Source organism: Sporocytophaga sp., from assembly GCF_017745095.1.
GTDB lineage: Bacteria > Bacteroidota > Bacteroidia > Cytophagales > Cytophagaceae > Sporocytophaga.
The window spans coordinates 1-115,343 of the sequence record NZ_JAGHZZ010000011.1; the positions used below are offsets into that span (position 1 = coordinate 1).

A 115,343-nucleotide genomic window follows, 5' to 3' on the forward strand; every position below is an offset into this window, starting at 1 on the left:
ATGCCGTTTTCTCTAGCTATTTCGGATACTTTCATTCCATTTTCCTGTTTTTTGATATGTATTTGTTGAAGACAGATTTAAATACGGAGATCTGGAAAAGACAAATGGGAACATTAGGTGAAAATGAAAATGACTTAATTGGTTCATTTGATATTGTGGATGATAAACGTCTTATTTGGTGTGGTACCACTTTTAGGAATGGCGAATCCAACATGGCTGTTACGACAGCAGACGATTATGGAAATTTTCTATGGAATCTGACATTTGTACCACATAACAAAATCAATGAATATGGAAGGTGTATGGTAAAGACAGGAGAAGGTTATGTTATTGCAGGAAGTAAAAACAGGTCAACGGATCCAGCCAGTTTGAAAGATGTTTATATTGTAAAGACGGATATTAATGGAATATCAGGTGTTAATGATAAGTTTGTTGTGCCTGGCATTTTCAGCTCCGAGGCAAATTCAATAGTAGCCTTAGGCAATGGCGTTTATGGAATTACAGGGTATATCAGAACCGCAGCAGGAGACAAAAACATTTATGTGGCAAAAGTCACAGAAGAAGGAAAAGTGCTGGCATCAGCAGAATTCGGAGGCGCAGGAGACGATGAAGGCAAATACATCATCTATACAAAAGACGGAGGCTTTCTTGTGATAGGCACTATCTATGCAGTAAACAACTCTATGATGGCGGCCTACAAGATGAGCTCTGATTTAAAGCTTGTCAAATAATTTTAATTCAGAACCATATTAAAAAGGACTGTTGGAAAGCAGTCCTTTTTTTGTGTGTAATGAAATATTTTACCTTTTTTCTAAAATTAAATAGGCAACGTGGAGACTTGAAGTATAATCTGCTTTTGCTATTTTTAGATACACAGTGATGGAAGGGTTTGTTTTTTAATTTTCAGACTTGTCTATATTGAAAAGATTAAATCGCATTTATGGCACTATTTAAATCATTCATCGTGTATGTATATCTAGAAGAGTTAAGCATAAAAGGAGATTTTTATCTTTTCGAACTACAGACAAATGTTCCAGACGAACGTTTGCACAAATAGCTAATTAATTTCTGAGTTAATGCAAATATAAATAATTGCTCTTATGAAAAAGTGTATTCCCGTTGCGATATTAGGATCTCTGCTTTTTATAAATGTCCGATGTTCAATGAAAAAGAGTATAACTTCTGATTTAAATAATCTTTGTGAATTGGCAAATAAAATAAATAAAGAGGGCAATTCCTCGAGGTCAGATTTGGGGCTTCAATTTTTATCAGAAGCAAACAAATTAGAATTATCATATGAAACCCGTAAATTTTTAAATGAGTTAGCAATTCAAAAGAATAAAGTCTCTTACGTTCAATTTACTGACTTCGCTGCAAGAAATGAGATTGAAAATTTCCACTGTAAACTCAATAGAGGATTTAGTAGAAAAATGATCTAAGCATTTATTCATCGCTATTTTTAATTAGCAAAAGTATTTTAAACGCTTGGTTTTTAGTTAGATCTTTCTATTTTTGATATGTAATGTTGGAATATGGTTTTCCAAACAGATAATTTTATCCGTCATAGAATCAGCTTTTAATTTACAGTTAGAATTTTTTAGAGTAGTCGCTAAGTCATCATTCAATAGATAGATTGTGTTGGATAATGAGATTGCGCAGGAATGAGATATTCTGTCGTATAAGTAAGTCTTTCGTTTTAGCTAGTATTATACATATTCAGTTATGGGAGAATTTTTACATAAAGGTCGTCAAAGTAATGACAGTAACCGAAATCTTCATCAAACTCAGCAGAAGCAATTAAAAGTCGCTGATCAAAAATCTTCACAAGAAACAGAATTAAAGGAAGAACTGTCCCAGGATTTCTCCTCGCCGGAAGTAATGCAACGGAAATGGGATGGTTCGGAAGGTGGAGAGGATAATAATCAGAAGAGAGGTCCAGTGCCTCCTATGATGGAAGAAGAGGAGCCTGTTCAGAAGAAAGGGCCGGTGCCATTGCAGTTCCATGCAGCTGAAGAGGAAGAAATTCCTGTTCAGCGAAGAGGTCCTGTACCACCAATGAATACTGATTCAGATGAACTGTCTCATAGAGATTCTTCCTTATCTCACAAGATGCCACAATTAGTGCAAAGAAAGATGGAATCTTCATTTGGTCAGGATTTTTCTGATGTAAATATTCACAAGAACTCTGTACAATCAATAGAGATCAATGCTCATGCATTCACACAGGGCAATGACATACACTTTGCTCCGGGACAGTACAATCCTGAGTCGCAGCAAGGTCAGGAGCTTTTAGGTCATGAACTTACACACGTGGTCCAACAACGATCCGGAATAGTGAATCCTACTACTCAGATGAGGGGTGTTGGGATCAATAATGATATTGGTTTGGAGAAAGAGGCGGATGATATGGGTAAGTTGGCGGCACAAGGAAAGATGGTATCTTCTATTTCCTCAACATCCGGATCACCCATACAACGAAAGGCAGCATTTGATTATTTCAATCATAAGGTATTAGAGAATGAAACACTTATTCAAATAGCTACTGACTTTAGTGTTCCATTAGATAAAATTTTAGAGTTAAATAATATAAAGCCTAATCAGATAGTATCTCCTGGGACAATAATCAAAGTTCCTAATCCGGAAAAAATCAAGGAGGAGCAACCCAAGACAGAAAAAACTGATAAGCCAAAGAGTGAAGAACCAGACAGACTTGGTTTAATCGATCAGAAGAATCAGTATTTAAAAGTAACCGCTGAGGATTTTGAGAAATTTTTAAATCTATATAAGAAATTTTCTTTTCCGGAAATTGATGCTCAGGGTAATGTTAGTCCACATGAAATAAAGAAACCTGAGGAGGAGCTTAAGGATCTGAAATACCTTCTTGGTCCATTACAAAATGCTAATCCGGATATTAAAAAGAATCTTGACCTGGCAGAGCAGTATATCAAAGCGAAAGGTGAGAAAATAAAAGAGGTCTTAACTCCTGATAAAGCAATTGAATTTGTGGATAAATTATGGAAGTCAGGATTGCTTGGTAAGATTGCTATTATTATTCCTGCGGCGGCAGCTGCAGGAGGAGCAGGGTATTTAAGATATAAATCAGTTGAGCTTACATTAGAAGGAAATCCAGGTATAGTTGGAGAAGGAAATAAATTATTTAATCAATTACTTGACGAGGTATTGTTTAATAAAAAAATTGATATAGTTAAAGCGAAAGACCTGAATGGATCGATAAGTGATAAACCGGCTCAGGAGAGTTTGGGACTAAAAATTACAGGTAGTGAGAAGGATCAATTCGGTGCTGACTTAAGTTCGAAAACTACCTTCAATAAAGAGATTAATGAATCAGATAGGAATGATTGGAAAGAGGCCAAGTATGATGATAAAACTATCTGGTATTCTATGTCAAATAAGGATTATTATGATACCATTACCTTAAGACATTATATTCACAAAGCAACTGATCATAAAGTCTCCAGTGATTCTCAGATCGTCGGTAACTCCAATATTACTACAGTAGAAAATTTAATGAATAAGGGGACTGAAGTATCTGATGCAAAATTCATCTCTCTTAAAGATCAGAAATCGTATACTTATGCTCAGATTGCAGCACTCGTAGTTTCAGGAAGCATAGACAAGAATACCCCGATAGCGAAGGAATCAGAGATTAAAAAGGTTTCGGAAGTTGACTTGCTTGCTGCCTCTAAGTTGTATGGCAATGAATACATGTCCATAGATGCTTCAGCTAATGGCGGATTTGGTTTAAATAAAGATTTCAAACCCTTGAATTATAAGTTTGGAGGTGATCTTACACTTACTTTTCCTTTCCAGCATTCCGCTCCTTACCTGAAATTAGGTTATAGCCAGGATAAACATTATGAAATGGTTGGTCAAAATCTGAATCTATGGACTGAAAAGTTTATGTCTGAATTCCTTATAAAGATTGGTGCAAATTATAAGTTTGATATAGGAAGCTTCCACTCTGAAGTTGGAGGAAGTTTAGGATATAAACAAACTCATGAGAGTACAACCAATCCTTCCGGTGATTCAATAATTAAAGATGAGCATATATTTTCTGCGAGTCCATACTTCAAGGTAAATTTTGATAAAGACCATCAAACATTAAGCTTTGAGATAAGACCTGAATTTATGTATCAGGATGAAAAATTTAAAACAGCTTTTAATTTAGGCCTTAGTGGATTAAAATTAGGAAGCAATTCCTTTATAAAGGTGAATTTTAAAGTGAAGGATAATAAACTAGATACTGCTAATATGAGTATATTCTATAATTTTTAGAAACTTTATTCATAATATTCAAAAGATTTAAGGAGTTCTTTTACTTTTAGATATTCCTTGAGATCGGAAATTTGAAAATAATATTCTAACGTTTTATCGAGTGCTTTGGTGCAGTTGGCGTTTTTATTATTATTTTCTGTTGCATATATATTATAAGCCTTCCAGGTGCTTTCTATTGCCTTGTTGTATTTCTTTAATTTTGCATAGACTTCACCTATTTTGAAGTAAATATCACCCACTCTTGGATCATTTTTATTGAAAATTTTTGAGTCAACCTCAAGAATGTTTTTATATAAGTTTATTGCTTCATTGTAGTTTTTTCTGAAAATCAGGCTATCGCATTTTCTTTCCTTTTGAATAAATTTCAAATATCCATCGATATTAGATAGGCTTAAGGTTGTTTTATATTTTTCAACATAAAATATTGATGAGTCTATCTGCTCTTGTTTATTATAAATATTTGCTAGTTCAAGGAAGGTTGCTGCTTTAAGGTTTATGTCGGAATAAGTTGAACTGTTTCCAATTAGTTTCAATGAAGAATTAAATGAAGCTTTTGCTTTATCCCATTTTTCTTTCTTAGATAAATTCTTTCCGTATTCAAAGAAATATTCTTTTATTCCTGGGAATTCATTAGTACTATAGAGGGGCGAGACAACATCTTGAATTGCGTCAAAATAATATATGGCTGAATCTATTTTGTTTTCCATCGAACATAGCATTCCTAGACAACTGAATAAATTCATTTTATTAATTCCTTTTGCATATTCAGAGATTGAAGCTGTCTGATTTTTATTTATTGCTTTTAAAACAAAATTCGTTGAAGTATTTGGTTCTCCTACTCTTCTATAAACTTCAGCAATGAAATAGTAATCGGTGATGATTTTATTTTGGTCATTTAATTGGTTTGCATAAGTTATAGATGTGTTGAAGTATTCTTCTGCTTTTTCAAAATTATTTATTTCAAGATGGCATGTGCCCAATTCTTTAAAGTATAAGGGTAGATCCTGATACGGCTCTTTGTATTCCATTCTTGCAGTATTGATAGCTTTTGCAATGAAATTAAAGGCAATGGTAGGTTCATTCAGCTTGCGAAATATTTTGTACAGGAGGAAATAATTATCAATTATAAAATAATCCTTTCGGGGCAAATCCTGGAATGTAGATGAAGCTTTAATACATTCCTTTTTTGCTTCATTTAATTGGTTTTGATTATAATAAACTTCACAATTGAGACATCTTACCGTTGCAGTGTTATAATCTTCCTTTCCGGAATGATCTAAGAAACTTTTTAGAGATAATTGATAATAGTAATGTGCGGAATCGTATTGTTTGAGTTTATTATAGGCAAATCCAATACTTTCATAGCCAACTCCAATTCTTTCATAATTAACTCCGATTTTGGGATCTGAAAGATTTTTTTCTTTTTGATATTTTAAAATTTCAAAACCGATTAGTTTTGCTTCATTATATTTTTCTTCAGAAATAAGTTGTCTGAAAGTTGATGCATAATTATTAAAAATACTATCCTTCTCCTGAGCATGACTATGAGTAAATACTATGCATGTAAACAGGGCAATAAAGAATCTTAACATATTTAAATAATAAATAATGAACTAAATATTCTATTGTTGTTTTTTGTTGAATAGAATTTTTTTAAAAAGTTGGAACCAGGCCTCTTATTGTATAATATACTTAGGCAACTATTAAAATTAATAAATTTTATTTAAATAGATGATATTGCATAGACTAAAATGCTTATATACTCTCCATCGAGGCCAATCCTCGACAATGTGCTTTTTCTTATTAATCTTGCATGAGGTTGGTATAGTTAATAAGGTAAGCTATAAGTTTATCAGAATGGAATGGGTTCTATTTATTATTCCTTTTTTCTTAATGAAAAAGCAATAACAACAGGTTATATTTTTGTGAATAATATATTCCCTTTAGATCGAGACTGGGATATAAACAACGTAGATATTACATTGTCCCTTAAACCTTTTATTTAATTTCTTGATAAGAAGACTATGATTGAAGCAATAGTATTGTGCGAACTACTTTTTCAGTTTATATTATCTGTAATAGTATCATCCAAAACAAATGCTTCCATATTTATATAGTCTTGGTATTACTTTATATCCTGGCATTTTTATTTTTTTTGGCCGCAAATTATTTTCGTTACCTTTGGTGGTAACAAACTAATAGTATTTATGAAATCAGTTTACCGCCCTGAGATTATAATTATTATAATGGCTGCCTTTTTCTTTCATTGTAGGGCCTTTGCACAATGCAATTATAATAACCTTGTTGTTAACAGTGATTTTTCTGATGGTAATTCCGGATTTACTTCAGCATATCAATTTTGTGAAAAGAAAAATTGCCTCTATCCGGAAGGTAGGTATACTGTAGGTTCAGATATTAGCACTTATCATAGTGATTTTGTTGGAGTGGATCATACAAGCGGCAATGGGAGTTTTTTGATTGTTAATGGTGCCGGAAGCCCTGAAACCATTTGGTCACAGACTATAATCGTTAAGCCATATACAGAGTATAATTTTTCTTCATGGGTCTGTAGTGTTGTAGAAGGAGAGGTAGCACAGCTTCAGTTTTCCATTAATACAGACACACTAGGAAGTATTTTTTATGCTCCTTCTTCTGTAAACACCTGGGAAAAGTTTGACATAACGTGGAATTCCGGATCTTCAACGACTGCTGTTATCAAAATATTAGACCAAAATACGGTTCCTGGGGGAAATGATTTTGGTCTTGATGATATTTACTTTGTTGAGACCTGTGCCCTTGCTGTGCATTTTCTTAATATAAGTGCAGTTAATAAAAATTCTGTAACTGAATTAAAATGGAGTACATTATCTGAAAGATCTAGTAACTATTTTGAAGTTCAAAGATCTTCTGATGGAATTAATTTTGATTCTATTGGAAAAGTAAAGGCAAAGGGCAATTCAGGAACTATTGTGAATTACATCTTTGAAGATACTAAAGAAATATCTGGGTCTTTCTATTATAGAGTTGTGGAGTTTGATAATCAAGGGAGACAGGAGATGTCTTCCATTGTGGCAACGGAAGAAATGGCTGAAATAAAGGTTTTCCCCAATCCATGCGCAGGTAAACTAAATTTAATTTTTCAAGATCAGCCTCATGGCTTCATACAGATCAGTTTGACGAATGTAACAGGAGCTAATATTCCGCTTGATAACAGAATCTCTGGAACTATTACTGCAAAAAGGGTATATGATGTCTCAGACCTGGCCCCTGGAATTTACTTTTTGAACATAGGAACAGAATCAGGAAGAATATCTGAAAAAATTATAATTCCGTAAATAAGAATTTAATCAAAGTGTCTTATGAACCTCGTATTCAACTTTACGTTACTATTCTCTGTAATTGTTAGTTTAATAGTTGAACCTTGTTATAAATATCCTGAAATGGAAGAATTGCTTAAGTACAGAAAATATGACTATTCTTCATTAGTAAAAGAATTTGATATTAAAGATAGTGAAATAGATAAAGGGGGCAGCTATATAAAGTTGCATGGCTTATCCAGAGTTCATAAACCAGATATTCTCCCCGGCTATTTTTATTTTGATGGTGATAAGCTTGCCATGATCTACATAAGTGATGAAGATCGTCTTAGAAATATGTCCTTTGACAGCATAAAGTCAGCCTATGGTTCGGGTCATCGACTTTCATCCCGGGCAGGCAAAACAAGTAATTTGTATGTATATGCTGAATTGGGTTTTGCTGTTTCTGTAACTCATGGTCAAATAGACTTTATAGAAATATTTCCCTCCACAACGCTTGAGGATTACAAGAGCAGAATTCACAAAGAAGTTGTCTTCATCAGGTAATTTGAATAACTAAAATTCGATAAAAGAATTTTTTCCCTTGTGGTATGATTTTTTGGTTTGATATATCTGAAGTAATTTTGTGAACACAAGTCAGATAGTTTCATTTATGAAAGGATTCATTCAATCAGTCTTCTTAACCTTATTTCTTTTGTCTTGTAGTAGACCAACAAAACTTAAGGTTGGTGATGTTGCTCCGGATTTTACTTCCAAGGATCAGGATGGAAAAATTGTAACACTCAGTTCATTCAAAGGTAAAAAGGTAATTCTTTATTTTTATCCAAAAGACAATACTCCTGGATGCACTAAGGAGGCTTGTAATTTCAGAGACAATTATGAGCTTTTGCAAAAAGATGGTTACACTGTTTTAGGTGTGAGCTCAGATGACGAAGCGTCTCATAGAATCTTCAAGAATCAGTTTAGGCTTCCATTTACACTTATTGCAGATGTAGACAAGTCTATTCACGAAAAGTATGGGACGTGGGTGGAAAAGGAAAGAGGTGGAGAAAAGTTCATGGGTACTTCAAGAGTTACCTTTATTATTGATGAGAATGGTTTGATAAGTGAAATCATTGACGAGGTAATTCCCTCGGCACATACTGAGCAAATAAGAAAAGAATTTTAATATTAGATCTTCATTCGTTAATGAAAAAGGCTGTCTCTTTGTGAGGCAGCCTTTTTACTATTATAAGGACATTATATTATTTCTTAAACTCTAGTAACTGAAACTTATTTGTCCTTTTATTCAGGTACCCCAGAATTACGTTTTGTTTATATGCTGTTGTATTGTTGACCTCTGGTCCTGCAGGTCCGAATTTATCTTCTTTATAATCTGTAATCTTTTGCATCGCACTCTTAGGAATGTTGCCTTCAACGTGTTCAAAGGTATCGTCAAACAAACTTTCGAAATGTACAAGATTTATTCTTGTCATTGTCGGACCGCTGTTTGGAAAGTAAGAGGAATATCCGAACCCTGGATAACCGTATCCAAGCGATGCTGTAGTATACGGACTGAAGGATGACCCGGAACTTATGGGAGTACCCGTACCAGCACCTTTATATACAGTAAATTCTTCATATGAACCTATTTGTACTGCCAGCTTATTTTTCTCTGTTTTATTGACAACGATAGCAATGTCTCCACCAAGTGCTTTTTTGAAGAACTGTGAAGTCTTTCTTATTATTTTCTCATCATTGTTATCAAAACCCACTATAATGCCTTCCTGCACCATTGGGGAGTTAGCTATGTTCACTTCATTTTCTTCAGGGAAAATATTGTATGTAGCCAACAGACTCATGGTGTCAAGGTTGAGCACGGTGAGGTTCATCTGGTCAGGATTCATGCTTATCCTGAATAGAGTATTGTCAGTAATGAAGCTATTACCTTGTTGCCTTGACACGTTGGTTGTTCTTTCAAGTGTAAAGTTCAGCTTTTTATATACGGAGGTTTTTTTATATGTATCTATCTCTATCAGATGTGTTCTGTCTGCATCGTCAAAGGTGAAGAAGATTTTACCTTTGGAGTGATACAGTTTTTTATCTGAGTGCACAGACCTGATTGTATTAACCGTCTCGGGATTGATGTCGTCAATTACAAGTGGTTTTTCCTCTTCAGTGCCATCGCTTTTTCGGCTGAGTCTTCCGTAGAATGTCGGGAATTCCATATTGTACATGTCTGCCTGAAGTGTCGCTACATGTGGAGAGATGGTATATACGCTCACATCATTCTTATACTGCATTACTGTTAGTATATAGAATTTGCCATCCATATTAAAGCCTTTAAGTACCTGTTCTTTTGGCTGAAGGACAAAGAACTTTTCGTAAGACTGTTCTCCTGTAACTCTGTTAACTTTCAGTTGAGATAAAATATTGGACTTTGGATGATGAAAGTAGAACACGGCATATATAGAATCTATCAGGCCACCGAGTATTTCTTCTTTCTTTTCATCGGCACTTCTTTTATAAACAGTTTTCCTCTGCTCATTAAAATCATCAGAAAGTATAATGGTTTGATATTGTTTGTTCGTCTTAAACAAAAATGCAAGCCCTTTACCAGCCTGAGCTACAGAATATACATCCTTCGGATTTTGAATAGTAAGGTTTAGCGCGGTAATCTCGTGTTGTGCATTGGCTGTCATTGTCATGCAAAAGACAATGGTCAGCAGTAAAATACCTTTTCTCATAATTATACTCCCTTAAGACAACGGTGCATTCTCGCTGAATTCGCACGTTCCCTCATAAGGGAACTGATCGCTCCGTTCAGAAAAATGCCGCTATCATGTTGGCTACGATAGGAAAACAGGTATTTTTTTCTTTAGTTTTTTTTATATCAAAAGCTTGTAATATTTTTTATCATTTCGTACATTTACTTTGACTTATAATATTCATTAGCAAATAATTAAATTTTTTTAATAGTATAAAAACGCATACTAAAAATTATAAGAAATGAATAAAATTAGAATTCTCCCTTATTTACTTGTCTTATTTATTGTATCTCCCTTAAGTACTTATGCAGCCGGTGAGCGCAAGTATGAAACAATTGCAATCGGGTCGTTCTTTGCTCTTGCTCTTATTGCTTTGGTTGTCTACTATCTCAAGTGGAAAATGAGTACTAGCACAGGGGACAAATTTATTTACAGACAAGTGGAAGAAATCCGTAATGGAAGACGGGTTGTTGTAAACAAGAAGTTTAAAGTAGTGCATGACAAACAAGATAAAAAAGTAAAAAGACGTCCAGGGGCTTAAACCTGATCTTATTAATTGAATATTTAAAAGCTCTCTGGTTAGAAGAGCTTTTTTTTCATTATTGTGAGTTAAATCTGATGAAGTGGTTTTACCAATTTTATATTCCGCGCAATTCTCAATACCAGCCTTTATTATGTCGACTTTTTTCAAGAGCGTTTGAAGTTTTAAATTTTCTTTTAGAAGTTCTTTAACACAATTTTTTTCAGGTAAATTAATCCTGTCTCGATGCCCGCGCCAATATTCAATATATCGTTGAAGAAGTTACCGGAATAATCAGGTATCCCTGTATATATCCATTCTGTTTGCTCTTCATTTTCTTGTATTAAACCCATATTTCATGTGTTTCAATATGGCCTTAACTGGCCGGCAAAAAGATTGTTTATGAGTTGTTCATTTCCTTCCGAAAATTTTTTTTTCTCCCTGCCCATTTTTTTGATTTCGATATCAAAATAAAGTTTTCATATACTTAGATTGAAAAGGTGGGAAATTGTTTGTCCTTGATTGAGAATTATTTCAATGAGGCAATTTTTCCCTGAAATAACCATAAACCCAAGTTCCCGCAATGGCGCTCAGCAAGGATATAATAATAACAGTTGCACCTGTTCCTACTTGAGCAAATAATGGTCCTGGACAAGCTCCTGTCATGGCCCAGCCGAGCCCAAACAACAAGCCCCCATATATTTGTCCTTTATTGAATGTCTTTGGATGAAATTTTATTTCTTCCCCACTAAGGGTTTTGATGTTGAATTTTTTTATTAGTAAAACGGAGATTAATCCGGTTGCAACAGCACTTCCAATTACACCATACATGTGGAAAGATTCCAGCCTGAACATTTCCTGAATGCGGAACCAGCTTATGATTTCAGCTTTTACAAATACGATTCCGAAAGCTATCCCAACTATCGCGTATTTTAAATAATGCCACCAAGGGGCAGATTGATTTATTTCCTGATGAGTCATTTGAATAAAATTTTAAAGAGAAAGAATAAGTGGAAGAATTAGATTAGCCATGATAAAACCTCCTATCATAAAGCAAATAGTTGCTATTAAGGATGGCCATTGAAGTGTTGACAATCCCATGATGGCGTGACCACTGGTGCAGCCTCCGGCATATCTTGTTCCGAAACCAACTAGAAATCCGCCTACCACCATTAGGAGGAATCCTCTGAGTGAAAACAAGGAATTCCAATTAAATAAATCTTCTGGCACTATGTTTTGATAATTTGTAATGCCGTATGCAGACAGGTCTGTAGCAAGCTGTTGGTTGACTAAAACTGGCTCCGGATTAGTTAGAAATGTAGCTGCTATAAATCCGCCGATAACAATGCCAACGACAAAGAATAGATTCCAGGCTTCTTTCTTCCAATCATATTGGAAAAAGGGAATTTTTGCAGGAATACATGCAGCACAAATGTGTCTTAGGTTTGAGCTTATACCAAAGGATTTATTACCAATGAGTAAGAGAATAGGAACCGTTAGTCCGATTAATGGTCCAGCCACGTACCATGGCCAGGGCTGAGATATAAATTCTATAATATTCATGATGCACTTTACTTTTGGGTAAATAAAATGCCTTGATGAAGTTATAAACTTCATTGAGACATTTATTTACCGTGATGTTTTATATTTTTGAATGATAATGCGTCTCTGCATTTTTAGGATTATGGTATGAATTTACCTTTTTGTGTTTTTCATAACCATAGCAGAGCCTTTTCTGAAGCAGTTTGTACCTTCTTTATTTTTATCCTACACCTTCAATAATTTGCTTTGACAAACGAAATCTGTTTTGGGAACAGAAGTTTTGGCTATAGCTCCAAATCCTCCCGCTATTTCCGTAAAGTTTCTATAGCCTCTGGCCTGCAATATAGAAGCAGCCATCATGCTTCTATAGCCACCGGCGCAATGCAGATAGAAATGCTCTTTGGGATTAATATCTTTTATCCAGTCATTAATATAGGTAAGGGGTTTGTTAAATGCCTCCTGTACATGTTCTGCAGAGTATTCTGTTTCTTTTCGAACATCGATAACTTTGCTTTCTCCGATTCTGATTCTCTTTGAAAATTCTTCAGCATCTATACGGTTTACAGAGTCAGTTTCTTTTCCTTCCGCTAGCCATGATTCAAAGCCACCTTTGAGATGTCCTAAGATATTGTCAAAGCCCACTCTGCTCAGTCGGGTTACGGCATCTTCTTCTTTTCCTGGGTCTGTTACCAGTATTATTGGCTGCTTTACATCAGCAATCAGGGATCCGACCCAGGGAGCAAAGTCCCCATTCAGCCCAATGTTGATTGACTGTGGAATAAAGGATTTGTAAAACTCCGTGTTTGCTCTTGTATCTAGTACCAGAGCATTCCTGGCTTCTGCAAGATCTTCTAATTCTGAAGGGCTGAGTGGTTTAAGTCCATGATTCAATACTTCATCAAAACTTTCATAACCTTTTTTATTCAAAGCGGCATTCAGAGGAAAGTATGCTGGTGGAGGCAATAGTCCATCGGTTACTTCTTTTATGAAAGATGCCTTGTCTGGCTGATTCAGTGCATAATTGGTTTTTTTCTGATTGCCCAACGTGTCGATGGTTTCTTTCATCATGTTCTTTCCGCAGGCGCTTCCAGCGCCATGTGCAGGATAGACGATGATATCATCTGCGAGGGGTAATATCTTTTTCATGAGACTTTCATAAAGCATACCTGCCAGATCTTCGGCTGTGATCTGGCCTGCTTTCTGAGCCAGGTCTGGTCTTCCAACATCCCCAAGAAACAAAGTATCACCGCTGAATATAGCGTAGTCTTTTCCTTCTTCGTTTTTTAAAAGGTAAACTGTGCTTTCAAGCGTATGTCCTGGAGTATGCAATACTTTAATGGTGACGTTACCCAATTTGAACTCTTGTCCGTCAACAGCAACTATTGAGTCAAATTCAGTGGTCGCTGTCGGGCCATAGACGATGGGCGCTCCCGTTTTTCTGCTTAGATCAAGGTGTCCCGATACAAAGTCAGCATGAAAATGAGTTTCGAAAATATATTTGATCTTCGCTCCTGCTTTTTCAGCGCGGGTTATATATGGTCCGACTTCTCTAAGAGGGTCAATGATTGCAACTTCTCCTGCAGATTCAATATAGTATGCACCCTGTGCGAGGCAACCAGTATAAATTTGTTCAACTTTCATAACAATAATTAAGGGTGAAACAGTATTTCTTTTATTATAATAAATAATCCAAGAACAAGTGTAAAGTAACCAAAAGCAGGTTTTAATTTATCTCCCTGTACTTTTTTTGATAAAATCGTACCAATGAAAATTCCGAAGAGTGCAAAAGAGGTGTACACAAGAAGGAAATTCCAATCAGCGGTTAAACCTGCATAAAGATCACCGGTGAATCCAATAAGAGAATTCGCTGCAATGATCAGCAATGATGTACCAATGGAAACTTTCATTGGCAGGCCCACAAGCAGTACTAATGCAGGAATTATCAGGAAGCCTCCGCCTGCTCCGACAAATCCGGTAAGTACTCCCAAAATAAATCCTTCGACAATGATCATGGGGTAATTAAATCTTACTGTCGCTGGATTAAACTCCTCTTCGGTCATTGTTTTGTTCAATTGCTTTTTGATCATAGAATAGGACGCCACAATCATTAGTATTGCAAAGGCAATCATGATCAATACTTCTTTGTTCAGTACAATTCCGGAATATTCTACGATTTTATCTGGCAGCAGAGGTACCAGAAATCTTCTGGTCATGAAAACAGACGTGAAAGATGGTACTGAAAAAGCAATTGCAGCTCTGTAGCACAATTGCTTTTTCCTGAAATAGCTAATGGCACCGGCCAGAGAAGTAGAGCCGACAACAAAGAGTGAGTAAGCTGTAGATGTAACCGGACTTAGTTTTAAAAGATAAACCAGCACTGGTACCGTAAGTATTGAGCCCCCCCCACCAATAAGGCCTAAAGTGAGTCCAATCAGTATCGCAAACAAATAACCTAAAATTTCCATAGCCTTAAATTCAGATATTTACATATTTAAATAATTACATATATTGAGATTAAAAAAAACTCAATCGCATTCGCATTGAGCCACGCACTCGAGAATTTTTATGATGCGTTTTTCTTTTAATTCATAAACCATGTTTTTGCCCTCTCTCTGGCATTTGAGGATTTTTTTGTCTTTCATGGCAATTAAGTGGTGAGATAGCGCAGCTTGTTCTATTTTAAGCTGTTCTTGCATTTCCCCTACATTCATTCTGGTATTCTTTTCAAGCAGCTCGATTATAGACATACGGACGGGATGTGCAATTGTCTTAAGGACAGCACAAGCTTTTTCAAGCTTTTCAATACTGATTCCGGTTTTAGAGTCTGTTGTAGATTCCATTCTGATATCGTTGTGATTATCTAAACGTAAATATATGTAAAAAGTTTCATATGAAAAAGAATAGATGTGATTTTCGCATTTTATAGCCTGCAACCGAGAACTACAAAGAAATTAACTGAATTGAATTTAGTAGTGTAAGGAGCATCTTTGTAAATATTGGACATTGGAAATTGGTAACGGGCGACCAGATGAAAAAAAGCCTTTTTAGCGAATTTATAACCAAAAGTACCGCCAGCAAAAGGAGCAATGACAAAGTCATTTAGTTTTGTAGAAGAGAGGGTGAACTCTTCTTTTTTGGAAAGATAGTACATTGGCGACATACCTGCATGTATTCCAACAATATTGGTTTCGTGTAAAGGGTAATAATTAAGAGAAACGGGGACCTCTATATAATGATATTTTACTTTGGCAATTTTGCTGACAGCCGTGCCATTCGGTCCGGCAAAAGAAATAGCATCTTTTCCTCCAAATGTTGAATAAGTTGGTTCTATTCCAATGTCAAAAACTTTAGATATGCCTGGGAAAAAGACAATTCCAAATGAAGGCGCAACGATAGCCGAAGTCTCCAAAGCAGAAGAATTACTTTTAATATTAGAAATATTAAACCCTCCTTTCAATCCTAATGACTGACTGAATGAGAGAACAGGTATCAGTATGAGTAAAATCAGGAGAGCCTTCTTCATAAATTTGAGTTTAAGAATGGAGATTTTACCGGAATTGAATTTCATCAGGAAAATCTATTTATGAACTGGAAACTTAAGCTTCTGTTTGTCTTATTACTGATTCGTTACAAATTTTAATCAGAAAATAAAAACAGAAAGGAGTGTTGAGGAATTAACTTTCACAAGATTTTTTTCTGTTTTCCCAGATTAATGTCAAGAGTTTTTAATTATTCCGTATATTATTTTTGTTAAATTTGATTTTACAATTTTCTCAATTAGTTCGTATGAAGAAGTATCTTTTTCTTATATTATTTTTTCTCGGTCATTGGGCGATAAGCCAGAAGTTAGAGTGGGCAAGAACGATACATGTACAAGAATTGAATCCAGGATATCAATATGAATCGCAAATATTCGATCTGCAAATAGATAAACAAGGAGACATTTTGTTTTCGGGGGCCTTTCTCGGTGATACTTTATATTTAGATGAAGTAAATAAACTTTTCCGATCTAAGGCATTGCCATATCCAACAGATCCAAATTATGTAAATTTTATAACGAAATTAGATCGCGATGGAAAAGTTAAATGGGGAAAAGAGACGGGGTTCACCTATCAGAACATTCTTTATCATGTGCCTGCAAGAGGAGTGCAAATTTCTCTCGATAGTTTAGATAATGTTAGTCTTGGCACAGAATTTTATCCTATGGCAAAATTAAGGGCTAATGGCTCTCTTCTTTTTGCAAAAGATAGCTCAAATCTTAATTCTAGCGAAAATTTCAGAGCATCTGATAATAATGGAAACACATATGTTTTCAGGTCAACATCTGATTTTTTTAAGGCAGATTATGATTATGGTCCCAAAGTAAAAAATCTTCCTAATGATTTTTCAATTTGTTTTGAAGAAGTCTGTACCGAAGTAGCACTTGCTAAGTATGATTCCTATGGAAATTTAATTTGGGTCACAAGAGTTTCTCCTAGAGACTTTACATATGAAAAAAGCATAATTCTTGACAGCCAGAAAAATATTTATCTTCTATTTTCAAGAAATTTTAAAGATTACCTTGCAAAATTTGATAATAATGGTGGAAAATTATGGGAAAAATCTGTGGGGGATGCTTCTTCTATTACGATTCATAACTCCAGGATTTATACAGAAGGTGAGATTTATGACCTTGATGGTACTGTCATTGGGAACTTATTATTTGGTTCTAATGAGGGAAATGCAGTAGTGGAATGTTTCTCAATAGATAATACAGGACGGTATGTTTTAGGAAAATTTTCTGGCACTGTGGACTTTGACCCAGGTGTAGGGGTACAATCTTTTACCTCAGCTTCAGAAAAGGGATACTTGGCGAAATATGATTTGGAAGGTAATCTTGAATGGGTTCATGCCTTGAGTTTTTTAGTTCTCGGAGCAAAAATTAATATTGATAGCACAGGAAATATTATAATTATTGGTGAAATTCAAAATGAAAGTGCAGATTTAGATTTTAGCGCTGAGCAGCATATTGTTACCGCAAGTCCTAGAGCCTTTTTCATCGCCAAATACTCTCAACCAAAAGAAAAATCTCCCCAATTTATTTCCTGGGATCAAATAGGTGATAAAACAATAGAAGATAAAGAAATCGAAATCAATGCTACCGGCGGAGCTTCCGGAAATCCTGTAAGACTTAGTATAGCAACTATTCCTTCTTCTGGAGTCGCCACAATCAATGGCAATATTATTACAGTCCTTGGCCCGGGAGATGTTACAGTTTGGGCATCACAAGATGGTAATGATGATTACTTTGTGGCATTTGATTTATCACAGACATTTAATATCTCTGTGGTAAGCAGTCTTTCAACAATTGCAAAAGAGCAAATAAATGTTTTCCCCAACCCATTAAAAGATGAGTTTTTTATAAGCGGAAACCTAAGAGCTATCAACAGCATTGAATTAACAGATCTTCAGGGCAAAGCTGTCTCATTTAATAAAGAATTGTCCAACGAAAATCTTAAAGTTTCTTTAAAGGCGAATAAGTCAGGAATCTATTTATTGAAGGTATATACAGATGAAAAAGTGGAATACAGAAAAATAACGATAGAGTAAATCTGAAAATCTTTGATTTTGAACTTCAAAATGCAGAATCAAAGATTTTATTTTTGATTTAGCTCTTTCAACGGATTCTTTTTTTTCTCCCAAGGCTTTTTCGTTCTGGACATCATATCATAGCTGATATACAACATGATAAGCAGAAACAGAATAGCGAAAATCAGAAGAACTTTGTTTTTTTTCATCGAGTATTTATTGGACTAAATCAATAATTTTCAGGATTGTGGATTACTTTTTAAGATATCATATAGATAAATATACTTTACTGGTTACCTTTGATCCAGTAGTTGTATTCATCTACAAATAACACTATTTTTTTCATAACCTGTATTAATTTCTTTTGTAAAATAAGAGGCCCCTTTTAGGGGCTTTTTATTTTTATAACCCCTAATATCTAGCAAATACCTTTAATTACGAGATAATCAAGGGTCTTTGAAAAGTCCTGTTAATCATTATAATCACCAATTATTAGAAAATTTTAATGAGTTGATTAAAACGGATGTCTTGTTTTAATGCTTAATCCCGGCTAAATTTCAAAACAATAGTGTTAATTCTCAATTTTGCCTTTAACTTAAAATATTATCAAAAAATGAAACGATTAATTTTTAACCTTTTACTTCTATTTTCTGTAGCCTCTCTTAGTTCTTGTGGTTATAATACAATGGTAGAAAAACAGGAAAATGTGGAGCAACAATGGGCTCAGGTGCAGAACGTATACCAAAGAAGGCTTGATCTTATTCCAAATCTTGTAAATACAGTTAAAGGTGCTGCAGATTTTGAAAAAAGTACATTAACACAAGTAATTGAAGCAAGAGCAAAAGCTACCTCTGTAAACGTGGATGCAAGCAAACTTTCTCCTGAGCAGATTGCAAATTTCCAACAGACGCAGGATCAATTGTCTTCTGCACTTTCTCGTCTTTTGGTTTCAGTAGAACAATATCCTCAGCTGCGTGCCAATCAAAATTTCCTTGAGTTACAGGCTCAGTTGGAAGGTACGGAAAACAGAATATCTGTAGAACGTAGAAATTTTAACGAAGCTGTGATGGATTACAACGCTTATATTCGAAAATTTCCTCAGAATATGATAGCTGGTATGTTTGATTTTGAGAAAAAAGGATATTTTCAGGCAGCGGCCGGAGCAGAAAAAGCACCTGAAGTTAAATTCTAAAAATGTATGGCAAAATCCTTCTTTTCTGAACAGGAACAGGCTGCAATTGTATCAGCCATTAAAGAAGCTGAGAAAAATACCAGCGGTGAAATACAGGTGCATTTGGAAAGCCACTGCAAGGAAGATGTTCTTGACCGGGCCGTGGATGTTTTTAAAATATTAAAGATGCATGAAACCAAACTCAGAAACGGTGTTTTATTCTATCTGGCTATTAAGGATAAAAAATTCGCGATTCTGGGAGATGCTGGTATCAATTCAAAAGTTTCAGATCATTTCTGGGATGATATTAAAGTAATGATGCAGGCAAATTTCAAAGAAGGAAAGTTTACAGAAGGCCTTTGTCAGGGCATTATAAAAGCTGGAGAACAGCTGAAAACTCATTTTCCTTATTCAAAGGATGATATTAATGAGTTGAGTGATGATATTTCTTTTGGAAAGGATTAATAAATGGAAGTAGTGAAATTGTACAGATTTTTATTAGTCCTTTTATTTTCGTTAGGATTTTCTAATTTTCTGGCTGGCCAGAATGATATTCCCGAAAGACCATCTCCTCCAAGGTTGGTGAATGACTTTGCCGGAATTCTTTCGTCTTCAGAAAATCAGGCATTGGAACAAAAGCTTCTGAATTATGAAGACACAACTTCTACCCAGATTGCTGTAGTTATTGTAAAGTCTATAGGGGATTATGAGGCGGCAGATTATTCTCAAAGGCTTGGACAAAAGTGGGGAGTCGGAGTTAAAGGAAAAAATAATGGAATCGTTATTCTTGTAGCAATGGAGTCACATGACTTCTTTATTTCTACAGGCTATGGCATGGAAGGGGTAGTTCCCGATGCAATGGCGAAAAGAATTTTCGAGGAAGTAATCAAGCCGACATTTCGTGAGCAGAGATACTATGATGGTCTTGACGAGGCTACAAACATAATCATTAAGCTTGCCTCAGGTGAATATAAGGCAGAGCCTAAAAAACAGGGTGGCCGCAATAAATTTGGTACAGCCATTATTTTAATCATCTTGTTCTTTATACTTTATAGTATATTCAAAAATAAAGGAGGCGGAGGTCATACTACATATTCTTCCAGAGGACCGTTCTATGGGGGCGGAGGCTGGAGTTCCGGCGGCGGTGGAGGCGGAGGCTTCGGTGGTTTTGGAGGCGGAGGCTTTGGTGGTGGAGGATCCGGTGGTAAATGGTAAAAATTAAATCTGCATGAGAAAATATTTTCTGATCATACTGCTGGGACTTTTTTCAAGCCTTAATCTGAAGGCTGATGTACTTTCAAGATTTCCAGAAAATAGCTTTGTGTTTGACAATGCAGATTTACTTTCCTCGGAACAGATTGTTAGTCTTGAAAAGCAGTTGCTGTATTTAAGAGATTCTTCAATTGCTGAAGTAATTGTAATTTCAGTTGATTCTGCAGTTCATACGGATATGGAGCAATATGCAGAACAGCTTTCTGCAAAGTGGATTAGCGAAAACAAACTAAATCCATCCAATATTATATTTATACTGGATCCTACAGACAGCAAATATGCTATCATTCCATCCAAAGAGTTAGCAGGGAAAATTGATATTGATCTTTTAAAGAAAATAGAGGATCAGTATCTTCTTCCTCAGACAAGAAAAAAGCATTATTATGAAGGAATAAACAATTCTATTTCTCAGATCAAACTACTTTTATCAGGAAAGATGGAAAAGTCCGACTTGCATGAAACTTATAGAGGACCGTTTTTCATTTTTGTAACCCTGATGGTTCTGTTTTTTATATTCTTTTTTCCGGTTCTGCAATACAGGGTTGTGCTTCAAAATCATTTCAGTACCAGAAAGCCGGGTTTTTTCACTAGTCTAATGCTCATGAACACATTTGGTGCGCACAGAGGCGGCTTCGATGCTTTTTCCAAAAATCAGGGTGCTTATGAAGCCAGAAAAGCAGCTTTGCTAAGAGGCGGCGGCGGAGCTGTTGGTGTCTGGTAAAAGTTATTAAAATGACCTTTTATATGTAATGTGCTATATTTCAGGGATCTAATTTTTCGGATACTGAAGCCCAAAAATCCACGTTTAGATTCTGGTTTAGATTTAATGTATTCTAAATGTCCCTTATAAAAAGCTATACTTTTAAATTCGTAGCTTTGCATTTTATTTAAGTTTATGATGGTAGATATTATTTGGCATTTATTGATAGGAGTTGTAGTTAGTTTTGCGGGAAGCATCCCTTTGGGTACTATAAATCTCGGAGTTGTCCAGACCACTGTTTCTGTCAATCTCAAAGCAGGACTTTACTTTGCATTGGGGGCTACTTTAATAGAATTAATTTATAGTACTATTGCCATTAAGCTTATTGGTGTTTTAATGACACAAACCCATCTTGATTCAATAATCCGCATGGTTTCTGTTCCTGTGTTCTTGTTGGTAGCAGTGTATTATTTAAAGAAAGAGGAAAAAGAAGGGGAAAGCCGTGAATTAAAAAAAGGAAGGAGTTTTCTGAACGGAATTTTCCTTGGAGTCATTAATCCACTTCAGATTCCGTTCTGGGTTTTCTGGGGCTCTATTTTTATGAGCAATAAATGGATTGCCAAAGATGATTTTCTGCTTAATGTATTTATAGCAGGAATATGTATTGGTACTATCCTGGTACTTACACTTATTGCTTTTCTAAGCCATTCTATTGCGGCAAGGGTTAATCTGAAGAGTCAGTTTGTAAACAAACTAATCGGTTATGTGCTGATAGTTTTAGGTGTATACCAGCTCTGCGATTTAATTTACAAATTTATTTAAGAAGCTAATCATCATTTCGTTTGATGAGGTGATGTGCTCTTCTTTGCGCAATTCTTCTGCCGTTTGGATATATGGTGCTTTTACAAGCTCCTGCCCACAGTTTGCTATCATTTTATCTATACCGCTTGCTGTCACTTCAAGATGAAATTGAAATGCTGCAACATTATCTCCATAAATAAATCCTTGATTTTCGCAGGCCTCACTCGAAGCAATTCTTGTAGCTCCTGAAGGAATGTCGAAGGTATCTCCGTGCCATTGGAATACAGTTGGTTTTAACTTGAAATCGCTAAATAATGAATTGTTTTTAGCTTCTTCAGTCAAATTCAAAGGTAGCCAGCCGATTTCTTTTTCTTTGTTTTTATAAACCTTTGCCCCCAATACATCCGCAATGAGCTGAGCACCCAGACAGATGCCAAGTACTTTTTTATTTTTGTCTATAGCTTTAGCAATGAGTTCTTTCTCCTTCTTCATCCATGGGTATTGCCTTTCATCGTAAACTCCCATAGGGCCCCCCATCACAATCAACAGGTCAAACAGCTCTACAAAAGGAAGCTTATTGTCTTCATAGAATTTAGTTGCAGTGAGTCTGTTGGCGGGTACTTTTGCCCATTCTTTTATACATCCAAGCCCTTCAAACTCTACATGCCTTAAATAATGAATGTTCATAGTAAATTATTCAATTCGAAAAATCAGATTTTTCAAATATACTATTTGATAGGGAAATTTGAACCCTGGCAAAGATTTATTTTGGACTTTTTACTGAAGAATCCACCTGATTCCTGCAAATCCTCTTATTCCCTGAATAGGTGCATAGTTGTAACTTGTATCGAACGTATATCCATTTGGATTACTTACAGGATCGTTCACCCTTTTGTCAAATGGGTCTTCTGAACGTAGCAGAGAATACTTTGGCAGGTAGTTCAGAAGGTTCTTAACTCCTCCATATACTTCAATCTGCTTGTTGATTCTTTTTGTGATCTGAATATTCTGAATGCTGTACCATGGTGAGACAGAAGGGCGATAGTCATTTGTCTGCACAGGTAGTTCCATTGGTCCTGTTACTCTTCCGGTATAGTCAATAACAATTCCAAGTTGATTGATTTTATATGTTACTGCAAACGTCCCGGAAACTTTTGGCGCATGCAGTTGCTGCACTCTCCTGTTTACCCCGTTGCTATCTTTCTGCACTGAATAAACATCCATCAATGTTACTCCTGCAATGATCTTTAAAGGAAAGGAAAAACTGAAGTCTGTATTTAAAGTAATTCCTTTGGAGATAGCGTATCCATTGAGGTTGTCATAAATGATTTTATCCGGATCTGTCAGAAAGTCACCAATGATTTTATTGGTGAAATAAGTGTAGAACACACTCAGATCAAGTCCGATAAATCCTTTTTTCGTGTTAATGAATTTCTGATAATTGAGGTTTGCATTATATGATTTCTCGGGCTTGAGTTCATGAGAAATGACAACTTCTCTTGAGCCGGTCAAAGCCGCATGATCTTCAGTAAAGAGATTGACGGTTCTGTATCCATTACCACCGCTAAGCCTGATGATATTTGTTTTGGAAAGATCGTATTTAAAACTGAGTCTGGGTGTTAAAATGGAACCATGAATAGAGTTATAGTCATATCTCAAACCTGCAAGGCTTTTAAGTTTGGTGTTTATAGCAAACTCTTCCTGCACAAATATTCCTGGGAGAAATGTCTTCTGCGGTTTGTTGACAGGCTCATTCACATTAGAAGTCCTTGTCCCTGGTGTGTTATCATCATAATAAATATAGCGAAAAGGTAAGCCAACTATCAGATCGTGTCTTGCAGAAAGTTTTTTGTCATACAAGAACTGAGCAAACCCTATATTTTGCTGGGCAATAAATGGGATCACACCATAAGCCGAATTTTGATGATGTGAGTTAAGTGAAAACTGAAATGTTATCTTTTCTTTAATAGGAAGCTGATATACTCCAATGAGCTCATATCTTTTTGTATATATAGATTCCCCATAAACGCTGTCCGTACCGCGAAATTTATTTTCATAGTTAAGCTCTCCTCCCCAGCGATCTTCATAGATGTACCTTCCAGCGATGGATGCCAGTCTGTTATTTTTTCTTTTGAAATTCCATTTGTTAAAAACAGATATTCTGTCCTGAAGAGTCACATCTGTAAAATGGTCATTATTGACATCAAGTTTATTTTTGAAATTGAAATAATTGATGCCTAATAATGAAGTATTTTTTCCAACATTACTTCTTACTGATACATCTGTGTTAAGCTCTTGCTGAGTGGTCCCAAAAATGTCTACTGTACCTCGTGGCGATGCTGCTGGATCTTTTGTGATGATGTTGATCAATCCTCCTACAGCCTCTGATCCATAAAGGGTAGAGGCAGGCCCCTTGACAACCTCTATTCTTTGAACCATACTATTGGGAATTCCACTTAAGCCATAAACTGTGGAAAGGCTGCTTACTATAGGCATTCCGTCAATGGTGATCATGGTATATGGGCCTTCCATCCCATTGATATGTATATCACCCGTATTGCAGACATTACAATTTAGCTGAGGTTGTACACCATTTACAATTTGCAGACTTTCGAACAAGCTGGGAGTTGGATTTTTCTTAAAGTAGTTTGGAGTATATACTTCCACTGGTATGGGAGATGAAGTTCTGCTTACTTCTTTCATTGTTCCTGTCACAACGACTTCGTTCAGCTCTGATTTGAGTGCGTCAAGTTGTATGTCGAGTTTTTTGTTTTCACCGGCCTTTACGGTCACACTTCTTTCATAATTCTGATAATCTATCCCCTGTACTTTAATCTTATAGCTTCCCTCTGGTATCTGTGAAAAGATAAAGTTTCCAAGTGTATCTGTCAAATGGCTTTGATTCAGATTTTCTATAATTACCAGTGCTCCGATCACAGGCTCTCCTGAGGAGTTTACATTCCCTTTTATATTGGATGTCTGACCCCAGCCTTCATTTCGGATGAGCAAAATGCTTGAAGCCAGGAAAAAAAGTATAAATTTTATTTTTAGTCCCATTTAAATTAAAATTTTGTCAAATATAAACAATAAATTTAGATATATGTTAAATTTAATTTTAGGGTCGTCTAAATTTGAAAAGCTCCTTCTTCAAGAGGAAATTATTTAACCTTAAATCAATCTTTTGACATTTAAAAAATCTTGCAAATCATAATAATCAATACCTTAGTTATAGCTTCCAACAGAATGATTAATACTGACATTTTTTTAATGATAATCCAGATTTATATTGTAATAAAAATGAGCTTATGGATATAGAGAAAAGAATCAAAGAGGCGGAGTCACGACAGTTTAAGGCAATTTTCCCAAATACTGTGAATCATTATGATACACTTTTCGGAGGGGCTGCTCTGGCTTATATGGATGAAGTTGCATTTATTACTGCAACTAGATTTAGCAAGCAGAGACTTGTAACTGTTTCAACAAATAAGATAGATTTTAAGAGACCTATTCCGGCCGGAACCATCATCGAAATAGTCGGAAAAATTGAACATGTGGGAAATACCAGTATACAAGTAAAAGTGGAAATTTTTGTAGAAGAGATGTATCACGAAAAAAGAGAAAAAGCTATTGAGGGCTTGTTTACTATGGTTGCAGTGGGAGAAGATAAGAAACCCGTGAGGATTTTGAAGGATTTTGATAGTTAAAAAAATAGAAGTAATGCAGTAATTTTTTAATGTTATTACTGCATTACTTTTTTCAAATACTACTTTTTAATGAGCTTGATGTCTTTCACAAAGGTATCAGCAATGACTTCCAGAATGTAAATTCCTGAGGCAATGTCCAAGTCTAATGCGATTTCACCTTTTTCAGCAAGTGAAGTGTAAGTATTTTCAAATACCTTTTTCCCCTGTACGTCAAAAATAATAACAGTTAGAATATTCTCTCCGCCCAGGCTATATCTGATATGAGCTTTGTCATCGGCTGGGTTTGGATAAACATAAATTTCATCGTTGGTGCCAAAGTTGAGGCTCTTCACTTTACTGAAATCTGTCTTGCCATCCTTGTCGACCTCCTGAATTTTGTAATAAGTTATCCCTGAATTTCCGGCTGCAACAGCCAGCTGATATTCATTCAGTGATTGATTTTTAGCAGGAACTTTTACAGGAATCGCACTCCATGTTTTGCCATCCTGACTTATAAGAATGTTGAAGTGTGACACATTTTGCTCATTGGAAGTAATCCAGTTTAAGAATACTGTTTTTTCTGCCTGACTAACTTCAAACGAAAGGAAATTAAGAGGAGTAATGGTCACATCACAACCGGTTACTACCTGTGCTGAAGGGGATGGAATTATTCCTTTGATATCAACATATGCAGTATTGATAAGGAGTCCAGTTGCCGGACAACTAGCAATCTTTCCTTTCCATACATATTTCACAGAGTCATTCGCCAATACCGGTCCGTTAATTTTAGTATATGTAACAGTACCTGCGGTACTAGAACCCGAAATTGGAGTTGGTGTGCAGCTTGGGCAACCGCTAAGGTTTGCGTCTGTTGCAGATACAAAGGTTACACCTGCGGGAATTGGATCCCTCATTAAGATGTCAAATCCGGAATCCAGCCAGGTGTTCCATTTTTTAACTGTAGAAGCATCGTTGTTAGTGCTTCTCCAGCCAGCATAGCCCGCAACCTTTTGCAGACCTGTTTGGATATATTGGGGAGTTCCAGGCATTGTCGAACCGCTTGCTACCAGAGAGAAAGAAGCCTTGTCTTCGAACAAATCCAGTTTGATATCTATATCAGTAAATCCTGCAGGGAATGCGGTATTAGTGGGCTCTGATAGAAGCTGAGTATAGCCTGCAGCGCTATAGCCATGATCCCATAAGCTCACCACTATTCCGTTGTATTCTTTTTTGAAACGTATTTCATACCACTTATTTCCGTTTTGTCTGAAAACAAGAGCATAAACTTCCTGGTAGGTTGCCAGATTGATGGTAGTATTAATGGAGCCGTTTTTCCCATGAGAATATTTATGGGTCATAAGATTTGAACCTGTACTTCCACTAGTACCTGCACCATTGATAATCATATTGCCTCCGGTAAAAGTGAATGGATTACCTTCCACCTGTTTCCAGTCAGCAGCAGTTCCAATTGATGATACAACTGTACCGGATTTGTTTTTGTAAACTACAGTGTAAGTAATATCATCGCCGGTTGAGTAATTGGCTTTATCAGCCGTTTTGGTGATACTTGGATCCGGAATAAACACAGCGTCACAGCTAACTTTGGTTTTAGCTGTGTCTTTTACCCACGGCTCATTGTCTGCTTTTGCATAGCCCGTGTTAATGATTTCGTCAGGCGTTGGCCCTGTTGGGCAATTGAAGTAAGCCGCATTTTTTACTCTAACCCAGAATTTATATTCTATCGAATCATTAACCAATAACTGAGGTACCGTTGGCCAGGTAATTATATTTCCAGCCAATGTACCTACGGGATAGCCAGTAATATATCCCCCAAAAGTAACACTATTAGGAAGTGTATCTTTAACAATGATATTATTAAGTTCACGTCCTGCAGCTGGCGAGGTACCTAAGATTCTTCTCCAGGTGTAGCCATCCCATTCTTCCACAAGAACATTGTCGGAAATTTTAGTTGTGGTTCCACAGGCTTCAGGGTGATACTTATTTAGAGGCACATTAAGGTTGTTGGGATCAGACCAGTCATTGGTAATCAATGTCTGTAGGTCATCTGAAGCACCTGTAGTGTTTAAGGCAGCCTCATAACTCCAGTCATCGCTAAAATTAAAGCTTCCGTTCGGATTGGTAAATACTCTTGCTTCCATGCGGGGAGGTGCGAGCTCTCCTCGGTGTATCATTTCCTTATTACCACGATATTCTGCCAGATGCTGTGTTACCGTAGTCAAAGCACTAGGAAAGGTTATGAAGAACCTGTGATTGTATCCGGCTCCCGGAACAAGCGGTTGAACTCCCAATGTTGGAGGTGCCGTTCCAAATCCCTCGGCAGTACCAACAGCCACCTGCCATGCAGGTGGTCCGTTTTCCTTTAGGAAGTAGGAGACTCTGTAGTTTTTAAGGTTAATATAAGCTTCCTGTGCTCCGTGAAAGAATCGGAAATTCATTTTTAGTTCATTTGCCGGATTCGTAAAAGGCTGCAAGCCCATTGAAAAATGAACTCCTGGTCTTCCGCCATTTAGGAAGGCCACGGAACTGTTCTTCACTTTAATTGTATAAACAATACTGTCACCAACCTGCACGATGCTTCTGTTTACAGATTTTACTATAGAAAGAGGCTTTTCATTGAGTATATCCACACAGTTCCTTTCCATCGTTTCAGTAATGTTATTCGGATATTCGTTGCTTGTCCATCCGGAACCGTTTGTTGCAGTAATATTAGCAGAGTTACAAATTCTCGGAGGAGCACTGCTGTTTACTACTACTTTTAGGGTAATGGTATCCATTGTTAAACCTAAATTTGCAGGAAGAGCAGCTTCGGTTCCTGGTACATTTCCGACTGTCCAGGTCAGATTGTTTCCTGCCTGGGAAAAGGTAACGCCTGCATTTCTTGGGCTTTGAGATAGAAAGGTCAGCCCTGTAGGAAGCTGATCTGTAATTACTACCCCAGCTGCTATAGGCTTTCCAAAGTTTCTGTAGGTAATTTTATAAGTAAGTGTATCTCCAATGTAAGCGTAGGTTTTATTCACAGACTTGTAAATCTTCATATTCGCTTCAGGTGCCATGTCAAGAGGATCATGCCAGTTTCCTGTAAGTACCATCATGCCGAGAAATCTGAAGAATTCGTGAAAGTACAAAGGGTTTGAATCTGTATATTTTTGAGCACCGCCGTCTGCTCCGTCCCATGTTATCTCCAATTTTCTATACATTTCAGACATAAGTCTGAAATTTTGCACAGCTACAGCAGATGGTGTAAATGCACCAAAAGCTTTGTTCAGCCTGAAATACAAGCTTCCCATGTTGGCCCCGGTCGGACTATGATATGTTGTCATTGTAGATGGCCCGCAGATATCAAGATTCTGAGTGGGAAGTGGATAAGGGGTATTGCCATATGACTGAGGGTCTAAAAGGAACTTCTCATTGTTTTTGGCGAAATCAAGTTCATAAGTGTTTCCGCCAGGAATTACCTGATGGCCTGTAGGGGTATTGCTTGGGTCCCATGAAGTAGTAGGGTTACCATTCCATACATAATTTAGAGCAGTTCTCCATCCTACCCTGAAATCCTCGCCGTCATTAAAACTTGTAAAGGTTGCATTATTGGTCGCACTCAATGCCCACCAACCTGCAAATCCAACTAAGCCCTGTTCGGCCATTTTTCCCATTGCCCAGTCACTGGATGCTTCCGCCCTTTGATACTGCTTGATCAGCCATGGTGACTTTCCTTCTGCCTGAAGCATTTCTGCAAATGACCTGAAGTATGCAGGGGCATAATAATCGATGTGTTGCTGGTCTCCACCTGTTCTTTCAGGATTCATTCCCAGATATGATCCTCCTTGTGCCCAGTTGGTAAGCTCTGTCCAGGTATCTCCACCTTTCATGTAGCCATCCAATCCGATTATTCCAGATATATATTTTTTCACAGGAAGAGATGGAGTGTAAAGCAAAGTATCAACCATGGTTGAGATATATTTAATCGCTTCATCCTTGTAAGTGATAGCACCAAGCTCCGGGTCGATACAAATGGTTCCATTGTCTCCCCATTGTTTCCATGCAACAAGCATGGCAAGGGCAATATCCACGTCTCCGTCTGAAGCGGAATTTCCACCCAAAGCACCACCATAAACATTTGTGGAAGGCCCGAAGGAACCGGCTCCGGAGATTCCAGGGCTATAAGCATATCCTGGAGAATTCATCACGTTGTCAATAAACCTTGTAGTTTTCTGAAACTGGCGGTCATGCATCCACATGTAATATCCGTCATAGGTTTTTTTATCTCCCATGTATGCTGCTGCCAATAAATAATACCCGTCCGCTTCAACACAGGTACAATGCATTATAGGGGCATTAATGTTTGGCATTATGTATCGCACACCATTGACAGTCAGAGGGCCAGCAGTTGTTCCCTGAGTGACGTTATAAGTCATGTTGTTACATATCATCTGATATGCTTCCCTGGTCCGAAGCTCCAGTTCGGCGTGCGTGACACCAGCCGAATGATGATCAAAACTGGCAATCGTTTTAAGCGCACCTTTATTGTATTCTTTAAACTGAGGGAAAGGGAAATTCGGATTCCCTGAATTGATGTTAGCTGGTACCTGAGAATAACCTTGAACCTGAAGAAGAAAGGCACTTATAACAAATAGTAAAAGTCTCTTCATTGATGTATTTAATTTTTTTGAAACCTTGAATCAGTGTCGCCGTAAAAGACAGTGAGTATAATTTGTTTTCATATTCTTTATTTAATGTGTTTTTAAAGAGTTGTTGTTACACTTATGTTACCCTGTCCCGGGTAACATAGGGTGTGACAATAAGAAAACTTTTCCCCCACCATTTTGTACTTTACTAAGAAACTTTATCGTCGACCTTTATTTTAGCCAAGTTTTATCTTAGCTATATCCTACAAATACCCTTTTGCGGCTGATTAGTAAACAGACTTTTTCAAACTTTTTTGCCTCTTTGGTTATTATTTATCCGGAAAGAATTTTATACTGCCTCTCATTGTTTTTAAATTTGTAATTCACAAAGAGAAAAGTTTGAAAGTAAAAGATTTAATAAGGCTTTATCAGGAAGATCCACTAGTTCAGATTCTCCACGATAAGATAAAGTCTGACAGCAATTTACGTTTCCGTCTAAAGGGATTAAGTGGCAGTATGGATGCGGTAGTCTCAGCAGCTATTTGCAGTTTAAGCCCTGGAAATCATTTATTCATCCTTCAAGATAAGGAAGAGGCTTCCTTTTTTCAGAATGACCTTCAGGTGCTTCTTCAAGATATTAGCGTACATTTTTTCCCTAACTCATACAAAAGACCCTATAAGTTTGAAGAAACTGAAAATGCCAATGTACTCATGCGTGCAGAGGTACTTAGCGCAGTGAATAACAGGGGAGAAGATAATTTTTGCATCGTAAGCTATCCTGATGCACTTACTGAAAAAGTAATCAATAAAAAGTCTCTCAAGAGCAATAGCTTTACTGCCAATGTGGGAGAGAAAGTAGATCTTCAGTTTGTTACAGAACTTCTCTCCACTTATGACTTTGAGAAAACAGATTTTGTCTATGAGGCTGGTCAATATTCCATCAGAGGAGGTATTGTCGATATATTCAGTTACTCTCATGACTATCCATACAGAATTGAACTTTTCGGGGATGAGATAGAAAGTGTAAGAACCTTTGATCCAAATACACAGCTGTCTGTTGAGAACAAAAAAACGTTTTCTATTATCCCTAATGTGCAGACTAAATTACTTCAGGAGAAACGTGAATCCTTGTTTGAATTTCTTCCCAATGATACTTATATCTGGGTTAAAGATGTTGAACTGACACTGGAGATTATAGAAAGATATTTTGATAGAGCAACACTTTCCTTTGAGCAGATATTAAAGGAAACTGGCGGATCTAAGTTAATTACTTCTCCTGCTCAGCTGTTTGAAAACCCTGAAGAATTTAAAAAGCTGTTTGAGAGATACAAGATACTGGAATTTGGAACAAGATATTATTTTGATACTGAAAACCTCATCGAGTTTTCATCTAAGCCACAGCCACCGTTTAATAAAGAATTCAACCTTCTTGCTGAGAACCTGAAGTCGTATCAGGAAAAGGATTACACCAATGTTATTGCTGCGGAGTCCTATCATCAGATAGAAAGGCTAACTACAATCTTTAACGAAGTCGATAGGTTTCTGAAATTTCAGACAATGAATGCTGCGCTGAGGCATGGTTTTATTGATGAACAGTTAAAGCTTGTTTGCTATACCGATCACCAGATTTTTGAGAAATACCACAGGTACAAAACCAAAGAGAAATTTTCTAAGTCAAAGGCAATGACTTTGAAAGAGCTCAGGACTTTGCATCCCGGAGATTTTGTTGTTCATTCGGATTATGGAGTTGGTAGATTTGCCGGGCTAGAGAAAGTGGAAGTCGGGGGAAGGCATCAGGAAGCAATACGTTTGGTATATAGGGATGATGATTTGCTTTATGTAAGCATACATGCGCTTCATAAGATATCTAAATATACGGGGAAAGAAGGAACTCCGCCTCCAATCAGTAAGCTTGGCTCCGGAGAGTGGGATACAAAAAAGAAACGTGTTAAGAAGCAAGTAAAAGATATTGCCAAGGAGCTGATAAGCTTGTATGCGAAAAGAAAAGCAGCTCCAGGGTTTAAGTTTGACAGAGATACTTTTCTTCAGGCAGAACTTGAGTCTTCATTTATATACGAAGATACGCCGGATCAAGCTAAAGCTACAGCTGATGTAAAAGCTGATATGGAACTTCCTCATCCTATGGATCGGCTCGTATGCGGAGATGTTGGGTTTGGTAAAACAGAGGTTGCTGTGCGAGCTGCTTTCAAAGCTGCTACAGATGGAAAGCAGGTGGCAGTGCTTGTCCCAACTACCATCCTTGCGATGCAACATTATAAAACGTTCAGCGAAAGACTTAAAGGTTTCCCTGTTAATGTGGAATATGTTAACCGCTTTAAAACTGCTCAGCAGATAAAAGAAACCATTAAAAGAGTAGAAGAAGGAAAGACCAACATCCTTATAGGTACACATCGTCTTATCGGTAAGGATGTGAAGTTTAAAGATCTTGGATTGTTGATTATTGACGAAGAGCAGAAGTTTGGTGTAAAGGTGAAGGATAAACTTAAGGAGTTTAAAGTCAATGTGGATACGTTGACACTTACTGCCACGCCTATTCCAAGAACTCTGCATTTCTCACTGATGGGGGCTAGAGATCTGTCAATTATTGCTACACCACCTCCGAACAGGCAACCAGTTACGACAGAAATTCATGCATTCAATGATGTTGTTATACGCGATGCCGTGAGTCATGAATTAAAGCGGGGCGGACAGGTGTTCTTTGTTCATAATAGAGTAAAAGACATTGAAGAAATGGCGGACAGAATCAAGCGTCTTGTACCAGATGCAAAGATGGGCGTGGCTCATGGGCAGATGGAGGGAGATAAGCTTGAAAAGGTGATGCTAAAGTTTGTGGAAGCTGAATATGATGTGCTTGTTTCAACCAATATTATCGAATCAGGTCTTGATATTCCAAATGCCAATACCATAATTATTAATTCGGCACATATGTTTGGCTTATCTGATTTGCATCAGATGAGGGGGCGAGTAGGACGTTCCAATAAAAAAGCATTCTGTTATCTTCTTACTCCTCCTGTATCTACATTACCAGCTGATTCAAGAAAGAGATTAAGTGCACTTGAAGAATTCTCTGATCTTGGAGATGGTTTTAAGGTTGCAATGCGAGATCTGGATATTCGTGGAGCAGGGAACTTACTTGGTGCGGAACAAAGTGGGTTTATCTCTGATCTTGGATTTGATATGTATCATAAAATCCTTGATGAAGCGATACAAGAGCTTAAAGAAACAGAGTTTGCAGAGCTGTTCAAGAAAGAGCTGGATGCAAAAGATTTCAATAAGTCTACCGATTGCCAGATCGAAACTGACCTTGCTGTAATTATACCAGAGACATATGTTTCCAATATTTCCGAAAGATTAAGTCTTTATTCTACTCTTGACAATATTAAGACAGAAGAGGAGCTTGAAAAGTATAGGGCATCTATCGTAGACCGTTTTGGTCCGCTTCCGGATGAAGTTAAAGATCTTGTAGAAACGGTAAGGCTTAGATGGCTTGCAGAAGGTCTTGGTTTTGAAAAGCTCACCATCAAAAACGGAACAATGAAGGGATATTTTGTTCAGAACAATGACGCATATTATAAGTCGGATATATTTGGCAAAATCCTTCTTTTCGCTCAGAAGAACCCTAAAAAGTGTAAGCTGAAAGAAGTCAATAAAAAACCAATGATCGTATTTGAAGATATTGATTTTATGCATCAGGCTATGGATACCCTTCAAAAAATAAATCCTGCTCCAGTAGCAGAATCAGTGAAGTAGGTTAAGGTTGTCTTACATGCCAGAAAATATTAAGAAAGAGGATGTGTATTTTAACATCCTCTTTCTTTTGAATCGTTTAAGACCACTTACTCTTCTGCTATTTCAAAAACATTATAAACCCTTTTTATCACATTTATCTTTCCCGGCTTACCTTCCAGAGCATTGAGGGAATAATCGTTGCGCGCTCTGGTCATAGGTAAACTTGTTGTTTTAAAGGTTCCATTATTGTAAGTAACAGTGATGTGATCTGCTGTTTTAGCACCTGTATAATCGATATACCTGAATGTGAATCCGGTTTTATCCTCATTAATTCTCATGTCAAGAAATGAGCCTGTAAAATAGGTGGAGGAGTGACTTACCTCATTAGTTGTAGTGTAAGTTTTGGTTGTTTTATTAAAAAAATTAATCTTCTTCAGATTAAGATTTTTGTCAAACTCCGCTACAAAAACTCTATCTGAACATTGGACAAGTGAACTTGTAAAATTCACCAGGACATCATAAGCTACAGGATTATAAGTTTCGCCAATCAGGAAATAGCTTTCTCCAATTTTTGTAGCCCTGATAGGATTTAGCCTAGGGCCGCCTTTTTTAAATTTTATTTTGTCGTTTTCATCAAGTTTAGACAAGAAATCATCAGATCCCAGATATAAAAATTTTTCTTCTGTTTTCTTCGTGGCTAAATCAAAGCTAAGAAAAAGAAGGCCTCTTTCATCGTTTGCTTTCAGCAGAAAGTTTCCGTTATTTTTGCTAAGGTTAAATTGAGCAAAGAGAACGCCATTTTTACCATCGCTATAAAGTGCGGGTTTCTCAACAATTTTTATTTCTTCGCTATTAAATTCATGGTTCAGCACCATGCTGCCATCCTTTACTTTATTAATTAATAGTCCAGTATATATTTTTGGAGTATTCAATTTCGCCTTACGGGCATAAAAGCTATAGAGGTTCTGGTCAATAGTTTCTGTGTAAGTAAGAGGTATAATTTTTTCTTCATAGTTATAAGCGTTTTCGAAAGTCCATTTAACTTTCAATTTATTGTCATAATGGATCATTCCTTTGAATACCTTGTCTTCATATAGCATTCCTGAAAAAATAAATCCATAGTTACCGTTGGCCACTATTGTTGAGTTGATGTGCCACATTGCTACTTTGTTTGAAAGCTTAGTGGTCCCAAGTTGCTTCAGATCCACGGAACTATATGATACAATTTCGGCCTCTCCGTTTGTGACATTTTTTGCTGCGCTGTTTCCATTAAAGTTGTAAACTATGCAAAATGCTGAATCATTTACTGCAGCTGAAATAACATCATCATACATATTACGGGGCTCTTGTACTGAAATTATGGGCTTCATCGAAACATCACATTTGGAAATGGTGTAAATTGATGTTTTCTTAAATTTTTCGAGGTCTCGGCTTACAATGTAGTAGCCATTGAGTTTTCTGCTTTCATAAATTGGCTTTATTGCCAGCACTTCATATATGCCCGCTCTGCTTTGGTTGAAAATACATACCAGAAGGATGATAATGCATAGTTTAAGGTTTTTCATAAGTAAAAAGAGTGTTTTAAAAATTGATTAAAGGTTAAATGTATGGATTTTTAAAAATAATTTTTCCAATTTTTAAACCAATCTAATCCGATAATTTCATGTTATCCTCCATTAAATGTATTTTTGTCTGATAGAGGTTGTCATTAAATTCAAATTAGAAGAAATCATGGAGTTAAATCCACTCATAGAAAAAGTATTAACTGCAGAAGAGCAGCAGAAACTCACGCCTGATGAGGTGTTGAAGCAACTTAAAGAAGGTAATAAAAGATTTACTTCTGGTACCTTAACTTTGCGAGATCATTCTAAGCAAATCAGAGATGCTGTCAATGGCCAGTTTCCTAAGGCTATCGTTCTTTCCTGTATCGATTCAAGAGTGCCGGTAGAAGATGTTTTCGATAAAGGAATCGGAGATTTGTTTGTTGCACGTGTCGCAGGTAATATTATAAATGAAGACATTCTAGGTTCAATGGAGTTCAGTTGCAAAGTTGCCGGTGCGAAACTTGTTCTTGTTATCGGTCACGAATACTGTGGTGCAATAAAAGGTGCAATAGATCATGTTGAATTAGGAAACTTGACTACTTTATTAAAAAAGGTGGAGCCTGCCATTCAGAATTGTAACCATTATCATGGTGAGAAAACATCCAAAAACTATGAGTTTGTAGATATGGTAATAAGAGAAAATGTTAAAGTTACTGTGGAGGCTATCCGTGCTCAAAGCCCTATTTTAAAACAAATGGAAGATGAAGGGCTTATTAAAATAGTTGGTTCTTATTATGACATGGACAATGGTCAAGTAACATTTTACGAATAATATTTTTTAGGTCGAATGGATAAAAAAAGGAGCTTCTTAATCAGAAGCTCCTTTTTTGTTTAGGCTACAAGTCCTTAATCTGTTTTGCTATTTATACTTAGGAGTATGCTTATCTAAGAAGGTATCTACAGCTTTGTTATAGTTTGCAATGAGTTTATTTCTCGTTTCATTCAGACTATTATTCGTTGCATTGAATTCATTCACACTTTGGTTGAATTCATTAACAGCTTTGTTGTATTGGTCAACATCTGCCTGAGTTCTTGCAGATTCCTTTTTTGTTTCGAAGGCCTTTTTAATTTTCAGATAGTTTTCTTCTTTAATATAGAAAGAAGTCAGGTTAGATATTTTGTCTTTGCTTTCGGTTTTATAAAATTCAAGCATCTGTTTGCAGGCATTCACAATGGTTCTGTCATTGCTAAAGGCTTTCATTGTGTCTAACGTTGCAATACCTTGCTCAGCATATTTTTGCAAGCTATTTTTGTTTTGCTCAATTCCATTGACATTTTTGTTTTGAAGTGCATCAAGAAGGTAGGCCTCCTGTTTGTAGCTTTTGAAAAAGATAAGATAAACTTTTCTTTGATAAGCATTCACGCGCTGTGCTTTCTCTACTTTAGTCGTAAGCTCATCTTTGCTCTCTACGAGATTAACATTGTTCTTTGAAGCAAATTCTTTTTCAGTAGCATAAAGTTTTCTTCCTGCATCGTTCATTTTTTCATTGGCTAATTCTTGAGCCAGAAGGTAAGCCTCCATTGCGTCATAAGATTGTTCTGCAATTTCCTCCATGTTAAGGATCTTGGCATAGTCATCGTTAAGTACATGCTGTGTAAGCTTAAGGTATGAAACCGCAGAGTCTCTCAATGCCTTGTCGCCTTTAAAAGGAGGCATTGCTGAAATTTTCTTTATTGCATCTTTTGTAGATTGTATGATTTCCTTTCTTCTGTTTTCAACCTTTCTGGCACTTTTTCCATGTGCTACTGCACTTGTATAAGACATATAATCTTCTGTAATTTTTCGATTCAGTTCTCCCATGTAGGTCATATACTCTCCTGCACTGGTGAAGTTTTGTGCTTTGGTCGATAAAGCAAAAAATGTGGATACTAAAAAGAAAAAGATAACTCTTTTGATGTGATTCATAAATGCAATTTTTATTTATTATTTGAATTAATTAAATCTGTAATAATGGAATAAGATTCCTCAATATAGATATCAGACTGGGTCCTTTTTAACAATAGATCATTTAGCTCTTTTTTGTAAGGATCAGCCTGTAGTACCTGGTTTTCATAGGACGTATTTTCAACTTTAAAAGTTGTAGTAGGTTTAACAATTGATTTCTTCAAGGTCTTTAGTGCAACCTGACGATCATCGTTGTACTTTTTGAAATCAGGAGGATATAAAGGAACAGGTGCCTGCATCCAATCTGAATAGGTCTTGATAAATTTGTTAAGATCCTGGAAGGCTAAATTACTTCCAATTCTTTGCTGACTCTTCTTTGATAAAGTATTTATTGGCAATGCCGGTAATTGCTGATAAATAATTTTCTTATTTATGGAGTCATATGGAAGAGCATTGCTATAATTGGATTCTTTGTAATCAATTACATCGAAAATATCAGGAAGCGTGATATCTGGCTTCACTCCTTTGAGTTGAGCACTTTTGCCATTAATTCTGTATAGCTTTTCAATTGTGACTTTCAAAAAACCATGAGGAGAACTTGAGTTATCAAACTGATTGGGAGTTTTACCAACTGTCGTGTCAAGAGGTATAATGATCTGTCCGCTTGCTTTGCCATAAGTATTACCACCTACTATAACAGCTCTGTTGTAATCCTGAAGTGTTGATGCAAGCACCTCTGAAGCAGAAGCACTTGAACTATTTACCATGACCACCAAAGGGCCATCATATATGGTTCCTCTGTTCATGTCTTTAAGCACACTTGTTTTACCATCTCTGTTTTTCAGAGAAATGAGAGGACCTTCATCAATAAATATTCCGGCGAGGTTCATACCTTCATATAAAGAACCTCCGCCATTATATCTGATGTCTAGAATTAACCCATCAATTTTTTGCTCCTTCAACTTGATGATTTCTTTAGCAACATCATTTGCACAACCATGGTTTAGATTCTCAAATTCACTGTAAAATCCGGGTAAAGAAATGTAGCCTATTTTCTTAGAACCGGCTAGAATCAAGCCTTTAACGGTATTGTCATCATTATCTATTTTCTCTTTAATAAGCGATACTGAAAGTATCTCTCCACTTGATTTTTTTATTTTGATATTTAATTTCTGTGTGTTGGATTGTCCCATAAGCTCTTCTACTTCCTGTATGTCAGAAGCTGTGAGGTCTACTGTTTCTTTCCCTTCCCACTGAAGCTCAAGCAGCACATCATCTTTATTCAGTTGACCTGATTTCCATGCTGGGCCACCTGGTACGAGACTTTCTATGAGGATGTTCCCGGTCTCGCTTTCGTCAAGATTTATTCCAAATGAAAGTTCTTCTGAAGTTAAGAGTGATTCAAAATTTTGCCAGCTTGTCTTAGACATATAATTAGTGTGTGGGTCAAACACACTTGTAATTGCATCAAAATATAGCGAGGCTACATAATTGTCAAACCCTTCGGGATGATCCAAAATTCTTCTGACTCTTCGTTTTTCAATGATTTTAGTTTTTTCTCTTGCCTCTGCTTCCTTTGTCAACAGATTGTTTTGCCCGATAATGGTGCAGATATTATACATTTGATTCAGCACTTCAATAGTAAGATGTTCTTTCCATCTTATTTTTATGTCCTCATCAAATTCTGAAAAGGGCAAGTGATTTGCGGTGTCTATGGAAAGTTCGTCACCTTTGGTAAATGTAAAAGGCTTTGATAAAATGTCGCTAAGCCCTTTCTCCGCTTCAGTAAGCCTTTGTTTGTAAATAGGTATTACAACATCCAGAAGCTTCCACATTTTTCCTTTTAGTTCGTCATCTATTTGCTTTTCAAATGGCTTAAACGTGCGTATATCTTGAGCTGTTAAATAAATGGCTTCAGGATCCAGCAGGTCAATAAATTTTGAGAAGGACTTGCTTGAAAGCTCATCATCCATTTGCTTTTTTGAATAATGATTGGAGCTAAGGGAAGTCTCAAGTAATTGTGTTTCTTTTTTTAAATTGAGCGCTTGAGCTGTCGCTTCTGTGGTCGAAACAAAGATTGATATGATAAAAATGGATATTATCCAAAAGTTTTTCATTTAGAATGATAGATTCGTCTAATCAAATTTAACAAATTTAACACGTATATTTTACGGACCACAAATACTATATTGCTACAATATTATCAGAAATATTACTTGTAAAATGAGAGAAATAAGACAACAGGTACATGAGGGCGGAGGAATGTTTTTTGTTAGAATAGATGATAAAACAGCTGCAAAGTTGGAGTATTCATTGAAATCAGAACATTTAATGACAATTGATCACACTGAAGTTGATAAAAGCCTTAAAGGCGAGGGTATTGGACATTCGTTGGTCGAAAGGGCTATTTCATTTGCAAGATCCAATAAGATGAAAGTAATACCCTATTGCCCTTTCGCAAAGGCCATTATTGATAAAACGCCGGAATTTCAAGATGTTATTTTAAAATCATAGTTATTTTTCTTAAATTGTACTAACTAGAGAAAAAAAATAATATTTCAATGAGAGGTATAGTCATCATTTCACTTTGTCTTTTATTAAGCCCGCTTTATGCGCAGAAAATCAACAAGGTACTGATATGGTCTGAGGAATTTGATTATTCCGGATTGCCAAATCCGGAAAAATGGGATTATGATGCTGGCGGAAGTGGATTTGGTAACAATGAACTGCAATATTATACTAAAGATCGTTTGGAGAACGCACGTGTTGATAATGGAAAGCTGATTATTGAAGCCAGAAAAGAAAATTATTCAGGAAGAAAATTCACTTCTGCAAGAATAAAAACTCTGGGTAATGGAGATTGGAAATATGGTCGATTTGAGGTAAAAGCTAAGTTGCCTACAGGCAGAGGAATCTGGCCGGCAATCTGGTTTTTGCCAAGTGAAAGTGTTTATGGTAACTGGCCCTCAAGTGGAGAGATTGATCTGATGGAAAATGTTGGTTTTGATCCTGACAAAATATTCTTTACAACACATACAGAAGCTTATAACCACAAAACAGGAGGTGGCAGAGGAAGTAATACTATGCTAACAGCTCCATATGACAAATTTTATACTTATGCATTGGATTGGTACGCAGACAGCCTGAGATTCTATGTAGATGATGTATTATATTTTTCACTTGACAAGAAACCAACTGACACATATAAAGAGTGGCCTTTTGATCAAAAGATGCATCTTATTTTGAATAATGCTGTAGGTGGTGATTGGGCAGGTGCTCAGGGGATTGATTCTACAATTTTCCCTCAGAAATTTGAAGTAGACTTTGTAAGGGTATATCAGTTTAGCGAAGAGAAATCAGAGTATGATTTATTGGTACAACAGATGGCAGGAGGAACTGTAACATCCTCTTTCCCGAATGGAAAAGTCGCAGCTAATGCAAATGTCACAGTAGAAGCTGTTCCCGTTGCGGGCTATGAGTTTATAAAGTGGGAAGGAACATATCAGGATCTTGATAATCCGCTTCAATTTAATATGGCTATAAATACCACAATAAAGCCAATATTCAGAAAGAAAGGCGAGATGATACAAAATGGATATTTTGATGCGGGCTTTTTCAAATGGTCTCAGGTCGTGCCTTCTGGCCTTGCCTCGTCTACTGTAGATCAGGGGGAAATTGTATTTAACATCTCCAAAAGCGGAACCAATGCTTGGGATATACAATTTTCTCAGGATGGACTTTTAATAGAGAAAGGAGATTCTTATACATTAACATTCGATGTCTGGGCTAGTCAGCAAACATCTTTTACAGCAAGTGTGGGAATGAGCAAAGATCCGTGGAATGTTTATTCTGGAGCAACTCAAACAGCAGGTCCTACAAAGAAAACCGTTACCTATACTTTCACAATGTCTGCTACTACTGATCCTGAAGCCAGGGTGATATTTGATCTGGGTAAAGCCCTGGGTAGTTTGCACTTTGATAATATTAGCCTCGTGAAAAATAGTGTACTGGGAACGTTTAATCCTTTAGTGAAATCTAAAGTATCTATCTATCCTAACCCTTCTACTGATAAGATTTTATTTGAATCAGGAGCTCTTATTAGTGGTATTACTATTTACAATCAATCAGGAAAGATTGTATTTGATCAAAAGAATACGCGAGAATATAAAATGGAAGTAGCAATAGCCGGCCTTTCAAAGGGCGTTTATATTGTAGAAATTGAAACCGTGGAAGGAATAATAAAGGAAAAGATAATAAAGGAATAGCTTTAGGAGCGATTGAAATACACTCATAAAAAGGTCCCATCAGATTTATTTGAGGGGACCTTTTTGCTTTATTGTTTAACAATTCGCTTTCTCCAAACTTGATATTCTCCGAAGACTTCCAGAATATAAACTCCGGGAAGGAGATCTGATCCAACTACTATTGTTTCATTGCCTTGATGTGTGAGGTTAGCTATCTCTGATCCTTTTGTATCAATGATTTTTATAAGAAGTGATTCTCCTTCCTGAGTATTTGCCTTAATTGTAAAGGATGTTGTACTTGGATTCGGATAAACAATTATAGCATCTTTAGCTATGTCTGAAACAAAGAAAATTTTGCTGTATTCAAATTTTCCATCCAGATCTGTTTGCTTTATTCTATAATATGGATATTCGCCCGAGATAGCTTCTGAATAGGAGTATTGACATACAGAAGTACTATTCCCCTTTGCTTTTACTATGCCTGTTGTGTAAAAGGTGATTCCATCTTTTGATTTTTCAATAATAAACTGGTCAGCATCTTTTTCCTGCGCAGTTGCCCATTTTACGTTGATTTGAGAACCAGATCTTTCAACATTAGCATATAGGTATGTAACAGGCAGCGTGCAATTCGGATCCGGTGTTACATCTTTAATCTTTGTATCTACTTTTCCTATTTGGATATCATCCATTGCAAATGCAGCAGCTTTTTGAAGATTTAAGTTTGGCACTCTTAATTCAACAGTGATGTTGCCTGATATTGCTGCGATAAAACTATAGCCGAAATTGTTCCATGATGTGTTTAATGGTAAAACCAGTCTTTTAACTGGAACGCCTCCTACATATAAATCAAGCTTTGTGGTTTTAGCAGCAGAGGTTCCAGTGTTGGATGTATCAGGATTTGTTTTGGTAAATTCCTTTTGGATATTTGCCAGCCAAACAGAAAATCCGTATTCTTCTCCATTCGTCACAGCTATAGATTGGCTAAACACCACATCATGGCCTGCTGAATAATTTCCACTTCCTGAGAAATAATCAAAGGAGCTTGTACTGCCTGTCGTATGGTCAGGGACAGATATGTATATCTTATCCTGTGTATTGGAGTATGTGGAAGGATCCTTCCCGATTATGTATTCACCATTGTTCAGCCCATAGGTCCCAGGCAGATTGGTCCTGTCTGTCATATTACTGCCATTCTTTGTTGTGAGGGAATAGTCAGGATTGCTTATCTGATTACCTCGAACAAATTTAAATTCAGCGGAATATTTATCAGTCGTTGTTACAGGCTCTGCTGTTGTAGTTGCATCGTTCGGTTTGTCAATTGTAGTCGTGCTTGTAACTCCTCCAATGTCAGTATGCGTCCATTTTGAAAAGAAACCATTTGAAGAAGTAGCTTCAAGCGTCAATTCTCCTGATGTACATAAGGTAGTTGCATTAAGATCATCACAGTCGGTAACATCAATTGAAATTTTGTGTTTCTGCCTTCCCGGAGCCCCAAAAGAAATATCATCCATTGCAAAATCGTTTCCCGCATCTGCTCTGGAGATTTCTGATATCTTAATTGTCGCTGTTCCTGATGTGGTTGCTGTATACTTATAGCTTACCTTTTGCCATTTGCAGGTTTCTCCATCTATGGTAATTGGTGTAGGATTTACCAATGCATCATTAACATAAAAGTTTATCTTAGGCTGGCCTGCTGTGGGGTTGGCAGGGTCTTTAATAGCGTAAATAGTATTATCAAATGGATCTGTACAATCACAGTATTCTGAGTTGGCATTTGTAAACCAAGCTGCAAATTCATATTCCTGACCAGCAACTAGTGTTACCTGTTGAGACCACATATACGAATCCGTTAATGCTGTTCCTGCAGGAACGTTTTTGGAGGCGGCATCTGTAAAGTAAAGATTACCTTTTCCTGTAGTATGGTCCGGGCAAGGCTTTATACCTGTATAGCCATCATTGTTTGACAGCACATAGTTATATAGTGAAAAGGTTCCGTTTTGAAGCCAGCTTATACCTTTCCTATCGGGTACACCGAAAAAAGTTTGAGAAGGACTAACAACTGCATCTTTCGGATCTTTAAAGTTGTAATAAGAACTATATGTAAAGCCGGGGGATGCGTCTCCTACTTTATATAATTCAAAATCTCCATTAATTACCTGATTTCCGACAGGCACTTCAGCATCTAATACTAAGATGAAGGTGCCTGTTGATGTCGGTAGAAAAGTTGGAGTTTTAGCATTGATGTCGCTTATGCCAGGTGCTCCAGACCAGACAATTGAACCAGCAGTATTGCCTGTTGCGCCTAATGCATTGAGTTTTGCAATTTCACCTAGGCAAAGTGTATTCTTGTCTGTTTGAGCAAACAACACCCTTTTAGATACTGTTTCCACATCTGATTTATAACAGGAAGTTTTGTTGATGTCAGCAAGTTTTTCTACAACCCTCACGGTATACTGACCTCCTGTAGTAACACTCAAATCGTTATCATTTTGTTGAGCAGATGAAATCGCCTGTCCGTTTTTAAACCATTGATAGTAATAGCCGGTTTGCAGAGGAGTTGTTAAAGTTATTGCTGGAGAAACAGGGTCGCTATCAATAACATTGGTTCCTGTGTTTGTGGTAATGTCTGGCATAATTACATTTCCTGGAACGCAGCAGCTAGGAGAAGCTGTGGGACTTACAGGTACGTTGACAGTTGGACATAACGTTGTGATATCCCAGTCAAGGAAAGCTGGTCTGTTAGTGGTTGAGGAATGAGTAACAGTGGTTGTGCCCAGAGTATATGAATTATTAAATGAGGTAGTAGGGAAGGCAACAAGTCCGCTTATGTCACTAACACCCGTCGGGTTAGGCCCATCATTATATATAACGGATATCGTGGTAGATCCAGCTGGAATTGTTAGGCCTGGATCAGTTGGACTGGTATTGATTTTTATAGGAACAAGATAGGTTTGACTCTCTGTTGTGTTTATCAGATCGGCGCATTTAAAGTTGTACCAGACAGAAGCTGCAGTGGGACTTGCGGTCGGCCCGACAATTACCTTTAGCCTGTATGTAGTATTAGGATCGCAATAATACAGTTTTATAGGTACGGTAAATGCATTTAATTTGAAAGCAGTAGTTGAACTTACAGAAACTGTATAGGCACTGTTTAAAACGGTTGTCCCTGATGCCGGCATGGTATATGGAGAAGTTGCTCCTTTTAAAGGGCCTCCGGTTTGATTGATCTGTTCTTGATAGCTTATAACTGTTGGTGTCGTTAATGGAGCTTGGTAAGTGAAATCATAACCCTGGCCGTATTTGGAACCTCCAACTGTCCAGATATAATCTGTTCCGGGAACTACAGTAGGAATAGATAATTGTGGAGACTGATTGGGACATTGATTAACAATGGTTGCAGTTTGGGACCCGCATTGACTGAAGCTTGTATTTGAATGAAGAAGAACGGCAAGCAACATTAATGACCAAATAAGGACCTTTTTCATAATTTGTTTAAATGTTGAGAATCAGAATTCAATGTTTTAAAGGAGAGGGATTGGGCTTTCAAATTCATTTCTTTCAGATTTTGATATACCAACCCTCTACTTTGTAAGTACTGATTTAGAAGTTAAAAGTAAACGCCAACATTCCATAAATCTCAAACAGCTATTAAATCTGTTAATTATAGTGTCCAGGTCTTGACACTTAATGATTGAGAAAAGATTAATTATTGTGAATGTCTATTCAACACTATGTTTACCCGTATCAAAAACTCCTCGGATTTTAATTGTGAATTCTTTAAGGTTGAAAGTTATCGGTTGATTTCCACTGAATGTTTTTTTATGAAAAGTTGTTTAAACAACTTGTTATATTTAACGAATCTGGGATGATTAGTGAAATTTTGTGCTTCATCTATGCTATTAGAAAGTTTAAAAAAAAATTTGGAATATAATTTAGCTTTTTAAATTGGTGGCATTTTAATCGTGAGAATGTCCAATTTCTATAAATACATTATTTAATCCTATTGAATTGAACAAAAGCATGATGAATATTCCTTTTCATATTAAATCATGATTTCATTCTCATAATTGTTCAATTTGTATATCATTTTTTTCATTAGATTTACACTTCAAAAAAATCTATAAATGCATGAAACACATCTATCTTCTTAGTCTTTTATTCCTGTTAACATTTAATGGAATAGAAGCAGCAAACATTTTTTCTAACCCCGGCTTTGAAAGTGGCCAGGACTGGTGGGGGTTCCAAACCCCGGAAGGCTCAGCAACAATTGATTACAAATCTACCGATGCGCGTAGCGGCAATTATGCGGCGCATATTAATGTTTTAACAGCTGCTGCAAATAATTATAATATTCAGCTTAGTGCACCAAGCAACTGGGCTGCAGAAAAGGGAGCAAAGTATATCATTAGTTTTTATGCCAAAGCAGATAAAGACGTCTCAATTCACCTCGCTGCTCAGGATGGACCTCCTAAATATACCTATAGAACAGGATCTGACTATACTCTTAACTCTGAATGGAAGTATATCGAGATGGTTTATACTTCAGATGTAGAGGGCTCAGGAGCTTTACGCTTTAACGTATTTGTTGGTTCTACTGCTGCTAATTATTACTTTGATGATTTTAACTTAGAAATTGTACCAGTAGTTGAACTTGGAACTCCTGTGCCTCCGACAGAAGGCGCTTACTATACAGACATCTATAGAAGTATGTTTAAGGAAATGGGTAAGTCAGAAGTTGCAATAGACAATAAAGTTGAAGCAGCTTTTCAACAACTATTTCACGGCAGTCCTACTTCAGAAGCTATATATTTTGAAACAGGGACTGATATGGCTTATATAGATGCTATATCCAGTAAAGATATTCGTACAGAAGGGATGTCATATGGAATGATGATCGCAGTTCAACTTGATAAGAAGGAAGAGTTTGATAAACTTTGGAAGTTTGCTAAAACTTATATGCAGCATAAAACCGGTCCAAGAGCAGGATATTTTGCTTGGTCAATAGACAACGTGACATTTGCAGTTAAAGACTCGAACAGTGCGCCGGATGGTGAAGAATACATGGTAACAGCTTTATTTTTTGCAGCAAACAGATGGGGTAATGGAGAAGGTATATATAATTACAAAGCAGAAGCACAACAGTTATTGTCAGATATGTTAAACCTTGAATCCAGAAATGGTGGTGTGGTTAATCAACTTACAAATATGTTTGACAAGACTAAGAAACAGGTAGTTTTTGTTCCTCAGGGAGGTAATGCAGATTTTACAGACCCTTCTTATCACCTGCCTGGGTTCTATAAACTTTGGTCATTGTGGTCAAATACGGACAACCAGTTCTGGGCTGATGCAGCGGATTCAAGCAGAGTGTTTCTTTTAAAAGCGATGGATGATAATACTGGACTTGTGACAGATTATATGACTTTTGATGGTCAGCCCTATCCAATTTCATGGAACGAAAACGCAGGGAACTTTGCTTATGACTCGTGGAGAGTAATTTCTAATATTGCTATGGACGCACACTGGTTTGGCAATTCCTGGCATTCTGCTCAGGTAGACAAGCTTTTGGCATTCTTTAAATCACAAGGTTCCAGCTATAATGCTTTGTATCATCAGGATGGCACACCAACAGACAAGACACACACAGCTGCAGGTTTATATGCCATGAATGGTGCGGGAACGTTGGCCTCAAATAATGTTTTTGCTTGGGATTTTGTAGACAAATTATACAATCAGGCTATGCCAACAGGAGAATACAGATATTACGACGGATTGCTTCAGATGCTTGGCCTGCTACAAGCTTCAGGTAAATTCAAAATCTGGAAGCCCGAAACAATAGTTTCTTCAATTAACAATTCGGCTAACAGTTTAATGAAACTGAACATATATCCAAATCCTGCTCAGTCAGAAAGAATCTCTCTTGTTTCAGATTTAGTTCTGAATGGTAATTATGAATTAAGAGATGTTTCCGGAAGAATTTTATTGAGTGGAATTATAGAAAACGGTAAAGCTGAAGTTTCAGTTAATAGTTTACAAGAAGGACTTTACTTTGTTAATATAAAAGATGTAAAGAATAACTTTACTGAGAAAGTTATTATAAAGTAATTCAGATATATCTATGCGCAGCTCCGTTATAGTTGCTGCGTATAGATTATTTTAATGAACCTATTATTTTTAAGCATTTCATAAACATTATTTTTTATCTTTCAAAAAGCATAAGCACGAGGCCTCTGTTACCTTATGTTAAATATGGTAGCCTTTTCATTACAATTATATTTTTATTTGCAATTATCCTTAATGTTATACCCTCATTTATCATGGTCTATCATTATTAAAATTAAAGTATAAAGTATCTATACTAGTTATAATCCTTTTGATGACTGATTTAAAGTTGTTCTGCTTTAAACATTTGATTTTTATATTCTGAGATATTTTTTGGATTGCACAAAGAAAATTGGTTTACCTTTTTAAAAAGTGGGTGTAGTTAAAACACTTATGCAGGAAGCATATGTGATTCAACATTTTGTATACTGAGGGGTCATTATGTCTGAATTGTTGGGGAACATTTACCATATCAATAAAATATAAGAATCAAGTAGTCTGGGTTAATCAATAAGCCATTCAAAACTCTTTAAGCTTAAATAAAAAAAGAGTTTTGCGGATGGTTGTGAAGAAGTATTGTTTAATAAAAATGAAAACAAATATACATATGAGAATTAAAGCATTTGCATTACTGCTTATACTAAATGTTTCGATGATCAATAACATATTGGGTCAGGTACCTCTTGTATTTGATGTGGAAAATAGAACTCCCCCGGCTAGTTGTAATACTGCGGCTGGAAATACAAATACTTCCAACACTTATTTGCCGGATCCTTTTGCATTTACTAATGGTGGTAGAGTGGCCACCTTTGATGATTGGACCTGTAGAAGAAATCAAATTAAATCTGATATAGAGCAATATGAAATCGGGCCAAAGCCTCCTAAACCTTCAAATGTCACTGCGACCTATTCAGGTGGAAAACTTACAGTCAACGTAACGGTAAACGGTCAAACATTAACATTGACTTCTAATGTTACAATGCCTTCTGGTACTGGCCCATTCCCTGTGGTGATTGGGATGAATGCTCCTACAGGCTCATTATCGGCTAGCTTGTTTTCTGGTGTTATACAAATTCCTTTTAACCATGATCAAGTGGTCTCTTATGGTGCAGGGTCCGGATCAATGAATGCAAATGATCCTTATTTTAAACTATACCCAGGCACAAACATCGGAAAATACAGTGCATGGTCTTGGGGGATCAGTCGTTTGATTGATGGTATTGAGCTTGTAAAATCGCAAATGAATGCAGACCCTAAAAGAATCTGTGTAACTGGTTGTAGCTATGCTGGTAAAATGGCATTATTTGGCGGCGCTTTTGACGAGAGAGTGGCTCTTACGATTGCACAGGAATCGGGAGGAGGCGGTATCAACTCATGGAGGATGTCTCAAGCATATACAACAAGAACAGGGGTGAATGTTGAAAAAATTGACAACACCAACTACAGCTGGTTTAAAACGAGTATGAAAAATTTAAATCCAAATACGCTACCTCATGATCACCATGAATTAGTTGCAATGATTGCTCCAAGACCGTTGTTAGTATTAGGAAATCCAACGCAGGAATGGTTATGTGATGAATCAGGTTATAAGTCTTGTATGGCTGCGGCAGAAGTATGGAAAGCAATGGGTGTTTCAGAAAGGTTTGGCTTTATATTCACACCAGATCACAATCATTGTTCTGCAGCACAAGCACAAAATGATGCCGTAACAGCATTCATTAATAAATATTTAAAAAACAACGCTACCGCAAACACGAATATAAGGGTTAATCCGACCAAAGGCACTAAGCAGGATTTAAGCTTAACTTCGGCCATAAACTGGACAGCTCCAACTATAACTTTTGATACACCTAATCAAAATGCTCCTATAGTGACATTGACATCTCCTACTGCAAGCAACAATTTGGAAGCTCCGGCCTCTTTATTGCTAACAGCATCTGTTACTGATGCTAATAACAATGTTAGTAAAGTAGAATTCTTTAATGGAACAACTAAACTAGGAGAAGATGCAACAGTACCTTATAGCTTGTCCTTAGAGAACCTAGCTGCAGGAACTTATGTATTCTCTGCAAAGGCAACCGATAAGGAAAATCTTACCGGAACATCAGTTACAGTGACAGTAGTTATAAAGTCTCCTCCGTTTAAAGTTCAGAAAACATCTTTAGCACCAGTAATTGACGGAACGCCAGACCCTGGAATATGGGATCATCCGAATGTTTTAGCAGTGAGCGGCCAAAATGTTTTATCAGGTACCATTTCATCTGCTACTGATCTGAGTGGAAATACTAAGTTTTTATGGGACAATACATACTTTTATTTTTTTGCAACTGTTACTGACAATACAAAACAAAACGACAGTCCTAATCCATTTGACGATGATGCTGTTGAAATATATCTGGACGTTAACAATGACAAAGCCACTACTTATGGCGCGAACGATGTTCAATACACATTCGGTTGGAATGATGGTACAACGGTAGGAGTTTTACCTTCAGGAAGGTCGACTTCAGGTATCACATATAGTTCTGTGAATACAGCGACAGGGTATGTGATAGAAGGAAGAATTCCATGGTCGACAGTACAGGCTTCTCCTGCCGAGGACCAACTCTTAGGTGTTGAATTCATGATTAATGATGATGACAATGGAGGAACAAGAGATAAAAAGATTGCCTGGTCCTCAACTACAGACAATGCGTGGCAAGACCCGTCATTGTTTGGCGTCGTAAAATTGGCTGATGAAGTAATTACCAGTATAGAAGAACAAAATTCTTCATCAGGAGTCCTTTGCTATCCGAATCCTTTCAATGCTCAATTCACGATTGTAGCAAATGGGACATTTACTTACCAATTGATGAACCAGATGGGACAAGTTGTGGAGTCGGATCAAACAAAAGATATAGCCTCTCTTACCACGCAGGATCTTTCAAAAGGAATTTATCTTTTAAAAGTTACCCAGGATCAGAAATCGAGAATTGTTAAATTGGTAAAGGAGTAAGTTAACCTTGATATAATTTTATAGGTCAATTTCTAAAGGTTATTTTTCACGGTTAAGATCAAGGCACTATCCCAAAGGGTGGTGCCTTCTTTATTATATTTTGTTTCTTTTAAATTTTCTAAATATCGTTACCTTTCCAATTTAGCATTGTTTTTATAGCAGAATTCATTGGAAAAACAAAAAGCTATAAATGATGCTTAAAAAGGGAATAGTAAAATTGCTTTTGGGATCAATACTCGCAGCGGGTTCGCTGCAGTTAAGCGCTCAGGTTCAGGATTCCGAACCTTGTGGATATGCCTCAATGGAAGGTGGAACAACCGGGGGATCAGGTGGTCCAATAGTTGTACCAACTACTTTTGCGGAATTACAGCAATACGCGTCTGGTACTAATCCTGTCATCATACTTATAGACCGGGAATTTAAAGGTCCGAATGTCTTAAAGCTAGGATCCAATAAAACACTTTTTGGAGTAGGGACTAAAGGCTTTATCAATCAGATTGGAGTGAGTATTCAGTGTCAGCATAACATCATCATTCGTAACCTGAAGTTTACTATGACAGGTGTACCTATAACCAATGATGGTGAAAACAAAATAACTGGGTTTAATTTTGATCCTGATTGTATTGCTATTCAGGCCGATGATGAAACCTTAGCTGAAGCCCAGCGAAAGTCGAGTCATATCTGGATAGACCATTGTGAGTTCTATAACGAAGACCCTACTGTGATGACCGATTATGACCGATATGACGGACTTCTGGATGCTAAAAATGATTGTCAGTACATTACCATATCATGGAATTACTTTCATGATCATCACAAAGCCTGCCTTTTTGGAAAAGGTAATTCTGATGATTATGACAGGAAGATTACCATGCATCATAACAAATTTGAAAATATAGGTTCCCGCATGCCGCTTATGCGCTTCGGCAAATTGCATATGTTTAATAATTATACTACCAGGTGTTTGGAAGGTAATGGCCTTAATGTAAGAATAAATTCCAATGCGTATCTGGAGAAAAACTATTATGAAAATGTGAAGAAACCTCTCTTCGGAAAATTGTCAGAAGGAGGAAAGGCGTTGTTAAAAGATAATATATTCAAAAACTGCGACAGAATGCCAGCCATTACATTACCAAATGCTTTATCCCCAAATGCATCCGCATTGAGCAGCAGTGAAGAGTTTGAAACTAGCACTTATACGCCTCCTTATCAGTGTGCTTCGATTACATATCCTGTTCTTGATGTACCATCAAAAGTTAATCAATATGTAGGAGTAGGAAAGGTTCTGGCACCTTCTGTAGTTACTGGTTTAATTGGTACAGAAGAAGATTTGACAAAACAGATTTATCCAAACCCGACTCATGGTTGGATAAACTTGAATGGTACGCATGCCTGGGTCTTAACTAATCTGCAAGGCCAAATCCTTATGGTAGGTCAATCGGAAACAATTGATTTGAGCGGATACACAGAAGGTATGTATTTTTTGAAATTGGCTCAGAAGGTTGTGAAAATACAGAAGCAATAGAGATTAAAGATTGATACTGTTTCCTTGCTTTAATGTCCCGGAGATAATTCGGGACAATTATATTTTTTTCGGTCGGGTAAGTGGGCTTCTTCGTTTTTTTCTCCGATTTTCCTTTTCCCTCCTGTTCTTCTCGGCAAATTCTTTTGAACATTTTTATAAACTATATAATTTGAGTCACCTAATTTTGGCTGTTAAGCAAATTTCTTTGTACATGTTCAAACAGTTGCAATAGAATCAATTGTATTTCGATATATTTATTTTTAAATTTTTGTGAATCTTTTCATATTATTCTATCGTTGAGGCTATTACTAAAAATTGATAAAAATCACTTTTTAGTTGGAGCACCATCCAAATATTCAACCAGTATCCTTTTATTTAATACAATTTTTAGTTTGGTTAAAGAAGCGAATAAATTAAGGATTATATCCAAATGCTATAAGATACTCGAATCAGAAGAGAGAGATCTTGATGCAATATTTAATGAAATTGTATTACTTCTCCCTGAAGCATGGGAGAAGGAGGATTTTATTTCTGCGAGGATTAAATATTCTAATTCCGAATTTTATACTCCAAACTTTCTTGCTTCCGCATTCCAGCATTCCGCAGAATTTCTTACCACTAGGGGTTTTCACGGATACATAGAAGTGGCTTTGGTAGAATCAGCAATTTCTAAAGGGGAAGTTTACTTTGAGGAGGAGTTAGACTTTTTGAATATAATTGCAAATACTGTATGCTCATTTCTGAACAGAAGATATGAAAAAGAAGACTACAGAAAGGTCTTAGCCTATCATACCGCGACTATTAATAACACAATTTTTCTTATCTGGTCAGTAGACAAAGATCATAAATTAACATATTTCAATAAACCCTTTGAAGATATCGTATTAAAAAGGTATGGTGTTTTACCCAAAAGAGGAGCACTCATCACTGAAAATATTGAGAGCCAAACAGAAGTAATCAACAGATGGACGGAAAATTATGATAGGGCACTAAAAGGTGAAGCCTTCAAAGTGCAGATTGCTATTGGAGATGAGCATATTGAATACTCAATAAACCCAATTGTAGAAGATGGTGCAATTATAGGTGTTACCATTTTTGGTGAAGATATCTCGGAAAGAGTTCGACTTGAACAAGAGATGCTTTTTATAACAAAGCGTCTGGCTGAAACTCGATTAATGGCGCTTCGATCCTCTATGAATCCTCATTTTATTTTCAATGTTCTGAACTCCATTCAATATTATATTCTCCAGAAAGACCCTAAAAAAGCTGTTATATACCTATCGAAGTTTTCAAAATTGATGCGTCAGGTGCTTGACAGTTCTGTACAAAACAAAGGATTGCTTTCCCGAGTGATAGAAATGACTCAGCTTTATATTGAACTTGAATCTTTGAGGTTAGAAAATAAATTTGAGTACCTTGTTCAAGTGGATTCACATTTAGAAATTGATACCATAGAACTTCCATCCTTATTAGTTCAACCTTATCTTGAAAATGCCATTATTCACGGATTAGCTAAGAAGGAGGAGAAAGGGATGCTTAAGGTTTCTTTCAAACAGGAGGATAATGATATGCTGCTGGTTGAAGTGGAAGATAATGGTATTGGGAGAAAAGCTGCTGAAGTACAAAGATTTTTAGACTCTACTGAACATAAATCCTTAGGAGTTAAGCTAACAGAAGAGAGGCTAAGGATTCATAACGGTGAAAATGAAAAAACAGTTGATATAATTGATCTGTCTGATAACTGTATCCCTTCAGGTACATTAGTTAGGATCTGGATAAAAATTTAAATGAATTAAAAATTAACCTTTATGTTTGGAGCTATTATAGTTGATGATGAATTAAAAAGCCGTGAAAGCTTAAAAAGTTTATTAACTACCTTTTGCGAAGACATAGAAGTTTTGGCTACCTGTAAGAATGTGGAAGAAGGACTTGAGGCAATAAACAGATTTAAGCCAGAGGTTGTTTTTCTTGACATACAGATGAAAGGAGAAACAAGCTTTGATTTGCTTGCGCAATTAAGCACTATAGATTTTGATATCATTTTTACAACTGCCCATTCAGAGTATGCCATAAAGGCAATTAAGTTTTCTGCACTTGATTATTTACTCAAGCCCATTGATATAGATGAGCTACAGAATGCTGTTTCCAAGATTAAAAGCAAGAAAAATGACAATGCATTAGAACGCATTCATCTGTTATTACAAAATATGAAAACCGGTACTCCGGAGAAGTATAACTTAGCCATACCAACACAAAAGGGTTTAATATTTATTAAAGTAAATGAAATTCTTTATTTCCAGGCATCAGGTAATTATACTGAAATTTTCATGACAGACGGACAGAAATATATTACCAGCAGACATTTAAAGGAGTACGATACATATTTGTCAGAGCAATGTTTCTATCGGATCCATCACTCTTATCTTATAAATATTAACTTTATTAAAGAGTATGTAAGAGGTGATGGAGGGTATGTTATAATGAATGATGGCACATCATTAGACGTGTCTAAAAGGAAGAAAGACGCTTTTCTTGAAAGAATTGGATATAAAGTGTGATCCACTTTATATGAATGATTTTATTTTTTCTTAGAGCTAATTTTTGGCCATTTTTTAATTATTTCGTCCACTTACTCAGTCATTTTGGACAATCGCTCACTTATGTTATTCTTAACCAAGGCTTCTCCTAATTTTACCTTCGTTCCTTAGTACTCAATATTTAGGAATCCGAATTAATTTTTGAAATCAGGAAGACTATATTGCCAATTAAGATAATGAGAGATTTTTCATATAAGAATGTAAAGTTTATCCTATTCCTATCTGCAAGCGTGGTATTTGCTGGATTTTTAATACTTCAAATATCTTCATGCATTTACTTTTATCAGGTGAATATCTACTATTCAGCGTTTTCAACTGTATTATGCCTTGGGGGCGTTTGGTGCTGTTTTCTATTGCCGATATTAGCTAAAAGGTTTAAAGAGATGGAAAACAATTTATATGAAAATAGGGAAAAGTATAATTCAATCATTGCGTCTTCCAATGCAGGTGCGTGGGAATATGATTCAGAATCTCTGCATTTATGGTGTAGTCCTGAATATTTCATTATGCTCGGATATGATGTTAATGATTTAAAGAATGAAAAATTTAACATTCAAAATGTATGGATAGACTTATTACACCCGGATGATAAGAATGTTGCTACAAAAAGGTTCACAGAATATTTACAAGGCGGTTCTATTGGTATATACGAAAATTATTTTCGCTTGAAACATAAAAATGGCCAATGGATATGGATATGGTCAAGAGGTCAGACATTAAGAAAGCCAGACGGATCAATGAGCAGTATCACTCTTGGGGTACATATAGATATAACTGAAAAGAAAAATCTTGAGACTAAATTATTGCGGAATAATGATAAGCTTTTAAAATATGCTCATTTAAATGCGCATGAAGTTCGTGGACCCGTCGCAAGACTTTTGGGTTTGGTAGAACTAACAAAATTAACGACTGATGTAGACTATTCCTGGATTTTTGAAAAGGTACAAGATCAGGCCAAAGATATTGATAAGGTCCTTAAAACTATCAGTAAAGAACTTAATGATTTAGAGGAATAGCGGCAAAGTTTTGATAATGCAGTATTCTATTTATAACACCTGATTTGCCATCAGGTAATTTTTTTATTAGTATCCTTTGATATAAGATTAATAATTGTTTTATAATCTCTTCCACTTATTTATTCAAATCCGCCACTTATTTCCTTCCCTTTTCCTCAGTTTAATCCATTCCGTAAGATTGCTCAAGAAACTACAACAAGAACTCTTATGAAATACTTTTCGTCTCTCAAACTTTTAAAAAAACAACAATGGGAGGAACTTCAGAATAAGGTTGTGAACCTTGAAGAAGAGATTTCCTCTGCTACAACATTTATCAAAGCAATAGAAAATGGGAATCTTGACGACAATGGAATTAAGGAAGTAGATCTTAGCTCTTTAACCGGCTCCTTAGTGTCGATGCGAAATAAAATGAAAGTATTGGCTCAGGAAGAAAAGGAAAGAAATTGGGTTACTGAAGGACTAGCCAGATTTTCAGAAATACTACGCTCTAATAATAAAGATTTGGATGGTCTTTCCAATCAAATTATTTCTGAGCTCATAAAGTATATGGGTGCGAATCAAGGTGGTTTATATCTCATAAATAACAATGATGAATCAGACGTGCATATTGAACTTATTGCCTGCTATGCTTATAATAAGAGAAAATATCTTCATCAGAGAATTGAATTGGGAGAAGGATTGCTTGGTCAGGCAGCATTAGAGAAAGAAACAACCTACATGACTGATGTTCCTCAAAGTTATGTCCGAATTACTTCAGGATTGGGCGAGGCCTTGCCTAAAAATATTATTATTGTTCCGTTGAAGATTGATGAAGAAGTTTATGGGCTAGTTGAGCTGGCTTCATTTCAAACTATAAAAAAACATCAGGTTCAGTTTCTTGAGAAATTAAGTGAAAGCCTTGCTTCTACTATCGCCTCTGTAAGAACATCAGTGCAGACCCAAATGCTGTTAAGAGAATCTCAGATGCAAGCGGAACAGTTGCGCTCTCAGGAAGAAGAAATGAGACAGAATATGGAAGAGCTATCTTCCACACAAGAAGCAATGACACGCAACCAACAGGAAGTTCTTGAACAAAGTAATAAGTTAAATGCAATCCTGGACTCAACAGTAGACGCTATTATTACCATTGATGATAGTGGAAGAATTGAAACTGTGAATAGAAGTTTTTCCAATTTGTTCGGCTACACTAATGAAGAAGTAATCGGAATGAATATCAATATGATTGTTCCATCACCACATCATGAGAAACATGATCAGTACATAAAAAATTACATGAGCACTGGTCAAGCCAATATAATCGGAAAGACTCGTCAAATGGAAGCAAGGAGGAAAGATGGCAGTTTGTTTAGTGTGGAACTATCAGTGAATGTGGCAGAACTAGGAACCCGTAAAATATTTACCGGAATCCTGCGTGACATTACAGAGCGGTCAAAGGCCGAAGAAGAAAGGCAAAATTTTTTAAGAGAAGTACAAAAGAACGAAAAAGAAATTAACGAGTTACTTAATGTATCTACCGATTCAATAGTTGTTCTTGATAAAAGATATAAAGTACTTCGATTCAATCGTGTATATGCAAATGCTTTCAGCAGTCTTAAGATAGAAAAGGGCTTTGATATATTCACAATGTTTGGTACTGAGGAGGAACGAAAACAAAAGAAGGAAATATACGATCAGACTTTTGCAGGCAATATGATAGAATCGCTAGATCATATCAGCATTGGTGAATATGATAATTACTTTAAGGTAACTCATGCGCCTATTTTAGATAATGAAGGAAAAGTTTCTTCCATCGCCATTTTTGCTAGCGATATCACAGAGCTACATAAAGCAAAAGAAAAGGCCGAGCAGATAGCAGAGGAGGCTCAACAACAAGCCGAAGAATTAAGAGCACAGGAAGAGGAAATAAGACAAAATCTGGAAGAGCTTAGCGCTACCCAAGAAGAAATGGAACGGATATTAAGCGATGCTAGAAAGAGTGAAAAGGAGATAAATGAATTACTTAATGTATCAACAGACTCAATAGTAGTTCTTGATAAAAATTACAAGGTTCTTAGATTCAACCGTGTATATGCTAGTGCTTTCAGTGATCTTAAAATAGAGAATGGCTTTGATATTTTTGAGATGTTTGCGACAGATGAAGAAAGAAAGCATAAGAAGAAAATATATACTCAAGCCTTTGCCGGCAAGTTGGTTGAATCTGTAGATCATATTAATATTGGAGAATACGACAACTACTTTAAAGTGACACATGCGCCTATTGTGGACAATGAAGGAAAAGTTTCTTCTATTGCCATTTTTGCAAGTGATATTACGGAGCTGCATAATGCAAAAGAAAAGGCAGAAGAGATAGCTGAAAGAGCTCAGCAACAAACTGAAGAGTTAAGAGCGCAGGAAGAGGAAATAAGACAAAATATGGAAGAGCTTAGTGCCACTCAGGAAGAGCTTGAGCGCATTTTAAGCGATGTGAAAAAAAGTGAAAAAGAAATAAATGAGTTGCTTAACGTTTCTTCTGATTCAATACTTACACTTGATAAAGATTTTAATGTCCTTCGATTTAACACTGTTTTTGCCAATTCATTCAGCAGTCTTAACATACAAAAAGGGTACAACATTTTGAATATGTTTATTACTGAGGATGAAAAAGTTCAAAAGAAGAATATATATTCTGAGGCATTTACAGGCAAGGTTGTCGAGTCTGTAGATCATATTAATGTTGGTGAATTTGATAATTATTTCAAAGTAAAGCATGCCCCGCTTTTTGATGAGAATGGCAAAGTTACCTCCATTGCAATATACGCATCAGACATTACAGAATTATATAAAGCAAAAGAAAAGGCAGAACGTTTTGCCAGCAATGCTCAGAAACAAACGGAAGATTTAAAAGCTCAGGAAGAGGAACTACGTCAGAACCTTGAAGAGATGCACGCAATGCAAGAAGCTCTTAATAAGAAAAATGAAGAGATCGAAAAAATTCAGTCAGCAGAACGTGAACGTGCAGACTCGGTAATTCAATCGCAAAAAATTAATCTGCAAAATATTGTGGCTAAGTTTAAACAATTAGAATCTGATTATAAAAACAGAATTGCGGAATTAGAAAAAAAATCAAGTTCAAAAAAATAGTTTATTAAATCATATTAATATGGCAGTATATAAAGTTAAAAACCAAAATATACAAACGTCAGGTGATGGCCTTCAGGCATTCATTGAGGGCCTTGGGAGCCAAAGAGAAATGGGTATTGAAATACTCTCCAAATATGGCATTCACAATCCTCAATCTGGCCAATGGTATTCACTTGAAGGTTATCTGAAAGCTCTTGAGGAACTGGAAAAAATTATTGGAGGCACAGCGCTTTATTCGGTAGGTGAAAAAATTCCTAAAAATGCTATTTTCCCCCCAGAAGTTGATTCCATTGAAAAAGCTCTTTCTACACTAAATATCGGCTTCCACATGAATCATTCACTTGATGGAAAATCGATGATGTTTAACCCGGCCAATGGAACTTTCGAAGGTGGTATTGGAAATTACATCTATAAACAAATAAAAGAAGGTGAAGCAGAAATCACTGTAGACAATGCTTATCCTACATCATTTGATGAAGGATTAATCTTCGCAGTTGCACAACGTTTTAATACTGCTTCTTTTGTTAGTTTGGTTGATGATCAATCATCTCGTAGCAAAGGAGGAGAGAAGGATGTATACCGAATCCAATGGTTTTGATATGCGATTCTCTCAGATGAATCGGGAACATTAAGCGTCCCAAGGAAAGAAAAGGTTATGGAAACCAGTTTTATAAGGAGTAATTGATTATGAAAGAAACTATTTTTTCTTTGGAGGACTCTCATTTCAAATCAGGCTTCCTAGAGACTGTTATAAATTCATCTATTGTTTCATGCGCTGATACTATGGGTATAATTACCTATGTAAATCACAATTTTGAAAAGATAATTGGATATACGAAAGATGAGTTGATTGGAAAGTCTCATCATATCATAAAGTCTGACTATCATCCTCCTGAATTTTGGGAGAGCATGAAACAAACCATTAAAAGTGGAAATTCATGGAGAGGTGATGTCTGCAATCGCTCAAAGGATGGCTCTTTGTATTGGCTTGATTGTTTTATAAATCCTTATTTTAATGAGGATAGTGAGCTAAAAGGATACTTATGCATATGCAATGACATCAGTGTTTTAAAAAATTATGAAGAAAAATTAAAAAGAATAAAAGCAAATCATGAAGCGGCTGATGAAATAAAGCAGGAAGAGGAATTGATCTCGATAAATAAACGTTTGGTGGAGACCAGGATACTGGCCCTCAGCAATTTTATGAATCCTCATTTTATATTTAATGTCTTAACTGCTATTCAATATTATATTCTTCAAAATGACGCCAAAAATGCGGTGAAATATTTTTCTGTTTTTTCCAAACTGCTTCGTTCAACTATTGATAGCACTGTTTTTAATTATGAGAGCGTAAGTCAAACAATACGGATGGTTGAACAATATGTGCAGTTAGAATCTCTTCGTTTAGAAAATAGATTTACATTGGAAGTTTTTGTTGAGCCGGGCTTGGCTATTGAAGGTATAGAATTACCATCTTTATTGGTTCTGGCATTTGTTGAAAATGCAATAGTTCATGGTCTGTATAATAAGGAGGGAAATGGAATCATAAAACTTTCTTTTAAGCGTCATAACAAAAAGTTATTAATAGAAATAGAAGATGATGGTGTTGGAAGGAAAGTGGCAGCAGAAAGAAAGTGGTTAAATCACTCTATACATGCCTCCTCTGGAAGAGGCCTTACACAAGAAAGGCTTAAACTTCTCAAGCTGGAGAGAGAGATTACACTAGAGATAATTGATCTGGAAAATAATGGGATAGCAGCAGGAACTTTGGTTAAGCTTGGGATAAAGATATAGATTAATTCTTGATCCTTAACTTCTGGATTAATTAATGGCAGTTTGAGCTAGTACAATCCGATAGTTTGTTGCTCTAACTCCTGTGTTGCTATTTATTCGCTCTAAGAAGAATGATTGACGTCGCTGGTGTTTCCATGATTTCAATCAAGAAGTTCATCTGATTTATTGATAAAATTTCCTGAAAGAAAACTCGGGATGAAGCATTTCCCTTTCGTTTTTGCTTGTTTCTGATTGTGCTTCTCTAGCATAGACAAACATTTTTAGTTCATAATCATTTATGGCAGCTTCAATAGTTTCATAGTTCCCATTTATAAGGTTTTCGGATAGAATTAGCGCATCTAACAGACCGATATTGACACCCTGTCCTGCAAATGGAGGCATTATATGTGCGGCATCTCCAATTAATGTTATAGGCAATGGACGATTGGCTTTCCAGGGTTTATCTAAAGATATTTTTCTGGTTAATAATGGGGAAAAAGAAGATGTTGAATTGAACAATTGTTGGTAGCATTCTTTCCAATGAGAGAACCTGTTGGATAGGAATGAAATAATACTCTTCTTATCTTGAGAGTTTAATCCGTTTTCAAGTGGCCATTCTTGCGACATTTTAGAAATTATATTGTAGCCCAAGAGACCACCATTATTGGGGTTAGCGACAAGCAAATTACCTCTGTGTGATGTCATAAGTATGTTGTTATTGCAGAGCTCACTGAATTCCGGACAGTTTAATTCCGGGTCATATACAACACCTTGTAAAATAAGTGTACCTGTATACTCGATTACTGCATCCGTAACATATTTTCTTGCTACAGACATACCTCCATTTGCGCCGATAACAACGTCTGCAGTAGCATGTATGTTGTTTTCAAATTGTAATAACCATTTTCCGTTATGTGCTTCAAGGCCGGTAAACTTTCTATCCCAGACAACAGTATTACGTTCTAAGCTTTGGAGCAGAATTTTTCTTAAGTCATTTCTGTTTATTTCCGGATTGTCATATTGATCTTCGAGAGTGGGTTTTTTAGTGAATAATAAATTGCCTTGCTCATCGGCAACGGTTCTTCCCATGGGGATAGCCAATGAATAGTATTGTTCCAGCAATCCTGCTTTTTTCAGTGCATCTTGCCCTGAACCTTTATGTAGGTCAAGTGTACCTCCAGTTATTCTTGCTAATGGATCTTTGTCCCTTTCATAAACTGTTACATCAATTTCATTTTGTTGAAGTAATCTAGCCATTGTAAGACCTACTGGTCCAGCACCAATGATAGCTACTTTTTTATTCTTTAATAAATGATTGTTCATGTTCTGTAAGTTTAATTTTTAGTGTGGAATTAAATTTTTCTAGAATTTCATCAGTTCGTTTCTTTTACGAATTGCTTCCTCAGTTCTTGGAATAAAATTTTCTCTTACATTTGCTTCGGCTGTAGCTTGAACATCCTCGATAAGCGACCTTAGGTTTTTATTGTATTCTTGAAAAGCTAACTCAAAATTTCCATTGTGTTTTTGCAATGCATCTGCTAATGTTGATGCTCCGAACATTGATAAAGATGCCCCCATTCCTGCAGCTGGTGAAGCACAGTAACCTGAATCTCCCACTAATGCGACTCTGCCTTTGGTCCACGAAGGCATTTTTATCTGACAGAATTTATCAAAATAAAAATTTTGTGCACTCATTATTTCCCTAAGTAATTCCGGGGTTCTCCAATTCTGATTAGCAAACTGTTCTGAAATAATTTGTCTTTGCTGTTCAACATCACGATAATCATAAGGAATTTCTTTTTCCGAGAAGAAACAAAAAATTATATCAGTCTTGTTGTTGTATGCATTAAGAGTAATGGCCTTGTTAGGCACATTAAACATTTGCATTGTTTTTTCCTTTATCAGCAACTTGTTTACGATTGTAATAGAAAAATATCCTTCAAGAAAATGTGAATATTCTATTTCGTTTCCAAACCAAATTTTTCTTACACCTGAATGTATTCCATCGCATCCAAAGACCAAGTCAAATGCTCCATGTGAACCATTTTTAAAAGTTATTTTTATATCATCCTTTGTTTCATTTAATTCTGTAATACTATTATTAAAGATAAATTCGACTTCATTTTTTAACTCATCAAATAGAATGCTTATAAATTTATCCCGTTCAATTTCGATTTCATCATTTGTCAGTTCCGTCTCTTCACGCTTCAATAATATCGAACTTTCTGTGATATCATAAGCATTTTTAAATTCAATCATTTCAACATTGAGTCTGTTTGATTTCAATTGCTCAAAAACAGTCATGCGTTTAATGCTGTCTAAAGCATTCCCACGAAAATCAATTGCTGCACCATTAATTCGAGGGGCGTTTGCAATTTCAACGACAGTAACTTTGTAACCGATCTTATTCATCCAATAAGCGGTTGAAAGTCCGGCTATACTGGCGCCTGAAATAAGTACTTTTTTATCTTTAAGTGATTCCATTTTTTTTCTGATTTATTTGACAATCATTGAATGACTAGAATCACAAAATTCTCGAAAGTTCTTTAGGTAGGATTGTAAAAAAGCGACAAAAATATTCTCTAAAGGATGTTAAGCCTTTTTTGCTTTTCTTGCAAAAGCAGCTGGCGTAATGCCACTGAAGCGTTTGAATTCTTTGCTAAGGTGAGATTGATCAGTATAGCCGAGCTCATAAGCTAAACCTGCAAGGTTGGTATCTGGTTTGAGAAATAATTGATTTCTTACCTGCTCAAAGCGTATCAAAGCAGATACGTCTTTAATGGTATGACCAGATGACCTTTTGAAGTTTCTTTCGAGTGTACGAATTGTTGAGTGAGCAGCAGCAGCTATTTGACCTACTGGAATAGTTCCGGTCGCTTCTCTCATAGCCATTCCTGCCTTGATTAGCATACTGTCAGTATTAATTTTTGAATGAACATTCAAGAAATATTGCTTTACCTCTGTTAGCGCCTCTCTTATTTTACCAGCTAGAACCAAATGATCTAGGGTAGAATGAAGCTGAGCTATAGGATGTTCAAAGGTACGTACACTTTCTTTACTTGCTGGCAGTCCCAGCATATCGAACACTGCCCACGGAAAGCACTTGATCCCAATAATTTGCAAATGACCTTTGCCATGAAAATGAACTGGCTGTTCCAACAATCCTATAAGGAAAGGAGAAGGAAGTGGGAGCATAGTTCCATGATAAGAAATGCTGCAATCGCTTCCAAAGTGAAAAATAATTTCAGCATATCCATCCGGTAGAACCTCAAACCCCGAAGGTAATTTTTCGAAATCTATGCTGGTATACCAAAAGCCCTGTATGGCATCCTTTAGTTCTTTAGGCGGTTCAAATTCCTGATGCTGCATTCAGAAAGATAGTTTATTGGGATATTGGATACAAGTATGAAGAAGTAGAGTTATTATTTTCAGAACGTTTAAAAGTAGACATTAGTTTAGTCTTTATTTCATAAGACTAAAGGTGCAATGGGAGTAATTGAGATAAATCAAAAAGCATCAAAGAATTCTTTGATGCTACTTTTTTTACTTAAAGTTTGTTCCTAACAGATAAAAGACTAGAAAGCTTTTGTGACAGTAATTCACAGAACGAAAGCCGGACTAGTTTGATATTTTTACTATTTTAAAGAATTGATTGTTCACCTTCAAGTAATAGATCCCTGATGCCTGTTGAACTCCGATATTAGACGAAGAACTTGTGCCTGTTTCCACTGGTGTGCCGTTTAGATCATAGATAATATAAGTGGTCTTTTGAGGAATATCAATATTGAGAGCCTGGTTGAACGGATTAGGATAAACCATGGATTTGTTTAACTCATTCTTTTTATCTGTAAAATTAGTTAATACTCCGGTATTTGTAAATATAAAGGTTCCGCCTTCAATACAAGATGGCATTCCAACAGCTAATGTACGACCAAGTGAATCAAGGGTTACATAAGATCCAAATTTCTGTCCTAGTGTGTTGATTATACCGGAAGCAATTAATTTTTCCCCGACTTGTACCCAGTTATTCTCAGATAAAGCAAAGACCCATGTTGCTCCTATGCCATTGTCAGCTGGGCCTCCAATGGCTAATGTATTGCCATCTCCGGATAAATAAACAGAGGCTCCTTGAGCTGATTGGCCAATTGCACCTGTGCCTACCAGCTTATTGCCTGTCTGAACCCAGCCGTTATCAGATAATGTAAAGACCCAGGTTGCCCCAGCATTAGCATTGTCCCACATTCCGCCTACAGCCAGTTTTTTGCCATCTGCGGATAGGCTCACGCATCCTTGAAGAGATTTTCCCAAATGCCCGGATCCTACTAATTTATCCCCCATTGGAATCCAGCCTTGATCTGATAAATTATACATCCACACGGCTCCTATTCCATCATTATCAAAAGGTCCGCTTATGGCTAATGTTTTACCATCGGCTGATAAGCTAACAAATGACCCGAATTCTGTCCTACCAGTTGCTCCTGATGCAACAAGTTTATTTCCCATTTGCACCCAATCCTCTCCAGCTAGAGAATAGATCCAGACAGCACCGGAAGCATTATCGTCTTGAGTACCTCCAATCGCCAACGTTTTGCCATCAGATGACAAGCTTATCGCACATCCAAAAAATGCTCTTCCATTCATCCCTGAACCAACAAGCTTATTTCCCATTTGTACCCATTTACCTTCGAATAATTTATAGACCCAAACAGCACCAACACCATCATTATCAACAATTCCACCAACGGCCAAGGTTTTGCCATCAGAAGAGAGCATAACATTTCCTTGGTGGGGATAGCCGACAGAGCCTGATCCAATAAGTTTACCTCCCATTTGTATCCATTGGTTGTTTGACAGAGAATAAACACGAGCCGCCCCAATAGTACTATCACCGGGTGCTCCTACAGCTAATGTTTTGCCATCAGATGAAATACTGAGAGTTTGGCCTTGACAACCATTATCAGTTACTTCTGAGTCATTAAGTCTATTTCCCATTTGCACCCATTGGGCTTGGGTGGGCTGGAACATGATAGAAAATAAAATGAGGGTAATGTAGAAGGTTTTCATTGATGATTTATTGAAAAAAAATGTAACAAATAAGAAGCTTAACTGAGTAAAACAAAAAAGCCTCAGAGAAATCTCTGAGGCTTTACTTAGTAGCGGGAGCAGGACTCGAACCTGCGGCCTTTGGGTTATGAGCCCAACGAGCTACCAACTGCTCCATCCCGCGCTATATTTTTAATTTTCTTATCTACTTCTAAAAAGCCTTCTGCTTTTGTAATCAGGCAACTTTATATTAACCAGGAATCTCTCAGAATTGTTCAGGATTTTTTCTCCTTGTTTCTGTAATTCGGATGCAAATGTAATGCTTTATTTAATTAAATCAACTACCTTTGCATATCTTTTTCAATAAAATTTTAAAGATTTATTGAAAGATAAAGATAATCAACGGAATAAGCAATTTGTCTATATCGCAATTTTGCCGATAATTTAAATTCCCTTCCTTTTGTTGGAGAAAATCTGAGTAAAAAATGTCTGAAGCCAAATCTCATAAAGCCGGTTTTGTTAGCATCGTTGGAAAACCAAATGTAGGTAAGTCTACATTAATGAATGCATTGATTGGCGAACGCCTTTCAATCATCACTTCCAAAGCACAAACGACTCGTCACAGAATCATGGGAATTCTTAATGGTGACGACTTTCAGATTGTATATTCTGACACACCTGGAATCCTTAATCCTCAATATGAGCTACACAAGGCGATGATGGGCTTTGTAACAGGATCTTTGCAGGATGCGGATATAATTCTCTTTGTTACTGATATATACGAGAAAGAAGAAGAAGTTTTCGAGATCACTGAAAAGATCAAAAAAATGGGACTTCCTATTATTGTTATAGTGAATAAGGTTGATCAGATCAAGAGCCAGGAAGAGCTGAAAGAAAAACTGGCATATTGGGCTACCATCTTCCCTGCAAAAGAAGTATTACCTGTTTCTGCACTGGAGAAGTTTAACCTGGAATTATTATTCAATACAATACTGGAAAATCTTCCTGTACATCCTCCATATTATGGTAAGGATGAGCTTACTGACAGACCAGAAAGGTTCTTTGCTGCAGAAATTCTAAGAGAAAAAATCCTTTTAAATTATAAGAAAGAAGTCCCATACAGTTGTGAAGTAATCATCTCTGAGTTTAAGGAAAAAGAAGATCTTATCTCCATCAGAGCTGATATCCTTGTGGAAAGAGACAGCCAGAAAGGGATTATAATTGGCCATAAAGGAGCAGCTTTGAAAAAGACCGGCACACAGGCGAGAGAAGAGATGGAAAAGTTTTTTGCAAAGAAAGTTTTTCTTGAACAGCATGTAAAGGTAGAGCCAGAGTGGAGAACCAAAGCTGACAAGTTAAAAAGATTTGGATATTTGCAGTAAGCAGAAGTAATATTCGGAATAGTCCGGATCATAGTAGAGTATAAGTATTTAAGAATTATATAAAGAAGGCATGGCTAATATTATAGCAATTGTTGGAAGACCTAACGTGGGAAAATCCACATTATTTAACCGTCTCGTAGGCACCAGAACTGCGATCATGGATGACATGAGTGGAGTCACAAGAGACAGGCATTACGGATATGGAGAATGGACCGGGAAGTTTTTTACTGTCGTAGATACAGGTGGATATGTTGCAAATACAGATGATCTATTTGAAGAAGCAATAAAGGAACAAGTTGATGTGGCGTTAGAAGAGGCAACTGTAGTATTGTTTGTAGTTGATACCTTTGCAGGTCTTCATCCTCTTGATGAAGAGTTCGCGCATAAACTGAGAAGGGCTAAAAAGCCTGTATTCCTTGTTGCCAATAAAGCAGACACTCACGAAAGAGCAAACCTTTCGGGTGAGTTCTATGCACTTGGTGTTGGTGATGTATATCCGATAAGTTCTCAGAATGGATCCGGAACAGGAGAGTTGCTGGATGAGGTGGTGAAGCATTTTTCTAATGACGGTATTGAAAATCCTGATGAAGGAATACCAAAAATAGCAATTATAGGAAGACCTAATGTTGGAAAGTCCTCTTTCCTCAATGTACTGCTTGGGCGACAAAGAAGTATTGTAACAGATATCGCTGGAACAACAAGAGATGCTGTTGATGCTAAATATACTGCCTTCAATAAAGAATTCATTATTACAGATACTGCGGGGTTACGCAAAAAGGCAAGAGTAAAAGAAGACATTGAATTTTATTCTGTTTTAAGATCTATCAGAGCACTTGAGGCTTCTGATGTTTGTATCGTTATCATTGATGCCCAGAATGGACTGGAAACTCAGGATCTTAACATTATCGGTCTTGCCAACAGAAATCGTAAAGGGATTGTCCTTCTAGTCAATAAATGGGATTTAGTTGAGAAAGATACCAATACTGCTAAGAAATTTGAGGATCAGATCAGATCAGAGTTGGCTGGTATGGATTTTATTCCAATTATTTTTGTGTCTGTTTTAAATAAACAGAGGATCCATAAAGCAATAGAAACAGCAATTGACGTTTATGAAAGTAGAAGCAAGAAGGTTACAACTTCTGCTTTGAATGAAGCATTGCTGCCTGAGATTGACAGATATCCTCCACCTTCACTGAAGGGCAAGCATATCAAGATCAAATATATTACACAGTTGCCGACGCATTCTCCGACGTTTGCGTTTTTCTGCAACCTGCCACAGTACATAAAAGGCCCATACGCAAAGTTTCTGGAAAATAAATTGAGAGAGCACTTTGGATTTGAGGGTGTTCCTATTAATATAGTATTCAGAAAAAAATAATTTCACGACCTATGAAAAAGATTTTATTTGGAAGCTTATTTATTTTAGCCGTTGCGTTGATTTCTTCTTGCGAGGAAAAGTCCAAATCTGAAAAAGCACTTGATAAACTGAAAGAAAAATCCGAAGAAGCCGTCGAGAAAACCGGCGAAGCTGCTGAAGAGACAGCAGAAGAGGGAGAAAAGGCTGGAAAAAAGGCCAAAAAGAAGTTGAAAAAACTGTTAGAAGACTAGTTTATTGTGGAGGTGGGAACATATTTTTTTTTAAAAAAAATCCCATTTTTTCTTTTGCGATTTAAAAATATCTATATATTTGCATCTTAAATCTAAATTAAAAGTTTTAATTACTATGAGAAAATTATTTGCGTTATTATTCGTAGCTGGTACATTAGCATTCGCTTCTTGCTCTGAGAAAAAAGCTGAAGAGGCTGCAACTACTGAAACTGTTGACACTGCTGCTCACGTTGAGGAGGCTCCAGTTGCTCCAGTAGATACTACTGCTGCTGCTCCTGCTGACACTACTGCTGCTGCTCCTGCAGAAGCTCCAGCTGCTCACTAATTAGTGACCTCTGGTCAAAAGACATTAAAAAAAGCCCTGGTTAGACCGGGGCTTTTTTATTTGTATCAGTCAAAAGCTTTAGAATAATTTCAACACATCTTTTAAAGCTTTGTATTCTCGACGGAATTCTATTTTGATTTTTTGGTTTTTTTCCCTGCTTCGCTGCCTTTCTTTTCTTCCAATTTTACACTTCCAGAATCACTTTTTTCCGCAAGTTTTTTTAGCTCAAACAGTTCATCACGCAGACGAGCAGCTTCCATAAAGTCCATTTCTTTTGCTGCCTTCTCCATTTCCTTCTGTGTTCTTTGAATCATCTTCTCCAGTTCAGGTTTGCTCAGATATTGTAATACAGGATCTGCAGCAAGATCTTTATGCTCTTCCTGAACATAGTATGTTCTTGTCTCTTTTCTTGAGTCAGCCACCTTGGTTTGGCCGAGAATTTCCTCACGGCTTTTCAATACTGTTTTAGGAGTAATATTATGTTGTTTATTATACTCCATTTGTATTGCACGACGACGATTGGTTTCTTCGATGGAAATTCGCATTGAATCCGTGATCTTATCTGCATACATAATCACTTTACCATTCTCATTTCGCGCAGCTCTACCAATAGTTTGTATAAGCGATCTTTGATTTCTGAGGAATCCTTCCTTATCAGCATCCATAATAGCAACCAGAGAGACTTCAGGTAAATCCAAACCTTCTCTTAAAAGGTTAACTCCCACCAACACGTCAAACACGCCGAGACGCAATTCTCTCAATATCTCAACCCTGTCAAGTGTTTTTACTTCTGAATGGATATAACGACATTTGACATTTACCTTTGAAAGGAATTTAGTAAGCTCTTCAGCCATCCTTTTGGTCAGGGTGGTTACAAGCACTCTGTCATTCGCCTTTACGCGTTCATGTATTTCGTCCAGAAGATCATCTATCTGATTCCCGCTAGGCCTTACATCAATCAATGGGTCAAGCAATCCTGTCGGTCTGATGATCTGCTCTATTACCACTCCATCGCACTTCCTCAGTTCATAGTCAGCGGGTGTTGCACTGACATAAATGGTTTGAGCAGCCATATTTTCAAACTCATTAAAAGTAAGTGGCCGGTTATCAAGTGCAGAAGGCAGACGGAATCCATAATCGACAAGGTTCACCTTTCTGGAACGGTCTCCTCCCCACATAGCTCTAATTTGAGGAACTGTTACATGGCTTTCATCTATTACCATCAGAAAATCAGAAGGAAAATAATCGAGCAGGCAGAATGGTCTGTCGCCGGGGTTTCTCCTATCAAAATACCTGGAGTAATTTTCAATACCGGAACAATAGCCGATTTCCCTCATCATCTCCATATCAAACTCAGTACGCTCCTGAATTCTTTTGGCTTCCAAATGGCGTTGCTCGAATTCAAATAACTTTACCTGTTTGACCAGATCGTCCTGTATTTCCGATATAGCCAGTTTCAGTGCATCTTTACCGGTGACAAAAAGGTTTGCAGGGTACAGATTAAAGAACTTTTCATCATTCAATTTTTTGCCTGAGTATGGATCAATTCTCTGAATGGCTTCAATCTCGTCTCCCCAGAAAATAATTCTGTAAGCAAAGTCAGCATAGGCCGGAAAGACATCTACTGTGTCTCCCGTAACACGGAAAGTGCCACGTTTGAATTCTGCTGTGGTTCTGTTATAAAGAATCTCTACAAAAGAGTAGAGGAGCTTGTTTCTCGAGACTTTTTCTCCTTGTACTACTGTTACTATATTCTTCCCAAATTCCTCAGGATTTCCAATACCATATATACATGAGACTGATGCCACTACAATAATATCTCTTCGTCCGCTCATAAGTGCTGAGGTGGCGGCAAGCCTAAGCTTTTCAATCTCTTCGTTAATGGAGAGGTCTTTCTCTATGTATAAATTTGAAGAAGCGATATAGGCTTCAGGCTGGTAGTAATCATAGTAGCTAATGAAATATTCGACCAGATTGTCAGGAAAGAAATGCTTGAATTCACCATAAAGCTGAGCTGCCAGAGTTTTATTGTGGCTCAGGATCAGGGTAGGCTTCTGCACCTCCTGAATAACATTGGCTATTGTAAACGTTTTTCCTGAACCGGTAACGCCAAGCAAGGTCTGCGCTGGTTCACCTTTGTTGACTCCGTCTACGAGTTTGGATATGGCCCTGGGCTGATCGCCTGTTGGCTTATACTGTGATGTTATGTTAAACAATTGAGCTCCTTTTGTTTAGGTTATAAAAAACATTGTCACAACCTCGGTAACACAAGCGAGATGCTAACTGTTCCATATTTCCCAGGCTTTTTCGGCCTGGAGATGCAGCATTTCAAGTCCGTTTTTTGTCTTGGCTCCTTGTGTAGCGCCTTTTTTCATGAAAAGGGTTTCTTCGGGATTATAAACAAGGTCAAAAAGGTAATGTTTTTCTGTAAGAAATTCGTAAGGAATTGCCGGACAATCATCTACTTTAGGGTACATTCCAAGTGGAGATGTATTGATGATAAGTCTGTATTCTGCAAGCAAAGCGGCATTCACATCTTCATAGCTGAGCAGGTATTCGCTTCCGGATCTGGAGACCATTTTGAAAGGAATCGCCAGATCATCCAATGCCGCAATTACGGCTTTGGCCGCTCCACCTGTTCCAAGTATTAATGCTTTCAGAGATTTCGGGTCTTCGTTTCCAAGAAATTTTATAAGAGAGTTTCTAAACCCGTAATAATCGGAGTTATATCCTTTGAGCTTATTTCCATTAATTACTTTGATGACATTGACAGCCCCGATTTTTCTGGCAGCAGGATCCAATTCATCCAGCATAGGTATCACAGCCTCTTTGTGAGGAATTGTTACATTCAAACCCTTAAGCTGAGGTTGGGCTGAAATAACAGAGGGAAGCTCAGTGGCTTCCCTTATTTCAAATAATTCGTATCTGCAATTTTGTATTCCCTCTTTCTCAAACTTTTCACTGAAATAGCGCTTGGAAAAAGAGTGGGTAAGCGGAAACCCAATTAATCCGTATACATTCATTAAGCTACAGTTTTTTTGCTAAACTTGCTTTTTAAGTATTCAATAAGTGGAGGAGTGATGGATAAAAGAATTATTCCAAAGATTACTAGGGTAAAGTTCTTTTTAACAGTTGGAATATTTCCAAATAAATAACCAAGCAGGGTGAATCCTGCTACCCATAAAATGCCTCCAATAATATTATATGAAATGAATTTCTTGTAGTTCATGGTACCCACACCTGCTATAAATGGAGCAAAGGTTCTGATAATGGGCATAAAACGTGCAAAAATAATAGTCTTACCACCATGTTTTTCATAAAATTGCTGCGTTTTAACAAGATGTTCCTTTTTCAGGAAACGGTAATCTTTGCTAAAGACTTTCGGGCCTATAAAATTTCCAATGAAATAATTAAGTGTATCGCCAAGAAATGCAGCAATAAATAAAAGAAGAATTAACAATCCTAGATTCAGGCTGCCCAAAGCGGCAAAGGTTCCTGCTGCAAATAACAAAGAATCGCCTGGAAGAAAAGGCATTATCACCAGGCCAGTTTCCACAAAAATGATCAGAAATAAAATTAAATATGTCCAAAAACCATAATCAGTAATGATTTGGCTAAGGTGCTGATCCAGATGGAGGAATAGATCAATAAAGCCTTTTATTAAGTCAGTCATTTTTAAAGTTTATTTAGAAAATAATCAAATGTATCGCTTCTGAGTCCAAGGCGAAGTGTTTCTAAAGGAATAACTTCGTTTGGAGAAATATTTCCCAGATTTACATTTGAGCTCAGAAGTTTGATAAACCACACTTGCTGTTCTCTCTGAGGAGCTTCCCAGATTATTTTTTCAAAAGGAATTTTAGTTAAAATTTCTTCTACAAGGCCGGATCTAACTTCACCAGTAGAACGGAAAAGTCCAACATTTCCACCTTCTCTCGCTTCTCCGATAACTTTCCAAGCACCAGCATCAAGCTCTGCCTGCATCAGTTGAATCCACTTGTAAGGAGGAATAATTTTTTCAACGTCTTTGGATCCCACTTCAGACAATACTGTCACTTGCTGGGAAAGACGATTGATATACTGACATTTAAGATCGTGATTTAGTTCAATGCTTCCATCAGAAACTTCAGCAAAAGTCATTTGGTATTTATCCAGAATCCTGATATAATCTTCAAATTGATTTCTTACTACAAAGGCTTCGAAAAGAGTACCTCCAAAGTATACCGGTATGCCTGCAGATTTGTAGATGTCCAGTTTATCTTTAAGATTTGGGGTGACATAGGAAGTTGCCCAGCCCAGTTTAATGATGTCGATATAATTCCCTGCGACTTCAATCAAATCCTCCGTTTCCCTGATACTTAAACCTTTATCCATTACCATTGTAAAGCCGTATTCTCTCGGTTTTTTAGTCCTCTCAGGGATCTTGGAAAGCACAAAATTGTTATACATCTTCTTTTCTATACTGATCAATGATTTTATACAGCGCCTTCTGAGTTTCTAACTTTGGAAAAAACTCATAGAGGACGATATGTTTTTCAAAGTTCAAAATTAAACCATTTTCTAAATAATTAAAGGCTTCTTTGTAATTACCTGCATTAATTAAATAAGCGGCGGCTCTATAATACAGTAATGCTTCTTCTGGAATCTCTTCTATGCCGTTTTTAATCAGCTCTATAGCCTTCGGATTATCTCCTTGCTCGTAATGTATAAATGACCAGTTCAGCCAAAGCTCCGGATCGTCTGGACGCAAGAAGCAGGCTTCTTCGTAGGCTTCTAGGCAGGATACAATATTGCCTGTTTTGTATTCGGCTTTTGCGAGACCTGCCCAATAGTCAGGGTTCTCTCTTTCGAGTTTTATTGCTTTCTTAAAAAAATGGATGGCTTCATAAGATTTGTCCTGGCTATCCAGACATTTTCCTAAACCGTACCACGCCTCGCCACAAAAACAGTCAAGTTTTGCCGCTTTTCTGTAATATTCTATTGCCTGACCTGGTTTGTTAAGTTTTTCATAGCAAGTGGCAATACTTAAATAAGTTTCCGGATCCGGATCTTCCAGTTCAAGAGTTTTATTGTAGCACTCCAGTCCTCGTTCTGGTTGTTCCATTTGAACATAGCAATTGCCCATGTTAAACCATGCAGAGGCAAAGTTGTCATTTATAGCCAGGGAAAATTCGTAAGCATGAACTGCTTTCTCATAATTGGCTAGTTTGAAATAGACAATCCCCATGTTGTACCAGGCAAAATAAGAGTAGGGGTCCTGGTTAATAAATTTTTCATAAAAGGATAAGCTGTCTTCAAGTTTGCCGGTATGGTCCAGGCAGAATGCGAGATCATACAGAGCTTCCTCGTGTTGCTGGTTTTCCTCGATAGTTTTCCTGAAAAATTCAATGGCGATATCCATTTTACCCCATTCCTGATAGGCGAGCCCAAGACCATAATACATATCATCTTTTTCCTCAACTATATCCAGGGCATTCTGAAGCAGTTCAATAGCGTCTTGAAACCTTTCCTGCTGAATCAGAATATTGGCTTTCAGGAAAATTATTTCAGCATCGTTAGGCTGAAATAATTCGGCCTTTTCGACGTGCTCTAAAGCTTCGTTAAAATCCTGCTTTTTTGCCAGAAGTTCAGCTTTGGCAACAAGAAGTTCAACGGAAAAAGGAAATTGAGTAATCGCTATCTGGCAGGCAGACAGCGCTTTTTTGTATTTGCCGAATTCCGTATAGTGTTGAATAATGTATTCATAGGCGCTGATATCAAAAAAGATACTTTCGCCGTTTTTCAGCATCTCTTCAAACTTCCGAATCAGGTCTTTGCCCTGTTGGTTCTTTCTGAATTTCCTTTTCATTTAAGAGATAGAACTGAATTAATTACTAAATTATGTAAAATGCGCAAATAGCTGATTTTTAATGAAATTGGCCCAAATCTGTAAGGATTGCCATTTCTACAATTTAACAATTGAAATTTAAAGGAAGAAATAAGATTTGATTATTTTTCGACCTTTTGTAACAGTTGCTCGCAGGTCCAGGAAACAGTCTCTTCAAAGGGAATAAAGCTGTAATTGAGCAAATTCTTAATTTTTTCATTGCTGTAAATTACATCGCTTTTTGAAATACCGGCTGTTTCCTTAGTAATCAAAGGCTTTGATCCGGTTAGTTTATAGCGAAGATACTCAAATCTCCAGGCTATATTTCCTATGAATTTAGTTACCTTATACGGGGGTTTTCTCTTTCCGAATTTCTCCGCTACCATATCGAAGAAATGTTTGTAGGATGTAGTCCCGGCATTCAGAATAAATCTTTCTCCCGTAATATTTCTGCTATGCAGACAAATTACAATTTGAGTAACATCACGTACATCTATATAATTCATTTCCTTCTCAGAGTAAAACAAATTATTTTTCCAGACATACTTAAATAGTTGGCTACTCCCTGTGTTCCAGTCTCCGGGGCCTAATATAATGCTTGGATTTACAATAAACCCATTTAATCCTTCCTCAAATGCTCGCCATACCTCAAGTTCTGCCAGGTATTTGCTTTTGCCATAATTGCTGTTCATCGGGGAGTCTTCCCATACACTTGCTTCTGTGACCCGACTTTCATTTTTTGATCTTCCGATTGCAGCAATAGAGCTGATATGGATAAACTTTGAAATACCTTTGTTTAAAGCAGCATTTACAAGATTGGCAGTACCCTGTGCATTTATTTCAAAAAGCTGTTCTTTGTCTTGTGGTTGATAAGAAACAAGAGCTGCTGAATGAACAATGGTATCGACTCCTTCAATGATTTTTTCAAGTACTGTAATATCTGCAAGGTCTCCATCTTCCCAGATTATTTTCTGAGCATCTTCTCCAAGAAGCTGAAAAGAGCTTGATTCTCTTTTCATTGCTTTTACTTTGTGACCTGTTCTGATAAACTCTTTTGCCAGAAAGCTGCCCAACAGACCTGTAGCTCCGGTTATAAAAATCATAAGTAGTTGTTCAGGAGGTTGAGTTGAAGAGCCTTTTTATAATGCTTGGAAATACGTGCTTTTTTCATTGCATCTATGTGTCGTATCCCGTGGCAATCTGAGCCAAGCATGTCTACCATACAATTGTCAACCAGTTTGCCGGCAAATACCTGTGCAGCTTTTGAATAATAGCCACTCAAAGAGTTGATATTTACCTGATATAATACTCCTTTTTCGTAAATCTTCTTGAACAAAGAAAAATCAGAATAAAGGTAAGTATATCTTTCTGGGTGGGCCATTACGGGTTTGTAACCCAGACTTTTCATTAAGAAAAGGGCTTCGTCCAGAAAAGCAGATTCATTGATATAAGAAGTTTCGAAAAGAAGATAATTATTACCGAATGTAAGCAATTTTTCACCTGATCTTAATTTGGCCATAAACCACTCGTCAAGGTAATATTCAGCTGCAGCTTCTAGTTTTATGGATAGGTTGTTATCCTTGATAAGGCATTGAAGTACTTGAAGTTTTTCAGTGATAATTTCAGGAGTATTCCGGAAAAAATCGCCCATGATGTGAGGCGTAGCAATCAGCTTTTTGTAACCGAACTGTTCAAAAGCTTTGAGCAGTTCAAGGGAATCTTCAGGGGAATCAGCCCCATCATCTATACCAGGAAGTACATGAGAGTGCATGTCTACGAATAAAGACCCCTCTGCTATCTCTTCATCTTTTTTCTTAAAAAGGCCAAACATCATGCTTTAACTCCTGCAAGACTTTTTATTTTCGATATAATTGTTTCTTTCTCCGTCTCCCCTTCATAGTAGCCATATCCATAGCCATACCCATAGCCTCCGTATCCATATGTATTGATTGCTTTCAATGCATTCATCAGTACACAAAGTTTCGGAATGGTCTTCACAAGCTTATTGATGTTGCGTTTTGCGCTTTTCTTGGAATAGTCTGTACGTACTACATATAAAGGAATATCTGCCTTGCGGAGTATGAGTATACCATCAGTAACAAGACCGACAGGAGGTGTGTCAATTACTACTACATCATAGATTTCAAAAAGACGTTTGATTAAAAGATCAAACTCCTCTCTCAGTATCAATTCTGACGGGTTGGGAGGGGTTGGTCCTGCAGAAATAAAAGACAGGTTTGAGATACTTGTCGGCTGAATACATTCTTCAAGGGTATGTTTTCCAATAAGGACTGTACTCATACCTTTAAAGTTTTCCTTCTCAAAGGCAAGGTGTACCTTAGGTTTACGCATATCAAGATCCAGAAGGATTACCTTTTGGTTTGACAATGCAATGACCCCGCTGAGGTTTGATGCTACGAATGTTTTCCCTTCCCCACTAACTGTGGATGTTACTGCTATCAGTTTTTTCTTTTTGTTAGGACAAATGAATTCCAAGTTGGTTCGTATGGATCGCAAGGCTTCACTTATTGCTGATTTTGGGTTTTTATCAACAACGAGTTTGGATACTTCCATTTTTTCCTTGCTGTATTCGGGAATACCACCAAGCATGCTGGCATGCAAAGATCGCTCTAGCTCTTTCTGTGTAGAGATAGTATCGTTAAGTAGGTATCGGATCGCAATGAGAGAAATTCCAAGGAAGATACCAATTCCAAGTCCGCTTATGTATATGAATATTTTTTTTGGATAAATCGGATTAGGATTGTTCAATGCAGGGGAAAGTATAACAAAGTTAGGAATGGTACCCGCTTTGGCGATTCCGAATTCCGCTTCTTTTTCCATCAGGAGAAGGTAGAATTTCTCATAGATGGAATAAAAACGCTTAAGCCTTGTAAACTCAGTCTCTTTAGAAGGAAGGCTTAATACTTCCTGCTCCAGTTGCACCATTTTAGAATGGATTTCGCCTGATTGCTGATACAGGATTTTTTTGTTGATGTCTATCAGGTCTAGGACATTTTCCTTGATGCGCTCAATAGATTTGTTCTTGGTTTTTACAACAAGTGTATTTTCCCTTTGAGAATTAAGCAGTCTGTTTCTTTCTTCCTGCAGGGTATTGAGGCTGTTGATTGCCGCAGATAACTGCGGGTCTTCTACCTGCGTTAGAGCAGGGATAAAATTATTGATTTCTTTATCGCCAAGAATAAGTTCTTTTAATTCGCCAAGCATTGAAATCCTTGATTTCAGCACTTGCTTTTCTTTATCGAGTTCTTCTATCTTAATTCCGGTTTTACCAAAATCCTGTTTTACGTCAACAGTCCTGTTGTTTCGGACAAAAGCCTCTAGTTCTCTTTCTGCTTTTGCAAGATTTTCTTCCGTTTTAAGTAAAGATGCTTCGAGGAACTTGATAGTTTGCTCGTGTGACTTTGATTTGTTTTCAAGTGTTTGTTCCAGATAAACAGAATCAATTGTATTGACGATGTCTGTAGCCTTAAAGTAATTATGATTTTTATAAGAAAGCAGAATGGTATTTGCTTCCAGATTAAGAATGCTTACAGAAACATTTTCCATCAGGTTTTTGACCAGAGCTTCTTTACTGTTCATTGTAAAGAAATACTTTGCGCCGGTTTCTTTTGCAGACCAAAAATGAGTTGGATATAGTGTGAAAGTGTAATTTTCATTAGAGATCTTTTCTCCGAAATAGTGTTCGGATTTAATCTCTTCGTCATTGTTTTTATAGGAAAGAAGAAATTTGTCTTTATCCAGAAAGGTAACATCAAATTTGAAATCTAGGAAGCCCTGGTTTTTTATTTTTCCTATGACCTTAAATGGAGCGTTGTTGTATCGCTCTTCATAGAGGATATTTCCGTAAGCGAAATAGCTGACATTCATCTTCATTCTGTCAACTATTTTTTCATAAAGGAAGCGGGATTTAAGGAATTCAATTTCTCCGGAAATAGTGGAAAGTTTATTTCCCGGCATGTTTTCATCATTGAACTTATTGAGTCCGAGTACGCCGGCCTCACTTTTAAGGTCCAATTTCAGAATGGAAGAAGATTCATAAACAGGTTTGGTGTATCGTACATATAGGATTGCCCCTGTAATACTGAGCGTAATCAGCAGAATTACCCATGCAAGGCTTTTATTAGCTATTACAAGAAGTTTCGCAAAATCAAAATCGCCGAATACATCGTCTTGCTCCTCGCTATCATCTGCAAAGCTTATCCTATTGCCCGATCCATTTAAAGACCTTTTATCTTCGTCTTCCAATAAAGACATAATAATGAATTAAAATTATTTGACGGTAGTAATTAATACGATCAAAGTGATTAAAGTACCCAGAACGGAAATAATCGGAGCAATTTCTCTGGCAGATTCGCTCAGCACTCTTCTTACAGGTTCGATATAGACTATATCGTTAGGTTCAACCTGAAGGTTTGCCTTTTTCATCCCTTCTATGGTTGATAAATCTACAATTGTCACATCAGGATTTTTTAAATCTCCTCTAATATGTCTGATATTAAAAGCTTTTCCGTTTTCCAGAATTCCACCGTAAAGAGCGATTACTTCTACCAGATTTAATTTTTGATTTTCAAGTGGAATTACCTTGCCTCCCTGGGGGCCAAGCACTATTACCCGTTTGTTCCCAAACTTGGTAATAACGAAAGGATCTTCATAAAATTTTGAATAGTGAAGACTTAAAAGGCTGTCTGCTTCTCTCAGTGTTTTCCCTAGTAGGGAAATTTCGCCAATCATCGGAAGTCTAACTTTTCCATCCTGACGGACAAGGTACTTTGGTCTCTCTACTCTGTTCTGGTAATTGTTCTGATTGATCATCATTTCATTGTTGGGATCAACCAGCCGTTCACCGCCGTTTGTATATATGGAAACTTCTAGATAGTCATTTTTTTGTATGAGATAAGTAGGAGTACCTTCTTTCAGAATTTGCCTTACCGAATCAACCACATATTCAGTCTCTGTCTTGAACATCCTGCTATGGTTAAACATTCTGCAGGAAAAGAGCCCGAATGTCAACTGAATACAAATAAAATAGAGAAGTAGTCTTTGAATACTCATACTATGAATGCATTCAGGGGAAAGTGATTTTCCCCTGAATTTTTATAATGACGAAAGAGAGAATAATTCTTTTAACGGTTTTAAAAGTTGGTCCTTATCAGAAACCAAAGGATTTTTTACCATCCAGTCTATATTTAAAGTCGGATCATTCCAGATGATACCAGACTCAGATTCTTTGTGATATAAATTGGTGCATTTGTAGAAAACAACACTTTCTTCCAATGCTGAAAAACCATGAGCAAAGCCTTCGGGAACATAAACCATATTGCATTTCTCCGAATCAAGTATAAACGTATCGTATTTGCCGAAAGTAGGAGAGTCTTTTCTTAGATCCACAGCCACATCCAAGATTTTCCCTTTTATAACCCTTACCAATTTACCCTGAGCATGCGGAGCATTCTGAAAATGAAGGCCTCTTACTACCCCTGGAATAGAATAAGACTGATTATCCTGAACGAAAGTGAGGTCCAGTCCATTGTCTTTAAAAACTTTTGTATTATAGGATTCAAAAAAGAAACCCCTGTCGTCTTTGAATACTCTTGGAGTTATTTCAAAAAGATCTTTAATGTAAGATTCTCTAAAGTGCATATGATCAAATTTAGTAAAGATTTTCAACTATTTTTATTTGCAAATTTGAAATAAGGGCAAATGAAAGAGCAAATGTATTATTTTCTCTCAAATTAATGTTTTTGCCCTGTTTTCGCTGCTAAAATTTGCATAATTGCAGCTTCATAAGTCTTAATAACTATTTTTTCATCAAATTGCTTTTGAGCTTTTTCCCTGGATTTGATAGCCATTTTTGAATAGGCTTCTTCCGGCAGGTTGTACAAGGCTTCCATCTTCACTGCAAGATCTTGAGGGTCCTTAGCTTTGCACAGAAAGCCATTAATCCCATCCTCGACAACTTCCCTGCAACCAGGTACATCTGTAGTAACTATGGGAATTCCGCATGAAGCAGCTTCCAGCAGACTTTTGGAAGTCCCTTCCCTGTAACTTGGCAAAACCACGCAATCAGCTTCCTGATATAGTTTCAGAGAATTTTTTTCAAATCCTTTATATTCAACTAAACCTCTGCTGATCCAATCTTCCAACTGAGCAGGAAGGATGCCTAGTTTTGCTTCTTCATCTAGGCTGCCTGCAAGCATAAATATAGCATCCAGCCTTGGCTTGATTAATTCTATTGCTTTGATGTATTCAATAATTCCTTTATCATAAAGCAGCCTTGCCATAAGCAAAAACCTGAAGGGCTTTCCCTTTCTATATTCCCTGAAAGGGCGAAATTTTTCTGTATCAACCCCAGATCCAGGGACCAGGGCAGTTTTATTGATAGCTATCAGATTTTTTTTGACAAATAAGCTTCTGTCATCTTCATTTTGGAAAAATACTTTTTGGGGAAATCTGAATGCCAATCTGTAAAGAGTTTTGGCAATTTTTGTGGAAATATTATCATGCAAAAAAACAGTACCAAGCCCGGAGACATTGTTAATTACCGGAATTCCCAGGCTTGCCGCAGCCAAAGTCCCATAAATATTAGGCTTGATGGTATAGTGCAAAATGAGATCGGGCTTGATTTTTTTATAAACAGATCTGAGTGTCAGCATGTAGCGGAAGTCGTTGAGGACGCTGCTACCTTTACTTTGCACACTTACGGGAAAATATTTAAGGCCAGCGCGGATAAGCTCAGGGGAATACTCGTCTTCAGGAGAAATTGCATACACCTCAAAACCACAATTCATTAAATGTCTGGCAAGTCCCAATCGGAAATTGAAGATATTCCAGCTGGAATTAACAGAAATCGCAATTTTCATTATCCTGTAACCTCTATAAATTAGATTTTTTACAAACTAAAAATTAATTTTGGGTTGAAACAAATATAATTTTATGGATAAAGGCTTTTTGCACACACATAATCTCGTGGTGGTGATCTTCTTGATCACATTTATTATTAAAACGGTTCTTTTACTGTTAAATAAATACGAGCAACTCGATAAAATAAGAGAAAAGACCAAGGTTTTGGAAATGATTATGGGTACCCTTATCCTGATTACCGGAGGATATTTACTTTACGCGACGAAAAATACCCAACCTTATATTATTGCTAAAATTGTTATTGTGCTGGCTTGTATTCCTTTAGGAATTGTCGGTCTTAAAAAGAAAAACAAAGCATTGACTGTAATTGCATTATTGGGATTCCTTTATGTATTAGGCATTGCACTTACAAAAAGCTTAACATTGACAAAACAAAAAATCGAAGTTCCAGCCTCTGTTTCTGAGGAATCTTCAGCAGCTTCTGAAGAAATAATTCAGGAAAATGCTGACAATGGTCTTCGCAATGCTAAAGCTATATTTGAGAAGGAATGCGCAAGATGTCATGGTGTAGATGGGAAACAAGGTCTTGCAGGGGCAAAAGATCTTACCGTTTCTCAGCTTACTGATGCTGAGAAGAAGGAAATGATCCTTAAAGGAAAAGGTTTAATGGCTGGCTATGAAGGCAGACTAACAGAACAGGAAGTAGATAATCTGGTTCTGTATGTTAATACATTAAAGAAATAGTTTTTTCTCTATTTCGAATAAGACGCAAAGAATTATTGTTGCTTTTAGGTGATGAAAACAAATACAGGAAACGAGACAAAAAAGGCAGTAGAAACAGCGATACTTGTAGCGCTTATTCATAAAAGACAACCGCAGGACAGGGCTAAGGAATACCTTGAAGAATTGGCATTTCTTGCCAGCACTGCAGGAGTAGAGACACTTGCATGGTTTACCCAAAAGGTAGACCATCCTGATCGTCGTACCTTTATAGGTAAAGGTAAGCTCGAGGAGATACAGGCATATGTGACCGCTCATTCTGTGAGCAGAGTGATTTTTGATGATGACCTTTCTCCCTCTCAACTAAAAAACCTGGAGAATGAGCTTAAGGTAAGAATATACGATCGCAGTCTCCTTATTCTTGAAATTTTCATGAACAGGGCACAGACCGCACAAGCCAGAACTCAGGTAGAACTTGCCCGTTATCAATACCTGTTGCCCCGTCTTACAAGAATGTGGACGCACCTTGAGAGACAAAGAGGAGGTACAGGTACAAGGGGTGGATCAGGAGAGAAAGAGATAGAAACAGATAAACGTGTTATCCGTGATCAGATCACGCTTCTGAAAGAGAAGCTGAAAAAGATCGACATGCAAAATGCTACTCAGAGAAAATCAAGGACAGATATTGTAAGGGTTGCATTGGTAGGATATACAAATGTTGGTAAATCAACGCTTATGAACCTGCTTTCCAAGTCTGATGTATTTGCTGAAAATAAGCTTTTTGCAACAGTCGATGCTACAGTTAGAAAGATCAATTATCTGAATATTCCATACCTGCTTTCTGACACAGTAGGTTTTATAAGAAAACTTCCGACAACGTTGATTGAAAGTTTCAAGTCAACATTAGATGAAGTAAGGGAAGCAGATATTTTGATTCATGTTGTGGACATTAGCCATCCGTCGTTTGAAGAGCATATCGAAGTTGTAAATGCTACGCTGGCGGATATAAAAGCAGCAGATAAGCCTGTAATACTTGTATTCAATAAAATAGATCAATATCATCCGGAAGTTGAGCAAAGTGAGCTGGAAGGGGAGAAAACCAGTGAGGCAGAGGTTATAAAGGCTTCATTGGAGCATTTGAAGGCAAGTTACCTTAACAAAAACCAGTTTGCGACGGTATTTATCAGTGCGACACAGAGGGAGAATATCGATGAATTAAGAGAAATAATAGGAAAGAAAGTCAAGGAAAAGCATTTGATGATCTACCCGAATTATTTGATTTATTGAGGAAAATATATATTTTAGCAGCCTCATTTTCGAGGCCTCGTAGTTCAATGGATAGAATAGAAGTTTCCTAAACTTTTGATACAGGTTCGATTCCTGTCGAGGCTACAGAATACAGCAAGAGTTTGAGTATAGAGCAAGAGAAGTTTTCCTTCTGCGGCTGTTGCTCAGACTCTTGCTTTTTTATGGTTCCTTCGCCTGAGTCATTTTTCCAGATATTTTTGCCACTATAATTAAAGGAATTACGTTTATTTTATCTTTTACACTCATTGTAAAATGATTACTCTCAAGAGCAATGAAATATCAAGACATAAAACCTTCTAAAGAATTAGAGCCATATATTCATTCCTTTTGGGAATTGAAGGGCGAGGGCAACGACAATCAATGGGAGCGTACTTTTCCTGATGGATGCTCGGGGTTGATTATTAATTTAGGTGATACATGCAGAACCGATAATGGCTTGGTTTCTATGGCTCATGGGAAAACATATGCTGTAGGAACAATGACTTCCTTTAAGGATAGCTTTATTGATGCTAACACCCATCTGTTGGGTGTATGCCTGAAACCAGCAGCATTTTCAGTTTTCTATAACTTTGCCCCTCAAAATGAATTGATAAACTCAACAATAGAGTTTGAGCCTCGACATTCATTTAACCTTGAAAAAATCAATAAGCATTCCTTAAAATATCTCAACAGATTTTTTATTGATAGGACTATGACCAAGCACCGGCCTCTAAAGTCAGTTATTGAAGATATTCATAAATCAAATGGTCAACTTAGCATTTATGAAATTTCAAGAAGAAACAATACAACTGTGAGACAATTAGAACGAAATTTTAAAATTCAAATAGGCATTACTCCCAAGGAGTTTTCAAATATTGTTCGCTTTCAAAATGCAATGTCAGTTATTAAAAATTCTGCTCAGGAACGAAGTCTATTAGACATTGCTTTTGAATGCGGTTATTATGACCATTCACATCTCACCAATGAAATAAAAAGAAATACAGGACTTGCACCATCTCAACTTTAATTTTGTCGCATTTCTCCAAAGTCTGATAATGGAATGGTTTCTAATTTTGCCCAAAACATGTTTATATGAGAAAGGTAATTTTAAATTTAGCAATGACCTTGGATGGCTTTATCGAAGGCCCTAACGCAGAAATCGATTGGTGTATAATGGACGATGATATGAACTTTGATGCTTTCATATCAAGCATTGACACTATATTTTATGGCAGAGTAAGTTATGATGCCTGGGGAAATTTTCAACCCGACGAGAATACAGGCCAGGCAGAAAAAATGATGTGGCAAGGAATTCATTCCAAGAGAAAATTTGTTTTTTCAAACCAAAGCAGACAAAGTGAAAAAGCCACTTTCATAACTTCAGACATAATAAATAAAGTAACAGAAATAAAAAAGCAAGAAGGCAAGGATATCTGGCTTTACGGAGGAGCAAGCCTTATAAAGACATTTATAAATTCGGGACTTATTGATATCTATAAAATTTCTGTACATCCTGTAGCTTTGGGTAATGGAAAGCCTTTATTTGAAGATTTAAAAGAACGCATCAACTTGAAATTAATTAAGACTGATGTTTTTAGATCAGGAGTTGTACAATTTACTTATGAGCCAGAGAATTTGAAGTAAGCCTGATTGGAGCAAGAGTGAGAGTAGAGAACTAGAGGATTTAGTCATCATCTGTTGCAGTTGCTCGAGCTCTTGCTTTTAATAGTTAAAGAATTTTCCTTTTCTACTTTCATAACTAAACGCTGATATGATACATGGAATCAAATGATTTTTGAAGTGACTGGCCGACTTCAATGATATAGCCATCGGGATCTTTCATGTAACATCTCATTTCCCATCCATGATTATTTAAGGGCTCAGTCAGGAAAGTTGCACCCTTTTCTTTCCATTCTCTATAGCATAACTGGATATCCGCAACTCTTAAATTTAAAAAGCTATCTACTTTATTTGAGTTTTGAGGAGCCTCTAAAATAGTATCAGGTTTATCGGGTGTTGGTCCTCCTCCTGAATTTAAAATTAACCATGAATTTGACAGTTTGATCACACAGGGATTTTCTTTTACAATTACAGTTCCTCCAAGTACTTCAGAATAAAAGTTAGCAGATATTGCCTGGTCTCTAACTGTTAAAAAATGAGTAACATAAAATCCTTTTTCGGGGATTGGAACATTTGGTGGTATCATATTGAAATAATTTTTTTAATGTAACCACCCGTATACATCTTTGTTTAGTTGGCTATTCTTTCAAGCCCTTTAGTGTTGCAAAAAATATTGCAGTGGACCTAGGTAAAAGAGCTATTTACCTTAAGTCGAATATAGGTATAGAAATTTACCCTATAGCCCTCATTTGTAATAGGTTTGTCGAGTATTGCGATTGTCTAGCAATACTTATATTTTTAAATCTGTTCTCATTAAAGAAATATAATCGCTCTATCATTGATTCTTTTGGAACACTGGAATCAGTGGAGGAAAATCAGCAGTTTGAGCTAGAGTAAATACGTTTCGAAAAATTTATTGGTATTTTAATGTTAATTAGTGTATCAATCAGAATAATTAAGTTTCCAGCTATGTTGAGACTAAGCCAATGAGGAGCATTTGAAATGAAATACATAGCCTTAATAGTATTCGTAATAGTTCAAATATTATTTCTTCCTTTGTCAATCATCGGAGTTGTGATACTTGCATACAAACAACTTTCTGTAAGCAAAAAATTGGGTGTTTCTGCAACGGCCTTATCTGCTCTTGGAGGAAGAGTTACCGCAAACATTTTAGGAATACGCAAAGATGAACTCTCAGGAAGATTATACGCTGCATTACCGACTGCTTCTATAGTTGGTTTTTGGTTGTATTTCTTTCCGACTTACATTCGCTACAGAATTTATCCTGCAAGATTCGAAGAAGGAAAAGAAACATTGACAAGTTTAGTGAATAGTATTCCAGCGAGCCGTAGTGTGTATTTTGACAAAATTATTGAAAAGCAAAAGAATAACGTTACACAATTCGTAGTAATGGGCGCAGGCTATGATATGAGAAGTTATGGCGATTTGAAGAAAAGTAATTTGAAGTTCTTTGAACTTGACAAAGCGAACACTCAAAAAATCAAAATTGAGAGTTTGGATAAAGCGAACATTGATTATTCTCATGTTGCTTTCGTTGATATAGATTTTACTACTGAAAAATGGTATGAAAAACTGGAAAAATCAGGTTATGATAGAAATAAGAAATCGCTCTTTTTGTGGGAAGGTGTAACTCTGTATCTTTCTGAAAACGACGTGCGGAAAACGATAAAAGAAATCAAACAACATATCAGTTCTGGAAGTGTAATGGTAACTGATTTTTATGACAAAAGATTTACCTTGATTGAAGGTATTAAAATGACCAATGAAATGTTCTATTTCACTCTAGACTTTTCCAAGAATGCAGAATCAGTATTGAAAGCGTTTGTTAAAAGTGAAAATTTGAAGTTAGGGGACTTTTTTTTTATGGGACATAAATTAAAAGAAGGCGGTGCTGTTGGTGTCGTAACTGAAATTCTTTTGTAAGAATTATTTTGCTTCTTATGGCAAGAATTTATCACTTAAAATTTGCGACTTTTGCTAATCCTTTTGTGTCCAAAATAATAATTGCCCTACCTTCTGTCCTGATTAAACTTTCATCCTTAAAGTTATGTAAAAGCCTCACCAGCGTTTCTTTTGCAGTTCCTACAATGCCTGCCAAATCGTCTCTTGATAATGTAATATGGATTATATCATTAACAATATTCTCTTTATACTTATCTTTCAAGATAAGTAGAGCTAATGCCAACCGTTCTCTTACTGATTTTTGAGATTGTATAGCAATGCTATTTATAAGTACACTAAATTCATGACTTAAATTTTTTAATAAATGATTAGATAACACGGAAGAGATATTTAATACTTTTAAAAAATCGTCTTTAGGAATCATAGATATAATAGAGTCTTCCATAGTAGCTGCAGAATCAGAATAATATTCTTCTGACAATAGAGCATGATATCCAATCAATTCTTTTTCTTTACAGACATAAAAGATTTGTTCCTTACCATCAATACCAGTTTTATATTTTTTCACTTTCCCTTGCTTCACTATAAAGATACCCAACGGCAATCCTCCTTCTTGAAATATGATCTGTCCTTGCTTATACTTTAAGGTCACCATGCGAGAGTTCAATAGTTCAAGTTCCCCTTCAGATAGATTATCAAAAATTGAATCATTGTTGAAATAAAATTGATCTATTGGTATTAGATTCATATTAAGTAAACAAGCTATTTAAATTCTTATCAAAATTAATATATAAATAAAATTCTAATTCAATATAAGGATAATATCGCAAAATACATATTAAGTCAATGATTCCATTGATTTTAATCAATGGAATAGATGATCCAATAAGCTAATTTTATATTCTTAAAATTATTTAGATAATGCTTGTATGATAAGAGCTTTACGATATAATCTTCCTGTAAAAGACGAAGAATTTGACAAAATTTATCCGTTAGAAATTCAAGCAAAGTCACAAAAGCATTGGACTCCCATTAATGTAGCAAAAAAGGCTGCCGAATTTTTAGTAACGAAACCCAATATCAAAATTTTAGATATTGGATCGGGTGTAGGAAAATTTTGCATTGTAGGAGCACAAACTTCTTCTGGAGTCTTTTATGGAGTTGAGCAAAGAAAAGATCTTGTTGACCTTTCCCAAAAAATAATCGAAGAATATAATATAAGTAATATAAACATTATTCATGCTAATATTACTTCCATTGATTTTTCAAAGTTTGATGCCTTTTATTTCTTCAATTCATTTTATGAAAACATTGAAGTTGACTGTAAAATTGATGATAGAATAAAATTATCAATTCAGAAATATGTTCAGTATAAAAACTATTTACAAACTCAATTTTCTAAAATGCCATTAGGAACCAGAATTGCTACCTATTCTGGCTTTGATACAGAAATCCCTTCTTGTTTTACTTTGATTAAAGCAGAAAACAATTTTAGTCTTAAATATTGGCTAAAAGATAAAGAAGAAACGACTATTCCTATTCATCTTTAATAAAATGCGAGCATTAAAAATTACCAAACAAATAACGAATAGACAATCCGATTCCATTGAAAAGTATTTATTCGAAATTAGTAAGATTCCTTTAATAAACGCAGAAGAAGAAGTTAAGCTAGCTCAAAAGATAAAGAACGGTGATGCCATTGCGCTAGAACGATTAGTTCAAGCGAATCTTAGATTTGTTGTTTCGGTCGCAAAGCAGTATCAGCATTCAAGACTTACTCTTGGAGATCTTATTAATGAAGGAAACCTTGGGTTAATTAAAGCTGCTCAACGGTTCGATGAGTCAAGAGGTTTTAAATTTATCTCTTATGCTGTGTGGTGGATACGTCAAAGCATCATGCATGCAGTTTCCGAAAATTCAAGAATTGTAAGAGTGCCGCAAAATCAAATAGGTGCACTAATTAAAATCAATAATACCAGTTCCACGCTAGAACAAAAGTTTGAACGAGAGCCCTCTCTGGAAGAATTATCTGTTGTACTAAATATTCCAACAATGGAACTCTCTCAGATTTTAAAAACAGATATGAAGCAAGCGTCAATTGATGCTCCATTTGAATCAAACTCAGATTACTGCTTGTTAGATCTGCTAGAGGACAATACAATTCTTAATCCAGATTTTGAATTACATCAAACATCATTAAAAGAAGATATAAGAAGAGCCGTTTCGAAACTCCCCAAGCAAATGGGAACTGTGGTTACGCTATATTATGGTTTAAACGGAACTACTCCGATGATGTTAGAAGACATAGGTAAGGAAATGAACATTTCAAGGGAAAGAGTTAGACAAATAAAAAATCAGGCACTAAAAAGACTAATGACTGCTTCTTTCAGTAATACATTAAAAAGTCATTATGTATAAAATGTGACTAAGCTCTAGCTCAATAAACTTATAGATTAAAGATAAGATCAAAGTGAAATGGCTAGTTTTCATTAAATGAAACCTAGTGATTTAATCAATAGGTTTATGAGTAGAAGATCTCATTACCTTATTAGGATGTTTATAAATTGCATTCTTATCATATTTAACAGAAATATAGATATGGATTACCCTAGCATATCTAAAAATAAATGGCAGCAGTATAATTAATTGAATAGTATAAAGTGATATGAAACTAAATGGAGACAGGTCTAACCATAGACCTAATACTAAAAAATTCATTACAAATATTGTCACCCAAATTATATAGGTACAATACATCGCTTTATAATAAAATCCAGGCTCAGGTTCTGTTTTTTGCCCGCAACAAGAACATTCTTCCGGCATTTCAACTACTCGCTTTATTCTATAAGGATTAGAATATATGAATAAATTGCCCCTATGACATTTGGGACATTTGCATTTTATCAATGAACTTATTGTATCTAGCATTCTTACTCTATTCCCAATATTAAATCAATTTTTATTTAACCACTTTGAGAAGCGTGTACCACTTTCCCCAAAATTATTTCTTAATGTGAATGACAACTCAATTTGGAACACCCTCTAAGGAGTTAATTAAAGAATCTGTGTTTGCTGATTAAATAATCATCTTTATTGCATTATATCTTCTCGTACAAATATGATCATTGGTCGTGTATATAAGAATGAAAATTTTGCCTATGCAGATTTCCGTACGAAATTTTCCTACAATTCTACTTAAGATAAATAACTCAAATAAAAAATTTAAATATGTTTATTTTATATTTAACTTCTTCCCATGGTCAGTTTCATTATAAGCAGGATTTGCTTTCATCTTTATCACCAAATCATTTAAGAATTTAAACATCTTTTCTTTTTTTATCTCTAATTCACTCCCTGATCTGTCACCTCGTATATCTGTCTTTATATCTAAAATTAAAGCACTCATTGAAGATACTTCGGCAGGAGTTATACCCAAAGATCCTCCTATAGATTTCAATTGATCAGAAAAATTTTTCAACCAAGAAAGCAATTGGTCATCTGTTTTTGGCAAATATTCTATCATAATTATGATTTATTTGATTCAACAATAGGCATGCAAGATCCATCATGCATTAAAGGGTTCTTAGGGAATTCTTTGAAATGGAACCAAAATCCAATGCCCTGAAAGTATTTCTTTATTATTTGAAATAGGGAACAACTTATACTTTCCTTATAGCCTATATCAAATGGATTCGGTATAATTAAATCGGAGACAAAGTTAAAAGTTTGAATTCATATAGACATTGACAAAAGTCAATCGACTCGTTGATTTATGTAGGCCAAATTTGATTTATCTATTTAACAATTCTTGGGCTCATGGGTCATATGGACTGTAGGTTTCACTATTCTTTCGAGGGGAGGTTGATTGAGGAGATACAGGTTCCCTATTCCTTGCAAATCCTCATTGGGTTAATAATTGGTATGATTCTAAAGGCTTCGATCGTGCTGAAGCTAATGGGTATTTTGTCAAATATGGATATAAAGTGATTTATCCGAACATTGGGGTTTTTAATTTTTTAAAATTTTTGAATCAAATACAACTAATACACTGCTCAATTTTGTTATAGATGAAAGAGATAACAGGAGAAAGGAGGAGGTGTAAAATGGGTGTATTAGATACAGTTAAAAATGTGGGGGAATCAGTTACCTCCAAAGGTTCAGAGGTGGAAGCAGCGGTTGATGTTAACCTGGACAACAAAGATCTGTTACCAAAAGAAGGAAAACTGGCTGAACAAACTACAGGAGCTTTGACAAATGCCCTCGCTCCAGTGGCGGAAATGGGGACAGAAGCAGCAGCAAGTGCTATTGTTGCTTTCCTTAAAACTGATGAAGGGAAAAAAGTAGTAATGCCAATAGCAAAACATTACCTAAAGAAATACTGGTGGGCAGTAGCAGGAATTGCAGCTTTCGAAGTAATTGGAATTTTTGCAACAATAAGATTCTCCCTTTTGAGGAGATAGATTTTCCAGAAGTTCATATTTAGTAAGTGAAATAATTCAATCCCAATAGTACTCATTTGTTGCAATGAGAATTATTGGGATTGTCATTATATATAGCAACTTCTTTTAATTCACTTTTATTCCCATTACCAATATATCATCAATCTGCTTCTCTTTCGTTCCCTTCCAGTCTTCAATAGTTTTATTCAGGATATCCTTCTGCTTATTGAAGGGCTCTCTATGAATTTTCAAGAGCAGATCTTTTAAATTTTTTACCATAAATTTCTTGCTTTCCGGCCCTCCAAACTGATCTTCGTATCCATCTGAGAATAGATAGATATGAGTATCACCATCGTAAGAGACGATATGTTTGGTAAAATCTCTATGGGCCTGTCCTTGAGAGCCACCTATTGGATGCTTGTCACCTTTTAAATGTTCAAGCTCTCCGTTTTTGATTACGATCAATGGATTCTTTGCACCTGCAAATTCAATGGTTTTATCTTTGCGATTAATCACGCATAAGGCCATGTCCATGCCATCCTTATTATCATTCTTATCTTGTTGAAGGGCAGACCTTACATTTTTATTAAGCTCAGTGAGTATTAAATGGGGCTCATAAATTTTATTGTATACAATCATGTTTAGTAAATTGTATCCAACCATAGACATCAACGCTCCGGGAACACCATGACCTGTACAATCGGCAGCAACAACTATAACTTTATTATCCTCATTTCTTTCATCACCATCACTAACATTAAAGAACCAATAAAAATCTCCGCTCACTATATCCTTCGGTTTGAAGAGAATGAAAGAATCATCAAATAGATGCTGATAGTTACTCTCATTTGGCAGCATTGCATTCTGAATTTTCTGAGCATAGTTGATCGAATTGGTAATGTTGTCGTGCTGATGTTTTATCACACCTAGTTGTTTCTCAATCTGATCGCTATATTGTCGCTTTTGGCGTAAGTTTTTATAAATCACATAAGCTAATACAGAGAGGGTTATTATACCTAAAATTAAAGAAGCGATTATTGCTGTAATAAACCTATGTCGGGCGTCTTTCTCCTTAATCTCAAGTTCCTGATTTTTTAATCTTGATTCCTGCTCTTTAATTTTCAAATCTTCAATTTCTTTTTCTTTTTTTAATAAATCTATTTGAGCAAGATGTTCCTTATTTTTTAAATCGAGAAGATCCAGAGAGTCTTTGGTTTTGCGTAGTGAATCAGTTTGTCTGTTAAGCTCTTCTTCTGTCTGTTCCTTAATCCATTCGGCATTAAGAGTTTGTTCTCTAAGCTTAGACATTTCCAATTCATCCTTTCTCGATTGCTTTTCCAGCTGTTTCTTTTCTGCTGCCGTTTTAATAAGATTCAACCAATAGGTATACTCTTCTTCTTTTTTACGAGCTCCTGTTTTATGATTGAACTTTACTAGTAATTCATAAGTCTTTGCTAACAGCTTTTCATCTCCGCAGATCTTTGCTGTCTCAATTATTTTTTCAAGTTCGGTAATTGCCTTTTTAGTTTTACCAGACTTATCATGTAATTCTGCAGTTTCTATTGCTTTTATTACAATTGATCGTTTATCCTCTACACCAGTTCCCGAACTACTTTTTTTATCAGCTCCTTCAACGGGTTGAAAAAGGAAAAGAGTAATAAGAAAAATGAATGAGCCAATGTTCCTCATATACAATATTATCGTTAATGCTCTACCTATAATGCAACACTTATAAGAGTATTTAAACGAAATCGGAGTTTGAAGGGAGGGATGTTGTAAGTTTTATTAAATTAGTTGTAAAAAATTGAATGTAATGCCACCGGCTTTAAATGCCCTGTGATCAATTAAAGTGGGCATTTTAACTTATCAACTTAATACTTTTGTTGATTAATGTAAAAGTCACTGTTGGCATAAAGTTTACACGATATTATTCCTTCAGACGCATATTGCTTTCACATTCTTAATATTTTGGTTAAATATAATGTTTACGGGCCCATGAGGAATTTTTGGATAGAAAGAGCATTGATTTCTGTTTCAGAAAGGAGGTAATGCTCCTAAAAAATCTCCAATTAGTTATATAATAGTTTTTTTTCTGCTAATTCTAATCATTTTCTAATCTGAGCTTTAGGGCATCTTAATGTGGAGATTATATTTTTGCTTAACCACAAATTATTTTGGTATTGAAATTTAAGCTGTAAAAAGTAAAGATATGAAGACATTAACCAAAGAAATGCAAGCTGCCATAACGCCTCAACAGGCTTTTCAGCTTTTAAAAAAGGGCAATGAGCGATTTATTAATAATCTGAAGGCTAATCGTAACTTACTACAACAGGTAAATGAAACTTCTGACGGACAACATCCTTTTGCTGTAATTCTGAGTTGCATAGATTCGCGCACTTCTGCTGAATTAATATTTGATCAGGGACTTGGAGACATTTTCAGTATTCGTATTGCAGGAAATATCTTAAACGAGGATATACTTGGAAGTATGGAGTTTGCATGTAAATTGGCAGGAGCGAAGATTATAGTTGTATTGGGACATTCAAAGTGTGGAGCAATCAAAGGTGCTTGCGATAATGCTAAATTGGGGAACCTCACAACGTTGTTAGATAAAATACAACCAGCTATTGATGCTGAAGATACTGTTAGGGAAAATCGCAGTTCATCTAACGCAGAGTTTGTTGAGAAGGTCGCTGATCTTAATGTAAAGCTTACGGTAAACGCTATTACAGAAAGAAGTCCTATACTTAGAGATATGATCCAAAATGGTTTAGTTAGTTTGGTTGGTGGTATGTATGATGTCGGATCAGGATTGGTGACCTTTTACGATGAAGAAACTTCAGATACCAATGCCAAAATGGTAGCTGAAGAAAGTCTTATCAAATAATCCATATCTCCCTATTACCTGGCTTGTAGCTTTTGCAAGCCAGGGTTTTTTACTCAATTGAAGGTGCCCAAGCTATACCTATATAAACAAAGTCCCAAATTTATTTTTCATTGTTTTGTCTATTTCAACAAGGCTGTATACCAAAGAAGGATTGGATTCTTTTCTTAATTGTACATGCGGGATGTCTTGAAATGAATGCCAAAAATAACCTGCATCAAGACCAAGCTTAACAGCCTCATCCGCATAAACCATATAGCCATTTAATCCGTTCACTATAGTTTTGGTATCCCATACTGCTCTATTGTCTACTACCCAGTAACAATCTATTGCTTCACCCCATTGATGCCATGAAAGGCCGGGAATTGCGTTTGTAACATGATCGCCATGTTGAGGGCCTACCTTTTCAATGCAGGAAGCTAAAAAGTTTGCATTTTGATTTTTAAGCGTTGCAATTTTCTGTTGAATTTGCTCGATCGGTCTCGATTGTCTCCAATATTTTGCCTGTATATAGGGATCTCTCAAAGTTTCATTTGGTCTCATTTGAACACCTCTGTTTAAACAGTTTTGTAAAAGTATATTTACTTTATCACGAAATTCTGGTTTTAATAGGTTTATATCTGCTGGCATAAGATGAAAGATTTTGAGTAGTCGGTATCATTTATATTACCTGCACCATCTAATACAGGTGCCAGGGCAAATTGTTAAAAGATGCTGTTTTGGGACTTTTCTTAATGTTATAAATTTTATAGTAAGTAGCTCAAAAAGACCAAAGTTGATAAGCGAACTTATCCTATGGTTAATGCTGATTGACCGGAATAGAAATTTTAAAGAAGACACTAAAGTCACTTAGTTTTTATTTATATTTATTTATAATATGCTGATTGACACTCTTTAAAACTATACGACAATGAATACTTATTCTGAAAAAACAAATCATAATAAAAGTCATTCATTAATCAATAAAGTTTCTCAAAAGGAAGTCGGAAGTACACCAACAGTTCCCTTTGTGGATAATCGATCTGCCGCCATTGCACAAAGAAAACGGCAAGAGATGTTGGATTATAGTCCACAGGCCAAGCAAGCTGGGCAATTACAAGCTATGGCTGATAATTATTCTGCTCAACAATACAAGCCAATCCAGAAGAAGGAAAATAAAACAGGTTTGCCTGACAATCTTAAATCAGGCATTGAAAACCTTTCAGGTTATTCAATGGATGATGTCAAGGTACATCATAATTCAAGTCAACCAGCCCAATTAAATGCTCTTGCTTTTGCGCAAGGAAATGACATTCACTTAGGAGCAGGACAGGAGAAGCATTTGCCTCATGAGGCATGGCACGTTGTGCAACAGAAGCAAGGAAGAGTTATGCCTACAATGCAGATGAAGGACAAAGTAAATATTAATGATGACGATGGTTTGGAAAAGGAAGCGGACCTATTGGGGGAGAAAGCTTTAACAGCAGGTCAAGGGGATGAGACGTTCATTAAAACAAAAGATTTACAGACGAGTCAAATAACGGTTCAAAGGAAAAGGTCAAAAGATGATGGTATAACAAAGGAGGACTTTTCGAAAAATTATCGTGGAAATGAAAAAAAGGTTGGTGATACTGTTGATGTTGCAGAAGCCAATTATCAAAAAAGTCTTACTTCCGGTAGGGATAAAATGAATGAAGCTGTAAAATGGTTTACAAATGCTTCGGATAAAAAAGCACAGATAGAAACGTATGGAGGGACTTATCAAAGTGTTCTTGATGCAGGATATAAGGTTTTCTGGTTTTTCCCGGATGAAGAATCTGTTACTATATGCATGACACGTGGCACTATACGTAAACGAAATAGTGATGTCAGTGGTAGTGATAATGAGCATGATAGTGGTAGTGGCAGTGATAATGAATATGATAGTGGCGAGGAAAGTGAAAATGATAATGAAAATAAAAAAGGGGAAATAGTAATTCTTGAGAGTCAGGAAGTCAGTGGTTATGCTCATTCCGACGTCTTTGAAGAAGATCAGGATTATTTATATGCCAATACTTTCAATGTTAAAACCGGAGAATTTCATGCCAGCATAAATTTCAGAGACCTAGATACAAAACTTGCAAATAAAGAAAATTTGCCTCCGGCATTAAGTAATTCGGAAATCATCTGGTTCATGCAATCTCATGCTAAAGAGGTATATAGATTGAAGTATCCGGAGGTTGGAGAGCTCAGCGCAGTCACCTCAATAAGCAGAGAGGAAATCGGAAACACTCAAACTCTGGATACGATATTCATGGCTGACGAAAACAGAGAAGCATTTGAAGGAGACACAGTGACCCTTACAGAACCAACTGACGAAGCTATTGCAATTCTTGGAACTCCTAATGGCAATTCCTCTTTATGGATGCTCATACAACATGAGAAATCAGGTACAGTTGATATTGAATCTTTAGAATTTGAGAGTGATCATATTAAGATTAATTATATCAGAGATGATGTACAGACTGATTAAGTAAATTTGATTAGTATTCGAGTAATATAATTCCTATACTAGTCATTGTTAGTAAACAATTCATCCAAATACTTTTATGTACTTTCACGAATACTTTTCAGCTATTATCTACATTAGGAATAGATTTATATAAAAGTCTTTCAAATGGCTGTGGTCCTATTTTCATTGGCCCTCTGTATGGATACATGAATGCAATAATAAGAAACAGCACAAAACTTATCATTGCGCATTGCAAGAGGGTTAATATGATATGAATGCGGATAGGTTTAATTATAAAAAAAAAGCCACTACAGATAGAGATAAAAATACAACAGAATATGACAATCCACATAGGTTCAGGTACCACGTCCTGACTGGCCTTCAACAATCTATGACGCCTAAGTTCAGATGCTTTGATCAAAATCTCCAACAATAGTTCTCTGGTATTTTCTTGTTCTGGAGTTTTCGGTTTAGTTTCAATACATATAGTTGAAATTCGTTTAATATTTTACTTGTTGTAGCTCCATCTCCCCCATTTTCCATTTCAGGCCATGACACTTCTATTGTAGACTTAATAATTTGCTTTACATAATTTTTTGTTCGTACGCAATCGGAGTATTCCAAACCTCTGGTGCTTTTATAGATGTTTAAATAATTGGACATTTCATTGGTGATGTTTTCCTTTTCACCCTGGTAGTTTTTCCATGTTTCAACCAAAACCATTGCTAATAGGAAACCCAATATAGCTCCGTTAATGGTAAAGAAAGGAACTATAAATCTTGAAGCATTCAATTGCTTTTCAATAGAATGAAAGTGCTTATGTGTAATAATTAAACCGCCGACTGAGATAATGGAAATGGTGAAAAAAATTAGAGAAAATAGTATAAAAGGATTTAAGCCTGCCAGGTAAAATGTCATAATTCTAAATATTAAAATTTATGAGGGAGTTGTTTATATAGTTTATTATCAAATCAAACAATTGTGTAATTATCTTCATTGGTATTTAAAGTAAACACTAAAAGTAGAGCCTTTGCCGAGTTCACTTTCAACTTCTATCTTACCTCCTGCATCATCTATAATTCTTTTGATTATATACAATCCGATTCCGGCTCCCTCTGTTTCCGTATTAAATCTTTTAAACATTTTAAATAGCTTAGCTTGCTTTAGATCTATTCCGATGCCATTGTCAGAGACCGATAGAATGGCATAATTATCCTGCTTGTGACATTTAATAGATATTACAGGTTTCCTTTTTGATCTGTATTTAATGGCATTGCTTAATAGATTCATTACTATACTTCTGATATCTCTTTTTGAAAACTCTATAGAAGGACATTGATTTAAGTCTAATATTATTTCTGCATTACTTTTTTTGATTTGCTCAAAAAGTAGAACTTTTACATCTTCAATTATCTCGCTTAAATTTTGAGGTGCAATATCATCTTTTTCCATTCTTTGGACCTTAGAAATTTCAGTCAGATCTAAGATGGTGTTTTTCAATTTGGAAATGGATGTTTTTATCATTTCAATTAAAGAGATAACTTCTGTGTTTTCAAAAGCTGGCTCAGATGCGACATCATCAAGGATGGTTGTCAGACCTTCAATGTTTGCTATCGGTGCTTTTAAATCATGAGATGCTGTATAGATAAAGTTATCAAGGTCTGTATTTATTTTAATAAGTGTATCATTTTTTTCATTCAGATCTTTTGTGCGATCGTCCACTTTTTTTTCGAGCTCCAGATTTAGTCTATGCAGCATATCTTCTGTTGCCAGCAATTCGTCTGTTGTCTGTTGTAGTTCTAAATTTGACCTGTTTAACTTGGCAAGGTTTGTTTTTTGATCTGTTATATCATATGAAACCCCCAGATATCCTTTAAAATTTTTATCTACATCATAAAAGGGACGGCCTGAACTCAAAATCCATCTGATTTGTCCGTCATATCTTCTCATCCTGAATTCAACTTCAAATGAGGTTCTATGCAAAGACGCTTCTTCAAAAACACTCGTTAAACGTTTATAGTCTTCTTGAGGCATGGAGGTTTCCCAATCTCTTTTTAACTCATCTTCAAGGCAATTGCCTGCAAACCTCAACCATGTCTTGTTGTAATACTCTGGTTTACCCTCGATATCGGTTCTCCATATTAGTGCAGGAAAATCTTCTAAAATTGTTAAGTAAAAATCTCTTGATTCCTTTAATCGTTCTTCGGTTTGTTTCTTCTCAAGAAAAGTTCCTAATTGTATAGCAAGAGATGTTACCACGCGAGTGAAAATAATATCCTCTTCTCTAGACTCGGTAAAATAAAACATCAAGGATGCAAATACTTCTCCCTCATGCGTAACTATTGGTACTCCTAATACACTCTTAAGACCGACCTGTTTTGCGATTTCTTTTCTTTTAAATTCACTATCTGGAGAAGTTATATCAGGACTCCATACAGTTTTATTGAGAAAAACACTTCCAGTCATACCTTCACCTACTTTAAAGGAGACTTCTTTGCTGACTTCGAAAAATGGTAAAAATTTTTCTTCACTCATATACCATACAGGAGCATATTCGACCAGGTGTTTGACCCTGTTCAAAACCCATGCTTCTCCGCAGTTCCATCCTGCTTCCTGGCAAATAAATTTTATCGTTAAACTTAATGCATTATTGAAGGTATCAGCTTTGCTTATTGCGGTTGATATGGTTTGAAGGATTTCCATTTCCTTCAGTATTTTATGTTTTTGGGTAATGTCTCTTATAATTCCTGCAAAGAAATATTTTTCTCCTTCTTTCCAAGCTGATAAGGATAACTCAATAGGAAACTCTACCTGATTTTTATTTAAAGCAGTTATTTCAAATGTCTTTCCGATTAGTTTTGGTTGTCCACTTGAGATGAATCTTTTTATTCCCTTTAAATGCGCCTCACGATGTTTTTCAGGCATGAGTTTTGTCAAACTTTGCCCAAGGATTTCTTCTGCTTTATATCCAAATAATTCAAGGGCTTTTTTGTTACAGAATAAAATTGTTGAATCCTCATCTGCAATAAAGATAGAGTCTGTAGCCGATTCAGCAACTGCTTTAAAGCGTTTTTCAGACAATTCTATCCGGCGAGGCTCAATGTTTTTCATGCTATTCTATAGAAGAAATGTCACTTATAAGTTATTTTGGTGTTTATATAAAACAATTTTTTCCTATTAAACCATTCAGAAAATTTGTGACAATACAAATGGTTATTTCTATTTAAATTAAAAAGTTAATTCAATTGTTTTGAACAATTCTATGGCGTTGTAACTTATACTTTTAGGGATAGTAAAAATTGATTGGAAATCCTCTTGCTGGCTATAGCTGGTGCGCTATTGAGAATTTGCCCAGCTATAGTATAAATTGCTTGTATTAAACTATTTTTTCTTCAACGCTTCCCGCACTTTGGGAGCTATTTTTGTTCCGAATATTTCTATCGATTTCATAAGTGATATGTGTGAAGGCCCACCAACATCCATATGTGCGGAGAAGCGCGTAAGACCAAAGAGTTCGTGAACTTCTAGGATTTTATCTATTGCTTCATTGGCATCACCAATGATAAGGTGACCGTTCTGGCCACGTCCATAATCAAATTGACCCCGTGTAAATGGCTGCCAACCCCGTGTCCGGCCAATACGGTTCATCTGATCTGAGTATACAGGGTAGTATTCATCAGCTACTTTTTTGCTGTCTTCTCCAAAGAAGCAATGCATGTGCACACCTACTTCAAATTTGGCCATATCATGATTGAAATGCTGATATACATCCTGATAATATTGGAATAATGGTTGGAACTGTGTTTGGTTGCCTCCGATGATTGCAAAGATTACGGGCAGTCCTGCCTTACCCGCTCGCAGGACTGATTCTGGTGTCCCGCCTACTGCCACCCATATCTTAAGCTGATCATTTACAGCACGAGGCAGGACGTCCTGGTTGGTTAATGCAGCTCTGTATTTTCCTTTCCAAGTGAGAGGATTCTGTTTGTTTATATTTATCAGAAGATCCAGCTTTTCTCCAAACAAGCTATTATAGTCTTTTAGATCATATCCATATATGGGAAAGGATTCTATAAAGCTTCCTCTTCCAGCAGTGATTTCTGCACGACCGTTGCTTATCTGATCGATGGTAGCAAAGCTTTGATAGATGCGGACAGGATCGGAAGAACTCAATACCGTAACCGCGCTCCCTAACTTAATATGCTTGGTAACGGTGGCTGCAGCAGCGAGTACAATTTCAGGTACTGATACTGCATAATCAGGACGATGATGTTCGCCAATGCCAAAGAAGTCGAGACCAACTTCATCCATCAGTTTTATCTCCTCGATCAGTTCACGCAACCGTTCCCCAGCAGGAAGAGGTTGTCCGTTCTGATCATAATGATTGTCTCCAAACATGCCAATACCGAATTCCATATTTCTGTTTCTTGTAAAGATAAGAAAAGAACGACTTAGTGGTAGTGCATGTTTGTGACTTACTTCTATATTTTATTTTTTACAGACGGAAGCTCAATGCTTAAATTCAATCAATTCACTTGTTTTCCAGCCTAATCTATGTGAAATCACATACAGTGTTTCTCCTATTTTTAGTTCAAATGGTTTGGTATAGATCTTCCATTGATCTGTTGGTTTTGTTTTATAACCTATTGATGCTCCGTTGGTAGGCGTCGTTAGAGTAACTTTATTTTTTACTAAACTTATCAGCGGTTTTTCCGCTTGAGGTTGCTTCAGGTTTGGCCAGAAGCTTTTTGCTATATCAGATTCCGAAGTAAAGCCAAGATCTCCTGTTTCTCTTATCCATTGATCAAGAACAGCTCTTAGCTCGATAAGTTTCGGCTGGTGCTCATTGCTATCGGCAATATTGTTTATTTCATAAGGATCATTCTGAGTATCGTATAATTCTTCTGCTGGCTTTGTTTTTCTCATAAGTGTAGCTTGTATGGGATTCAGTTTTCCCAAGCTGTCTAATCTGTAAAGCTCTTTAACTCCTTGCTGTGACTTGCGATAACTAAGGTTTAGAAACTGGGGTTTCTGAGGCTGATAATTTCGGATATATTTATACCTTCCGTCACTCGTGGCTCTGAGCATGTCTATTGACTCATCAAATCTGTCCGCAGAGAAGTATACATACTTCCTCTTATTTTCATCATTGTTAGTAAATATGTTTCTTCCATGAATATGAGAAGGAGCAGGAATATTATAGAAGGACAAAATAGTTGGTCCAAGATCCATTAGGTAAACCAGATCATTGTTTACGGTTCCTGCCTGACGCTTATCAGGAAAGCGGATTACAAGTGGGACACTTACCCCTGAGTTGTGCAAACTTCTTTTACTGCGCGGCAGACCATTGCCATGATCTCCTGTGAGAATGATAATTGTTTTCTTTAATAACCCGTTTTTCTCAAGTGTATCAAGTATTTTACCAACAATACTATCACAGTATTTTAAGTTATTATATTGGGTTGCCCAGTCCAATTTATTAGTTACTGTTTGCGGCAGATATGGCGGAACAATTACTTTAGTGGTATCTACAGAGAGAGGAATATTCTGCCTGCACCATCCCCAGATCTGGGATTCATGGGTTTCCCAGAAATTTATTTGCTTGAAGAAAGGTTTGTCTTTTGGAAAATTATATCTATCGGTTGAGTCATTTGCCGGATAAACATCCCATGTTAATGGTGAGGGCGCAAACTGATAATCTGACTTCTTGCTTGAAACTGTATAAATCCCATTTTCTCTTAGGATATCTGGGAAACATCTCACATAGTGAGGTGGCACAACTTCATAGTTCGGGACATTGGGATATTTGTTGTTTGCCTGAATGCGCATATTGTGCGAACCTATAGATGTAGGATACATTCCTGTGATTATACTTGATCTGGTTGGCGCACACACAGGAACAGTTGTAAAGGCTTTCTTAAAAACTATACCTTCTTTAGCAATGCGGTCAATATTGGGCGTCGAGATGGTCCTGTCTCCATATGCTGAGAATATAGGACTTAAATCCTCAAAGTCCAGCCAGATGACATTTGTTGAAGTTTGAGAGAAAGAAACATGGTTTATATTCGGAAAAAGTATTATGAACAGTATTGTCCTGATTGCGCTTTTCATTTACGATTTTTTATTCTTTGAAAATTGAAAATTTAATTCAAGGTTTTTATTCTCATGCTATGGAAGTTTTCTCAAGTATTTAAGCTAAGGGATATAGCAATGAAATTTAAGATAAAGTATGAGTGTTTATGACTCTAGTATTAGAATTACGACATCAAAAGAACAAAAAAAATGACTTTGGGTAAAGCGTTTTAATGAAATGCCGGGATGGATACCAATAGAAGCGGAGTGACTTTTTTATATTGGATTTTAAGTTCTTTAATTGTTTCACTAAGGCTCAGTAGGATATCATTAAAGGTCTTGTTCCTATGAGAAATATTTTGTTATTTGGTTTTGTTTTTAACTAAATTTTTATGTCTTCTTATAACATACTTACAACTTTTGCGGGACTTCACCTTAAGAAGAAATTAATGTATGCAGGTTGTCTAAACCTTATTTTATTAAATGTTGCCCTGATTCTATTTGTGAATGTAGATGACACTTTTAAGCTTTTCTGTTTTTGCCATGTTTTCGCTTGGACTTGTAATCTTATTTTTAATCATTTTGCCAGAGATGTGGATCATCCCTATATCTCTATGACGATATATGGACTGTTTAGCGTCTTTGGTCATGCATATTTAAAGGGAGGTTTTTATAGCCCTTATATGATTTGGCTTCCCCTTACGAGCTTGGGCATGAGTATTTTTCTTAATAAGTTTTATACTATGTTATGCATCATATCCAGTATATTTATCTATTCATTATTTTTTTACCTTCAAATTTCAGGTAAAGCAGATTTTCAACAAGAGTTAAAGGAGATCCCTCCACTATTTAATTATTTAAACTTCATGGGTGTATTAGTGATGCTATGTATTATACACTATTTCTTTTTTACTAAAGAAAATCTTGATTTGATCTGGAAACGTGAAAGTGATATGAAAATGGGCGCCTTGCAGTCTAAACTTAATCAAAAGGAAACAGAAGTTGAGAAAATGAGGACTAACATGGCTCAGGATTTTCATGATGAAATGGGTAATAAACTTGCTAGTATTTCTATCCTCACACAAAGTCTTGATCTTAAGCTTAGGCTAGAATTATCTAAATCATCAGTGGAAGAGTTTAAGATGTTGGAGATAATACATCAGACGGTATTAGAAGTATATGATGGTACCAAGGATTTTATCTGGTCAGTAGATCATGTCATCAGAGTTTCTGCCGCCAATTATAATCTTCCGGGTGTGATCGTCAATTCTGTCAAAAGAAGATGGTTAAGTATTATCTGAGATTAAAATAAATACTTTGGATCAGGAGGTAATCTTACCAGATAATTTGTCAGCAGGAATGTATATAGTTTCCTATAGAAGTAATAACGGTTGGAGTTATCAGGATAAACTGGTTGTTTATTGATTCTTTACAATTCAGAGACAGGACTTATATTCTTATGTCCTGTCTCATTTTTTAATTGCAAATACTAAAAATCTCTGATATGAATACACGTATTATAATTTGTGTTCTATTTTCCCTTTTTGGAAAATTATATGCACAGACTGAATTTTGTCCCGGAAGCAAATATTCCGGGGTGTATATGCATGTTCCTCCACAAGTATTATCATTATGCAAATTAAATGGATATGGAGGAAATTTTGATCTTTCGTTTCATGTTAGTGATGAAATTGCTGGTACCACTGTATATTATTATACTTTTACCCCTAAGGAACGGAAGGATTACAGGATCATGTACGAAGAGTACATTGTCTGGGTGAAAGTGAATGGAGATGAGCTTGCTGCAGAGTTTAATCCAGTAAAGGATTATAAAACTGTCAATAACATTATTTCCGGCACTGGGAAAGACAGGGCATTTACTAGGGTTACGCTAGCATCCGGTTTTAAAGCTTCAGGAACCAATGTTAGATATACTGCAACATCCGGCCCTCAAGTTTGCCCTACGACTCCGAGAATGGATGCAACAAACTTAATGCCTGATGATGGTGAGAATATGACAAGTGATCAGAGTGTTTTGAATGGTCTTCAGTATTATCCTAATCCAATAGCTGAAAAATCATTTTTTGTTAATGTTTCTAAACAGCATCTTCCTGGAAAGATCTCTATTACTTCTATTGGAGGTAATAAAGAACTTATCCAATTGCCGATAACTTCACAAAACGATGAAATAATACTTCCGGACAACATTACTTCGGGAATGTATATTTTGTCATATATAGGAGAGGATGGATGGAGACATGAAGACAAGCTCATTGTTCCTTAAATTTACTTGGTGTAATTAATGTAGTGATAGAAAAAATGTATAGGAAGTTGGTAATTCCAGCTTCCTATCATCTCTTATTTGGCTAAGAAGTTTTAGGAAAGTATATTCGGAAAACAGATCCTTCACCTTCTACACTGTCAACTTCAATTTTTCCATTTGCATTTTCCATAATGCGTTTAACAATATATAGACCAATCCCAGAGCCTTCAATATGACTTTGAAGTCTTTTAAACATTGAGAAAATTTTTTCCTGTTGACCTTCCTTTATACCTAAACCATTATCTTTAATTTCCAAAATAATGTGACCAGCTTTGTTTTCTGTTCTTATTTCTATCAGTGGTGTTCTTTCCGGGGATCTGTATTTAATTGCGTTGATTAGAACATTATAGAATACGCTTCTGAAGTTTACTCTTGAAAACTTAATTTTAGAAATTTCAGAAAAGTCTGAATTTATCATAGCGCCTGACTCTTTTATCTGATTCTGAACATCAAGTTTTAATTCTTCAAGCACAGCGGCTATGTCTATATCCTCAATATCTTCATGGATATTCTTTTGAATTTTACCTATATCTGTGAGTTCTTTGATAGTTCTTTGAAAGCGTTCAATAGATCCTTTTATGAGATGAACAATGTTTTCTATTTCTTCATCCCCTATTAGTTTTTCATGCAGAGATATATCAAGCATATCCAAAAGTCCATCTATATTGGCTACAGGAGCTTTTAAATCATGCGAAGCAGTGTATACGAAATTATCCAGGTCTTGATTTATTTTATTGAGTTCAGCATTGTTCAAGCTTAGTTGTTCGTTCATATTTTCTATATCTTCCTTAACTTTTGCAAGATATTCTAACGTCAGCTTTTGATCATGAATTTCAGTGGCTGTGCCGAACCATTTTACAATTTTTCCTTTTGGGTCTTTCATTGGTAATGCCCTCGAAAGATGCCATCTGTATTCTCCATCTAGCCTTCGAAGTCTGTATTCTAATTCATAAGGTTCTCCTGTAAGGAGAGAATGTCTCCATCTGTTTAATGTTCTTATATAGTCATGTGGGTGTAAAATTTTGAGCCAACCCCATCCCTTGCTATGCTCATAGTCCATCCCTGCATAGTCAAATCCATGTTTATTGATATAATCAATTGCTCCTTTTGCATTTGCGGTCCATACAATCTGAGGAATAGAGTTTGCAAGGAAACGATATCTTTCTTCGCTTAGCTTAGCGCTCTCTTCCGCCTTTGACCTTTCTTTTATTTGTTTTTTCAATTCTTTGTTAGCACGTTCCAGCTCCGATGTTCTTTCCTTTACATTGGACTCTAATTCTTCATTGAACTTTTTTATTTTATCATTAGCAATTTTCATTTCGGTTATGTCAACAGAAATGCCCAATAAATATTGAGGTTCACCATTGACGAATGATATTGGAATTTTCTGTGTGTGTAACCATTTTAAGCCATCCTTAGTGCTAATAGGTTCTTCAGGAATGTTAAGGGGAACCCCACTGTCAAGAACAGATCTGTCTTGGGAAGTAAAGAAATCGGCCTGCTTTTTAGAAAAGAAATCATAATCATTTTTTCCTAACAGTTGGTCCTTGTCGTAACCCAGCAGAACTTCACCGGCTCTGTTCAATGCTCTAAATCGCAACTCTTTTGCATCTTTTATAAATACCATTGCTGGCATATTCTCAAGCACGGTTTCCAGAACGACTGTGGAATTCTGCTGTTCTCTCCCGATATTAAAAAAGTTTCTGAACCATTTGCTTAAAGATTGCATACCTCTTCACCTCTAAATGACTTTTACCCCATAACATTTATATAACATATTTATTTAGAGACAAGTTGCGATGGTATTCTCCCTTGTGTTAAATAGATGTTACCTTTGATTTTAAAGGTTTTAGAAATTTCACACAATGCTCATCGGTTTAAGCAATGACAATTTATATATTTGTAAATGCTTGAACACAAACTATCTATATGAATGAATCGATTCTAACAGCAAAGCAGCGTGAACTAATTGAGAAATTAGGAGTGGCCCACGAAAAATCAGGAATGCAGCCTGCACCTGCAAGAATCCTTGGTTTGTTACTGGTTTCAGACAAAACAGAACTTACCTTTGAAGAAATTCAGAACAGTTTAAAAATCAGCAAAAGTTCGACAAGTGCTTCCCTGAATCTTTTGATTTCGCTAAACAGAATTGAGTACGTCACTTATTCTGGCGTAAGAAAAAGATATTTTCGATTGAAAATTTTTAACTGGAAAGAGGACATGAAAAAGCAGATGGAGGAAATTTCTGTGATGAGTGCTCTGTTCAAGGAGGTTATGAAACAAAGGCCAAAATCTACAAAAGATTTTAATCAGGCCTTATACGAAATCGTTGATTTTTTCGATTTCTTCAATGATGAAGTCCCGACAATTTTTAAAAAATGGGAGCAGAAGTATAAAAAAAATAAAGAAGTCAAATGATGTTCTTTATTTTTAGTTAATTTAGTTCGGAATTTCCAGAACTAAACATAACTAAAGGTTTTGTTCCTCCGGAGACTATCAGTAATAGAGGAAATATAGTTTCATGATTTTGAGTAAAGTTTACAATCTTGGTCTGTCACCATACAAAGGCAGACTTTTATTATTAGTCTTGGTTTTTTTAGTTTCATTTAAAAGCTATTCACAGACTAAGCACACTATCAGTGGGATAGTTAAAGACAGCGAGACAGGTGATGCTTTAATAGGTGCTACGGTATCCGTGAAGGAAGCCGGTACTGGGACTGTAGCAAATGAAAACGGATATTATTCCTTTTCCCTACCTGAAGGCAACTATACCTTGATGGTTAATTTTTTTGGCTACAAAACAAGGGAAATAAAGGTCGACCTCAAAAAAGATGTGACAGTAAATATATCAATGTCTGAGGATGTTGATGAGCTCAAGGAAGTTGTTGTCACCACTGAAAAGAAAAACGATAACATCACAAAAGCAGAAATAGGTGTTGAAAAGCTTGAGGTAAAAGAGATTAATAAAATCCCCGTTTTATTAGGAGAGAAGGATATTATTAAATCTATTCAGCTTATTCCCGGTGTTAAATCAGGAGAAGGAACTGCCGGATTTTATGTGCGTGGTGGTGGTGTTGATCAAAACCTTGTATTATTAGATGATGCGCCAATCTACAATGCATCGCATTTGCTTGGATTTTTCTCGGTATTTAATTCCGATGCTATTAACGATCTCACGATCTATAAAGGAGGAATACCAGCCCAATTTGGTGGTCGATTGTCATCAGTATTGGATATAAAATCCAATGAAGGCAATTATAAAAAGGTGAGTGCGAATGGCGGAATAGGTCTTATATCTTCCAGATTAAATATAGAAGCTCCGATTGTTAAAGATAAGGCATCTATTATGGTTGCAGGTAGAAGATCTTATGCCGACTTATTCCTTAAGCTCTCTCCTGATGAAGGTATTAAAAACTCAAGACTTTATTTCTATGATCTGAATGGTAAACTAACATTCCGTCTTGGTGAGAAGGATAGAGTTTTTATAAGCGGATATTTCGGTAGAGATGTTTTAGGATATAAGAAATTATTTAATTTTGACTGGGGTAATGCAGCGGCTACTGTGAAGTGGATGCATACTTTTAATGATAAATGGTATTCAAGCACATCTCTGATTCATTCTGATTATAGATATAGAATAAAACTTGACTTTAGCGGTACTTCACTATTTATTATTTCCAAAATAAACAATGACCAGTTAAAGCAGGATTTCCAATATGTTCAGAGTCCCAGAAGTAAATTTAATTTTGGAGTCATTACCTCTTACCTGAAAGTTGTACCCGGTATAGTTACAACTAAATCGGATAATACTGAAAACGAAGAAAAGCTAAGCAATAAAGTTGGATGGGAAAATGCAGCCTATGTATCGCATGAATTTAAATATTCAGAAAAGCTGAATTTTATTTACGGTCTGCGTCTAACTTCTTTCTCTGTGCTAGGTCCGGGTGATTTCCTTGATATTGATAAAAATGGAAATACGCTGGATACTACAACTTATGGGAGTGGAAAAATTGTCAAAACATATTTGAACCTTGAGCCAAGATTTGCTGCGAGTTATATTTTTAATGAAAAGACTTCTATTAAGGCTTCTTATTGCAGAACCACACAGAATGTTCATTTGCTGAGCAATAGTACTTCTGGAAGCCCTACTGACCAATGGATTCCAACAAGTAAATATGTGAAACCTGAAATTGGTGATCAGGTATCGGTAGGTTATTTCAGGAATTTCAATGATGATAAGTTTCAATTTTCTGCAGAGGCATATTACAAGAACATGCAAAATCAGGTAGACTTTAAAAACAATGCTGAGCTTAGCCTGAATAATAATGTCGAAAACCAAATATTGATAGGTAAAGGAAGAGCTTATGGTATTGAATTCTTTTTGAAAAAGAAATATGGAAAATTTAACGGTTGGATTGGATATACAATTTCAAAAACGGAAAGAAAATTTGATCTAATAAATGATGGCGCATATTATCCAGCCAAGCAAGACAGACGTCATGATATTTCAATTGTAGGTATTTACGAATTATCACCTAAATGGACTTTATCAGGCTCGTGGGTATATTATACTGGAAATGCTATTACGTTTCCAAGCGGTAAGTACTATGCAGATAACAGAGTGCTTTTTTATTATGGAGATAGAAATCAAGACAGGATGCCAGATTATCATCGCTTGGATATTGGTGCCACATGGATCAGAAAGAAAACAGAAAAATTTGAATCCAGCTGGACATTCTCCATCTATAACCTTTATGGAAGAGCAAACCCTTATATGATTTATTTCAGGGAGAATAAAACAGATGCTTCTAAAACAGAAGCAGTCAAAGTAACACTCTTTAAAATGGTACCATCGTTCACTTATAATTTTAAATTCTGATAAATATATGGAAATGAAATGTATTCGATTTGCATATATAGCTTTTGTCTTAGCTTTATCTTTTCTTTTTTCTTCATGTGAAAAGGTCATAGATCTTAAGCTTAAGAATTCCGATGCAGGCATTGTGATAGAAGGTGCTGTAACAGATCAGCCAGGCCCATACAGAATAAAAATCAGCAGAAAAGTTAATTTTGATCAGCCAAATGTTTTTCCTTCCGTTAGCGGGGCTTCTGTTATCATCTCAGACAATATTGGTAGCAGAGATACGTTAAAGGAAGTTAGACCCGGTGTTTATGAAACCCAATCAATAGTTGGTGTTGCGGGTAATACTTATACTTTGAGCGTTGGTGACCAAGGAAACACTTATACAGGACAGTCTGTTATGCCGTCGCCAGTAATCATTGATAGCATATCTATAGACTATTTCCTCTTTGGTGGTCCGGATTCTGCAAAGTTTGTTAAAGTAACTTTTAAGGATCCTGAGGGAGTAAAAAATTATTACAGAATCTTGGAAGTGTTTAATGGAGATACACTCAATGGCATACATCTGGAAGATGATAATTTCAGAGATGGACAAAGAATTACACAGCCGGTATTCGAAGATGGAGAAGATGGAAATTTTCAGACTTTCAAATCTGGCGATGTTGTTACCATACTTCTTTTATCAATCGATGAAAATACTTATAAGTATTTAAGGGGGGTTGAAGCAGTTACCGATGGAGGTCAGTCTTCATCTCCTGCCAATCCTCCCTCAAATCTCTCAAGACCTGCATTGGGTTGTTTCAGCGCTCATGCTGTTACTTCCAGGACAATTATAGTGAAGTAATTATTAGTTAAGTTTTTTAATAAGGGAAATCAGGAATAATCCGGTTTCCCTTTTTTATTGAATAAGAAATATTTATTGAATTGATATTTGGTAACTATTTTTAAATGCTTGCGTAGCGTTTTTTATTGTTAGGAAAGGGAAGGATTTATTTCTTACAAGCAGCTACCGTAATAGAATTTTGATCTGATTTATATATACAGTTCCATATTTCCGTTTCTATTTGTAAAAAGTTTGATAATCAGAATACATATATTCTTGGTAACAATCATTTTATAGATTAAAAATTTGGTTTTACCTATACCTTTAATGCATTAATTGATAAAGCGAAACGTTTTATTGGAAATAACGTTCATGCAATCAAATACTTCAACTACAGAATTTCAAGTAGCTAATTCTTCTTAAAGAATCTTATTTATTTAAAGTTGCAAGAATCATTATCGGTAGCACCGATAATAATTTGAAGGAAGAATTATCACAAAACCTGAGCAGAAGCATTCAAATTTACAGAAGGCCAATATGACCGGAAATTTACAAATACCACCAATTGAATTGACAGATAACAGGAGAAGTTATGAAATTAAAAATGCTGTTTCGGATGGATCTTATTCATTCCCGATCCCTTTACAATCGGTTTATGGATTGAATGATATAGTTGTGTTTTCAACAGCTTTTTCAAAATTTCAAATAGTAATCTGCGAGTAGTGTATGGTACAGGAGATTGGTGTTTCGGAAATAAACAGGGTTGTTTCTGTTGTTCAGGAGAAGTTTGACCTTGACTTCAGCAATTATGCGGTATCCTCCTTCAAGAGACGTCTGGAGAGGCTGATAGAAGTTCGCAATTACAAGACTATAGATAATCTTATTTTCAAAATTGAAAATAATAACTTTAGCAAAGAAGAGTTTTTGCACGAAATCACTGTAAATGTAACAGAGATGTTCCGCGATCCTTCTTTTTGGAAAGCTATCAAGAAAGTACTGACCTTCTCGCTCGAGTCCCTTCCTAAAATTCGTATTTGGCATGCCGCCTGCTCTTCAGGTGAAGAGGTGTATTCCATGTTGATTCTATTAAAAGAAATGAATTTGCTGGATAAATGCGAGATTGTGGCTTCAGATATAGATAATATGATCCTGGCAAGAGCGAAAGATGGAACGATAGCAATGAGGAACATGGAGCTGAATTGCAAGAACTACGCTCGTGTACATGACGATTATCAGGATTTGATGAAATATTTTAAAGCGGATGGAGAATATTGCAAATTCGACAAGTCTCTATTATCTAAGGTTTCGTTTAGAAATATTGATCTTGTGAAAGCTGAATGTACGTCTAAGTACGATATAATATTTTGCAGAAATGTTATGATCTACTTTAATCAGTCTTTGCAGTCTAAGGTATTGAATCTCCTTCATCAGAGCTTGTTTATTCACAGCTACCTTGTAGTAGGAACAAAGGAAACAATTTCTTCAGCATTGGAAGTAGCTCCCAAGTTTATCTCAGTGAATAATGAAGAAAAGATATATAAGAAAATCAAAGATTAGTAAGAGTATAAGTGTTATTAAATAATACCAGAATTTGTAATTTCTCTGTTTAGCTCCTCCTAAAACTAAAAAAGCTAAGGAACTCGGATACCTTCCCTTTCAACCAGGAAAAGCTGCATGTCTTTTTTGGAGCCAATTTCTGTTGGTCAGTCCGGATATCAGATTCTTAGAGTAAGTATCCATATCGTCAATTATAGATCGTTAAATGATTCTTCATTTTCATTAGCGGGAGTGTAGGAATAACTTACATAATTCGTTCTAGTATCAGGGGTTGGAGGAATTTGGAAGGTTTGAAAATCAGACAAATTTACTGGTCATTTATTGAAACCCTTATCAACAAGATAAAGTATACATGTTTCCCGTAGGCATATGTTTTTCAAGTAAAGTAGTGTGGTATTGGGGAATTTGTGAAAAATGAAACTCGTGCTTCCAGAGGTTGGAAATGCCTATAATATTGTAACAATTAATCAATAATAATTTTTATGAAATACATCTATGAAATTCACCGGATAATGTCAGACAAGAGTTTGATTCTGGTATATGAAGGAGAATTTACACAGGAGATAACCAAGTCTGTGCTAGTGATGGCAGAGAGAAATATGGATTATACCGGTGAAGAGAGTAACATTAAAAGGAAAGTTTTTAACGTTATGGTGGAGTGTCTTCAGAATATCTGCAAACATGCAGACAGTGTTCAGGAGAAAGAAAAAGAAGCCATTTTCATGATTGGAAAAGAATCTGATTATTATATCATTACATCTGGTAACTATATTATAAATACAGACGTTCCATACCTGAAGAGCAAGTTGGAGAAAATAAACTCTCTGGATAAAGAAGGCCTCAAAGTACTATATAAGGATATGATTTCTAAAAGTGAAATTTCAGATAAAGGAGGAGCTGGCCTGGGTTTTGTAGATATAGCAAGAAAGTCAGGAGAGAAACTTGAATTTGATTTCGAACCGATCAACGACGTTTATTCCTTTTTCTCTTTCAAAACATGTATTTCAAGAAGTAAAGATCTTTAAAAATAATAATATACAATTCATATGAATCCGATAAAAATTGAAGGTACAGAAGATACTCCAGCAGTTTGTCTAGATAAAACTATAGGTGTATTCGAAGTTTCGGGCAGATCGCTTCCTGAAGATGCTGCCGGTTTTTATGCTCCTATTCTCAAGTGGCTTGAAGGATATGCTGCTGATCCAAATCCTAAAACAGAGTTCACCATCAAGCTTGAGTATTTTAATACTGCTTCTTCTAAGCTTCTTCTTGATCTTTTGACAAGACTTGAAAAGATTTCTAATGCTAAAATTCTTTGGTACTCTTATGAGGATGATGAAGATATGCAAGAAGCTGGACAAGAATTTTCTGAATTGGTAGAAGTGCCATTTGAATTAAAAAACTTTTAATAAAGGCTACGGAAGTAAGTTATGAGTGAGGAAATACTTAAGGCGCTAGCACAGTTATATGCGATCATTACCAAGCAGGACACAGGTGTAAGTGAAAAGGAAAGAAACTATGTTATAGATTCCTTCCGTTCAAAACTCGACCAGGTAAGGCTTAAGGAATATGTAGCACTATATGATGAGTTTGCCGGAATAGATAATCAGGAAAAAAAAGACAAGCCTGAAAAACTTACTTCTGTAAAAGATTCCGTAAGAACACTTTCTATCTGTAGGAAGATCAATAAAACGCTCGTTCAGAAGCAGAAGATAATTGTGCTTATCGAACTTCTGGAGCTCGTTCGTTCAGACGGAAATTATACGCCTCAGAGAAAACAAATTATTGAGACGGTCTCTGAAAGCTTTAATATTGAAAAGAACGAGCATGATCTCATTGAATGGTTCGTATTTTCGAAACCTGAAGAACTAAAGACCGATAGTGCTTTCCTTTTTATCAAAAGCGAAGGCGAAGCATTGGAGCCTACTCCTAACATTATATTCAATCATCATATCCTTGCTCCTGTAAGATTCCTTTTTCTGGAATCTGTAGATCTTATCTTCTTAAAAACAGAAGGTGAGGGCTTTACTTTAAATGGACTTCCTGTAAATTCCGAAGAGATAAAGTTATTCCCTTATGGAAGTATACTTAAGTCCTCTATTGGTGCTACTTTCTTTTATAGTGATATCATCAGGTATTTTATAAAGGAAGAAAATAAAAAGCCCGTAACATTTAACGTAACAGATCTTGAGTATACATTTCAGTCTGGTAGGATAGGCTTGCGTGATATCAATATCTCTGAAAGAGAAGGTACCCTTATTGGTATCATGGGAGCAAGTGGCGCAGGTAAAACAACTTTGTTGAATGTTTTGTCTGGTATTGAAATCCCATCTAAAGGTCAGGTGGTGCTGAATGGAATTGATATACACAAGGAGAAGGAAAAGGCGACAGGG

At 36.2% G+C, this 115,343-nt stretch carries 94 protein-coding genes and 2 tRNA genes (1 of these 96 running past the window's edge); 52 read left to right on the forward strand and 44 right to left on the reverse strand.

Going from position 1 to position 115,343, the window contains the following annotated elements:
• The 3 genes from J7604_RS16935 to J7604_RS16945 form a co-directional block, all read left to right on the forward strand.
• Positions 1–731 (forward strand): hypothetical protein (locus J7604_RS16935; RefSeq protein ID WP_293897981.1); only part of this gene is annotated, 731 nt, incomplete at its 5' end.
• A gap of 369 nt (positions 732–1,100) precedes the next feature.
• Positions 1,101–1,439 carry a hypothetical protein gene (locus tag J7604_RS16940; RefSeq protein ID WP_293897984.1) on the forward strand — a complete coding sequence of 113 codons (339 nt, stop codon included), beginning with the start codon at positions 1,101–1,103 and terminating at the stop codon, positions 1,437–1,439.
• A 283-nt stretch (positions 1,440–1,722) separates the two neighbouring features.
• Entirely contained in the window at positions 1,723–4,296 is a 2,574-nt protein-coding gene (locus J7604_RS16945; RefSeq protein WP_293897987.1) for a DUF4157 domain-containing protein, read from the forward strand.
• Between the two features lie 5 nt (positions 4,297–4,301).
• Here J7604_RS16945 and J7604_RS16950 read toward each other — a convergent pair whose 3' ends face one another.
• Positions 4,302–5,888: a tetratricopeptide repeat protein gene (locus tag J7604_RS16950; protein ID WP_293897990.1), complete on the reverse strand. Its 1,587-nt coding sequence runs from the start codon at positions 5,886–5,888 to the stop codon at positions 4,302–4,304.
• Between the two features lie 615 nt (positions 5,889–6,503).
• On the opposite strand from J7604_RS16950, the gene J7604_RS16955 reads away from it, so the two are divergent.
• From J7604_RS16955 to bcp, 3 genes are all read left to right on the forward strand, one after another.
• Positions 6,504–7,631 (forward strand): T9SS type A sorting domain-containing protein, encoded by a 1,128-nt coding sequence (locus J7604_RS16955; RefSeq protein ID WP_293897993.1) that lies wholly within the window; start codon positions 6,504–6,506, stop codon positions 7,629–7,631.
• A gap of 24 nt (positions 7,632–7,655) precedes the next feature.
• The gene (locus J7604_RS16960) at positions 7,656–8,159 is read left to right on the forward strand and encodes a hypothetical protein (protein ID WP_293897995.1); all 504 of its coding nucleotides are present in this window, start codon (positions 7,656–7,658) and stop codon (positions 8,157–8,159) included.
• Between the two features lie 106 nt (positions 8,160–8,265).
• Positions 8,266–8,781, forward strand: a complete 516-nt coding sequence (gene bcp, locus J7604_RS16965; RefSeq protein WP_293897998.1) for a thioredoxin-dependent thiol peroxidase — start codon at positions 8,266–8,268, stop codon at positions 8,779–8,781.
• Between the two features lie 76 nt (positions 8,782–8,857).
• On the opposite strand, the gene J7604_RS16970 is transcribed toward bcp, so the two are convergent.
• Positions 8,858–10,339 carry a hypothetical protein gene (locus J7604_RS16970; RefSeq protein ID WP_293898001.1) on the reverse strand — a complete coding sequence of 494 codons (1,482 nt, stop codon included), beginning with the start codon at positions 10,337–10,339 and terminating at the stop codon, positions 8,858–8,860.
• Positions 10,340–10,601: 262 nt separating this feature from the next.
• Between J7604_RS16970 and J7604_RS16975 the strand changes: the two genes are divergently transcribed.
• Positions 10,602–10,901 (forward strand): hypothetical protein, encoded by a 300-nt coding sequence (locus tag J7604_RS16975; protein ID WP_293898004.1) that lies wholly within the window; start codon positions 10,602–10,604, stop codon positions 10,899–10,901.
• A gap of 176 nt (positions 10,902–11,077) precedes the next feature.
• On the opposite strand, the gene J7604_RS16980 is transcribed toward J7604_RS16975, so the two are convergent.
• The 7 genes from J7604_RS16980 to J7604_RS17010 form a co-directional block, all read right to left on the reverse strand.
• Complete coding sequence (locus tag J7604_RS16980; RefSeq protein ID WP_293898007.1) at positions 11,078–11,233, reverse strand: hypothetical protein; 156 nt, start codon at positions 11,231–11,233, stop codon at positions 11,078–11,080.
• Between the two features lie 181 nt (positions 11,234–11,414).
• Positions 11,415–11,861 (reverse strand): DUF6691 family protein, encoded by a 447-nt coding sequence (locus J7604_RS16985; RefSeq protein WP_293898010.1) that lies wholly within the window; start codon positions 11,859–11,861, stop codon positions 11,415–11,417.
• A 12-nt stretch (positions 11,862–11,873) separates the two neighbouring features.
• Positions 11,874–12,443 carry a YeeE/YedE thiosulfate transporter family protein gene (locus J7604_RS16990; RefSeq protein WP_293898013.1) on the reverse strand — a complete coding sequence of 190 codons (570 nt, stop codon included), beginning with the start codon at positions 12,441–12,443 and terminating at the stop codon, positions 11,874–11,876.
• 204 nt (positions 12,444–12,647) lie between these two features.
• Positions 12,648–14,063: an MBL fold metallo-hydrolase gene (locus J7604_RS16995; protein WP_293898016.1), complete on the reverse strand. Its 1,416-nt coding sequence runs from the start codon at positions 14,061–14,063 to the stop codon at positions 12,648–12,650.
• An 8-nt stretch (positions 14,064–14,071) separates the two neighbouring features.
• Positions 14,072–14,887, reverse strand: a complete 816-nt coding sequence (locus J7604_RS17000; protein ID WP_293898019.1) for a sulfite exporter TauE/SafE family protein — start codon at positions 14,885–14,887, stop codon at positions 14,072–14,074.
• A gap of 60 nt (positions 14,888–14,947) precedes the next feature.
• Positions 14,948–15,262 carry a helix-turn-helix transcriptional regulator gene (locus J7604_RS17005; RefSeq protein ID WP_293898022.1) on the reverse strand — a complete coding sequence of 105 codons (315 nt, stop codon included), beginning with the start codon at positions 15,260–15,262 and terminating at the stop codon, positions 14,948–14,950.
• An 80-nt stretch (positions 15,263–15,342) separates the two neighbouring features.
• A complete protein-coding gene (locus J7604_RS17010; RefSeq protein ID WP_293898025.1) occupies positions 15,343–15,945 on the reverse strand; it encodes an outer membrane beta-barrel protein in 603 nt (200 codons plus the stop codon).
• A 263-nt stretch (positions 15,946–16,208) separates the two neighbouring features.
• Here J7604_RS17010 and J7604_RS17015 point away from each other — a divergent pair, with 263 nt between their 5' ends.
• A complete protein-coding gene (locus J7604_RS17015) occupies positions 16,209–18,011 on the forward strand; it encodes a T9SS type A sorting domain-containing protein (protein ID WP_293898028.1) in 1,803 nt (600 codons plus the stop codon).
• Between the two features lie 47 nt (positions 18,012–18,058).
• On the opposite strand, the gene J7604_RS17020 is transcribed toward J7604_RS17015, so the two are convergent.
• A complete protein-coding gene (locus tag J7604_RS17020) occupies positions 18,059–18,199 on the reverse strand; it encodes a hypothetical protein (protein ID WP_293898031.1) in 141 nt (46 codons plus the stop codon).
• A gap of 404 nt (positions 18,200–18,603) precedes the next feature.
• Here J7604_RS17020 and J7604_RS17025 point away from each other — a divergent pair, with 404 nt between their 5' ends.
• The 5 genes from J7604_RS17025 (at position 18,604) to J7604_RS17045 (ending at position 21,955) form a co-directional block, all read left to right on the forward strand.
• A complete protein-coding gene (locus J7604_RS17025; RefSeq protein WP_028980676.1) occupies positions 18,604–19,182 on the forward strand; it encodes a LemA family protein in 579 nt (192 codons plus the stop codon).
• 6 nt (positions 19,183–19,188) lie between these two features.
• Entirely contained in the window at positions 19,189–19,626 is a 438-nt protein-coding gene (locus tag J7604_RS17030; RefSeq protein WP_293898035.1) for a TPM domain-containing protein, read from the forward strand.
• Positions 19,627–19,629: 3 nt separating this feature from the next.
• Positions 19,630–20,376, forward strand: coding sequence for a YgcG family protein (locus J7604_RS17035; protein ID WP_293898038.1), 747 nt, complete (start codon positions 19,630–19,632; stop codon positions 20,374–20,376).
• A gap of 13 nt (positions 20,377–20,389) precedes the next feature.
• A complete protein-coding gene (locus J7604_RS17040; protein ID WP_293898040.1) occupies positions 20,390–21,154 on the forward strand; it encodes a YgcG family protein in 765 nt (254 codons plus the stop codon).
• Between the two features lie 174 nt (positions 21,155–21,328).
• Positions 21,329–21,955 carry a LysE family transporter gene (locus tag J7604_RS17045; protein ID WP_293898043.1) on the forward strand — a complete coding sequence of 209 codons (627 nt, stop codon included), beginning with the start codon at positions 21,329–21,331 and terminating at the stop codon, positions 21,953–21,955.
• On the opposite strand, the gene J7604_RS17050 is transcribed toward J7604_RS17045, so the two are convergent.
• Complete coding sequence (locus tag J7604_RS17050; RefSeq protein ID WP_293898046.1) at positions 21,935–22,621, reverse strand: type 1 glutamine amidotransferase; 687 nt, start codon at positions 22,619–22,621, stop codon at positions 21,935–21,937. The two genes, J7604_RS17045 and J7604_RS17050, sit on opposite strands and share 21 nt — an antisense overlap.
• Before the next feature lie 90 nt (positions 22,622–22,711).
• Positions 22,712–24,991, reverse strand: a complete 2,280-nt coding sequence (locus tag J7604_RS17055; protein ID WP_293898049.1) for a TonB-dependent receptor — start codon at positions 24,989–24,991, stop codon at positions 22,712–22,714.
• Positions 24,992–25,239: 248 nt separating this feature from the next.
• On the opposite strand from J7604_RS17055, the gene J7604_RS17060 reads away from it, so the two are divergent.
• The gene (locus J7604_RS17060) at positions 25,240–25,638 is read left to right on the forward strand and encodes an acyl-CoA thioesterase (RefSeq protein WP_293898052.1); all 399 of its coding nucleotides are present in this window, start codon (positions 25,240–25,242) and stop codon (positions 25,636–25,638) included.
• A gap of 59 nt (positions 25,639–25,697) precedes the next feature.
• On the opposite strand, the gene J7604_RS17065 is transcribed toward J7604_RS17060, so the two are convergent.
• Complete coding sequence (locus J7604_RS17065; protein ID WP_293898054.1) at positions 25,698–30,284, reverse strand: T9SS type A sorting domain-containing protein; 4,587 nt, start codon at positions 30,282–30,284, stop codon at positions 25,698–25,700.
• A gap of 375 nt (positions 30,285–30,659) precedes the next feature.
• On the opposite strand from J7604_RS17065, the gene mfd reads away from it, so the two are divergent.
• Positions 30,660–34,031, forward strand: a complete 3,372-nt coding sequence (gene mfd, locus J7604_RS17070) for a transcription-repair coupling factor (RefSeq protein WP_293898056.1) — start codon at positions 30,660–30,662, stop codon at positions 34,029–34,031.
• Positions 34,032–34,117: 86 nt separating this feature from the next.
• Here mfd and J7604_RS17075 read toward each other — a convergent pair whose 3' ends face one another.
• Entirely contained in the window at positions 34,118–35,575 is a 1,458-nt protein-coding gene (locus J7604_RS17075; RefSeq protein WP_293898059.1) for a hypothetical protein, read from the reverse strand.
• A gap of 166 nt (positions 35,576–35,741) precedes the next feature.
• On the opposite strand from J7604_RS17075, the gene J7604_RS17080 reads away from it, so the two are divergent.
• Complete coding sequence (locus J7604_RS17080) at positions 35,742–36,386, forward strand: carbonic anhydrase family protein (protein ID WP_293898062.1); 645 nt, start codon at positions 35,742–35,744, stop codon at positions 36,384–36,386.
• Positions 36,387–36,473: 87 nt separating this feature from the next.
• Here the strand turns inward: J7604_RS17080 and J7604_RS17085 are convergent, their stop codons facing one another.
• Together J7604_RS17085 and J7604_RS17090 are read right to left on the reverse strand one after the other, a co-directional pair.
• Positions 36,474–37,520 (reverse strand): hypothetical protein, encoded by a 1,047-nt coding sequence (locus J7604_RS17085; protein WP_293898065.1) that lies wholly within the window; start codon positions 37,518–37,520, stop codon positions 36,474–36,476.
• An 11-nt stretch (positions 37,521–37,531) separates the two neighbouring features.
• Positions 37,532–39,616 (reverse strand): carboxy terminal-processing peptidase, encoded by a 2,085-nt coding sequence (locus J7604_RS17090; protein WP_293898068.1) that lies wholly within the window; start codon positions 39,614–39,616, stop codon positions 37,532–37,534.
• Between the two features lie 106 nt (positions 39,617–39,722).
• Here J7604_RS17090 and J7604_RS17095 point away from each other — a divergent pair, with 106 nt between their 5' ends.
• Together J7604_RS17095 and J7604_RS17100 are read left to right on the forward strand one after the other, a co-directional pair.
• Positions 39,723–40,013, forward strand: a complete 291-nt coding sequence (locus J7604_RS17095; RefSeq protein ID WP_293898071.1) for a GNAT family N-acetyltransferase — start codon at positions 39,723–39,725, stop codon at positions 40,011–40,013.
• 47 nt (positions 40,014–40,060) lie between these two features.
• Complete coding sequence (locus J7604_RS17100) at positions 40,061–41,764, forward strand: family 16 glycosylhydrolase (RefSeq protein WP_293898074.1); 1,704 nt, start codon at positions 40,061–40,063, stop codon at positions 41,762–41,764.
• A gap of 68 nt (positions 41,765–41,832) precedes the next feature.
• Here J7604_RS17100 and J7604_RS17105 read toward each other — a convergent pair whose 3' ends face one another.
• Positions 41,833–45,228 carry a T9SS type A sorting domain-containing protein gene (locus tag J7604_RS17105; RefSeq protein ID WP_293898077.1) on the reverse strand — a complete coding sequence of 1,132 codons (3,396 nt, stop codon included), beginning with the start codon at positions 45,226–45,228 and terminating at the stop codon, positions 41,833–41,835.
• Positions 45,229–45,871: 643 nt separating this feature from the next.
• Here J7604_RS17105 and J7604_RS17110 point away from each other — a divergent pair.
• The 9 genes from J7604_RS17110 to J7604_RS17150 all read left to right on the forward strand — a co-directional run bounded on the left by J7604_RS17110 (position 45,872) and on the right by J7604_RS17150 (position 60,889).
• Positions 45,872–47,845 carry a glycosyl hydrolase family 8 gene (locus tag J7604_RS17110; RefSeq protein WP_293898080.1) on the forward strand — a complete coding sequence of 658 codons (1,974 nt, stop codon included), beginning with the start codon at positions 45,872–45,874 and terminating at the stop codon, positions 47,843–47,845.
• A 586-nt stretch (positions 47,846–48,431) separates the two neighbouring features.
• Positions 48,432–50,837, forward strand: coding sequence for a sugar-binding protein (locus tag J7604_RS17115; protein WP_293898083.1), 2,406 nt, complete (start codon positions 48,432–48,434; stop codon positions 50,835–50,837).
• A 190-nt stretch (positions 50,838–51,027) separates the two neighbouring features.
• Positions 51,028–52,362 (forward strand): T9SS type A sorting domain-containing protein, encoded by a 1,335-nt coding sequence (locus tag J7604_RS17120; protein WP_293898086.1) that lies wholly within the window; start codon positions 51,028–51,030, stop codon positions 52,360–52,362.
• A gap of 296 nt (positions 52,363–52,658) precedes the next feature.
• A complete protein-coding gene (locus tag J7604_RS17125; RefSeq protein WP_293898089.1) occupies positions 52,659–54,149 on the forward strand; it encodes a histidine kinase in 1,491 nt (496 codons plus the stop codon).
• 21 nt (positions 54,150–54,170) lie between these two features.
• Positions 54,171–54,920, forward strand: a complete 750-nt coding sequence (locus J7604_RS17130; RefSeq protein WP_293898092.1) for a LytTR family DNA-binding domain-containing protein — start codon at positions 54,171–54,173, stop codon at positions 54,918–54,920.
• Positions 54,921–55,135: 215 nt separating this feature from the next.
• Positions 55,136–55,975: a PAS domain-containing protein gene (locus J7604_RS17135; protein WP_293898095.1), complete on the forward strand. Its 840-nt coding sequence runs from the start codon at positions 55,136–55,138 to the stop codon at positions 55,973–55,975.
• A gap of 207 nt (positions 55,976–56,182) precedes the next feature.
• The gene (locus J7604_RS17140) at positions 56,183–59,095 is read left to right on the forward strand and encodes a PAS domain S-box protein (protein ID WP_293898098.1); all 2,913 of its coding nucleotides are present in this window, start codon (positions 56,183–56,185) and stop codon (positions 59,093–59,095) included.
• A 19-nt stretch (positions 59,096–59,114) separates the two neighbouring features.
• Complete coding sequence (locus tag J7604_RS17145; protein ID WP_293898101.1) at positions 59,115–59,693, forward strand: hypothetical protein; 579 nt, start codon at positions 59,115–59,117, stop codon at positions 59,691–59,693.
• 89 nt (positions 59,694–59,782) lie between these two features.
• Positions 59,783–60,889: a PAS domain S-box protein gene (locus tag J7604_RS17150; RefSeq protein WP_293898104.1), complete on the forward strand. Its 1,107-nt coding sequence runs from the start codon at positions 59,783–59,785 to the stop codon at positions 60,887–60,889.
• Positions 60,890–61,051: 162 nt separating this feature from the next.
• Here J7604_RS17150 and J7604_RS17155 read toward each other — a convergent pair whose 3' ends face one another.
• The 5 genes from J7604_RS17155 to J7604_RS17175 form a co-directional block, all read right to left on the reverse strand.
• Positions 61,052–62,191, reverse strand: a complete 1,140-nt coding sequence (locus tag J7604_RS17155) for an NAD(P)/FAD-dependent oxidoreductase (RefSeq protein ID WP_293898107.1) — start codon at positions 62,189–62,191, stop codon at positions 61,052–61,054.
• Between the two features lie 39 nt (positions 62,192–62,230).
• Entirely contained in the window at positions 62,231–63,352 is a 1,122-nt protein-coding gene (locus J7604_RS17160; protein WP_293898110.1) for an FAD-dependent monooxygenase, read from the reverse strand.
• Between the two features lie 108 nt (positions 63,353–63,460).
• On the reverse strand, positions 63,461–64,237 hold the full coding sequence (locus J7604_RS17165) for a helix-turn-helix domain-containing protein (protein WP_293898113.1): 777 nt from the start codon (positions 64,235–64,237) through the stop codon (positions 63,461–63,463).
• Between the two features lie 249 nt (positions 64,238–64,486).
• Positions 64,487–65,932, reverse strand: a complete 1,446-nt coding sequence (locus J7604_RS17170) for a T9SS type A sorting domain-containing protein (RefSeq protein WP_293898116.1) — start codon at positions 65,930–65,932, stop codon at positions 64,487–64,489.
• 90 nt (positions 65,933–66,022) lie between these two features.
• Positions 66,023–66,095 (reverse strand) — tRNA-Met (locus J7604_RS17175).
• A 301-nt stretch (positions 66,096–66,396) separates the two neighbouring features.
• Here J7604_RS17175 and era point away from each other — a divergent pair.
• The 4 genes from era to J7604_RS17195 all read left to right on the forward strand — a co-directional run bounded on the left by era (position 66,397) and on the right by J7604_RS17195 (position 69,226).
• On the forward strand, positions 66,397–67,293 hold the full coding sequence (gene era / locus J7604_RS17180) for a GTPase Era (protein WP_293898119.1): 897 nt from the start codon (positions 66,397–66,399) through the stop codon (positions 67,291–67,293).
• 70 nt (positions 67,294–67,363) lie between these two features.
• Positions 67,364–68,671, forward strand: coding sequence for a ribosome biogenesis GTPase Der (gene der, locus J7604_RS17185; protein ID WP_293898122.1), 1,308 nt, complete (start codon positions 67,364–67,366; stop codon positions 68,669–68,671).
• An 11-nt stretch (positions 68,672–68,682) separates the two neighbouring features.
• Positions 68,683–68,901, forward strand: a complete 219-nt coding sequence (locus tag J7604_RS17190; protein ID WP_293898125.1) for a hypothetical protein — start codon at positions 68,683–68,685, stop codon at positions 68,899–68,901.
• Between the two features lie 115 nt (positions 68,902–69,016).
• Positions 69,017–69,226 carry a hypothetical protein gene (locus tag J7604_RS17195; RefSeq protein WP_293898128.1) on the forward strand — a complete coding sequence of 70 codons (210 nt, stop codon included), beginning with the start codon at positions 69,017–69,019 and terminating at the stop codon, positions 69,224–69,226.
• 128 nt (positions 69,227–69,354) lie between these two features.
• Here the strand turns inward: J7604_RS17195 and uvrB are convergent, their stop codons facing one another.
• The 11 genes from uvrB to J7604_RS17250 form a co-directional block, all read right to left on the reverse strand.
• A complete protein-coding gene (gene uvrB / locus J7604_RS17200) occupies positions 69,355–71,442 on the reverse strand; it encodes an excinuclease ABC subunit UvrB (RefSeq protein ID WP_293898131.1) in 2,088 nt (695 codons plus the stop codon).
• A 63-nt stretch (positions 71,443–71,505) separates the two neighbouring features.
• Complete coding sequence (locus J7604_RS17205) at positions 71,506–72,249, reverse strand: shikimate dehydrogenase (RefSeq protein WP_293898134.1); 744 nt, start codon at positions 72,247–72,249, stop codon at positions 71,506–71,508.
• The gene (locus J7604_RS17210) at positions 72,249–72,899 is read right to left on the reverse strand and encodes a DedA family protein (protein ID WP_293898137.1); all 651 of its coding nucleotides are present in this window, start codon (positions 72,897–72,899) and stop codon (positions 72,249–72,251) included. Before J7604_RS17210 ends, J7604_RS17205 begins: the two co-directional genes overlap by 1 nt.
• A gap of 2 nt (positions 72,900–72,901) precedes the next feature.
• Entirely contained in the window at positions 72,902–73,672 is a 771-nt protein-coding gene (locus tag J7604_RS17215) for a phosphosulfolactate synthase (protein ID WP_028980702.1), read from the reverse strand.
• Positions 73,665–75,071, reverse strand: coding sequence for a tetratricopeptide repeat protein (locus J7604_RS17220; RefSeq protein WP_293898142.1), 1,407 nt, complete (start codon positions 75,069–75,071; stop codon positions 73,665–73,667). The genes J7604_RS17215 and J7604_RS17220 overlap by 8 nt, the downstream gene beginning before the upstream one ends.
• A gap of 140 nt (positions 75,072–75,211) precedes the next feature.
• On the reverse strand, positions 75,212–76,192 hold the full coding sequence (locus J7604_RS17225; RefSeq protein ID WP_293898145.1) for an SDR family NAD(P)-dependent oxidoreductase: 981 nt from the start codon (positions 76,190–76,192) through the stop codon (positions 75,212–75,214).
• The gene (locus tag J7604_RS17230; protein ID WP_367113582.1) at positions 76,189–76,923 is read right to left on the reverse strand and encodes a tyrosine-protein phosphatase; all 735 of its coding nucleotides are present in this window, start codon (positions 76,921–76,923) and stop codon (positions 76,189–76,191) included. The genes J7604_RS17225 and J7604_RS17230 overlap by 4 nt, the downstream gene beginning before the upstream one ends.
• Positions 76,920–79,364, reverse strand: a complete 2,445-nt coding sequence (locus tag J7604_RS17235; protein ID WP_293898148.1) for a polysaccharide biosynthesis tyrosine autokinase — start codon at positions 79,362–79,364, stop codon at positions 76,920–76,922. Before J7604_RS17235 ends, J7604_RS17230 begins: the two co-directional genes overlap by 4 nt.
• Before the next feature lie 15 nt (positions 79,365–79,379).
• Positions 79,380–80,075: a polysaccharide biosynthesis/export family protein gene (locus J7604_RS17240; RefSeq protein WP_293898151.1), complete on the reverse strand. Its 696-nt coding sequence runs from the start codon at positions 80,073–80,075 to the stop codon at positions 79,380–79,382.
• 129 nt (positions 80,076–80,204) lie between these two features.
• A complete protein-coding gene (gene rfbC, locus J7604_RS17245; protein WP_293898154.1) occupies positions 80,205–80,750 on the reverse strand; it encodes a dTDP-4-dehydrorhamnose 3,5-epimerase in 546 nt (181 codons plus the stop codon).
• A gap of 92 nt (positions 80,751–80,842) precedes the next feature.
• Positions 80,843–81,970: a glycosyltransferase family 4 protein gene (locus tag J7604_RS17250; RefSeq protein ID WP_293898157.1), complete on the reverse strand. Its 1,128-nt coding sequence runs from the start codon at positions 81,968–81,970 to the stop codon at positions 80,843–80,845.
• 73 nt (positions 81,971–82,043) lie between these two features.
• Here J7604_RS17250 and J7604_RS17255 point away from each other — a divergent pair, with 73 nt between their 5' ends.
• From J7604_RS17255 to J7604_RS17275, 5 genes are all read left to right on the forward strand, one after another.
• Positions 82,044–82,715, forward strand: coding sequence for a SirB2 family protein (locus J7604_RS17255; RefSeq protein ID WP_293898160.1), 672 nt, complete (start codon positions 82,044–82,046; stop codon positions 82,713–82,715).
• 51 nt (positions 82,716–82,766) lie between these two features.
• Positions 82,767–83,978, forward strand: coding sequence for a GTPase HflX (hflX, locus tag J7604_RS17260; protein ID WP_293898163.1), 1,212 nt, complete (start codon positions 82,767–82,769; stop codon positions 83,976–83,978).
• Positions 83,979–84,011: 33 nt separating this feature from the next.
• Positions 84,012–84,083, forward strand: a tRNA-Arg gene (locus tag J7604_RS17265).
• Positions 84,084–84,270: 187 nt separating this feature from the next.
• Positions 84,271–85,005: an AraC family transcriptional regulator gene (locus J7604_RS17270; RefSeq protein ID WP_293898165.1), complete on the forward strand. Its 735-nt coding sequence runs from the start codon at positions 84,271–84,273 to the stop codon at positions 85,003–85,005.
• Between the two features lie 65 nt (positions 85,006–85,070).
• A complete protein-coding gene (locus J7604_RS17275; RefSeq protein ID WP_293898167.1) occupies positions 85,071–85,622 on the forward strand; it encodes a dihydrofolate reductase family protein in 552 nt (183 codons plus the stop codon).
• A gap of 115 nt (positions 85,623–85,737) precedes the next feature.
• On the opposite strand, the gene J7604_RS17280 is transcribed toward J7604_RS17275, so the two are convergent.
• Entirely contained in the window at positions 85,738–86,184 is a 447-nt protein-coding gene (locus J7604_RS17280) for a VOC family protein (RefSeq protein WP_293898170.1), read from the reverse strand.
• A gap of 416 nt (positions 86,185–86,600) precedes the next feature.
• Between J7604_RS17280 and J7604_RS17285 the strand changes: the two genes are divergently transcribed.
• Positions 86,601–87,542 carry a class I SAM-dependent methyltransferase gene (locus tag J7604_RS17285; RefSeq protein WP_293898173.1) on the forward strand — a complete coding sequence of 314 codons (942 nt, stop codon included), beginning with the start codon at positions 86,601–86,603 and terminating at the stop codon, positions 87,540–87,542.
• 31 nt (positions 87,543–87,573) lie between these two features.
• Here the strand turns inward: J7604_RS17285 and J7604_RS17290 are convergent, their stop codons facing one another.
• The gene (locus tag J7604_RS17290) at positions 87,574–88,269 is read right to left on the reverse strand and encodes a Crp/Fnr family transcriptional regulator (RefSeq protein WP_293898176.1); all 696 of its coding nucleotides are present in this window, start codon (positions 88,267–88,269) and stop codon (positions 87,574–87,576) included.
• A 181-nt stretch (positions 88,270–88,450) separates the two neighbouring features.
• Between J7604_RS17290 and J7604_RS17295 the strand changes: the two genes are divergently transcribed.
• Entirely contained in the window at positions 88,451–89,071 is a 621-nt protein-coding gene (locus J7604_RS17295) for a class I SAM-dependent methyltransferase (RefSeq protein ID WP_293898179.1), read from the forward strand.
• A 4-nt stretch (positions 89,072–89,075) separates the two neighbouring features.
• Complete coding sequence (locus tag J7604_RS17300; RefSeq protein WP_293898182.1) at positions 89,076–89,939, forward strand: RNA polymerase sigma factor RpoD/SigA; 864 nt, start codon at positions 89,076–89,078, stop codon at positions 89,937–89,939.
• 90 nt (positions 89,940–90,029) lie between these two features.
• Here J7604_RS17300 and J7604_RS27070 read toward each other — a convergent pair whose 3' ends face one another.
• Positions 90,030–90,449 carry a DUF983 domain-containing protein gene (locus J7604_RS27070; protein ID WP_367113583.1) on the reverse strand — a complete coding sequence of 140 codons (420 nt, stop codon included), beginning with the start codon at positions 90,447–90,449 and terminating at the stop codon, positions 90,030–90,032.
• Between the two features lie 304 nt (positions 90,450–90,753).
• Positions 90,754–91,044, reverse strand: a complete 291-nt coding sequence (locus J7604_RS17305; RefSeq protein WP_293898185.1) for a hypothetical protein — start codon at positions 91,042–91,044, stop codon at positions 90,754–90,756.
• A 544-nt stretch (positions 91,045–91,588) separates the two neighbouring features.
• Here J7604_RS17305 and J7604_RS17310 point away from each other — a divergent pair.
• On the forward strand, positions 91,589–91,981 hold the full coding sequence (locus J7604_RS17310) for a hypothetical protein (RefSeq protein ID WP_293898188.1): 393 nt from the start codon (positions 91,589–91,591) through the stop codon (positions 91,979–91,981).
• 105 nt (positions 91,982–92,086) lie between these two features.
• On the opposite strand, the gene J7604_RS17315 is transcribed toward J7604_RS17310, so the two are convergent.
• Entirely contained in the window at positions 92,087–93,649 is a 1,563-nt protein-coding gene (locus tag J7604_RS17315) for a SpoIIE family protein phosphatase (RefSeq protein ID WP_293898191.1), read from the reverse strand.
• A 520-nt stretch (positions 93,650–94,169) separates the two neighbouring features.
• Between J7604_RS17315 and J7604_RS17320 the strand changes: the two genes are divergently transcribed.
• On the forward strand, positions 94,170–94,847 hold the full coding sequence (locus J7604_RS17320; RefSeq protein WP_293898193.1) for a carbonic anhydrase family protein: 678 nt from the start codon (positions 94,170–94,172) through the stop codon (positions 94,845–94,847).
• A 78-nt stretch (positions 94,848–94,925) separates the two neighbouring features.
• On the opposite strand, the gene J7604_RS17325 is transcribed toward J7604_RS17320, so the two are convergent.
• Positions 94,926–95,474, reverse strand: a complete 549-nt coding sequence (locus J7604_RS17325) for a M15 family metallopeptidase (protein WP_293898196.1) — start codon at positions 95,472–95,474, stop codon at positions 94,926–94,928.
• Between the two features lie 280 nt (positions 95,475–95,754).
• On the opposite strand from J7604_RS17325, the gene J7604_RS17330 reads away from it, so the two are divergent.
• Positions 95,755–97,335: a DUF4157 domain-containing protein gene (locus J7604_RS17330; protein WP_293898199.1), complete on the forward strand. Its 1,581-nt coding sequence runs from the start codon at positions 95,755–95,757 to the stop codon at positions 97,333–97,335.
• Positions 97,336–97,731: 396 nt separating this feature from the next.
• Here J7604_RS17330 and J7604_RS17335 read toward each other — a convergent pair whose 3' ends face one another.
• The 4 genes from J7604_RS17335 to J7604_RS17350 all read right to left on the reverse strand — a co-directional run bounded on the left by J7604_RS17335 (position 97,732) and on the right by J7604_RS17350 (position 103,425).
• Positions 97,732–98,232, reverse strand: coding sequence for a hypothetical protein (locus J7604_RS17335; RefSeq protein WP_293898202.1), 501 nt, complete (start codon positions 98,230–98,232; stop codon positions 97,732–97,734).
• A gap of 75 nt (positions 98,233–98,307) precedes the next feature.
• Entirely contained in the window at positions 98,308–100,425 is a 2,118-nt protein-coding gene (locus J7604_RS17340) for a PAS domain S-box protein (RefSeq protein ID WP_293898205.1), read from the reverse strand.
• Between the two features lie 270 nt (positions 100,426–100,695).
• On the reverse strand, positions 100,696–101,730 hold the full coding sequence (locus J7604_RS17345; protein ID WP_293898208.1) for an LLM class flavin-dependent oxidoreductase: 1,035 nt from the start codon (positions 101,728–101,730) through the stop codon (positions 100,696–100,698).
• A 93-nt stretch (positions 101,731–101,823) separates the two neighbouring features.
• Entirely contained in the window at positions 101,824–103,425 is a 1,602-nt protein-coding gene (locus tag J7604_RS17350; RefSeq protein ID WP_293898211.1) for a sulfatase-like hydrolase/transferase, read from the reverse strand.
• 353 nt (positions 103,426–103,778) lie between these two features.
• Between J7604_RS17350 and J7604_RS17355 the strand changes: the two genes are divergently transcribed.
• Complete coding sequence (locus J7604_RS17355) at positions 103,779–104,687, forward strand: hypothetical protein (protein ID WP_293898213.1); 909 nt, start codon at positions 103,779–103,781, stop codon at positions 104,685–104,687.
• 203 nt (positions 104,688–104,890) lie between these two features.
• Positions 104,891–105,670, forward strand: a complete 780-nt coding sequence (locus J7604_RS17360; RefSeq protein ID WP_293898216.1) for a T9SS type A sorting domain-containing protein — start codon at positions 104,891–104,893, stop codon at positions 105,668–105,670.
• 82 nt (positions 105,671–105,752) lie between these two features.
• Here the strand turns inward: J7604_RS17360 and J7604_RS17365 are convergent, their stop codons facing one another.
• Positions 105,753–107,438 (reverse strand): PAS domain-containing protein, encoded by a 1,686-nt coding sequence (locus J7604_RS17365; RefSeq protein WP_293898219.1) that lies wholly within the window; start codon positions 107,436–107,438, stop codon positions 105,753–105,755.
• A 200-nt stretch (positions 107,439–107,638) separates the two neighbouring features.
• Here J7604_RS17365 and J7604_RS17370 point away from each other — a divergent pair, with 200 nt between their 5' ends.
• The 8 genes from J7604_RS17370 to J7604_RS17405 form a co-directional block, all read left to right on the forward strand.
• Positions 107,639–108,127: a MarR family transcriptional regulator gene (locus J7604_RS17370; RefSeq protein WP_293898222.1), complete on the forward strand. Its 489-nt coding sequence runs from the start codon at positions 107,639–107,641 to the stop codon at positions 108,125–108,127.
• 103 nt (positions 108,128–108,230) lie between these two features.
• Positions 108,231–110,588 carry a TonB-dependent receptor gene (locus tag J7604_RS17375; protein ID WP_293898225.1) on the forward strand — a complete coding sequence of 786 codons (2,358 nt, stop codon included), beginning with the start codon at positions 108,231–108,233 and terminating at the stop codon, positions 110,586–110,588.
• A gap of 7 nt (positions 110,589–110,595) precedes the next feature.
• Positions 110,596–111,414, forward strand: a complete 819-nt coding sequence (locus J7604_RS17380; RefSeq protein WP_293898228.1) for a DUF4249 domain-containing protein — start codon at positions 110,596–110,598, stop codon at positions 111,412–111,414.
• 516 nt (positions 111,415–111,930) lie between these two features.
• Entirely contained in the window at positions 111,931–112,116 is a 186-nt protein-coding gene (locus tag J7604_RS17385) for a hypothetical protein (RefSeq protein WP_293898231.1), read from the forward strand.
• A gap of 3 nt (positions 112,117–112,119) precedes the next feature.
• Entirely contained in the window at positions 112,120–112,950 is an 831-nt protein-coding gene (locus J7604_RS17390; RefSeq protein ID WP_293898234.1) for a protein-glutamate O-methyltransferase CheR, read from the forward strand.
• Positions 112,951–113,432: 482 nt separating this feature from the next.
• Entirely contained in the window at positions 113,433–113,975 is a 543-nt protein-coding gene (locus tag J7604_RS17395) for a SiaB family protein kinase (RefSeq protein WP_293898237.1), read from the forward strand.
• Between the two features lie 21 nt (positions 113,976–113,996).
• Positions 113,997–114,359, forward strand: a complete 363-nt coding sequence (locus J7604_RS17400; RefSeq protein ID WP_028980731.1) for a DUF1987 domain-containing protein — start codon at positions 113,997–113,999, stop codon at positions 114,357–114,359.
• Between the two features lie 21 nt (positions 114,360–114,380).
• Positions 114,381–115,343: the 5' end (the start) of an ATP-binding cassette domain-containing protein gene (locus tag J7604_RS17405; protein ID WP_293898242.1), read on the forward strand. The gene runs 2,058 nt beyond the window's last position; only the first 963 of its 3,021 coding nucleotides appear in the window; its start codon is at positions 114,381–114,383; the stop codon falls past the right edge of the window.

Coding starts and splice junctions, on each gene's coding strand:
- J7604_RS17195 (WP_293898128.1), top strand. CDS start 69,017: ATGAGAAAATTATTTGCGTTATTATTCGTAGCTGGTACATTAGCATTC.
- J7604_RS17345 (WP_293898208.1), bottom strand. CDS start 101,730: ATGGAATTCGGTATTGGCATGTTTGGAGACAATCATTATGATCAGAAC.
- J7604_RS17060 (WP_293898052.1), top strand. CDS start 25,240: ATGGATATAGAGAAAAGAATCAAAGAGGCGGAGTCACGACAGTTTAAG.
- J7604_RS17370 (WP_293898222.1), top strand. CDS start 107,639: ATGAATGAATCGATTCTAACAGCAAAGCAGCGTGAACTAATTGAGAAA.
- J7604_RS17380 (WP_293898228.1), top strand. CDS start 110,596: ATGGAAATGAAATGTATTCGATTTGCATATATAGCTTTTGTCTTAGCT.
- J7604_RS16945 (WP_293897987.1), top strand. CDS start 1,723: ATGGGAGAATTTTTACATAAAGGTCGTCAAAGTAATGACAGTAACCGA.
- J7604_RS17150 (WP_293898104.1), top strand. CDS start 59,783: ATGAAAGAAACTATTTTTTCTTTGGAGGACTCTCATTTCAAATCAGGC.
- J7604_RS17205 (WP_293898134.1), bottom strand. CDS start 72,249: ATGAATGTATACGGATTAATTGGGTTTCCGCTTACCCACTCTTTTTCC.
- J7604_RS17395 (WP_293898237.1), top strand. CDS start 113,433: ATGAAATACATCTATGAAATTCACCGGATAATGTCAGACAAGAGTTTG.
- J7604_RS17290 (WP_293898176.1), bottom strand. CDS start 88,269: ATGAATCTAATACCAATAGATCAATTTTATTTCAACAATGATTCAATT.
- J7604_RS17325 (WP_293898196.1), bottom strand. CDS start 95,474: ATGCCAGCAGATATAAACCTATTAAAACCAGAATTTCGTGATAAAGTA.
- J7604_RS17220 (WP_293898142.1), bottom strand. CDS start 75,071: ATGAAAAGGAAATTCAGAAAGAACCAACAGGGCAAAGACCTGATTCGG.
- J7604_RS16940 (WP_293897984.1), top strand. CDS start 1,101: ATGAAAAAGTGTATTCCCGTTGCGATATTAGGATCTCTGCTTTTTATA.
- J7604_RS17020 (WP_293898031.1), bottom strand. CDS start 18,199: ATGAAAAAAAACAAAGTTCTTCTGATTTTCGCTATTCTGTTTCTGCTT.
- J7604_RS17145 (WP_293898101.1), top strand. CDS start 59,115: ATGGCAGTATATAAAGTTAAAAACCAAAATATACAAACGTCAGGTGAT.
- J7604_RS17005 (WP_293898022.1), bottom strand. CDS start 15,262: ATGGAATCTACAACAGACTCTAAAACCGGAATCAGTATTGAAAAGCTT.
- der (WP_293898122.1), top strand. CDS start 67,364: ATGGCTAATATTATAGCAATTGTTGGAAGACCTAACGTGGGAAAATCC.
- J7604_RS17280 (WP_293898170.1), bottom strand. CDS start 86,184: ATGATACCACCAAATGTTCCAATCCCCGAAAAAGGATTTTATGTTACT.
- J7604_RS17015 (WP_293898028.1), top strand. CDS start 16,209: ATGAAGAAGTATCTTTTTCTTATATTATTTTTTCTCGGTCATTGGGCG.
- J7604_RS16985 (WP_293898010.1), bottom strand. CDS start 11,861: ATGACTCATCAGGAAATAAATCAATCTGCCCCTTGGTGGCATTATTTA.
- rfbC (WP_293898154.1), bottom strand. CDS start 80,750: ATGCACTTTAGAGAATCTTACATTAAAGATCTTTTTGAAATAACTCCA.
- J7604_RS17115 (WP_293898083.1), top strand. CDS start 48,432: ATGAAAACAAATATACATATGAGAATTAAAGCATTTGCATTACTGCTT.
- J7604_RS17160 (WP_293898110.1), bottom strand. CDS start 63,352: ATGGAATCACTTAAAGATAAAAAAGTACTTATTTCAGGCGCCAGTATA.
- J7604_RS17190 (WP_293898125.1), top strand. CDS start 68,683: ATGAAAAAGATTTTATTTGGAAGCTTATTTATTTTAGCCGTTGCGTTG.
- J7604_RS17285 (WP_293898173.1), top strand. CDS start 86,601: ATGAAATACATAGCCTTAATAGTATTCGTAATAGTTCAAATATTATTT.
- J7604_RS17270 (WP_293898165.1), top strand. CDS start 84,271: ATGAAATATCAAGACATAAAACCTTCTAAAGAATTAGAGCCATATATT.
- J7604_RS17105 (WP_293898077.1), bottom strand. CDS start 45,228: ATGAAAAAGGTCCTTATTTGGTCATTAATGTTGCTTGCCGTTCTTCTT.
- J7604_RS17090 (WP_293898068.1), bottom strand. CDS start 39,616: ATGAAAAACTTTTGGATAATATCCATTTTTATCATATCAATCTTTGTT.
- J7604_RS27070 (WP_367113583.1), bottom strand. CDS start 90,449: ATGCTAGATACAATAAGTTCATTGATAAAATGCAAATGTCCCAAATGT.
- J7604_RS17400 (WP_028980731.1), top strand. CDS start 113,997: ATGAATCCGATAAAAATTGAAGGTACAGAAGATACTCCAGCAGTTTGT.
- J7604_RS17170 (WP_293898116.1), bottom strand. CDS start 65,932: ATGAAAACCTTCTACATTACCCTCATTTTATTTTCTATCATGTTCCAG.
- J7604_RS17350 (WP_293898211.1), bottom strand. CDS start 103,425: ATGAAAAGCGCAATCAGGACAATACTGTTCATAATACTTTTTCCGAAT.
- J7604_RS16950 (WP_293897990.1), bottom strand. CDS start 5,888: ATGTTAAGATTCTTTATTGCCCTGTTTACATGCATAGTATTTACTCAT.
- J7604_RS17335 (WP_293898202.1), bottom strand. CDS start 98,232: ATGACATTTTACCTGGCAGGCTTAAATCCTTTTATACTATTTTCTCTA.
- J7604_RS17165 (WP_293898113.1), bottom strand. CDS start 64,237: ATGCAGCATCAGGAATTTGAACCGCCTAAAGAACTAAAGGATGCCATA.
- J7604_RS17010 (WP_293898025.1), bottom strand. CDS start 15,945: ATGAAGAAGGCTCTCCTGATTTTACTCATACTGATACCTGTTCTCTCA.
- J7604_RS17230 (WP_367113582.1), bottom strand. CDS start 76,923: ATGATGTTTGGCCTTTTTAAGAAAAAAGATGAAGAGATAGCAGAGGGG.
- J7604_RS17120 (WP_293898086.1), top strand. CDS start 51,028: ATGATGCTTAAAAAGGGAATAGTAAAATTGCTTTTGGGATCAATACTC.
- J7604_RS17275 (WP_293898167.1), top strand. CDS start 85,071: ATGAGAAAGGTAATTTTAAATTTAGCAATGACCTTGGATGGCTTTATC.
- J7604_RS17080 (WP_293898062.1), top strand. CDS start 35,742: ATGGAGTTAAATCCACTCATAGAAAAAGTATTAACTGCAGAAGAGCAG.
- J7604_RS17225 (WP_293898145.1), bottom strand. CDS start 76,192: ATGATTTTTATAACCGGAGCTACAGGTCTGTTGGGCAGCTTTCTGGCA.
- J7604_RS17110 (WP_293898080.1), top strand. CDS start 45,872: ATGAAACACATCTATCTTCTTAGTCTTTTATTCCTGTTAACATTTAAT.
- J7604_RS17075 (WP_293898059.1), bottom strand. CDS start 35,575: ATGAAAAACCTTAAACTATGCATTATCATCCTTCTGGTATGTATTTTC.
- J7604_RS16990 (WP_293898013.1), bottom strand. CDS start 12,443: ATGAATATTATAGAATTTATATCTCAGCCCTGGCCATGGTACGTGGCT.
- J7604_RS16995 (WP_293898016.1), bottom strand. CDS start 14,063: ATGAAAGTTGAACAAATTTATACTGGTTGCCTCGCACAGGGTGCATAC.
- J7604_RS16975 (WP_293898004.1), top strand. CDS start 10,602: ATGAATAAAATTAGAATTCTCCCTTATTTACTTGTCTTATTTATTGTA.
- J7604_RS17130 (WP_293898092.1), top strand. CDS start 54,171: ATGTTTGGAGCTATTATAGTTGATGATGAATTAAAAAGCCGTGAAAGC.
- J7604_RS17300 (WP_293898182.1), top strand. CDS start 89,076: ATGCGAGCATTAAAAATTACCAAACAAATAACGAATAGACAATCCGAT.
- J7604_RS17330 (WP_293898199.1), top strand. CDS start 95,755: ATGAATACTTATTCTGAAAAAACAAATCATAATAAAAGTCATTCATTA.
- hflX (WP_293898163.1), top strand. CDS start 82,767: ATGAAAACAAATACAGGAAACGAGACAAAAAAGGCAGTAGAAACAGCG.
- J7604_RS17040 (WP_293898040.1), top strand. CDS start 20,390: ATGAGAAAATATTTTCTGATCATACTGCTGGGACTTTTTTCAAGCCTT.
- J7604_RS17390 (WP_293898234.1), top strand. CDS start 112,120: ATGGTACAGGAGATTGGTGTTTCGGAAATAAACAGGGTTGTTTCTGTT.
- J7604_RS17140 (WP_293898098.1), top strand. CDS start 56,183: ATGAAATACTTTTCGTCTCTCAAACTTTTAAAAAAACAACAATGGGAG.
- J7604_RS17025 (WP_028980676.1), top strand. CDS start 18,604: ATGAAACGATTAATTTTTAACCTTTTACTTCTATTTTCTGTAGCCTCT.
- J7604_RS17315 (WP_293898191.1), bottom strand. CDS start 93,649: ATGAGGAACATTGGCTCATTCATTTTTCTTATTACTCTTTTCCTTTTT.
- J7604_RS17035 (WP_293898038.1), top strand. CDS start 19,630: ATGGAAGTAGTGAAATTGTACAGATTTTTATTAGTCCTTTTATTTTCG.
- J7604_RS17365 (WP_293898219.1), bottom strand. CDS start 107,438: ATGCAATCTTTAAGCAAATGGTTCAGAAACTTTTTTAATATCGGGAGA.
- J7604_RS17375 (WP_293898225.1), top strand. CDS start 108,231: ATGATTTTGAGTAAAGTTTACAATCTTGGTCTGTCACCATACAAAGGC.
- J7604_RS17310 (WP_293898188.1), top strand. CDS start 91,589: ATGAAAGAGATAACAGGAGAAAGGAGGAGGTGTAAAATGGGTGTATTA.
- J7604_RS17000 (WP_293898019.1), bottom strand. CDS start 14,887: ATGGAAATTTTAGGTTATTTGTTTGCGATACTGATTGGACTCACTTTA.
- J7604_RS17055 (WP_293898049.1), bottom strand. CDS start 24,991: ATGGGACTAAAAATAAAATTTATACTTTTTTTCCTGGCTTCAAGCATT.
- J7604_RS17250 (WP_293898157.1), bottom strand. CDS start 81,970: ATGAAAATTGCGATTTCTGTTAATTCCAGCTGGAATATCTTCAATTTC.
- J7604_RS17235 (WP_293898148.1), bottom strand. CDS start 79,364: ATGTCTTTATTGGAAGACGAAGATAAAAGGTCTTTAAATGGATCGGGC.
- J7604_RS17030 (WP_293898035.1), top strand. CDS start 19,189: ATGGCAAAATCCTTCTTTTCTGAACAGGAACAGGCTGCAATTGTATCA.
- J7604_RS17050 (WP_293898046.1), bottom strand. CDS start 22,621: ATGAACATTCATTATTTAAGGCATGTAGAGTTTGAAGGGCTTGGATGT.
- J7604_RS17155 (WP_293898107.1), bottom strand. CDS start 62,191: ATGAACAATCATTTATTAAAGAATAAAAAAGTAGCTATCATTGGTGCT.
- J7604_RS17295 (WP_293898179.1), top strand. CDS start 88,451: ATGATAAGAGCTTTACGATATAATCTTCCTGTAAAAGACGAAGAATTT.
- J7604_RS17255 (WP_293898160.1), top strand. CDS start 82,044: ATGGATAAAGGCTTTTTGCACACACATAATCTCGTGGTGGTGATCTTC.
- J7604_RS16955 (WP_293897993.1), top strand. CDS start 6,504: ATGAAATCAGTTTACCGCCCTGAGATTATAATTATTATAATGGCTGCC.
- J7604_RS16960 (WP_293897995.1), top strand. CDS start 7,656: ATGAACCTCGTATTCAACTTTACGTTACTATTCTCTGTAATTGTTAGT.
- J7604_RS17065 (WP_293898054.1), bottom strand. CDS start 30,284: ATGAAGAGACTTTTACTATTTGTTATAAGTGCCTTTCTTCTTCAGGTT.
- J7604_RS17135 (WP_293898095.1), top strand. CDS start 55,136: ATGAGAGATTTTTCATATAAGAATGTAAAGTTTATCCTATTCCTATCT.
- J7604_RS17385 (WP_293898231.1), top strand. CDS start 111,931: ATGACCGGAAATTTACAAATACCACCAATTGAATTGACAGATAACAGG.
- J7604_RS17360 (WP_293898216.1), top strand. CDS start 104,891: ATGAATACACGTATTATAATTTGTGTTCTATTTTCCCTTTTTGGAAAA.
- J7604_RS17240 (WP_293898151.1), bottom strand. CDS start 80,075: ATGTTCAAGACAGAGACTGAATATGTGGTTGATTCGGTAAGGCAAATT.
- bcp (WP_293897998.1), top strand. CDS start 8,266: ATGAAAGGATTCATTCAATCAGTCTTCTTAACCTTATTTCTTTTGTCT.
- J7604_RS17320 (WP_293898193.1), top strand. CDS start 94,170: ATGAAGACATTAACCAAAGAAATGCAAGCTGCCATAACGCCTCAACAG.
- J7604_RS17210 (WP_293898137.1), bottom strand. CDS start 72,899: ATGACTGACTTAATAAAAGGCTTTATTGATCTATTCCTCCATCTGGAT.
- J7604_RS17085 (WP_293898065.1), bottom strand. CDS start 37,520: ATGAATCACATCAAAAGAGTTATCTTTTTCTTTTTAGTATCCACATTT.
- J7604_RS16980 (WP_293898007.1), bottom strand. CDS start 11,233: ATGGGTTTAATACAAGAAAATGAAGAGCAAACAGAATGGATATATACA.
- J7604_RS17305 (WP_293898185.1), bottom strand. CDS start 91,044: ATGATAGAATATTTGCCAAAAACAGATGACCAATTGCTTTCTTGGTTG.
- J7604_RS17095 (WP_293898071.1), top strand. CDS start 39,723: ATGAGAGAAATAAGACAACAGGTACATGAGGGCGGAGGAATGTTTTTT.
- J7604_RS17340 (WP_293898205.1), bottom strand. CDS start 100,425: ATGAAAAACATTGAGCCTCGCCGGATAGAATTGTCTGAAAAACGCTTT.
- J7604_RS17045 (WP_293898043.1), top strand. CDS start 21,329: ATGATGGTAGATATTATTTGGCATTTATTGATAGGAGTTGTAGTTAGT.
- era (WP_293898119.1), top strand. CDS start 66,397: ATGTCTGAAGCCAAATCTCATAAAGCCGGTTTTGTTAGCATCGTTGGA.
- J7604_RS17355 (WP_293898213.1), top strand. CDS start 103,779: ATGTCTTCTTATAACATACTTACAACTTTTGCGGGACTTCACCTTAAG.
- J7604_RS17215 (WP_028980702.1), bottom strand. CDS start 73,672: ATGTATAACAATTTTGTGCTTTCCAAGATCCCTGAGAGGACTAAAAAA.
- J7604_RS16970 (WP_293898001.1), bottom strand. CDS start 10,339: ATGAGAAAAGGTATTTTACTGCTGACCATTGTCTTTTGCATGACAATG.
- J7604_RS17100 (WP_293898074.1), top strand. CDS start 40,061: ATGAGAGGTATAGTCATCATTTCACTTTGTCTTTTATTAAGCCCGCTT.